This is a genomic window from Epilithonimonas xixisoli, from assembly GCF_004365655.1.
GTDB lineage: Bacteria > Bacteroidota > Bacteroidia > Flavobacteriales > Weeksellaceae > Epilithonimonas > Epilithonimonas xixisoli.
Genome location: NZ_SOEO01000001.1, coordinates 456542 through 571884 on the forward strand (window position 1 = coordinate 456542; position 115343 = coordinate 571884).

The following is a 115343-nucleotide window of genomic DNA, read 5'->3' on the forward strand; positions in this document are numbered from 1 at the left end:
GCGCCAACAGTTCCTTTTCCGCCAGTTTTTAGTTTCTCTTCGTATTCCTTTCTTCGTTGTAGAATTTCAGGTGAAAAATCTTCGAAGCCGTGTTTTGTTGCATATTGTTTTGCGCCATTTCCGCCCAGAACGCGATCGTCTTCTTTCATCAATTCCTTCGCGACGAAAATCGGATTTTTCACATTTTGGATATTAATCACGCCACTCATTTTCTGCGTTTTGCCATCCATAATCGCCGCGCTCATTCGGATAATTCCATCACTTTGGATTTGCGAACCAATCCCTGCATTGTAAAGTTCATCATCTTCCAAAAGCGAAACCGCGTAAGCAACCGTATCAAAAGCCGAATTATTTTGAAGAAAATCGTAGGACTTTTTTGCAATGGCTTTCAGTGAGTTTTGTTTGGCAACTTTCACTTCGTTGCTTTGGTTGCTTTCTGAGAAGAAACCGCCGTGGATGATTATTTTCATTGTTATGGAAATTTATTTTTTATGTCTTCGAGAACCTTAGGCTGACAATCTTAAATTATGAACTGTAATTACGATTTGTCACACTGAGCGGATTCGAAGTGTTTTAGTCGCTAGTATAATTACTCGGAACTACCTGTGGAATTGGGTTGTACTGAGAATTGACAATATTCATTTCTCTTGATTTCAAATCAAAAGTATCATTCATAGAAAGTACGTCCACAACCAAATTTTTAATAGAAATAGGTTGTCCAAGATCAACATTAGTCAAATTTGTATCTTTGATTTGAAGTCCATCCACGATGATGACAAGCCCGGAACCAATTGCCGTCATTGTATCATTTTCGATGAACAATCCTGTATCTTCACCCAGCCCAATTCCCAAAGTTCTCGGATTGCTTACAACCGCTTGGAACAACCTTCCGATTCGCCCGCGTTGCACAAAATGCGTATCGATAACCACATTTTCTATAAATCCAAGACCTTGTGTTGTTTTTATTTCGCCTTTCAATAGCGCTTCAGAGCTTGAGCCTTGGTAAATCATATTTTCAGAAGCAGCAGCAGCTCCGGCAGAAGTTCCGGCGTAGATGAAGTCTTCGGTTTGATATTTGGTCAAGATGGCGTCGTGGAATCTGGTTCCGCCAAGAATCGAGGTTAGACGAAGTTGGTCGCCACCAGTAAACATTACGACATCAGCTGCATTGGCTCTTGCCACAATCGCATCGCTATTCGCTTGTTCACGATTTTGAATATCAAGGATATTACAATTTTTAATTCCAAGATACTCGAAAGCCTTTTTATATTCTGGTCCAACAATGTCAGGAATCTGAGAAGCAGTCGTAATGACTTCGATGGTAGAATCTTCTTTTGATTTAGATTCATCGATGATTTTTCTGAGGATGCCTCGTTCAAAAAAGTTGAGGTTTTTTTCGACGTTTTGGTCAAAACTGGTCTCTGTAAAACTACCTTTGTTTACAGCGCCTCCAATGATGACTAGTTTTCCTTTTGATTTCATAGTTAACAAAAATAATAAATCATAATAGAATATACCTCATAATAAAGACGTAAAAATTAGAAAGCTTAATTTAAACTTTTCATTTTTAATGAGTTAATTGATGTAAAAGCAGGTTTTAAATTAAAGAATTCTTAATAATTTTGAATAAATGATAAAGAATTTGTTTTATAGTAAAATAATTATTTATGATTTTTCTTTAATTAAATGCTTTTCTATTATCTTTGATAAACTAGAATTTTAAAAGAAATTAAAACATTGTTTTGAAGAGATAGGGGAATCTTCCCGTATTTTATTTTTAAACTATTGAATTTTAGTTTAATATCTAGAATCTGAAATATCTAACATCTACTTTTTTATATGAAAATCGAAAAAATACAAGTTCTGAGAGGTCCGAATATCTGGAGCATTACAAGGAAAAAATTAATTCAGATGCGTTTGGATCTGGAAGAAACAGAACACTTTCCAACTAATAAGATCGATGGATTCCGAGAAAGAATAGAAAAACTTTTACCATCGTTGATTTCCCACAGATGCTCGGAAGGTTGCGAAGGCGGATTCTTCAAAAGGGTAGAAATGGGAACCTGGATGGGACACGTGATAGAACATATTGCGTTGGAAATCCAAACATTAGCAGGAATGGATGTTGGCTTTGGAAGAACCAGGGAAACCAAAACGCCTGGTGTTTACAATGTGGTTTTCAATTATATAGAAGAGAGAGCGGGAATCTACGCCGCAGAAGAATCCGTAAAAATTGCAGAATGCCTGATCGACGGTTCTGAATATGATATTAATGACTGTATTCAAAATTTAAAAGAAATCCGTGAGCGAGAGAGACTAGGTCCTTCCACGGGCAGTATCGTGGAAGAAGCTGCTTCCCGAAGAATTCCCTGGATCCGATTGGGGAAAAACTCTTTGGTTCAATTGGGTTATGGGATCAATCAACAGAGATTTCAGGCAACCATTACCGGGAATACCAGTAGTATTGCGGTAGATATCGCGTGCAACAAAGAACTTACGAAAAAAATGTTGGAAGATGCTGCCATTCCTGTCCCTTCCGGAGATTTGGTGGTGGATGAAGATGGTTTGCAATCTGTCATTAGAAAAATAGGTTATCCCTTGGTTTTGAAGCCTTTGGATGGGAATCACGGCAAGGGCGCTTCCATTAATGTTAAAGATTACGAAACAGCTTTGATAGGATTGGAATATGCTCAGAAATATTCCCGAAAAGTGATCGTAGAAAAATATATTACAGGTTTTGATTTCCGTGTTTTGGTCATCAATCACAGAATGGTTGCGGCGGCAAGAAGAGTTCCGGCACACGTGGTTGGAGACGGTGAACTGAATCTTCAACAACTGATAGACAAAGAAAATCTAGATCCAAGAAGAGGCTACGGACACGAAAACGTCTTGACCGAAATTGATGTGGACAAAGACACCAACGAACTTCTTGACAAACTGAATTACACGCTGGAAACCATTCCTCAAAAAGGAGAAATAGTTTACTTAAAATCCACAGCAAATCTCTCCACAGGCGGAACTTCCATAGATGTGACGGATATGATACATCCGGAAAATGTACAGATGGCAGAGAGGATTTCCCGAATCATCGGATTGGATGTTTGCGGCATCGATATTATGGCGGAAAACCTGACCCAACCTTTGAAAGAGAGTGGAGGCGCAATCCTGGAAGTAAATGCTGCACCGGGATTCAGAATGCATCTGGCACCAAGTGAAGGTTTGCCAAGAAACGTTGCGGCGCCAGTTGTAGATATGCTGTATCCGCCAGGTAAAGAATTCAGAATTCCGATTATTGCTTTGACGGGAACCAACGGAAAAACGACGACCACAAGATTGCTCGCACATATCGTTAAAAATAATGGAAAAAGAGTAGGATTTACAACGTCTGACGGAATATATATCCAAAATACATTGCTCCAAAAAGGAGATACGACAGGACCAATGTCGGCAGAATTTATCCTCAAAGATCCAACGGTGGAATTTGCGGTTTTGGAAACGGCGAGAGGTGGAATTTTGCGTTCTGGTCTTGGTTTCGGAACTTGTGATATCGGTGTTTTGACGAATATTAAAGAAGATCATTTAGGTATTAGTGATATTCACAATCTTAAGGATTTGACGCGTGTGAAACGTGTGGTTCTCGACAGTGTGAAAAAAGACGGCTGGTGCATCTTGAATGCAGACGACGAATATTCTATGCGACTGGCGGACGATTTGCGCTCAAAGGTAGCCTTGTTCAGTCTGGATGAGAATAATCCGCACATCAAAAAATTTGCGAAAGAAGGCAGAATTACCTGCGTTTATGAAGAAGGTTTTGTAACCATCAAAAAAGGAGAATGGAAAATCCGAATCGAAAGGGTGAAAAATATCCCGATTACGATGGAAGGAAAAGCGAAGTTTATGATTGCTAATGTTTTAGCAGCGTCATTGGCCGCTTATGTTTACGGCTTTGAAATTCCAAATATCGCTTTGGCATTGAATACTTTCATCCCAAGTGCGCAACTCACGCCAGGACGACTGAATATTTTTAAATTCAAAAACTTCAAAGTGATGATTGATTTTGCACACAACCCGGCAAGTTATGAAGCGATTGAAGATTATTTGAAAAACGTAGAATCCAACAAGAAAATAGGAATTATCTCCGGCGTTGGCGACAGACGAGACGGCGACATCCGTGAGTGTGGAATGATTGCGGCGAGAATGTTTGATCACATCATCATCAGAAACGAAAAACATCTGAGAGGTAGAGCCGAGGACGAAATCAACGGACTTATCATAGAAGGCATTCAAAGTGTGGACAAAGCGGTAAGCTACGAATGCATCCCGAAAGAAATCGATGCGTTGAAACATGCGATGAGTCTGGCGGAAGAAGGAACTTTCATCACAGCACTCAGCGACGTTATCAACAACGCGATAGAATTGGTTCAGGAATATCAGGCAAGGGAAATTCAGGACGAAGGGAATGTGTACTAATCTTGAAATTTGAAATAATAAAACCGCTCATTTAATGGGCGGTTTTTTGTTTTTATGGATTTTATTAAACAACCTCATTTCTATCGATTTGTTGTCCTGGATTCCAGTTTTGCGTGGCTGTTATTGTATATTTTTCCTTTCTTTGGATGGGTAAATTTCAAAGCAGACCAGATCTCGTTCACGCTCAAGCAAGTACTTTCTACCAACCCGAATTCATAGCCAATTTTGATGACTTTGGGTAACGCTAGATCGGTGTCCAGCTGTCCGCCTTTTGGCCAAGAGACCCAAAGCATTCCATCTAGTTTCAAATGATCTTTTAATGTTTGAAATATTTCCGATTGCTCTTTTTGTTTTTTGACAAACAAATGAATGTAATCAAATTCTCCGGTCAGAGATTTTTTCAAATCAATATTGGGGAGATTTAATGATTCAATAGCTTCTGTGGGCGCATTAACAAAATAACTTCTTGCATTCTCTTTGATTCCCATCTTTTGTGAAACCGTTTTCATAGCTGAAACATTTTACAATTTGATAATGCTAATGAAACAGTAATTAAGCCAAAATAATTTCCTCAAAACATAAAACCGAAAAACCGCGCAATTGATGGGCGGTTTTTCATTAATATTAATAAGATTCTTAACCAGTAATTTTCAAAGATGTAATCAAATCATTATCAATCTTAAGATGATAGGATAGAACAATCGGACTTCCCGGGAAATTCCCTGAAACTTCAGCTCTCAAGATTTCTTCAGCTTCAGAATATTCCAAAGGTTTCATTGTGGCGTGGTATTCTTCGTTCGCTTTTTGGATCCATTGTTGGATTTCGGGTTTTCCGTTGTGTGTTTTTCCTTCGTCAAACACTACGGCATTTTCGGAAAAACAATCGGCATAAGTTGCACTATCAAAGTTGTTCTGTGCTTCTGCAAGCTTTGTAAGTACGTTTGGTAAGTTCATATGTTTTATTTTAAGTAGGTTATGATTGCGCAAATTTCGTACATACCACGACATTGCACAATTACGGAATTACGATTCAAATAGGGATAAATTTTTCCCCTATTGCACAATTTGGAACATAGGCTTAATTTTGCTCTTATGTATGAAAGAAAGATTTTACCGAACCTGAATTGCGGTCTCGATTTGATTGGCGAAGTGCTCTACGGCAAATGGAAAATGCGTCTGCTTTGGTTTATCAACGAAGGACATCAGCGTCCAAGCGAATTGCAGCGAAAAATTCCCGATGCTACCAGACGCGTTCTGAATATTCAACTGAAAGAATTGGAAGAACACGAATTGGTATCGAAGGTCATTTATCCTGTGGTTCCGCCAAAAGTAGAGTATAGTCTGACTGATTTTGGGAAGACTTTGATTCCCGTTATTTCAACTTTAGGAAATTGGGGTGACAAGAATGAGGATCGTTTGAAATCTGTGATTATGAAAAAATATACTTCCGAAAGTCCGGAGAATTCTGAAGTCTGAATCAAAAAAACCACTGTAAAAAGGCGGTTTTATTAATCAAATTCTATGCGTATCATTTTTCTGCGCCCTTCCGATAATTTCTCACCAGAACCGCAACCGCAAACAAAAAAGTAATTGCATAAAGCACAGACAACGCAGGTTTCTCAATAGTCATCGTTTTGAAATCAATTTGCTTGTATAATGCTGCGCCAACGATGATGGCTACGATGCTCATTGTGAAAATTGGGGCTTTGCTTTTTTCCATGGTTTTAAAGTTTTAGTTTTAAAATCGTTTTGTTTAGGAGTTTCAGTAAAGTTTTGATAATTAATTTTAATGAAACTTCGGTCGCACTAAAATACCAATTATTTCCTTCCGATTACTTCTCCACCTTAGAAATCAATCTTTTGTTGGTCTTGTCAAAAGTCAGCGTCTTATTCGGTCCGCCGTAGAAGAGGGTGATGGCGATGGTGCTGTCGGTTTCCTTGCTTAGGATGATATTCTTCGCTTGACTGATTCTCAATTCCGGTCGCAACAGTGCATCATACTTCACATTGATGGGCTCCTTTTTCAATCGTTCGATGTCCATTTCGGTGGTCTTGTAAATCACTTGCTCCAGCAATCCTTGTTTTTCGATGATTTCTATCCAAGGATGAACTATCACGCCATAACCTACAATTTGAGCACGGTACTTTTCGTTCAAATCCTTTTTGAGATGCAGTCCGGCTGAGGTCATAGAGAGCATCAGGGTGTAGAGTGGAAGTCCCATCATCAGGACACTTCCTACAATTGCGAGAACCATCAAACCCAAAAATATCTTGGCGATCAGCTTTTTCCAATAGACAACTATCACAAACAAACTCATCAACAGCCAACTCCAAAACAGAATAATATCACTGTGATAGCCCGCCAGGCTCATCTGGAATTTGTAAAACAGCACACAATCTGCCACAAGCAAGACCGAGAGCAGGACGAAGAGGTAAAGACTTATTTTCATTTTAAGGATTAATGAATTGATAAAACTAATGTAAGCAAAATCAATTATTATCACAACCATCTATTTCTCCTCGTTGTTGCTCTGCCTATTACTATTTCATCAGTAATTGATACTTCAATTGAGCCTCATTATCTTCCGGTTCTTTTTCAAGGTATAACTTCATATATTCAATAGCTCGCGTTTTTTGACCTGAGACTCTATAGGCCTCACTGATGTAATAATAACCATTGGTTGAGTTGGGAAAAAAGTGAAGATTTAACTTAAATAAATCTATCGCCTGATTGGTCTTTTTTTCGAACAAGAACTTATAACCATATCTCTCAATCAGATTTTCTCTTAAAGAATATTTCTTTGAGTTGAGCTCTACTTCCTTAATACCGGCTTCATAACCTTTGCTGGATATGGTTTTGATAATATCCTTAGTATAAAAGAAATTGTCAATGGATGGTGTTGAACCTATCAATTGTTTTTTAATCAGATTACTCGCTTCCCAATAATTCTCGACTTCTCCATTGGTTAGAATGACAACAGTGTAGCCCAAATCCGGATAGATCATCAGTTCGCAAGCAATACCATCGTGTCCACCGGTATGTCCAAAGATTCGTTGCCCGTTGATTTTGTTTTCTTCAAATCCGTAGCCATACATTCCTTCTCTGTACTTCACTTTGCCCGATGTACAAAGGGTTATACTTTCTTTACTCAATAAAATATTGTTTTGTAGAGCATTGGCGAAATTCAGCAAATCGTCTGCTGTTGAATAGCCACCACCAGCAGGCGTTCCTTTGGCTAAATTTGAGTAAATATTGTTTTTCCATTGCCCTGGTTCTTCCAATGACATAGTGTAGCCGGTCGCTAAATTTGGAATGGCATTATCCAATTCGTAAGCATCCGTGTTAATCATTTTTGAAGGTTTGTAGATGTGTTCTTTGACGTAATCAAAATAATTATGACCCGACAATTTTTCAATAATTAATCCCAAAACCATAAATCCGGAATTACTGTAATAGAAGTCACTACCCGGCGCAAAGGCAAGTTTTTTATCTACAAACAACGGAAGATAATCAGAAACTGTTTTGAAGTTGACTTTTGCACGCTTGTCATAGTCCTCCCAAAAACTGCGCATCCCGGAAGTGTGCGTCAATAATTGATGGATGGTCACTGAGTCGGCAACCGTTTTATTGGGATAATCGGTAAGATGTTTTCCTACTTTATCCTGAAGCGAAATTTTCCCGGATTCCACCAATTGCATAATAGCGATTGCGGTGAACATCTTGTTGATAGAAGCTAAATTGAACTTCGTGTCCGGTTTATTTTTAACACGATCCGGCAAATTGGAAAAGCCAAATGTTTCTCTGTAAATTGGCTTGCCGTCTTTTGCAATGAGAACGACGCCGCTTAGGTTATTTTCTTTTTCAAGGTTTTTTAAGTGGGTCTTTATCGGGTCAACGATGCTTTTCAAATTTTGTGATTGGATTGCAATAGGTTGCAAAAAAGCTATCAGAAAGACAGCTGTAGAAAAATAGATTTGACGGATGGTCATAAGGGTTTTCATTATTGATTAAGCGACAAAACTACTGCAAGCCCAAAAGTAAAAATTGTACAATTGTAAACCTGCCTATAAAAACAGCCAATGAATTTGTTTTTTTTCCAGCGCCGTCGTTTTTTCAAAGAAAACCTTGGGCGACAACCCAGTCACTGATTTGAATTCCCTGATCATATGCGACTGGTCAAAATAATCAACACTGTAGGCGATATCCGTTAAGTTGTTTTTTGCCTTATCTGATGCATATTTGTTAACCGCATTTCTGAATCTCAATATCTTTTTGAATTCGGATGGTGTTTTGCAGATATGTCTGTCAAAATGTTTGTTCAATGTGGTGCGCGAGATATTATTTTTTTTGCACAATTCTGTAATCGTTAAAGCGTCATTGTCATCACCCATCATTTCAGACAAAATGGTCTCAAGGAAATTATGATGAAATCCTCTTAATTTTGACAACCAATATCTTTCAACGGCCTCAATTTTTTCGGTGTCATTTTGCAAAGAAAGAATGTTAATCATTGCTTTTCTATAATCCTCAAAAGGTAAAAATTGGGAAAAGTTGGAGCTGTTGTAATGGCTTAAGTTGTTCTCCAAAAATGAATTAATCGCCAATGGTTTGAAATAAATTGTAATCTCGTTTATCTTCCCTTCATATTGCACATACACCGGCTTGTTGAAATCAGACACCAAATTGGTTTCCACCTCATTGTCATGGCATTCTCTGATTGTTAATTGATTGTTTTTAGTCATCGCTCTCGATTTTTCACTGCTTGATACAATGGTAAAAATTGAGGGGAAAGTGATGTACTTGGCGGGTTTTTCTTCAGCGGTATGGGTGAGGATATAAATACTTTCGATGTATTTTTTAAGCAAAGGAGTGGAAGGGGAAAAGACTTTTATTTTCATAGATTGCCATTGGCTGCTGGAGCCCAACTAACTGTTTGTGCAAATATCCGATTAAATTCGGATTCACCACTTTTCAGTAAAATTGTTTCACGGTTTCAATACTTCCAGTTTCTGTGTCTGCAAACAAATAAACACTGCCATCGTCGTGAAACAAGTCGCTTTTTTTGATATCCACCTGACCTAAAAAATACAGAGGTTTGTTATTTTTAATCAGCCAATTGGGGTTTTGTATCCATTTTGGCGGTTTTGTTTGATATTTGAAAAGTTCTGCAATGGTTTTCTTGATCATCAGCTTCTTGTCAGGTTTGGATAATGATCGGTCTGTTGGCAAAATATATTTTTCAAAAAAGTCAGGTTGGATGTCAAGATATTTTGGACTTGTGGCAAGCAACAAATCGTAGTCTTCTGAATATTGCTTGGTTGATTGAACTTCAATATTCATCTTCTTCAAAAACAATTGGACTGCGCCTTGTGCATTCAGTCGTCCGTCTGCACTGTCGTAATTTTGTTCCGCCAAAAATAGAAATGGGCTGGAATCTTGAAGATAAGTGCCTGACCAATCGACGGTTTCGTTTGACAGCAATGCTTCCAATTTTTTGTTGGTATAGATCTCTTGCTCGAAGTCTTTGCTTGACAGCTTTCCTTCTGCAAAGTCCACTAAAATTCTAAATTCGTCTGTCATAGGTCATTCTATTCGGTCGCTGGTGCGAGGCTCTGGCTCGTATCCTCTTGCAATTAATATTGCTACAAAGGTTTTAAGTATTGCACGAGCGCGATGCTCGCGGTAGCGGATTTAGCGACTGCTATTTATATTATTAAGGATAAAATTCACTCTATTTTGAATAGTGTCTTGTGGAACTTCAATTAGTTTATAGTCATACTTTAAATACGTTTCTTTCATTTTTGTAAACGTAAATATTGCTTCTTCCCAAGTTTGCTTTCGTTCACTGTCTGTCTGATAAATTTCTTTCCAAGGCGGAAGAATAAAAACTTTTTTGTTGTAAAGTAAATTTTTACCGAGGCTATCCATTTCATTAGAAATACCAATTCCAATCATATCAGCATAACAAATTGTGTCTAAAATTCAACGGTCGAAAAAGTAAATTTCGGAGTCATTTCTAGGGACAGCGTTATAGCTTTCAGAGGCAGCCTCTAACATCAAAGAGGCATAATGTGCTTTGTTTTTCCAAGGAAGTCCATCTCCATGATTGGCTATTTCTTGTTTAATGATTTCTCTGGCATTTTCAGGCGCAATTTTGAATTTGTGTTTTGCTAATTCATTCAAAAGTGTTGTCTTGCCAACACCAGGCCCACCTGTAATAACGTAACAATTGTCCTTTCGTAATTTCATTTTTTTGTCGTGTCTGGTATAGTTGAAGCTGACGTTTCGGGGCTTGGCGATGGTGGGCAAACCGAAGTTGAACCTTCAACTAAAATAAAAATTGAACCGAAGCAAAAAACATGAACTGATAACTTTCCGCTTGCTATTGCCAAACCCTTGTTGATAGAAGTTTTATTAATAGTTTATTTTGTGATCCAATTCAATCGGGTTATTCTCTTGTAAAATATGATGTTGCATTTCTTTAACCTTTACAGAAATATCCATTGTCTTACCTTTTGGGTCGGTGAATGTCACTGTTTTCCACCCTTTTGACAATATATCAAATGGATCATTAAAATAGGATCTTGCAAGTGTTTCATACTTTTTCCAATCGATTTTTACTGTTTTCTTTCGTGCATCAAAAATATTATTGCCTTTTTGGACTTCTATCAAATTAAATGAATAGTCATTGTTTGAATCCTGAATAGAAACAATCAACCCAGGTAAACCACTGAAGATATAAGGACCATCAGAAAAAGGCAATTCTGTGGTAAACCAGGCAGTCCAGGTTCTCCCGCCATAAATAGTCTCCGCTTTTTGAGATTGATAGTTTCCAATGACTTTTTGTTCAGAACTTATGTTCCAATTCAATGCGTCCTCAACTGGAAGGAGATAATCTGTTCCCAAATAAGTGATCACTTTTTCAATTCTTTTTTGAGCAAGATTCTTTTTGACATACAATTGGTTTTCAACACCCATTTTAAACCTTCCGGTTCCATTGTTCAACCTTACTGAATCTGATTTTCGGTCTAGCGAATCTCTGAAAATCGACATATTATTTTTGAGGTCCAAAATCATCTTCTCAGAATTCACCTCATCTGGTTTTTCTGAATTCAGTTTGTATTTTGTTTCGTAGATAAAACTAAATTTTTGCGAGAAGCAAAAGGTAGAAATTCCAAGAAAAAAGATAATCAATTTCATTTGTGACGGGTGTTTGTTTAAAATATTTGCTAACGCTATTGAGGTATTTCAATTCTGTCGCTGTTGCGAGGCTCTGGTTCGTATCCTCTTGCAATTAATATAGCTTTGAAGATTTGAGTAGTGTACTAGCGGGACGCTTGCGCCAGCGGGGTTGTGATTATTAGGGAAGGACTTTGTTTTCGTCAAAGTTTATTTGTACTTCTCCATTTACAATTGTGCTAACTAAAAAGTCTATTCCATTAATATTTTCCATAGATTTTTTAATGTGTTTTTCGATTGCTGGTATTCCAATTCCATAATAAATTGATGTTACATTAAAATCTGATAGTATTGTGTTCAAAGAATTTGAGAAGTTGCCTAAGGTTTTTATTTCCTTTAATTTTTCAAAGTCAGATAGTAGAAACCTATCTTTGTTTTCAAAGAATAATGCAACAGAATTTCTAGTTGCTAAAATGTCTGGAATTATACCACCTTTATTTCTTGTAGTTCTGTTTTCTTCTGAATTAGGGTGTAGCAATACGCCCGTACCACTTTGAGGAAAATCATAACAAATAATTTTCCAACCATTACTTTCAAGCCAATTCAATAAGTTTATTGTAACTCTTTCTTCTCTCATTATTAAGCGTCTCTCCATAAAGCTCCGTCTGGAAATAAAATTGCATCAGCAAAGTATGCAAAAATTCTAACCACTTTAGTTTTTGAAAATGTAGAACCATATCGCATCTGCATAAAATATCTAGGAATTTCGTGATTTTTCAAATCCACATAATCTTTAGTCAAAATATTTTTTGACTCGCTTGATTTTACCGAATCTGCAAGTGATTTGATTGTACTTCCGTTTTCAGTAGTGATAATTATGGTTTGATTTTCTTCATTAACAATTAGTTTTCCCCAAATGGTTATTAAATTATATCTTCTTTCTTCGAATGTTTTTCCTTCTCTACATTTAAGATAATCAATTGCAGCTATACATCCAGCATATGGGTCTGATCTAAACGTCCTTGAATCTACTTGATAAACTAATGTATTTTCTCTACTTCTCAAAAGCTCTCCAATTTCATAATTAGCATTTTCATATTGTGACAAATAATTTAAGATATATGAAGTTGGAATTATTTGAGTAGCAGAAAGTGGAGACATCGACAAATTTCCTTCTTTATCAGAGTATTCGCTTTGCATTAAATCCTTTCTCTCAAGTATATCTCTGTTTGCCAATAATTTTTCACGCCCTTTAACCACCCCGTGTCTTTCGTTAATTGAAATGATTTCATTTATTGCGGTAAACATTTTTACCATTTCTTCATCTGTACCAAGTGGGCTTCCTGAATAGTTCCTGTTACTATCATATTTTAATCCCTTTTCTCTCAAATTAGGACAATCCATAGGATTATCTTTGTACTCTCTGTAGTCAGAAGGGAAATAGTAAAACAGCGAAGGAATATTATATATGGACATTACGTGTTCCAATGCCTTGAAGATTAAAGGATTAATTTTATCCCACTTAGAACTATTTTGTCTATGAATAATTACTGCTTCTGGATAAATGTAAAATGAAGGCACATTGTTTTCAACAGAGGCTGCTAATCTTGCAAATCTTTGAAATACATTATGACCTGTACCAGCTTCGGTGGAAACCTCAATTGAAAATATTGGCTCGTGGTCAATTTCTACAATTAAATCTGGTGCGTCCAAATAAAGGATTTTCTTTATGTGGTCAGGCATCGTATGGAAGTTCTTCGCATTATTTGCATCACTTTCATACATTTTTTTCTTTACAAAAATTTTATTTCTGAGTTGTGTATTGTCAATAACAAAATCGGCAAATGGCTCAGTACTGTACCATATTCTATAGTTCATTATAAATATTTTTTAATTGCGAGGGCAACGGCTTTTGCCAATAATGGTGGAACAGCATTTCCAGTTTGAACTCGTCCTTGAACAGTTCCGCCTTTAACTATGAAATCATCTGGAAAACTTTGAATTCTGCAACGTTCACGAATTGTCAAACCTCTTGCATCTTCTGGATGTCCAAATTGAAATTGAGGTCTAATTCCTCCTGAAACTTGTGTTGGACTTTGAATATCCCAAGCCAGCCGAATCCTCTGTTTAAACTTTGGATACATTGGTTCACCTGGTGTGGTGTTTTTGATTTTTTCGATTGTATCCTTTGGATGATTTGGAGCAGTATGACACTCTACAAAACCGTTTGTATTTAATCGCATAAGTTCCTGATACTCTGAAAAAGGTTCTGTTTTATATTTCTTTTTTGTTTCTTTTGGCTTTAATGAAGGTAAATCACCAATGGCATCTTTAATAGTTACATAAGGTTTTCCAGTTTCAGGACCGTGGGTCTTTTGAATTAAGTTAAAATCAAATTCTTCGTCTCTGATTCCAACAAAAATTAGTCTGCTCCTTTTTTGAGGAACACCGTAATCTGGAGCATAAAGCAATTTGCTTTTTACGGTCATTTTACCTGCTCTTGAAAGGTCTTTTTCTATGTCCTCTACAAAATTACCTGTACTTTTCATTCCAGATACATTTTCTAAAACTACAACCTTAGGTTGCAGTATCTCAATAAAACGGACAAACTCTTTGTACATTAAATTTCTATCATCTTCTTGGTGTCTCTTTCTATTGTTTAATGAAAAACCTTGACAAGGAACTCCTGCAATAATTACGTCTAAAGGTCTACCATTAAGTAATTCCTTAATTGTGTGTGGGTCAACTTTTTTAACATCCCCTAAAATTGTTGAACAATTGGGGTGGTTTGCTTTGAATGTTTGAATTGATGGGGCGTGTATATCACAGCCCAAAACAACTTCAAAACCAGCCATTTCAAATCCCATTGAAGTCCCGCCACATCCACAAAACAATTCAACAATTATTGGTCTGTCGTTAGGCATTTCTCCACCTTTGGTAAAAACAGGGTCTTTTTTCCAATAGTAACCATTTTCCTCAACTCTAACGGACTTGTCCCAAGCACTTTTTTCTAAAACATCTGGTTCAACTTCTCCATAGATGTTGAGTTGAGGTTCTGCAACAACTGAAATTTCTGCGGGCATTGTATCAATTATTTTATTTTCCATTTTTTAAAGTGTTGTAAGTGATTTGTTCTTCAGCAACTTTCAATGCTGATAATGCGGTTTCTTCGTCTCGAACAATAGAATAAACTTTGTTAGCTAGCCACAATGATTCCAATTCTTCAATTGGTGTTTTAAAGAGTTCATTCAACTTAGTTAAATCTTCTCTTTTTAAGGGTTTCTGATCATTCTCAACTTTACTTAGAAAACCTTCTCCAATACCGAGTTGATAAGCTAATTCTCTCTGCTTAAGTCCAGCTTGCTCCCTTAAATCTCTTATTTTGTGTCCAAGTGTCATTGTCTAATTTTGTACTTGTCTAATTTTGGTCAAAAGTAATGAAATATTTTGATTGTATTGTTGGGTATTGGAAAAATGTGCTACTTGCTTGTTGTTTTTTTATATTAAACGATAACTTGTTTAACTCGCTAAAATCGTAGTGCATATAATGCCAGATATTATCTACCCTAGTGTAGCAGATATTTATTTTTACTAAAATAACAATATTTCTAATTATTTCCAGGCAATATATTGCAGATTTTTAATTCCATATCTATTAACTCTGATGTTGCTAACTCTGATGTTGCAGATTTGCAATCCGTGATTATTTATGCAAGTCTTCGTGGCAATTATTACAAACAGAAATTAACCAATCTATAGGCATTTTTCCGACATTGTATTTTGCATATCTAGTGTGATGGACTTGTGTGGCTTTTACACCACAATATACACAAAGCCAGTTGTCTCTTTTTAGAACAACATATCGTTTGCGTTGCCAAGCTTCAGATTTTAGGTAAACATTTCGGTAGTAATCCCTTCGGTTTTTGCGTTGTGTTTCGAACATCTAGTGTTTGAACACCCAACAAGCTAATGCTAAAAATAGTATTACCACAATCGCCATGGATGCTGGTTAATTTGGTTATAGATGAATTTTAGTTTGATTCAAATTTACAAAATAGTCTGATATTCAGTAAATTAATTTATCGATTTAATATAATATAAATTAATTTTGTAAAATAATAGGTGAAAACTATTTAACATAATAAATTTTCAAGAAATAATCCATCAAAAAACACATTTTGTATTAATAGAATATTTATTTTAAAAATTCAAAATTAGTATTAACCAATTAAAAATCACAAACGATGGCGGAAAGCAAAAACAACATCATCACACACGGCCTTAGCGGTAAAGTAGATGATATGTCAAAATGACAAAAGCCACCCGATCCCAGATGACTTTTGCTATGATTTTATTTTATAATGGCTTCGAGAATCTCAGCCTGACAAAACTGAAATAACTGTTTGTACTACAGTTGCCACACTGAGGCTCTAGAAGTGCACTCAAACTCTCAAACCCTCCAACTCACATCACACCCTCTCATTCTTAATCTCATCCACAATCTCTGGATTCAATAAAGTCGAGATATCCCCAAAACTGTTGAAGTCACCCTCCGCAATCTTTCTTAGGATTCTTCTCATAATCTTCCCAGATCTCGTCTTCGGCAATCCAGACACAAATTGGATCTTGTCCAACTTCGCAATTGGCCCTATCTGCTCAGAGATCAACTGGTTGATTTCCTTCGCAAGGTTCTCGCGGTTTCTTTCCGCGCCAGCATCTTTCAGGATCACAAAACCGTAGAGTGCATTGCCTTTCACATCGTGCGGATAGCCCACGATTGCAGACTCCGCCACCGCCGGATGCTCATTGATGCTATCCTCGATAGGCGCCGTCCCCAGATTGTGCCCGGAAACGATGATCACATCATCCACACGCCCCGTGATCCGGTAATAGCCAACCTCGTCCCTCAAAGCGCCATCACCCGTGAAATATTTCCCAGGGAACGCCGAGAAATAAGTCTCCTTGTATCGCTGATGGTCGCCCCAAATGGTTCTGGCAATCCCCGGCCAGGGAAAACGGATGCAAAGATTCCCATCCACTTGGTTTCCGGTGATCTCATTCCGTTTCTCATCCATCAACACCGGCTGAATGCCTGGCAACGGAAGGGTAGCGTAAGTTGGTTTGGTAGGCGTCACAAAAGGGATCGGCGAAATCATAATACCGCCCGTTTCCGTCTGCCACCAGGTGTCTACGATCGGGCATTTCTTCTTCCCCACGTGGTCATTATACCAATGCCAAGCCTCATCGTTGATAGGCTCACCCACAGATCCAATGACTTTCAGCGAGCTCAGATCGTGCTTCTCCACCCATTCCACACTTTCCTTCGCCAAAGAACGAATTGCTGTTGGAGCGGTGTAAAATTGAGTTACTTTGTGTTTCTCAATCACTTCCCAGAATCGCCCAGCATCAGGGAAAGTCGGCACACCTTCGAAGATGACGGTTGTTGCGCCATTCAAAAGCGGACCGTACAAAATGTAAGAATGTCCCGTGATCCACCCAATATCCGCCGTACACCAATAGATGTCATTTTCTTTATAATTAAAAACATTCTTGAATGTATAAGCTGTGTAAACCATATAACCCGCGCAAGTGTGCAACATCCCTTTCGGTTTCCCAGTCGATCCCGAAGTGTAAAGAATGAACAAAGGATCTTCTGCATCCATAATCACCGTCACAAAATCCGCTGAGGCTTTATCATAGTATTCATCCATCCAATGATCCCGACCTTCTTTCATCTTCACATCGTTGTGGGTTCTTTTCACAACCAATACGTTTTCAACGGTTGGTGTTTTCTCCAAGGCTTCATCCACAAGACTTTTCAAATCCAGAACTTTGTTTCCCCTATAACTTCCGTCAGATGTGATGACCATCTTTGCTCCGCAGTCATTCACCCTCGAAGCCACCGCCGAAGCAGAGAATCCGGCAAATATCACAGAATGAACAGCACCTAATTTAGCGCAAGCCAACATCGTGATTGCCAATTCCGGAATCATCGGAAGATAAATACAAACGCGGTCGCCTTTCTCAATGCCCATTTCACGAAGAATATTCGCTACTTTGTTGACTCTGGTGTACAGTTCGCTGTATGAAATATGTTGTGCTTCTTCCTTTGGGTCGTTCGGTTCCCAGATGATGGCGGTCTTGTCGCCACGCACGGAAAGATGCCTATCCAAGGCGTTCTTGGTAATATTAAGTTTAGCATTTTTGAACCATTTGATGTTGGCTTCCTGCATATCGTAATCCACAACCTTGGACCAGCGCTGATACCAGACGAAATTCTCATCCGCAATCTTATCCCAAAACTTCTTCGGATTCTTAATTGACTTTTTATACTCTTTGAAATAATCCTGAAGATTCTGAATGTGATAATTTCTCATACTGATTGATTTATGATGGTGGTTTTGATTGATGACTAGTTGCGAATCCTTTGCAGACCGCAGTAATAGCTTAGCCAAATTACACAAAATCTACAACAAATAGAATACCTGCCACGATTATTATTCAACTGAATAACAGATAATATTGTTGTTAAATAATAATTAACAGATAATATTATCTTTTTAATTTGGTTAATAAAGATAAATGTATTTAAATTTGCGACTTAATTAGATAATATCAATGAAATTAGAAGTTTCCTCAGAGAAACATTTGGTCTACGTGGAAGAAATCCGAAACGAAATGGAGGATTCTGCAAAGAAAAGAGGAACTGGCATCGCAAAGCGTTCCTCAGAATATCTGGGCAAAAAAATCTCGGAAGGTAACGCCATCATCGCCATCGACGAAGATGGAACCTGGGCAGGCTTCTGCTACATCGAAACTTGGACGAACGGAGAGTACGTCGCCAATTCCGGATTGATAGTTTCGCCCCAATTCAGAAACGCCGGATTGGCAACTTTGATTAAAGAAAGAATCTTCGAGCTTTCCAGGGAGAAATATCCAAATGCAAAGATTTTTGGCCTTACCACCGGATTGGCAGTGATGAAAATTAACAGCAGTTTAGGTTACAAACCGGTGATTTATTCTGAGCTGACTCAAGATGAACAGTTTTGGAACGGTTGCAAAAACTGCGTGAATTATGAAATTCTAATGATGAAAGAACGAAAAAACTGTCTTTGCACAGCAATGCTTTTCGTCCCGGAAAAAGTAAATATGAATAAAGAAAAAGATTTTGAATCTATAAATAACGACAATGAGTAAGAAAGTAGTTTTGGCATTTAGCGGAGGTTTGGACACGTCATATTGCGCCAAATATCTGAGCGAAACTTTGGGCTACGAAGTTCACGCAGTCACAATCAACACGGGTGGTTTTGATAAAAACGATGAGGTTTTGCTTAAGGAAAAGGCAGGAAAATTAGGCGTGGCTTCTTACAGGTTTATAGATGCTTCAGAAAAATATTATAACGATTGTGTCAAGTATTTGATTTTCGGTAACGTTCTGAAAAACAATACTTATCCATTGTCAGTCAGTGCCGAAAGAACAATTCAGGCGCAGACGATTGCCGAATCTGCTTTGGAAATCGGAGCGGATGCGATTGCTCACGGAAGTACAGGCGCAGGAAATGACCAGGTTCGTTTCGATTTGATTTTCAACGTAATGTGTCCGAAAATCGAAATCATCACGCCAATCCGTGATTTAAGTTTATCGCGTGAAGACGAAATTCAATTTCTGAAAGACCACAACTACGAAATGGATTTTGACAAAGCCAAATATTCCATCAACAAAGGACTTTGGGGAACTTCCGTTGGTGGAAAAGAAACTTTGACTTCCCGATTTTCCCTTCCAGAAGAAGCTTTTCCTTCTCAAGTTGAGAAAACAGAGCCTTCAAATCTGGAAATCGAATTCAAAAATGGCGAATTGATTTCTGTCAATGGCGAGACTTTTTCTCATCCTGTTTTGGCGATTCAAAAGATTGAGGAATTGGCGTCGCCTTACGGAATAGGGCGTGATATCCACGTAGGAGACACGATTGTCGGGATAAAAGGCCGTGTTGGTTTTGAGGCCTCGTCGGCGTCAATTATCATAAAAGCGCATCATCTTTTGGAGAAACATACACTTTCCAAATATCAGCAGACCATCAAATCGCAATTGTCAGATTGGTACGGAAACTGGCTTCACGAAGCACTTTTTCTTGACCCAGTGATGAGAAATATCGAATCGTTTTTGCAGGATTCTCAGAAAACAGTCAACGGGAAAGTATTTATCACACTTCATTCATATCGTTTCGCTTTGAATGGAATCGAATCCGAAAATGATTTAATGTCTTCAAAATTTGGAAGTTACGGCGAAGAAAATCTCGCTTGGAGTGGCGATGATGTCAAAGGTTTTACCAAAATCCTCAGCAACTCGCTCAACATCTATCATCAGGTCAACAAATTAAACTAGAATAATTTTAAGGATGTCATCCTGAGCGGAGTCGAAGGACTTTTAAAAAAGTCAGCAAAATATTATAAAATACAAAACTTCAAAGTCCCTCGCCTTTGGAGAGGGATTTAGGGAGAGGATTAAAATATGAAAAAATCAGTCGGAATCATCGGAGCCAATGGCTACACAGGAAGCGAACTCGTTCGTTTGCTCGCATTCCATCCGAATATAGAATTAAAGTTTTTGTTCAGTCGTTCCAATTCCGGAGTGAAGATTTCTGAATTATATCCGGATTTGGACTCGATTTGCGATTTGGTTTTGACGAATAAAATTTCAGAAACTGACATCCTTTTCCTTTGCCTTCCTCACAAAGAAAGTCAGAACTGGCTGAGTGAAAATCCAGTTTCAGATGAAACTTTGGTCATCGATTTAGGAAATGATTTCCGTCTCGAAGGCGATTTTGTAAATAGAAATTTTGTTTACGGTTTGTCTGAAATTTATTTTAATGAAATTCAGAATTCGAAAAGTATTGCTAATCCCGGATGTTTTGCGACTGCAATTCAATTAGCGTTATTGCCTTTAGCAAAAGAAAATCTGTTGAAAGATGTTTACACAACGGGAATTACGGGTTCGACTGGAGCAGGAAAATCTTTGCAACCGACAACACATTTCACTTGGCGAAATGACAATATTTCAGCCTATAAAACTTTGAATCACCAGCACGTCGACGAGATTTTAAAACAAGTCAATTTGCTTAATGAAAAGGATGTGGAACTCAACTTTGTTCCGTGGCGTGGCGATTTTGCAAGAGGGATTTTTACAAGTTCTATCATCGAATGTGATTTGGAAGTAGATAACATTTACAATTTATATAAAGACTTTTACAAAGATTTAATTTTTGTGAAAATTTCAGAGAAATCGATTGATATGAAACAAGTTGTGAACACCAATTTTTGCGTCATTCAAATCGAAAAACAAGGAAATAAAATAGCAGTTCATTCCGCAATCGACAATCTTCTGAAAGGCGCATCCGGACAAGCTGTTCAAAATATGAATATCGCCAATGGCTGGGAACAAAACCTCGGATTAAACTTAAAACCAATTGCTTTTTAAAGTCAATCAACTATCAATCGATAACAATCAATCAAGATGAATTTATTCAACGTATATCCACTTTTCAACATCAATCCTGTCAAAGCCGAAGGTTCTTTCCTTTGGGATGAAAACGGCCAAAAATACCTCGATTTTTACGGCGGTCACGCTGTGATTTCCATTGGTCACAATCATCCGCATTATGTTGAAAAATTGAAAAATCAACTGGAGAAAATTAGTTTTTATTCTAATTCGGTTCAGAATAATTTGCAAACTGAATTGGCTGAGAAATTAGGAAAATTATCAGGTTACGAAGATTATTCATTGTTTTTATGTAATTCAGGAGCAGAAGCGAACGAAAATGCTTTAAAGTTGGCTTCATTCCACAACGGAAAAAAGAAAGTCATTTATTTCTCCGAAGCTTTCCACGGCCGAACTTCCGCGACTGTTGCTGTGACAGACAATCCGAAAATCGTAGCGCCAGTCAACGAATCCGAGAATTTCGTCAAATGTGAATTCAATAATTCTGTAGGACTGGAAAAGCTTTTTTCAGAAAACCAAAACGAAATTTCTGCTGTAATTGTAGAAGGAATTCAGGGTGTTGGCGGAATCAATTTGTTGGACGAAGATTTCATCTTAACGATTGAAAAATTATGCAAAGCAAATAATGCGATTTTAATTTTGGATGAAGTTCAGTCTGGTTACGGACGTTCCGGAAAATTCTTTGCCCATCAGGAATTCGACATCAAACCAGATTTAATCACGGTTGCCAAAGGAATGGGAAATGGTTTCCCGATTGGCGGTGTTCTGATTAGTCCAAAATTCGAGGCGATTTACGGATTATTGGGAACTACATTTGGAGGAAATCATCTCGCTTGCGTGGCTGGAATTGTAGTTTTAGAAGTGATTGAAAATGAAAATTTAATTCAAAATTCTGAACAAATCGGCGCTTACATCGAAGAAAAAATTAAAGATTTCCCTCACATCAAAAATATCAAAAGGCGCGGTCTGATGATTGGAATTGAGCTCGACCAAGCTTGTGCAGATGTCAGGAAAGAATTGCTGTTCGAACATTTTATTTTCACTGGAAATGCCAATGACAAGAATGTTCTTCGGATTTTACCAGCGCTCAATATTTCGGAAAAAGAATCCAATTTGTTCATCAATGCTTTGGGAAAAACTTTGAAAGCGATAGATGTAAAAAAGGAAGTTTTGACAGAGAATTAAAACCACAATATTTGTCATTCCGTAGGAATCTCGACAGCATTGTTTAGATTCCTACGGAATGACAAGTGAATGTTTTAAAAGTGCTTAGCTGAGCGTAAGCGCCTTTGCGAACCTTAAAATATTTTCAATAATTAATAAAAAATCTTTGCGCACTTTGCGATAAAAATAAAGAAAATGAAAAATTTCACTTCGGTTTACGATATAGATAATTTGCAGGAAATCATTGCAAAAGCTTTAAAAATAAAAGAAAATCCATTAGAAAATCCAACCAAAGGAAAAGGGAAAACGATTGGTTTGGTTTTCCTTAATTCCAGTCTCAGAACAAGATTAAGTTCTCAAATCGCCGCTCAGAATTTAGGGTTAAATGTCCTAACACTCAACGCCGCTCAAGAAGCCTGGAATCTGGAATTTGCTGATGGAACGGTGATGAACAGCGACACGGTTGAACACATCAAAGACGCCATCGAAGTTCTGAATCAATATTGTGATATCATTGCCGTAAGATGTTTCGCAGGAATGAAAAGCAAAGAAGACGACGTGAACGAAAGTATTCTGAGCCAATTCTTGAAACACGCCAAAGTCCCAGTGATTTCTTTGGAATCTGCAACGCGTCATCCGTTGCAAAGTTTGGCAGATTGCATCACAATCACAGAAAATTGGACAGAAAACAGAAAGCCAAAAGTCGTTTTGACTTGGGCGCCTCACATCAAACCAATTGCGCAGGCTGTCGGAAACTCTTTTACAGAATGGATGCAACAAATGGACGTTGATTTTGTGATTGCAAATCCGGACGGTTATGATTTGGACAAAAATTTCACAAAACAAACGAAAGTGATTCATAATCAGGACGAAGCATTGAAAGATGCAGATTTTCTTTACGTTAAAAACTGGTCGTCGTTTGAAGATTACGCAAATATGCCAAAAGTTGAAGGCGATTGGATGTTGACGAATGAAAAATTAGAATTGACAAACAACGCCAAAGTGATGCATTGCCTTCCAGTCCGTAGAAATCTCGAATTGAGCGATGAAGTAATGGACGGAGAAAACTCAATCATCTATCAGCAGGCAAAAAACAGAATATTTTCAGCACAAGCGGTTTTTTCTGAAATTTTAGATGGATTAAAATAACAATTAAGGTTTAAGTCTTTGATGAGTTTTACGTCTTTATCTCAAATGTTTATTGATTTTAAAGGAATCGATGAATCTTTGATTTGCGAACCTCAAAATATTTTCAATAATTACCAAAAAATCTTAGTGGACTTTGCGTTTAAAAATATTCAATGAACAAGCTACATATCATAAAAATCGGAGGCGCTTTAATCGATGACAAAAAATCATTGAAAGCTTTTCTTGAACAATTTTCACAAATTGAAGGTGCCAAAATTCTGATTCACGGCGGTGGAAAGGTTGCAGAAACTTTGGCGGAAAAACTGAAAATCACGCAGACGATGATTGATGGACGCAGGATTACCAACAAAAAAACTTTGAAGCTCGTAACAATGGTTTACGCAGGAAGAATCAATAAAAATATTGTGGCGAAATTGCAGAGTTTTAATTGCAATGCGATGGGATTTTCTGGTGCAGACGGCAATTTAATTCAAGCCGAAAAAAGACAACATCCAACTATTAATTTTGGATTTGTGGGCGATATTAATGAAAAAAGTATCAATCAGGAATTGATTACAAATATGATAAATCTGGGTTTGGTTCCGGTGTTTTCTGCAATCACTCACGATAAAAAAGGAAATCTGTTAAACACCAACGCAGACACGATTGCCGGAACTATTGCCCAGACTTTATCAAAAAATTTCGAGACAGAATTGTTGTTTTGTTTCGATAAAAACGGGGTTTTAGAAAATATTGAAGACGAAAATTCAAATTTGAAAACGATTAACAAACAAGAATTTTCTGAATTAAAATCCGAAGGAAAACTTCACAAAGGGATTTTACCAAAACTTGAAAATGCTTTCCGAGCCAAAGAAAATGGTGTTCAGAAAGTGTCTTTGATTAACGAGAAAAAACTGTCAGACCAAATAAAACAAGGAAATGAAGGAACTGAAATCTGTCTTTAGCAGAGAAGAACTTGCGGAAAACGCCGTCAAATTACTGAAAAAACTAATTGCAACACCATCTATGAGCCGAGACGAATACAACGCTTCGCTCATCATAGAAGGCTTTTTCAATGAGCATCAACTGACGGTCAACCGATTCAAAAATAACATTTGGGCAACCAACAAACATTTTGACGCCGGCAAACCATCGATTCTCCTCAACACGCACCACGACACGGTAAAACCGAACAAGGCTTACACTTTGGACCCATTTATTCCAGTGGAAAAAGACGGCAAATTATTCGGTTTGGGAAGCAACGATGCAGGCGCGTCTTTGGTGGCGATGGCGCAGACTTTTCTTTATTTTTATGAAGCCGAAGATTTGTCGCACAATCTTGTTATTGCATTGACAGCCGAGGAAGAAATCTCCGGTCTGGACGGCATCGAAGCCTTGTTTCCACAACTTCCGAACGTCGAATTGGCAATCGTCGGCGAACCAACCAAAATGAATCTCGCAATCGCAGAAAAAGGCTTGCTCGTCATTGACGGCGAAATGCTGGGAACGCCTTCTCACGCAGCACATCCGAACGATGACAATGCGATTGTGAAATGTATGAAGGATTTGCAAAATATCCTCGATTTCAAATTTCCGAAAGTTTCCGATTATTTGGGCGAAGTAAAAGTCACATTATCAGTTCTCAACGCAGGAACGCAACACAACGTGGTTCCCGAAAAATGCAATTTCACCTTGGATGTCCGCGTGACAGACGAATATACGAATCGTGAAGTTTTCGAAATCATCCAGTCGCAGATGAAATCCAAATTGACACCGAGGTCGTTCCGCTTAAACTCCTCAAAAATCGACGTCAAACATCCGTTTGTTCAGGCTGGATTGGCGTTGGGAAGGACAACTTACGGTTCACCGACATCTTCCGACCAAGCGATTATTCCGTGTACGTCGGTGAAGTTGGGTGTTGGCGACAGTCTGCGTTCTCACACAGCGGACGAGTTCGTCTATATCGACGAAATCCGCGAAGGAATCGATATTTACATAAAAGTATTAGAAAAAATATTATAAATAATTTTAAGGATTTGACGTCGTCGAACCACTTTGTTAGGTTTGGGTAGCTTAATCCGCCTTCCGCTCCCAATCTTTTTTGCAAGACGATTCTACTTTAAATAGAAATTGAGTACAAGCAAAAAAGGATTTCCGCTCAAGTCGGGCTGCGGATTCAATATAAAAACACGAAAAGTTTATAACCACAAAGTTTGTCATTCCATAGGAATTCAGACAGTTTAGATTCCTCCGGAATGACAAAAACACTTTAAGATTATTTAGTCTTGGCTGAGCGTCAGCGCCTTTGCGAACCTTAAAAATGTTTTCAATAAAAATTAAAAAAAATCTTTGCGCACTTTGCGTTCAAAATATAAGAAAATGAAAAAAATCTGGCAAAAAGACAATACGACAACCAATGATTTGGTTACAAAATTCACGGTCGGGAAAGACTTGGATTTTGATGACAGATTAGCAAAATATGATGTGTTGGGTTCTATTGCTCACGCGAAAATGCTGGCAGAAGTTGGTTTGATTCGATTGGACGAAGAGCAGGATATTGTTGCAGTTTTAGAAGAAGTTCTTTCGGAAATCGAAAAAGGAAACTTCGAAATTGATAAAACTGCAGAAGATATCCATTCGCAAATCGAAACGATTCTCATCGAGAAACTTGGCGAAACAGGAAAAAAAATCCATACTGCAAGGTCAAGAAACGACCAGGTTTTGACGGATATCAAATTGTATTTAATTGACGAAATCAGAGAAATCACAGAGCTAACCGATTCATTTTTTCAAATCCTGAAAGACAAAGCCAATCTTCACAAAGATGTCTTGTTGCCTGGCTACACGCATTTGCAGGTGGCGATGCCTTCGTCTTTTGGATTATGGTTTGGAGCGTATGCAGAATCTTTGGTGGAAGATTTGGAATTGCTTTTTGCGACGAAGAATATAATTAATAAAAATCCACTTGGTTCGGCTGCTGGTTATGGCTCATCTTTCCCGATTGACAGAGAAAGTACGACTTATAAATTAGATTTCAGAACTCTGAATTATAATGTAGTTTACGCACAAATGACGCGTGGGAAATCAGAAAAATTGTTAGCTAATTCGCTTTCGGTTTTGGCTGGAACTTTAAGCAAGTTTTCTTATGATGTTTGTCTTTATCTGAGTCAAAATTTCGATTTCATAAGCTTTCCGAAAGAATTTACGACCGGAAGTAGCATTATGCCACACAAGAAAAATCCAGATATTTTCGAATTGGTAAGAGCGAGATGCAACAGAATTCAGGGGTTGCCAAATGAATTGATTTTGGTAACAAATAATCTTCCGTCTGGCTATCACAGAGATTTGCAATTGACAAAAGAAATTCTTTTTCCTGCAATCGATTCATTGAAAGAATGTTTAGAAATATTGATTTACACGCTTCCAAATATCGAAGTGAAAGATAATATTCTGGATGATGAGAAATATAAATACATCTTCAGCGTAGAAAAAATCAACGAAGAAGTGAAGAACGGAAAATCATTCCGCGATGCTTATATTCAAATCGGTCAGGAGATTGAAAATGATGTTTTTGAGTACGATTACAAAGAACTCAATCATTCTCATCAAGGCAGTTTGGGAAATCTTTGCCTCGATGAAATCGAATATCAGTTCAATAAAGTCAGAGATAAATTGTTGGGTTAAAATCACTCCCTTTAGGGCTGGGGAAAATGATTTTAATCCAACTTAAATTTAGTCGATTTTTTCACTTCGGCCAAAACGATAGAACTGTGATATTGCCCAATGTGAGGACTGTTGGAAATCACATTCACAGTGAAAGTGTTATAAGAATTGATGTCAGTCGCAAGGATTTTCAACTGATAATCATATTCACCGGAAAGACTGATGATTTCCTGCACTTCATCGTATTTTGTAATGTAATTTTCAAAATCTTTGAGTGTTGTTTGAGATTGTTCTTTGAGACGAACATTGCAATAGACAACAATGTTGATTCCGAGTTTTTCGCGGTTGAGTAGAGCGACATATTTTTCTACAACGCCGTTTTTTTCAAGGTTTTTGATACGCTCGTAAGTTGGCGTGAAAGTCAATCCGATTTTTTCGGAGATTTCTTTTACAGAGAGCGTAGAATCTTCCTGAAGAATTTCGAGAATCAATATGTCTTTTTTATCCAATCCCATAGCGGTTAATCATTCTTTCAAAAGTAAAGAAAAAAATTGACAGGGAAAATTTTAAGAGTAGAAGTTCATTGATTTAACATAAAAAATTATGAATAAGATTTCATAATATCGAAAATATTGGTACATTTGCACCCAATGAATCTGTTACAGAATTTAGCGACAAAAACAATTGGCAAATTTGCCGACAACAACAATATTTTTTATATTTAACGAAGTCTTTTTAGGCTTCGTTTTTTTTATTTAAAAATTTGAATTATGATTAAGCTTTCACGCACCTCTACAGAGAGTATAGAGAAAATTTTAAAAGAAGCACAGGAATTTGCCGATGGGAAAATCAGCAAAATTGAAGGCGATGTTTTCGCTGCCAACTTGTTTTTCGAAAATAGTACGAGAACAAAAACCAGTTTCGAAGTGGCTGAAAAGAAACTCGGACTCAAAGTTATCGATTTCGAAGTTGATAAAAGCTCGATTGCTAAAGGCGAAACACTTTTGGATACGCTTAAGACTTTGGAAGCAATAGGTGTAGAATTGGCGGTTATCAGACATTCGGAAAAGAGATATTACGACCAACTGGAAGATGCGAAACTGAGCATTGTAAACGCTGGAGACGGCATTGGAAGCCACCCGACACAAGCAATGTTGGATGTGCTCACCGTCATTCAAGAATTCGGAAAGGTAGAAGGTCTGAAAATCGGAATCGTAGGCGATGTAAAGCACAGCCGAGTTGCAAATTCTGATGCAGGATTATTCAGAAGATTGGGTGCGAAAGTTTATTTCTCAGGGCCAGAATTTTGGTTTGATGAAGGAATGTTGGTGAACGGAACATATATGCAGTTTGATGATTTGGTGAAGGAAGTTGACGTTTTGATTTTGTTAAGAATCCAGCACGAGCGTCACGAGCGTAATTTCAATTTCAAACCGGAAGATTATTTGAAAAAATTCGGATTGACAAAAGAAAGAGAAGCGAAAATGAAACCGACATCCATTATAATGCATCCGGCGCCAATCAACAGAGGCGTAGAAATTGATTCAGAATTAGTTGAATGTGAAAGGTCGAGAATTTTCAAACAAATGCAGAACGGCGTTTTTGCGAGAATGGCAATCCTTAAATTTGATTTGGAAAGTAAAGGATTCAAATTCATCGACTCCAAAAATTAAAATATTTATTCACGCTTTCGGGCGTGTTTTTTTTGGTAAAAAAGAAAGGAAGATAGAAGCGGGAAGATGGAAGACTTCCAACATCCATCTTCAGGCTTCCAGCATAGAAGTAAATGAAAAGCGACGAAGTCGCGACATATTGGTAGAAATAAATCGAATAAAATAAAAGGTGCGAAGCATCGACATATTGGTAAAAATGAAGAAAAAATTGGTTTTAGAATCCGGCGAAGTTTTTTACGGAACGGGATTCGGAGCAGAGCAGGACACTGCGGGAGAAGTGGTTTTCAACACGGGAATGACGGGTTATCAGGAATTGATTTCTGACCCAAGTTATTGCGGACAAATCGTTTGTATGACGTATCCTTTGATTGGAAATTATGGCATCAATCGTGATGATTACGAAAGCATCGAGCCTGCAATCAAAGGTTTGATTGTGAAAGAATTGTGTGATTTGCCTTCCAATTTCAGAACACAGATTACTTTGGACGAATTATTCCAAAAGAAAAATCTGTCAGGAATTTCCGGAATCGATACCAGAAGATTGACAAGAATTCTAAGAAGTAAAGGTGTTGAAAAAGGAAAAATCGTAAACGCAGATGCAGATGAAAAAGCTGTAATCGAAGAACTAAAAGCGACTCAATTTCCAACAAATCAAGTAGAACAAGTTTCTACAAAAACGTCTTATGCAAGTCCGGGAAGAGGTTTCAAAGTGGTTTTGGTGGATTTCGGTTCCAAGTTGGGAATCATCCGCGAATTGTCACAAAGAAATTGTGACATCATTGTAGTTTCTCACGACACAACTGCTGAAGATATTTTGCTAATGGACCCAGACGGAATTATGCTTTCCAACGGTCCCGGCGACCCGGAAGATAATGCAGAAGCTTTGGTAATGATTCAGAAATTGCTAGGAAAAGTTCCAATTTTTGGGATTTGTTTAGGTCATCAGTTGATTGGTTTAGCTTGTGGCGCAAAAACTTACAAACTGAAATTCGGACACAGAGGTGGAAATCATCCAGTTTTGGATTTGGAGAAAAACAAAGTTGCAATCACTTCACAGAATCACGGTTATGCGATTGACCAGGAATCTTTGAAAAATACAGATTTGGTAGAAACTCACATCGCTCTGAATGACAGAACAAACGAAGGTGTAAAACACAAGATTCATCCTTGTTTCTCAGTTCAATATCACCCGGAAGCAAGTCCAGGTCCGGAAGATGCGAATTATCTTTTTGATGATTTTATCACTTTGATGGAGGATTTTAAGTAATAGTAATTAGAATTTATAATAAATTTTAAAGTTATGAGCGAGTTCAGTTTTGAGTATTTAAAAGGAATTTTACATACATATTCTAACTTGAATATGCCTAATAGTACATTGTCTTATAATTTTGAAATAGTAGAAGATAAAATTGAGAATGAAATTTTGTATTTAAGACAATATTTCAATTTGCCGATTGAGTGTAAAATGTCAATATTAGATATTAATGAATCAGAATTTAAAAAACAGATTTATGATTGGTTTTTTTTAAATGGTGAATTATCTAAAATTAATTTAAATGAAACTCGGCGAAATTATGAAGTGAATAATTTTTATAATGTCCTAAATTCCATTAATGAAATAACAAAAATTATTCAAGTGGAATTTGATTCTACAAATGAAACGTATTATGAATTAGGCATTTATTACACTTACTTTTTTATACATAATAAAGAATCAAAGTATCTATTGTATTTTAGATATGATGATTAAATGCTAGAAAAATGTTATTTGTCATTCCGTAGGAATTTAAACAGTCGATTCCTACGGAATGACAAAACAACGCAAAAAGTAAAATAAAAAATCTCCCGACTTCCATCATCGGACTTCGGACAAAAAAGTAAAAATGAAAAGAACAGATATACAAACAATTTTAGTAATCGGCTCGGGTCCAATCATTATTGGTCAGGCTGCGGAATTTGATTATTCGGGAACACAGGCTTGCCTTTCACTTAGAGAGGAAGGTTACAAAGTGATTTTGATTAATTCCAATCCTGCAACCATAATGACAGACGTGGAGATTGCCGACAAAGTTTATATTGAACCGATTTCTTTGGAATTCGTTTCCAGAATCATTCGCAAAGAACGCCCGGATGCGCTTCTTCCAACTTTGGGAGGACAAACCGGACTAAATATGGCGGTTGAATTACAGAAATCCGGAATTCTTGAAGAATGTAAAGTGGAAGTTTTAGGAACAAAACTTTCAGCAATTAATCAGGCAGAAGACAGAGATTTATTCCGAGAATTGATGCGCGAATTGAATGAACCAGTTCCTGAATCTGACATCGTAACAACTGTTGAAGGCGCTTTAGCTTTTGCTGATAATTTAGGTTATCCGGTAATTGTTCGTCCTGCTTTTACAATGGGAGGAACAGGTGGCGGAATTGCTTCCAACGAAACTGAACTTCGTGAAATTGCTGAATTAGGTCTTAAATATTCGCCTGTAACACAATGTTTGATTGAAAGGTCAATCGCAGGTTTTAAAGAAATCGAATATGAAGTGATGCGTGATTCCAACGACAACGCCATTGTGGTTTGTAATATGGAAAACATCGACCCGGTTGGTGTTCACACAGGAGATTCGATTGTAGTTGCGCCTTCGCAGACACTTTCTGACAGAGAATATCAATTGTTGAGAAATGCTTCTCTAAAAATCATCAGAGCTTTAGGAATCGAAGGTGGATGTAATGTTCAGTTAGCATTAGACCCGCATTCATTCAATTATTATATCATCGAGGTGAATCCGAGAGTTTCGCGTTCATCGGCTTTGGCGAGTAAAGCAACAGGTTATCCGATTGCAAAAATCGCTGCAAAAATCGCGGTTGGTTTGACATTGGACGAAATCAAAAATCCTGTAACAGGAACTTCTTACGCTTGTTTCGAACCAGCTTTGGATTATGTGGTGACTAAGTTCCCGAGATTCCCTTTCGATAAATTTGAAACCGCTGACAGAAGATTGTCAACGCAGATGAAGGCAACCGGAGAAGTAATGGCAATCGGAAGAAACTTCGAAGAATCTTTACAAAAAGCCATTCGTTCTTTGGAAACAGGAATCCGTCATTTAGGATTAAAGAAAAAACAAGCTGACCTTTTATTTGCTGAAGAAACCGAAGGTTCGACGAATGAAATGAGTCAAATCGAAAGAAGAATCCGAGTTTGTGATGATGAAAGATTATTTATCATCGGTGATGCTCTTAGAAGAGGTTACGATTGGGAACAGATTGTAGAATGGAGCAAAATCGATAAATTCTTCATTTGGAAAATCAAAAAATTAATTGATTTCGAAACGACAATCAAAGAAAATAAATTTAATAAAGAAATTCTTCTTGAAGCTAAAAAATTAGGTTTCGCAGATTTGAATATTGCACATCTTTGGGAAACAACTCAGAAAGAAGTGTTCCAATTCAGAAAAGACAACGGAATAATGCCGGTTTACAAAATGGTAGATACCTGTGCTGCTGAATTTGAATCAGAAACACCTTATTTTTATGGAACTTACGAAGATGAAAATGAAAGTATTGTTTCTAACAAAGAAAAAATCATCGTTCTAGGTTCTGGCCCAATCAGGATTGGTCAAGGTGTTGAGTTTGATTATGCGACGGTTCATTCGGTTTGGGCAATCCAACAAATGGGTTACGAGGCGATTATCATTAATTCTAATCCGGAAACCGTTTCTACAGACTTCTCGATTTCGGATAAATTATACTTCGAACCTTTGGCAGAAGAAGACGTGATGAACATCATCGAACTCGAAAAACCAAAAGGTGTTGTGGTTCAGTTCGGAGGACAGACTGCAATTAATTTGGCTGATAAATTGGCAGCTCACGGCGTTCAGATTTTGGGAACTTCCCTTGAGGATTTGGATAGAGCCGAGAACAGAGATAAATTTGAAAAAGCACTTCAAGATTTGGGAATTCCACAGCCACTTGGAAAAACTTCGACTTCAAAAGAAGAAGCGATTGTAATTGCTAATGAAATTGGTTATCCGGTTTTGGTTCGTCCTAGTTATGTTTTGGGAGGAAGAGCAATGGAAATCGTTTATTCGGAAAAAGAACTCGCTCATTATATGGAAAATGCGGTAGAAGCCAGTCCAGACCAGCCGGTTTTGATTGACCGTTATCTGACAGGAAAAGAAGTGGAGGTAGATGCGATTTGCGACGGTGAAACAACAATAATTCCGGGGATTATGGAACACATCGAAAGAGCAGGCGTTCACTCCGGAGATTCGATTGCGGTTTATCCGCCTCAGACTTTGACGGAAACTCAAATCAAAACCCTTGAAGATTATACAATTAGATTAGCAAAAGGATTGAATGTCATTGGTTTAATGAATATTCAATACGTAATTTCCGGAGGAGAAGTTTTCGTCATCGAAGTGAATCCACGTTCGTCCAGAACTGTTCCTTTCTTATCGAAAATCACAGATGTTCCGATGGCAAATCTAGCAACTAAAGCGATTCTTGGAACGAAATTGAAAGACCTTGGTTATAAATCAGGTTTGGTTCCTAATAAAGAAGGAATCTTCGTGAAAGTTCCGGTTTTCTCTTTCAGCAAATTGACAAAAGTAGATATTTCTCTCGGTCCTGAAATGAAATCGACAGGAGAAGTGATGGGGAAAGATTCAACCTTCGAAAAAGCTTTATACAAAGGTTTGATTGGCGCAGGAAGAAAAGTTCCGACTCACGGTTCCATCTTGTTCACGGTGGCTGACCAAGACAAAGAAGAAGCGTCTGAAATTGCGAGAAGATTCCATACGATTGGGTTCAGAATCTGGGCTACGGAAGGAACTGCGAAGTTTTTTGAAGAAAAAGGAATTCCGACAAAAATCGGTTACAAGATTGGAGAAGAAGATGTCAATTTGATTGATTTGATTCAAAAAGGAAAAGTCCAATATGTTGTGAATACAACTACGAAAGGAAAACAAGCCGAAAGAGATGGTTTCCAAATCCGAAGAATGAGCGTGGAAAACGGCGTTCCTTGTCTGACATCAATGGATACAGTCGAAGCGATTTTGAAAGTGATTGAAAGTATGACTTTTAAAATGGAAGCGATGTAATTTTTGTATCTGAGAATAAGATAATTTTAAAAAAAATCGAGGGAATCTTATTCTCTCGATTTTTATTTAGTCTTACTTATCTCCATAATGTCCCATTGCTGAAACTATATAAACGGTGACAATATCATTATCTACACGATAAACAATTCTGTCTTTTTGGTTGATTCTTCTTGACCAATATCCAGTAAAATTGTATTTGAGCTGTTCGGGTTTTCCTTCTCCAAAAAAAAGGATTTTCAGCTAATTCCGATAATATTTTTTAAATCTTTTTGATAATGATTTTATCTCCAGCATTATAATGCCTTTGCAATTCTTTTCGCGCATTGGGTGCAATATCTACATAATACTTTCCCATATATTTTTAGGATTTATACGAATTGCTTTTCCATTTTTAATATCTTCTTCTGCATTTTTAATTTTTTCTTCAAAATCAACCTCGTACGAACTGTCGTCCGAAACTATTTCCACACCTTTATTTTCTTTTGAAAATAATTCGATTAAGTCTTTCAGCATTTTTCCGGCTTTGGTACGTTCGTTTATTTTTAAAGTGATTAGTGTCATAGCGTTGATATTTAAGTTTATCAAAATACGGAATAAAAAACTACAATTTAATGTGACTTTTAATCCAATTATAATAATCAAAGTTAATAAATTGATAGTAGTAAATAAGAGTTAATTTTAAAATTTTTAAATCGTATTTTTGATTTCAAATAAATTATCAAAAAATGAAAGTAACAAACATCCTGATTTTAGCAATTTCGGCATTATCAATTTTCTCTTGCAAGTCCGTTCACGACAGATTGCAAACGGGAACCATTGTGAGAGATTGTACGGGAACTTACGTCAGAGTCGCAGAAAACGAGGATTACTTGGTTTGCAATGCAGATATTTTAGCCACGAAAAATGATGGCGAAAAAGTATCAGTGGTTTACGATTACACAAAAGAATGTGCAGAAAGAGATGGGAAAATTATGTGTATGATGTATCACGAAAACAAAGGAATGATAAGAGTTAAAAGTGTACAATAATTTTGAAATATTACAAAACCTCATTTTAATAAGATGAGGTTTTTTAGTAACTATTTCTTCAAAAGATTAATACTCACCGTCGCCAACTCAGAATCCGGAAATTTTTTGAATAAATTAACGTCCGGTTCCAAACCAGATTCTTTGCAAATCCGGTGAAAAACGTCCACTTCCAGAATGTATTGGTCAGAGAATCCGTGTGTGGCGTCGTAAGCCGTGGAAGCTGTCAATCCAAGATTTTTTGAAGTGATATTTGGTGGTAAAGTGTGAAGCTCAATCAAAAGTAATCCAAATTTTTCAACGTAAGGCGTCCATTTTTTCAGATGATTCAAGAGATTTTCCTCCACATCTTGATTGGACAACCGTTTTCCCCGGAACGCAAATGCGCCTGTTGAGGTACTGATTCTTGGGCTTTCAGTTTCCAGAACGTCTTCCCAAATTCGGTTGTGGTCGAGGAATGTTCTGATATTCAGCAAATCTCCCAATTCGATATTGTAGTCGGATTGCAGATCTTCGGCAAGTTGTTTCGGATTTCCAATATCGCCCCAAATAACTTTTGCCCAAATGTCATTTTTGATGAGATTGGCTCTTGTCACCTTCAAAGACGCTGGATTATAATCTGCGCCAACCAAAAATAACGGATGCTCTTCCAAGTATTTGCCTCGCAAAGTCTGTCTTTCAATGACTTCATAAAGATGTTGCAAAAGCGCGCCGTTCCCGCAACCCATATCCAAAATTCCCTTTGGTTGCTCATTAATTGGACGATTGAAAATCTCAATGATAAACTCATCAATCACTTTAAAATAGGTCAAATGGGCGCCACCGCTTCCCCAAACATTCATTTCGCGGTTCACGTGGATTTCGTCTTCGCCATCTTCAATTTCTCGGATTTCAGACGCTTTTCCGAAAATCAGATTATCTAATTTTGAGAACATCGGAAGATAAGAAACTGTTACGCCGTAAGCTGTGGCGCGTCTTGCGAAGAAAAGTCCGGTTTCCGTGAATTGGAAATTATTTCCCTTTTTGGAAAACCAACCGATTTCTGAAAGATAATTAAGAATAATTTCAAAATAATGTGGGTTTTTATGAAATTCTTCTGCGCTGAAACTCGCTTCCATAAAGTATTTGTGAAACATCCCGCTCATTCCGAGTTTGATGATAATTGGTCCGACGAGTGCGCCTTCAATATGTTTTTGGATTTGATAATTTAAGGAAGATTCATCATTGTTTTCATTAAGAAAAGATTTGTATTTCTCGAAAATTAATATCCATTTTTTACAAAGATTTTCAGTCAGTTCTTTAGAATTAATGACATCAAAATCAGCCAAAAATTCCGCCAAATCACAATAGATATCCTGATGAGAAAAAGCGTCTTTGGTTTTGGAATTTGTGGAGATTTTTACAACATCAGTTTCATTATTAAGATGATAATCCAAAAATCCTTGAGAAGCCAAAACTCGCAAGGCAACATTCAAATAACCTTCGTTAGAATCAAATTTTTCATTAATCTCAGAAAGTTCTAAAGTTTGATTTTCATCAATAAAATCCAAAATATTTTTCTTTGACAAAGCTGAAATCACAGGCGCAGTAACAATGCCATCCAAATGTCTGAAAATCGATTCCCGAAGTTTTCTCTTATCCATAAAACTATTGATTTTGTGTTTTGGAAGATAAAAATTTTCTGTGAATCAAATAAAAATAAAAAAATCATCTTGAAGATTAAGCTGATTTTACTGATTAAGTATGGCGTAAAATCTGCTTAATAAGGCATAATCTGAGAGTCGATAAACTATTCAGACGCAAAAATAAAATAATAAACATAGATGGAATTTAGTTATCTTTAAAACGTTCAAAACAAAATAACTATGACAAAACATCAGCAAAGAGTGAAGGCTGTTTTTCACTTTTTTGATAATAAAGATACGGTTCTCGGTTTCCGAAAATTGCTGGATTGTGCGATGGACACTCAAGATATGACCATTTACAAAGAAGCGATTGCTTTGACAGATTGGAAAGAAACCAACAATCATTCTCCGGAAGAATTGATTGAAAAATCAAAAAATCTTTTGACCGAAATTGAGAAAATTTCTGTGAATGAATATCCAACGGAAATTGCGGTTTTGCAATCCAAAAATATTCAGAAATCTTATGGGAGCAATCGTTTTTCGCTTGGTCCGGTTTCTTTGGAAATCAAAAAAGGACAGGTTTATGGTTTGGTAGGAGAGAATGGAAATGGTAAAACGACTTTGCTTCGGATTTTAGCACAAGAAATTTCGCATAACCAAGGCGAACTGAATTACCAATTCGATTCTGTTCCGAAAGATGAATTTGATTTGAGAACAAAACTCGTTTACATCCCGCAACGAACCGAAAAATGGTACGGAAGTTTAAAGGATAATTTGAAATTTGTCTTGTCAAGTTATGGCGTAAAACCGGAAGAAAACGAAACGCGAACGCTGATGATGATTGCGCGTCTCGGCCTTTGGAATTACAAACATTTGAAATGGAACGAGCTGTCGTCGGGCTACAAAATGCGTTTCGAATTGGCGAGAACATTGCTTCGTCAACCCGAGATTTTGTTGTTGGATGAACCATTGGCAAACCTTGATGTCCTTGCTCAACAAGTGATTTTGGAAGATTTGAAAGCAATTTCCAATTCAGTCAATAATCCGATTGCGTTGATTCTCAGTTCTCAGCAATTGTACGAAGTCGAAAAGATTTCGGATAAAGTCATATTCCTCAAAAACGGAAAATATCAAGACAACGAAACCAAATCTGAAACCGAAACTCCAAGCCTGATTGTAGAAATTGATACAGACAATTCCAGAGAAGAATTATTGCAGATATTCCAACCGTTCAATCTTGAAAAACTGAATTTCAACGGTGGAATTTTCGTGGCTTATTTCAGTCCGGAAACTGAGTTTTCTAGCGTTTTATCAGCTTTAGGAAATTCGAAAATACAAGTGACTTATATTCGTAATATTTCAACTTCTACACGCCGTTTCTTCGTAGAATAAAAACTTCTGACCAATGCAAAAAATTAATAAAATAAATCAATATCTTCTGGAAAGATACCCAACAATTTGGAACACCAGAGTCGTGTGGATGTTACTTTTGGGCATCGCCATCCATCTCATTTTCTTTTTCATAGGCTTTGTTTCGCACGCCAGTCCGAGTACTTTGCAAAGTTCTGGCGCCGTCAGCGATTATCTGAGTTCGGGACTTGTTTTCGTTCACATCATTATATCGGTTTTGATGATTGTCGGCTGGCTTGTTTTTATGTTCAAGAATAATGCTTTCAAGAGTTTTTATCCGAGTTCTGGCAAGAAATTGTTCTTTGAATTTTTCCAGTATTTCATCATTATTTTTATTTCATCGACTTTCTATTTTTCTTATATGACGGGTTTTCGCCTTTTCATTAATTATAAATATGATGATGAAAAAATGGAGAAAAACATCGATGTCATCAATAGAACCAATGCATTTCTTTCTCAGGAAATAGAATTGTATACTTTGGACAATCGCCTTTTCCCAAAAGAATTTTATGACTATTACTGCGAAACAGAGATTAATAAAATCGATAAAAATCAAAAATATTTTGTCTATCACGACCGCGTTTATCAATACTGGAGTTTGTACGAAAAAGTGGTGACCGAGCGTGATAAATATGGCGAATTTATCTATCCGGAAGAGGAGGCGAAAAACAGAACCGGACTGGCTTATTTTGAAACCAGTCAAAATCAAAAATCCAGAGTCTATTATTTCAAAAATAAGGTACAAGATTTGTCGGCTTACATTCCGACCACTGCGCCAAGTTATTATAATTTCTCGGATGTCTTTTATAATGTAAATGAAAATTTGTCACCCCATATCCGAAAATACAGATATGAAGCTGGAATCCCGATTGTAGAAGATAATGATACTTTCAAAAAGCATAAAGCTCTCATCAATCAAAAAACAACTGAGCTTTTACAAAGCAAGAATCCAAAAGCCATCGAAGAATTGATGCAGGATTTCCTCGCTATTTCCAAAGAATTTGACATCAGAAATAATCTGAATGCGAAGGATTGGGCGAGATTGGTTTCTCATCCGGATAATTATGAAGTCAAGCAATTTATCAAAAAATACCTTCCAAAAGCCGGTCAGGATTATGACCCAAATAGAGCTCCGGACGGCTATTATGATGGAATCGAAACGGCGTTAGATTCTACTGCGGTGAGTGCGGACAATTATCTTAACGAAAATGGCGAAATCGTGAAAGATACGGTGAGCATCAGGGATTTGAATCCGAACTTAGCTCAGGAAGTATCGCCAAAGGATTATTTCAGGAAAAATATGTCGGGATATTACTTTTACACGACAGATTTGCGATATCTATTGGAAAATGTGGACACGGTGAAAACCTATGATTTTTTCACGGAAACGGTGCATTATTTTCTTTGGTTTGCGTTTGGTTTGGCAACATTTATATTTGGTTTTAGAGTGACCAATATGCGTTCATTGCTCTTCAGCATTGTTTCGGCGGGCGTTATCATCTTATTGGTTACGCTGTTTTGCGTGATGACAGCCTTTGTTTTTAACCTCAGGAACGAATTCTTTATTTTCTACACGATGCTGACTGTCGGGATTGTGATTTTACTTCTTCCATTTTTGACTTTAAAAAGAATGTCAAAATTATTTTCATCGATATTTATGTTGATAACCATCAATGCATTTCCGATTTTCATTTGGTTGATTTTGATTATCATTAATGAACATCAGACTGCAAATTGTAGATTTAACAGTCAGATTGGCGGTTTAGAAAATGATTGCATCGGCTTTCTGGATGAGTTTGGTTTCACTTTGAGTTATTTGATTCTGATTGTCTCGATGTTGTTTTTATATTTTTACAAAGGTTTCATCAAAAAATGGAAAGCACTTCCGGAATAAAAAATACTTGTTCAGTTTTCGGTTGTTGATTGATTTTGTAACCTCTAAATTTGTCTCACTTTTCAAAAGTGTTGGTTTTTTTTAGGAGCATAATCCCGCTATCCGCTATATCTTTTGCTCTTCGTACCTCATCACAAAAGGATGTCGCTACTATCGGGGCTAGGGGGTTTTCAAATCAATCACCGCTTTACCAAAAATTAAGATGTTATCAATTATGAATCTGACCAATGACATAATGTACCAAGCATCCTTCGAAAAAAACGTCGATTTCGAAGGCGTCTTTTGGATGGGTGTAAAAACGACAGGAATTTTTTGTCGACCAACTTGCACGGCGAGAAAACCGAAACCTGAAAATGTTGAGTTTTTTGAAAATACAAAAGACGCCATCCTAAAAGGTTATCGCCCGTGCAAGGTCTGCAAACCTTTGGAAAATCCAGATGAAACACCAATCGAAATTCAGAAACTGATGACTGAATTATCCGAAAATCCGGAACTGAAATTCAAAGATTTAGATTTGATAAATCGTGGTTTACAACCTGCAACAGTCAAGCGCTGGTTTCTAAAACACCACGGAATGACTTTCCACGCGTTTCAAAGAACGTTCAAAATCAATTCGGCTTTCAAAAAACTTCAGCAAGGCGAAAGTGTTTTGGATGTGGCTTTTGAAAATGGTTACGAAAGTCTGAGTGGTTTCAATGACAGTTTCAAATCGATTATAGGAGCTTCTCCAAAGAACTCGAAATTGGAAAAGATAGTTGACCTCAAAAGAATCGAAACACCGCTCGGAACGATGATTGCGTGTGCCAACGAAAACGGAATCTGTATGCTGGAATTCTCCGACAGAAAATCACTTTCGAAAGAACTGGACGATATTTCAAAATATTTCAAAGCTAATATTATTCAGGGAGAGAATCCACATTTCAAGACTTTGGAAACAGAATTAGCAGAATATTTTGAAGGAAAAAGATTGGATTTCACAGTTCCACTTGCGCCTGTTGGAACTGATTTTCAGAAAAATGTTTGGGAAATTCTCAGAACCATTCCGTACGGAACGACGAGAAGTTATCAGCAACAAGCCGACATTCTTGGCAATCCAAAAGCCGTGAGAGCCGTCGCGAATGCAAACGGACTTAATAAAATCTCAATAATAATTCCTTGTCACAGAGTCATTGGAACTAATGGAACTTTGACAGGTTACGGCGGTGGGATCTGGAGGAAACAGAAATTGTTGGAATTGGAAAAAGCGATTTTGTTTTAATTCAATATTCAAAGTTTAATATTCAAGGTTTAGTAATTTTGAACTATCAACTATCAACTATCAACTATCAACTATCAACTATCAACTATCAACAAAATGAATCCACAAGATTTAAAAGATATTGCCAACCTTTGGTTCAAGGCATTTAACGAGCAAAACTTGGATGATTTGCTTAATTTATATGATGAATCTGCAGAGCATTACAGTCCAAAACTTAAAATAAGAGACCCAGCAACTAATGGTTTAATCAAAGGAAAAAATGCCTTGAGAAATTGGTGGAAAGACTGTTTCGAAAGATTGCCAACTTTAAAATATCAAGTAAATAAACTAACAGCAGATTCCGAGCAGGTTTTTATGGAATATACCAGAAATGTAGAAGGCGAAGAAGATATGGAAATCGGAGAGGTGCTGGAAATCAAAGACGGAAAAATTTTATTCTCCAGAGTTTATCACGGATAAAATGAATCAAGACTACCACCTTAAAACAACCACCTAAAACCTTAAACCAATGAACATCCAACCAACTTTAGAAAACGAAAACGTCAAACTTGTTCCCTTAACTCAAAATGACTTCGAAGAATTATTTGAAGTCGCTTCTGACCCTTTGGTTTGGGAGCAACATCCGAACAAAGATCGTTACAAAAGGGAAGTGTTCGAGAATTTCTTCAAAGGTGCAATGGAAAGTGGAGGCGCTTTTAAAATCATTGATAAGAAATCTAATGAGATTGCGGGGAGCACGAGATTCTACGATTATAATGCTGAAGACAACTCAATCCTAATCGGCTATACTTTCTACGGTACAAAATTCTGGGGTTCAAAACTGAATCCTCAAGTCAAAAAGCTGATGATGGATTATATTTTCCAATTCGTTGATAAAGTTAATTTTCACGTTGGGAAAGACAATATCCGCTCGCAAAAAGCAATGGAAAAACTGGGCGCAAAGAAAGTGGACGAGGTCAATGTGGCCTATTTCGGAGAACCAGAAAAACTGAATGTTGTTTTTGAAATCAAGAAAGAAAATTATTAGAAAGATAGAGCTTATTTAAAATTTCATCGAAATTATTTCCCCAACCCTAAAGGGAGTAATTTCGATGAAATTTCTAATTGATTTTTGCTCCCTTTAGGGTTGGGGAAAACAAAAATCAATTAGAAAAAAAAATTAGGCTTTCAATACAGAATCTTTTCGTTCGAAACTTCTCACAAAACCAACTCCTCAAACAACCTCTCAAAAGTCTTCTCCAAATCCAAACTTGCTCCAGGATGCGGACGAGAAGTTTGAATAATAGAACTTTTCGCCGCTGTCAGCCATCGGAAACGTTCAGGGATTTCGAGTTGAGCGATTGAGCCAGCCGACTTTTCGCCATTGGCAATATTCACGAATGATTCCAGATGTTTTTTCACATCATCAAAATCGATTTTCGATTGGATGACCCGAAATTTCTCCTCACAAAGATGAATTTTAACTTTAATAAATTTCTCCCTTTTTGAGAACAAAATCAAACCAACGTTGAAGAATTCCTCACGCTCCGGCTTCGGCACTAATCGGATTACCGCGTACTCATATAACTTTTGCTCTTGCATTTTTGGCTTCATTTAAAAAGTTATCAGAATTGTCGCGTCTCAAAGTCAGGAATTTGAAATAAACCTCTTTTATTTCACTTGGATAAAGGTCTGTATCGTTCCATTGCAACCAATCTTCAGGAATCAGTTCTACGATTTCTCTCAAAATTTCGTCCGTCAAAATCGCTTTGAATTTCTCATTAGCAGAATCCAGGTCAGAAGCTTGAGGAAGCAAAACGTGGTCTTTAATCATCACAAATGGACTCACAGCATTCTTTTCCCAATTGTCCCAGTTGTGGTGGAAATAGAGCGATGCACCATTGTCTATCAGCCAAAGTTCCTTGTGCCACATCAGCATATTCGTATTTCGGAAAGTGCGGTCGATATTTGTAAGAAAAGCATCGAGCCAAACAATTTCGGAGGACAATTTTGCATCGATTTTTACCGCGCCTGGATCGTAAGTGATTGCGCCGGAAAGGTAATGCAGAGCGAGATTCAGTCCGCAACTGTTTTTCAATAAGTCCTGAATTTCCTCATCAGCCTCACTTCGTCCAAAATCAACTGAAAGATTAGCAAGCACCAGTTCCGGAATTCGGAATCCCAACACCTGAGATATTTTCCCGCCAATTAATTCGGAGATCAAAGCCTTCACGCCGTGTCCAGCACCTCGGAATTTCAAAACGTATTTGAAATCATCGTCTGCTTCTGCCAATGCTGGCAACGAGCCACCTTCCCGCAAGGGCAGGATGTAGCGGGTGACGGTAACTGTTCTTAAGGATAAGTCCAATTTGTAATTTTTTGTAAAAATAGGGATTTGTAAAAGAATTGGGATGCATATTTACTAATTCCATGTTAGAAATAAATGGTGAAAATTAAATAGTTCTTATTGATTGAAGTGGATTGTTGCTTGTTAATGTTTTGAAAATCAATAGCTATTATTTGTAAAATCATTTGTCCACCCCTTTGTCCACCCCTTAATATGTTCAACAGTTTGTTTATGCGATATATTTACATATAGCAATATTAAGACACCCATAAAGCTGTTACGTATTTTTACGTAATTTATATGTAATTTAAATATTTAGTTAGATTATGTCAAATAAATATTTACATTTGTAATAAATGTGCTTGGATATGTTGTTATTGTTGAATTTAATTCAAAACTACTATGAATAACCTCAAAAATAATATATATGAGAAATTTTTACAGAAAAATTGGTATTCTCTTAATTGTGTTTTGGGCAAAATTAATTTTTGCACAATCATTTACAGAGAATTTTGACAACATTAGTACACTAGCCGGTAGCGGCTGGTATCAGCAAAATAATAGTGCACCAGCAGGTACTAATCCTGTTTGGTTTCAAGGTAATCCCCCATCTTCAGGAGGTCCGTTTATTGCTTATAATGGAGCGGAGAATGCTTACATCGCTTGTAATTTTAATAGTACTGCTGGAGGAACTGGAGTTATTAGTAATTGGCTATTAACTCCTAACAGAACATTTAAGAATGGCGATGTTATTACATTCTATACTCGTAAGTATGACGTTGGACAAGATTATCCAGATCGTATGGAAGTACGACTAAGTACAAATGGAGCAAGTACAAATGTTGGTAGTGGAGCTTCTGCTTTAGGAGATTTTACCACCCTTCTTTTAAGTGTTAATCCATCACTCATTGTTGGTGGTTATCCAAAACAATGGACGCAATATACCATCACAATTTCTGGTTTGCCGGCTCCCACATCAGGACGACTGGCATTTAGATATTTTGTTACAGCTGCTGGACCTACAGGAACTAATTCGGATTATATAGGCTTGGACAATGTGGTGTACACTTCTTACACTTGTCCTACATTCACAATGACAGCTAGTGGTGCCTTAGCAGGAGGTTCTGCTGGCAATTCTTATAGTACAGCACTTACACAGACAGGAGCTTTGGGAACACCGAGTTTCGTTGTGACTGCAGGGGCACTTCCTCCAGGATTGACTTTATCTTCTTCAGGAACCATATCAGGAACACCTACGGCAACGGGTACATTTAACTTTACAGCAACGGTAAGTGATGCCAGTGGATGTTCTCGTTCACAAGCTTATTCGATTACTGTAGTTTGTCCTTCTAATCCAATTACAATGGCTAACTTTCCGGCATTATGCAGTAATGCTGGTTTATACACTTTAACAGAGGCTTCTCCAGCGGGAGGAATTTATAGCGGTATAGGTGTTAGCGGAGGTCAATTTGATCCAGTAGCGGGAACGCAAACTATTACTTATGATTATACAGACCCCTATGGCTGTGCTCATACTTTGAGCAAAACTATAACAGTCAATACAGCGCCAACGGTTACACTGGCAACATTTGCTGAAACCTGTAGTAATGGGGGGGTAATTGCATTGACTGGTGGCTTGCCAGCAGGTGGTACATATAGTGGTACTGGAGTGAGTGGCGGTCAGTTTGATCCAGCATCAGGTACTCAAACCATTACTTACACCTATACCGATGCGAATGGCTGTAGTGCTTCCGCAAGTAAAATAATAACTGTGAATCCTACAACTGTTATTAGTACTCAACCAAGTGCAAGTACAATTTGTGCAGGAGCGAATACCACATTTGCAGTAGCGGCAAGTAATGCGACGAGTTATCAATGGCAGGTTGATCAAGGTGCTGGTTTCAGCAATATATCCAATGGAGCGCCATATTCAGGAGCAACGACAAGTAATTTAACCATAACAACTGCAACAGCCGGACTTAATGGTTACCTGTATCGTGTAGTGATGACAGGACAGGCTGGTTGTAGTTCCGCAGTGTCAAATAATGCCACATTAACTGTTAATTCAGCGCCAGCAATAACTTCACAACCAAGCGCAAGTACGATCTGTGCCGGAGCTAATACCACATTTACGGTTGCAGCAAGTAATGCCACAGGTTATCAGTGGCAGGTTGATCAAGGTGCTGGTTTTAGTAATATTTCCAACGGAGCACCATATTCAGGAGCAACAACAGCTACATTAACTATTACAAATGCAACTGCAGGACTTAATGGTTATGTATATAGAGCTATAGCTACTGGAGCTTGTACGCCGAATGCGACATCAAATAGTGTTGCTTTAACCATTAATTCAGCGCCAGCAATAACTTCACAACCAAGTGCAAGTACAATTTGTGCAGGAGCAAATACTACATTTACAGCAACAGCAAGTGATGCTACAGGTTATCAATGGCAGGTTGATCAAGGTGCTGGTTTTAGTAATATTTCCAACGGAGCACCATATTCAGGAGCAACAACAGCTACACTAACTATTACAAATGCAAACGCAGGACTTAATGGTTATGTATATAGAGCTATAGCTACTGGAGCTTGTACGCCGAATGCGACATCAAATAGTGTTGCTTTAACCATTAATTCAGCGCCAGCAATAACTTCACAACCAAGCGCAAGTACGATCTGTGCAGGAGCTAATACTACATTTACAGTAGCGGCAAGTAATGCTACAGGTTATCAATGGCAAGTAGATCAAGGTGCTGGTTTTAGCAATGTATCGAATGGAGCACCATATTCCGGGGCAACAACAGCTACACTAACTATTACAAATGCAACCGCAGGACTTAATGGTTATGTATATAGAGCTATAGCTACTGGAGCTTGTACGCCGAATGCGAGATCAAATAGTGTTGCTTTAACCATTAATTCAGCGCCAGCAATAACTTCACAACCGAGCGCAAGTACAATTTGTGAGGGAGCTAATACTACATTTACAGCAACAGCAAGTGATGCTACAGGTTATCAATGGCAGGTTGATCAGGGTTCTGGTTTTACTAATGTCAGCAATACAGCACCATATTCAGGGGCAACAACAGCTACACTAACTATTACAAATGCAACCGCAGGACTTAATGGTTATGTATATAGAGCTATAGCTACTGGAGCTTGTACACCGAATGCGACATCAGAAAGTGCAACATTAACAGTGTCTTCTGTAACTGGTTCAACAACTAAGACTAATGTAAGTTGTAATACAGGTTCAAATGGAACAATTACACTCACTCCATCTGGTGGAACCGCTCCGTACACATTTGATTGGGGTAATGGTATCATTACACAGGATAGAACAGGTCTTGCTGCTGGTGAATACACTGTTATTATAAAAGATGCCAATGGTTGTACAGGAAGTCTTTCGATAACTATTACAGAACCTACCGCATTGGTAGCAACTGCTGGTACGCAAAATAATGTTGCTTGTAATGGCAGTGCAACAGGCTCAGCTACAGTAAATGTTACAGGAGGAACTGGAGCTTACACTTACAGCTGGTCACCAAGCGGTGGAACAGCGGCTACGGCAAGTGGTCTTGCTGCTGGTGAATATGTGGTAACGGTTACAGATGCTAATAACTGTCAGACCACTCAATCATTTACAATCACAGAAGCAGAAGCGGTGGATGCGCCAACAGGTGCTGCCACACAAACCTTCGAGGCTGGAGATACACTAAGTGTTTTAGTTGCGACTGGTGAAGGAATTAAATGGTATGCAACAGCTGACGATGCAACCAATCATATTAATGATTTACCGCTAAGTACTTTGATTGTAAACAATACAACTTATTTTGCAACTCAAACTGTTGGCGGATGCGAATCTAAAACATCATTAGCCGTTTTAGCTTGGAATGAAGATCTGGGAGTTAATAATGCGAATGGTAAAATTAAAATCCAAATCTATCCAAACCCGGTGAGAGAAGTGTTACACTTCAGTGGACAGGATAAGATTAATAAGATTGTGATTATGTCAATCGATGGTAAGAAAGTCTCTGAGAAAACAATGTTGGGCGAACGAAAACTGAATGTCCATACATTAATTCAAGGAACATATCTGATTAAGATCTTTACAGATAAAGGTGTACAGACCATCAAGTTTATCAAAAACTAAAACTTAAATTATAATTGTATGAGAGCCATCACACTGTGTGATGGCTTTTTGTATTTTCTTAATGATTAAACATCATTTTCAAGATATGATTAATTAGCAGGCTTGCCACCACTCAATAGCAGGCTTGCTTTCTGTGGCTAGAATCTTTCATTTTTTTGTGAAGCTTATTTCAAGTTTGTAAAAAGCTAACTTTTTGGAAATTAAAATTGAATGGAAGAAAGGTTTTTTGAATAATAGAAAACGAATCCTTATTTTTGAAAAAAATAAAATCAATGTCCAGCTTCATAGACTTCGGAATTGCTCAAAAACAATATCACGGAATGAACAGAATCACACAGCTTTTCAATATCAAATATCCAATCATCCAAGGCGGAATGATTTGGCATTCAGGTTGGAAGTTGGCTTCTGCGGTTTCTAACAATGGTGGATTAGGGTTGATTGGTTCCGCAAGTATGTATCCGGATATTCTCAGAGAAAATATTCAGAAGTGTAAGGCGGCGACTGATAAACCTTTTGGGGTTAATATCGCTTTGCTTTATCCAAATATTGAGGAGATCATCAATATCATTCTGGAAGAGGATGTGAAGATTGTCTTCACATCAGCAGGAAATCCCAAAACCTACACCGAAACTTTGAAAAAAGAAGGCATTAAAGTAGCTCACGTGGTGGCGAGTTCCAAATTTGCTTTGAAGTGTCAGGACGCAGATGTAGATGCAGTTGTAGCAGAAGGTTTCGAAGCAGGCGGGCATAATGGGAGAGAAGAAACCACAACACTTTGCCTAATTCCAAATGTCAAAAAACATATCGATATTCCACTCATCGCAGCTGGCGGAATTGGACTAGGAAGTCAGATGAAAGCAGCTATGATCCTTGGAGCAGACGGCGTTCAAATCGGTTCTCGTTTTGCAGCGACAGTTGAAGCCAGTTCACACGATAATTTCAAAAACAAAATCACAGAACTCAAGGAAGGCGACACGCAATTGACTTTGAAAGAATTGGCGCCCGTTCGATTAATTAAAAATAAATTCTACCACGATTTGGAAAGTCTTTACGAATCTGGCAGAAATGTTGAAGCGTTGAAAGAAACTTTGGGAAGAGCCCGCGCAAAACTCGGAATGTTTGAAGGTGATCTCACAGAGGGCGAATTGGAAATCGGACAAGTTTCTGCTTTGATTGATGAAATTCTTCCCGTTGAAAAAGTTTTTGAAAATTTAATTAAAGAATTCAACGAAGCGAAAGTAGATTTGAGTTTATAAGAAACAAGATAAAAGGCAAAAGAATAAAATTTGAAAATCAGCCTGACAAAGTCAAATTTCTCTTTTCTTTTTTCAATTATCAATTATCATTCATCAATTATCATTTATGTTCTCCAAGCAAGAAGCGCAACAACTCAAGACAGAATTCTGGACAGCTTTCGGAAAGGCTTTCCCGAGGAAATGGTTGTTGTATGATACCAAAATCAAGGATTTTTCTTTCAAGTTTTATGCGGACAACAAAAAAGCTGAGGTTTCTTTGGACATCGAGATGAAAGATGAACTGTTCCGAAATGCTTATTATGAGAAAATTTGGTCACTTGAATCAATTCTGGAAGATGAAATTGGAGCGTTTACAAAAGATGAGTTTTATGTTTTGGAAAACGGAAAAGTCATCAGTCGAATTTGGGTGGAGAAAACCGGAGTGAGTATCTATAACAAACAAACTTGGCCAGACATTTTTGAATTCTTTGTAGAAAAGATGAATGCCTTTGAGATGTTCTTTTATGAGTATGAAGATTTTATCAAAGATGTTTAGTTAGCATTCAAGGAAATACATTTTACTTTTTACAAAATACATTTTACATTTATGAAAAACATTACGATAAAAGCCAACGACTTCTTCGAATTATTAAAACTAAAAGGGGAATCTATGTGGGATATTTTCGCCCAAATGATTGATGGTGAAGAGAAAGAAATAGGTTTTACAGATGAGCACGACCAATATATTTTCCATTACATTTTGCCAAAGACCTTAGAAAAATTACAAGAAGATAAAGAGCTTTTTGCCAAAGAATATGCGGAGAAATTATCAGGACTTAATTGAGTTTTTCTTCCATTCCAAGTATCCGATAATCGCCATCGCTGTGAAAACAATATATTGAATAGAAGTAATAGCTAATCCCTTTTTATACATCATCGGAACGCAAATAATATCAGCAACAATCCAGAAAAGCCAATTCTCGATGTTTCGTTTTGCCATAAAATACATCCCAACCAAAAATAGGGAAGTGGTGATGATGTCTGTATAATTGGCCCAGTCGAGATGATAAAGTCCCATTTCTACATTCTCCATAGAAAACTGATTATCGATGAAAGGTTTGTAGTAATAGATCAATCCTACCAAAAACAAACTTCCAAGGAACAAGACTGTTCCAATTTTCCAATCACTCAAACTTGCTTTTTTGACTTCCACGTGGATGCTGTCTTCAGAACTTCTTGACCAAAGAATCCAACCGTAAACACTCATCACTGTGTAGTAAACATTAATGAGCATATCACCCAAAAGACCGAAAACGTACATAATGTAAATGAACAAAACTGTGGAAATGATTCCCGTTGGGTAAACCCAGATATTTTTTTTGATAGAAAAGAAAACGCTGAGTGTTCCAAAAATGACGGCAACCGCTTCACAAATAATTAGATAAGTCTCGTAAGATTGGTACTGAGCAGTGAGGGTTTCTAGGAAATTCATAGACTCAAAGATAATTATTAATGTTGTAAAAAGACAATGCTTATTGATAATTAATACAGATAGGTAAAATTAATTAGTTAAAAAAAGTTAATGAAAGCAATTTTTTAATATTTTCGTAATTCAAAAATAAATATAGAAGAAAAAGCCCCCTTAAATTTTTGGGGATTAAAAAATTGAATTATGGCAAATATTTGGATTAAGAAGCCAATGGAAGCGTATGAAGCAGACATCAAAAAGAGTCAGCTAAAACGCGTATTGGGAAAATGGAGTTTAACGGCTATTGGAATTGGTGCTATCATTGGAGGTGGCATTTTTGTTTTGACAGGTACAGGCGCATATTATAATGCTGGTCCTGCTTTGGCACTTTCCTTCGTAGTCGCTGGTATTGCCTGCGTTTTTGCAGCGCTTTGCTATGCGGAATTTGCATCCATACTTCCCGTAGAAGGTTCTGCGTATGCTTATGCTTATGGAACTGTTGGCGAGATTTTCGCTTGGATCATCGGTTGGGGATTGATTTTGGAATATGCGATGGGATCTATGACGGTCGCCGTTTCGTGGTCGGGATATTTCGGAAAATTGCTCAAGATGTTTGGTCTGCATTTGCCATATTGGATGACGACTGATCCGGGAACTGCAAACAAAGCTTTTGGTGAAGCTACTTCGCAGATTGCGAAAGGAGGCTTGCCATTAGAAAAACTGCAAGCTTTTCAAGAGACAATCAACAATTTCAATGCAGCTCCACAACTTTTAGATTTTAAATTGTTTCTGAATCTTCCTGCATTGGTGATCGTATTGTTTGTGATTTCAATCTTAGTTAGAGGAACCAAAGGCGCGGCAAAAGCAAATAATGCGATTGTAATCCTAAAAGTTTCAGCGATTCTTTTCGTAATTATTGCAGGTGTATTTTTCATCAATGTTGAAAATTGGACACCTTTTATTCCAGAAGCTACAACAATCATTGAAAATGGAAAATCCGAGCCAGCCTATGGTTATGGTGGGATTATTGCCGGAGCCGCCGCTATTTTCTTTGCTTACGTAGGTTTTGATGCTGTTTCTACTCAAGCGGGAGAAGCTATTAATCCTAAGAAAGATGTTCCTTTTGCCATCATCACATCATTGGTGGTTTGTACGGTTTTATATATTTTGGTATCATTGGTTTTGACAGGAATGATGCATTACACAGACTTCAACCCACTTGGTAAATATCCAGACGCTATCAAAGCGCCGGTAGCTTACGCCTTTGATATTGCAGGACAAGCTTGGGCAGGTTACATCATTACAATTGCGGCTACAGTTGGTTTGATTTCAGTTTTGATGGTAATGATTATGGGACAATCCAGGATTTTCTTGGGAATGTCCAAAGACGGTTTGATTCCTCAGACTTTTGCAAAAGTAGATGCAGAATCTGGCGTTCCAAGAAAAAATCTTTACATTTTAGGAGCTGTCATCGCTATTGTAGCAGCATTTACACCAATCAATGATTTGGCGCACATGACGAGTTTCGGGACATTGTTTGCCTTCACAATGGTTTGTGTTGCCGTTTGGATCCTAAGAAAAAAAGAACCGAATCTTCAAAGAAACTTCAGAGTTCCGGCTTTGCCAGTGATTGCAACTTTAGGGATTTTAATCAATGTTTATTTGATTTTCAACCTAAGTCCAGAAGCTCAGAAATATTCTTTAATTTGGCTGGCTTTAGGATTTGTGATATATTTCCTTTACAGTAAGAAGAATTCAAAACTTCAAAACGGTGGATTTGGAGAGACTTTCAAAGCAGAGCAAAAACCTTTGGAAGACGTAGATATCAATATCGACAACAAAGATTAATCTTATAAATATAAATTCCGCTTTAACGAGCGGAATTTTTTTTGAGCTAATTGATTACATCGAACAGTTTTCCTTAATTTTATAAAATGAAAAAACTAATCACTTTTACATTCGTAACTCTTTCCACGTTTTTACTATCTCAGAAATTCAAAATCGATACATTACTGACAGATAAAATCAGCATCCGGGCTATTCAACTCTGGGATGGAAAAGTTTGGTATGCAGGTACAGATTCCAAGTTTGGATATGTGGATTTGAAGAATGTCAATAATAAAAAGCAACTCCAATTTTCTCAAAAATCTCTTCAGTTTCGAACTTTAGCTCAGAATAAAAAATATTTTTATGCTATTAATATAGAAAGTCCGGCTTATTTTTTTCAGGTTGATAAAAAGACTTTAGACTTTAAAGTTGTATTTAATGATAATGATTCAACAGCTTTTTATGATGCTATGAAATTTACGGATAATGATTTTGGCTTGGCATTTAGCGATCCGTCTGCAAATCAAAGATTAAATATTTCTCAAACCAGAAATGGCGGATCAAAATGGATTCATTGCAATGACTGTAAAGATTTTCCTTATTTAGAAAAAGGAGAAGCGGCTTTTGCGGCAAGCAATACCAATATTGCAAGTTTTGGAAATGTTATTTGGATTGCTACTGGCGGGATGAAATCTAGAATATATCGGATGAGATACAAAGATTGCAATTGGAAAGTATTCGAAACACCATTTGCTCAGGGAACTTCTTCTAAAGGAATTTATTCTATTGATTTTTATAGTGAGACTTCTGGAATAGCAGTCGGCGGAGATTACACCAAACAAGCTGATAACATCAACAATATCGCCACCACAAACGACGGTGGACAAACCTGGCAAATCCAAGCCAGCGGACAAAATGCCGGTTATATGACTTGCGTCAAATTCCGTCCGAAAACTAGAGGAAAAGAAATCGTGGCAGTTGGTGATCAGCACATCAGTTTTTCTTCAGACTATGGTAAAAGTTGGACAAAAATTTCAGACGAGAAAAATCTCTACGCCTGCGAATGGGTAGACAAAGACACTTTAATCTTAGCAGGAAAAGATAAAATCATAAGATTAACTTTTCAATAATTCTTACAAATAATCTTTGCTGAGCGTCTTCGCGAACACTGAAAATATTTTCATTAAGCTCAAAGAAACCTTTGCGGACTTTGCGTTTAAATCAAACATTAAAATCAAAATCCTTATTTTTGTACCGAATTAATGAAATTGAAAAGAGAAATTTGAAGATGAAGAACACGGTTATTTTTGATATGGACGGCGTGATTGTAGATACAGAACCACTTCACAAAAAAGCTTACTACCAACATTTCGCGGAATTGAATATCGAAGTTGACACAGAACTTTTCTCAAAATTCACAGGCAAATCTACCCGAAACGTCTATCAAATGGTCAAAGATATTTTCGGAATTGATAGTGAAGTTGAAGATTTAATTGCAAGAAAAAGAATTATTTTCTACGGTTTATTCGATTCAGATCCAGCTCTGAAATTGCTAGATGGCGTAGAAGTTTTGATTAATGAGCTTCACTCTGCCAATTTTCAATTAATTTTAGCATCTTCAGCAGCCAAATCTACAATTGACCGAGTTTTCAAACGTTTCAATTTATTTCCATTTTTTACGCATCTCGTGAGTGGCGAAGATTTCCCGGAATCCAAACCACATCCGGCGATTTTCATAGAAGCCCAAAGACTTTCAGGAAATGACAAGTCCAAATGCATCGTCATAGAAGACAGCACCAACGGAATTTTGGCGGCGAATGGCGCAGACATATTTTGTGTTGGTTATAAAAGTGAAAACAGTAAAAATCAAAACTACGAAACCGCAGATTTGGTCATTCATCATTTTGATGAGTTGAAAGTGGAAGAATTGGAATTGATTTAAGAAATCCTCTTTTTGTTTGAAGATTCCACCCATTCCTCTTTGCCACAAACCTTGCAAGTGCTTTTTTCGTGAGTCTCAAATTCTTTTGTATAACCGCAAAATGTGCAGGAATAATGAGCTTGTTGATGAAATGTTTTGACAGCTTTTTCTAATGAATTCGGCATTATTGGCAAACCATATTTGATGTCTTTGTCTTCATAATAAAATACGCTGATTTCACCCGAAATTTCCTCAATTGCTTTTTCGATTTGGCCAAGATGAGAAACACCTTTCAATCTCAATTCAGAGAAAAATTCATCCTCGCCAAGAGATTCTTTTTTGAAATCCTCAATGCAGAAAACACCTTGATCAATCAAACAAATTGGTTTTCCTTCAACCAGTTTTTCGAACTTTTTACTTTTGCTAATAATGTAAGTGATGATCGTGTAAAGACTGATGATCATTGTGAAAACCACCAAAGCCGGCATAATTCCAACATCTTTGTAAAACATCGGATCTCCCGCCGCAGAACCCAATCCGATAATTACCACCAATTCAAAAACGGATAATTGCTTAACACCTCGTTTCCCCAAAAGCCGAAGTCCGAAAATGATAATAAAGAACATAATACTTGTTCTTAGAATCGTTTCTAATAGAAAACTCCATTCTTCAGAACCGAGTAGAATTTGTTTAAGGTCGAAAGAATCGCTGGTGAGGAACATAGTTTTTTTGAGAAGCTATGTCAAAAAATACGCCAGAGGAAAATTAATATTTTGATTGTACCATTTGATACTTAAAAATATTTACTCCCCAAAAAACGCCATAGAACTCCCGATCCAAATCGCATCTTTCTTATTGAAATCTACATTCACCATCGCTGCTTTCGTCATTCTCACAAGATTGACAAGAAGTTCTGGGTCTTCTTTCTTTGGATCCCAACCAAATAGCAAACGGATTTCTGCTTTGGAAAATTCACCATTGATGTCTTCAAAAAGTGGAGCGTATGTGACTTTTCTTTGAAGGATGTAATTTTCCTTGTCATTAATTTGATTAATGATTTCTTGAGTCGGATCCAGATTGACGCCACTTCCTGCAAACGAGAAAAGTGGTTTCAATACAAAATTTTCAAGCGTTTCAGTCTCAGGAAAATCAGATAAGAAATAACTTTTCGGGACAAACGCGTGTTTCAACTTTGGAAGAATATATTTTGAAACTTTGAAAAACCAATTCGGATGCGTGACCCATTCAACATCCACATTTTCACGGAAATCAAATTCTGTTTTCAAGCCTTCGATCTTATCCAACTCATCAAAGATCACTCGATTGTAAATTCGGTTGATTGGAATTAATTTTCCATCTTTCTCATAAAATAATTTTTTGCCTTCTTTTTTAACTTTTGTCAGACAAACCGTTTTGATTCCCAACAATTGCTCTGTCAATATAAAATCAACCGCTGTTTTTTGCTTCTCAGGATAGATTTCCAGCAAGATGACATTCTCAGGATTCTCGTCTCCTACAATTACAGCTTTCAATTTTTCAACAAATTCTTCCTGTGAAAGTGACTTTTTCAAATCATTCAAAAAAGGATAAACTTCCGTGATCACTTCCTCAAATAATCTTTGAAAACCGAACAAACTTGGGAAAGCCTGCAACTCTATCAACTGCGGAATGATCTCGCCATTTTCATCCTGACAAATTCCGAAATCAATCGCCAAAAAATGAGGTTGCTTGGTGTCATTCGGAACGTTGCAATTGGCAGGAATCGCTTTGCTCAGTTCTTCATCAGACATATTTTTGATTTGCGAAATGATTGACTTCGAAGCGTCGTCCAGCTTGTTCCAAAAATCATTAGTAAGGAAAATCGGACTTTCAGAAAGGCGAAACGCGGCTTCGTGACCGCATTTCTCTATGATTAGCTCGTGTGTTTTCTTGTAAGTTTCTGCAGAAAATTCTATGTTAAATTGGGTTCTGTATTTTGGAATCATAGTTTGTGTTTGGTGTTTTTTTTAATTAACTATAAGCTAAATTTTTCGCAATTTTTTCTGAAGCAAATTTCAGAAACCTTGGAATGATTTGCGCTTGTGTCAGTACAATCTTGTCTTCATCATTCATTCTGTCGATGGTTTCTAGATATTTTTCCATTCCGAAAGTTTCGATCATTGCAGTCTTATTTTTTTCATCCTCCAGATTTTTCACAAATCCTGTTGGATCAGCTTCTGGATGGAATTGTGTTCCAAAGATTTCATCGGAAAAACGAACCGCCATCAGCGCTCTTTCCAAATGAACTGTTGGGCGGATTTTTTCAAGAGCGACAACTTTCATTCCCAATTCATCGATTTTTTCCTGATTTGGTTCAATGCATTGATAACCTCTGGAATCTACTGCGTAGAAAGGATCTGGCAAGTTTTTGAACAAAAATTCTTTCTCGCCGTCTTCCGATTTGTGAATGGGCATCACGCCAAAAGAATAGGATTTTCTCTTGCAAACATTTGCAATTCCAAAATGAATCACCGCCAATTGGAAAGAATGACAAACCAAAAAAGCGTATTTTTTCTGTTCATTATTTTGATTATGTTCCCAAATTTGATTTAAGAAATCAGCATATTTATTTTCCCATTCGTAGCCTTCTCTGTGAGGATTTCCAGGTCCTCCGGAAGATAAAAATATATCAAAGTCATTAATGTTTGGTATTTCGTTTTTGTAACGAACGTCGAAGATTTCTACCGAAACATTATCGTCGGACTGCTCCTGAAAAGTTTGAGATAATTCTTTAATATTGCGCATCCCTTGATTCGGATGGTTATTATTCATATCCAAAAGCGCAATTCTTACATCATTCTTACTCATATTCATAAATTTTCTACAAAATTAAGAATTTTAAATTTGAGGTCATTTTATATGAAAAATCGGATTCATCAGTTATCAATTAAAACAATCCTTTTTCCGTCTCATAAATCATATAATCCACGACTTTTTTCAGGTCGCCACCACTTTCGTGGAAGACTTTCAATTGACGGTCTGCGCCAGTTCCCATTTTGCAGATTTCTCTCGCATATTCCACTTCCTTTCTACAGCCCAAATCATCAACAACATCATCGATGAAAGCCAATAATTCTTCCAAAAGGTCACGATAAGGAACGCTTGCTTCTTTCCCAAAATCAATCAGATGAGCATCGATTCCGTCTTTGGAAGCGCGCCATTTGTTTTCGGTCAATAGCAATCTTCTGTAACTTCTGTAGCTCGTATTTTGCTGGTGCATTTTGTATATTTTTGCCACCAGCGATTGCATAATTGCCGCAAGACAAACCGTTTCGTCAATCGTCATTGGCATATCGCAAATCCTGAATTCGATAGTCGGGTAGAAGGGATGAACTCGCAAATCCCACCAGATTTTCTTGGCATTGTCGATCGTTCCGGTTTTTACCATTAGATTCACATACGCATCAAACTCCGCAACACTACCGAAATAACTTGGCAAACCTGTTCTTGGGAACTTAGCGAAAACTTCCTGTCTGTAAGATTTGAAGCCCGTCAATCTCCCAACCCAAAACGGCGAATTGGTGGACAAAGCGTAAACGTGTGGCAAGAAATAGCGCATCACATTTTGAATTCTAATTCCCTCTTCACGATCTGGAATCCCGATGTGAACGTGCAATCCGAAGATTAGATTTGATCTTGCAACATCGCCCAAATCGCTGACAATTTTGTCGTATCTCGCATCTTTTGTGATAAGGTTGTCTTTCCAATGCGAAAATGGATGTGTTCCACCACCAGAAACTCGCAATCCCTGGTCGTGAGCCGTTTTTACAAGATGTCTTCTGAGGTCTGTTAATTCTTGTCGTGCTTGTTGGATATTTTCACAGATGCCAGTTTCCATTTCCACCACAGATTCGTGCATTTCGTGTTTTAAGTTTTCGCTGAGAACGGCTTTTCCACCTTCGATTATTTTTGAAACGTGCGAGACCAGATCCCGAGTTTCTGCGTCTATGATTTGATATTCTTCTTCTACACCTATTGTAAATCTGTGCATATTATTTGTGTTTGTTAGTTAAAGTTAGTTAGTAGTTGCTTTATTAATGATACAATTTGGGCAGCTTAATCCACTTTCCGCTCCCAAACCTAACGAAGTGGTTCGACGAAGTCAATCTTTTTTGCTCAAGATTTCAGTTTAAGTAGAACTCGAGTACAAGCAAAAAAGGATTCGCTTAAACCTAACGCAGTGGTTCATCGATTCAAATAAAAAAATAGAAAAGATTAGATAAGTCGGGCTGCAAAGATTCTGCGTTCCAAATTGTGTCATCAAATAAAATTTTAAAGTTTATTTGTTACAAATTTCCCCCAGTTGATATTCACTTTTCCTGGTTTGTAATCTTTTGCTTTTTCGATGGCCAATTTTGCAGAGTGCTCTACAATCCAAGCAAAGTTTTCTTCTCCAACAGAATTCTTGTCCGCATCTGGCGCAGGATTACAGAAGTCAATCGCGTAAGGAATGCCGTCTCTCACCGCAAATTCTACGGTGTTGAAATCATAGCCCAATGCTTCATTCATTTTTAAAGTATAATCCGTGATGGTTTTAAGCAACTTTTCTCTTGCTGCACCTTCGGTTTGATGTGTTGTTGCATATCTCAAATGATGTGGATTTCTAGGTTCGTACGGCATTATGTGAACGTACTTTCTGCCCAAACAATACACGCGATAGTAATCCTCGAAAATGATTTCTTCCTGCACCATCATTACCAACTGCTCTGTCTCAGCGTGTTTTGCCCACATATCTTCTGGACTTTCAACTCTGTAAACATTTCTCCAGCCTCCACCATCGTGCGGTTTCATATAAGCTGGAAATCCAACATAATCAAAAATATAATCCCAATCGTGAGGGAATTTTAAGTTTCTGAATGATGTTTCTGATGTGTTTTCTGGTCTTTCATAAGACGGGAGCAAAACTGTTTTCGGCAAAGGAATTCCGATTTTTGACATCAATGCGTTGTTGAAAAATTTCTCATCTGCGCTCCACCAAAATGGATTGTTGATGACGTAAGTTCCGCTCATTGCTGCATTTTTAAGATAAGCTCTGTAGAATGGAACGTCTTGCGAAATTCTGTCGATAATCACGGCGTAACCGTAATCTGCGCCTTGTTCCAATTTGTCAATTTGGACAGCTTCTGCGATGTATTCGCCTTTCCCGAGTTCGTTCACTTTATCAATAAATGCCCACGGAAAAGTGTCTTCCATTCCGAATAAAATTCCAATTTTTTTTGCCATAATTTATGATTTGTTAATTTGTTAATTTGTTGAATCGTTTATTGTATATTTCAAAGTTTAGCGATTTTACAATTTTACGATTAATGAGTATTCAATAATTTTTATCCAAAAAACCGCCCAATGAATTTCGGGAAAACCATTCTCCAAAGTACCCAATCGTGGTCTATCCATTTTGCTTCATCATACCAGTGATTGATTCCTTTTGATGTTAAAATGCCTGCCATTTTTCTCGTTGGTTCAAGGCAAATGTCACGGTCAGAAGTACTGAGGACGATGTGCATATGCTTGTACTTCCAGGCTTCATCATTCTTGATAAATTCATCTGGACAATTGAAATAAATTAATTGGTCATCATAACCATCCATAAAACTTCTAATTGTAAAAGCGCCAGACAGACAGAAAAGATGTGAAACCAAATCCGGAAACCTAAAAGCAAAATTAGCTGCGTGATAACCACCGAAACTTGCGCCTGCTACGACAACTCGATGCGTATTGTGCGTTCTCTGGATGTATGGAATAAACTCCTGAACCAAGAACTGAACGTACATTTCGTAGTTTCGAATTCTTTCGTAAGGCGAAATTCCCTTGTCGTAGAAACTGAATTTGTCGATAGTTTGAATATTAAACAATTTCAATTTTCCACTGTCTGTAAAATGCGAAATGCTTCCGTTGAGATGGAAATCTGCATTCTGAGTATAAGAACCTTGTGACGTCGGAAACATAATAACTGGAATTCCAAAATGTCCGGTAACTTCCACCTGAAGGCTCATCCCGAGAATATGTGAGTAGTAATCTGTATGTGTAATTTGAGGCATACCTTTTTATAATTGATGAATGATAGTTAATGAATGATAAATGATAAACGATGAATGATTAAACCTTGAACCTTGAATCCTGAATCAGTTCGTTGGTTTGTCTTTCGGTGGCAAAATATTTAGAATTTGCTCAGTCACAATTAAAGCAGCTTCGTCCAATCTTTCCTCTATAATGTCAGCTGTTTTGGCTTTGTAAACAATTCCAATATGATAATCGATAGGTAAGAATTTTTCCACGTGTTCATTGTTCAAATCATCGGTGTTTGAATGCTTTTCTTTTGCAAGTGAAACAATTAATCCTGAATATAATTTCTGAGTTTCTTCAACCGTATATTTTTCGCCGTCCAATAATGCATTTTCCAGTTTTGCCCATTCTCTCCAAATGTTGACGCCGGTTGCAGCTTCTACCATATCCGGAATGTGCGCACCACCAACTCTGGAAGATGTTTCCAGAAAATAGAATTTCCCATCATTTCCTCTGATAAATTCACTGTGCGTTGCCCCATTTTGAATTCCAAATTTGTCCAAAACTTCTTTGTTGATTTTTTCCAGACCAATTGCTTCCTCAGATTTTTTATCCAAAGTTTTGGTTCGGAAAACACCACCTTCGTGAGAAACCTTCATCGGTGGAGAAAGGTATTTTGAAAAGCAGGAAAACACGATTTCTTTATTGTAAACCAAACAATCCACGTGGTAAACATCACCAGGTTTGAACGCCTCCAGCAAAAATTTGAAACGCTCGTCGCCCAGATTTTCTACCGCTGGCCAAAGTTCTTCGGCAGAATTTATTTTTATAATTCCGCTTGCCGAAGCTTCAGAACGTGGTTTCAAAACCCAGGGTCCAGGAACATCTTGCGTGAATTTATGAAGTTTTGCATCATTGAAAATCGATGAAAATTCGGGTACGGAAATCCCATTGTCTTTTGCTTGTTGGCGCATTGCCAGCTTATCTCGGAAATAACGATGCGTCGTTTGTCCCATTCCCGGAATACGATAAGTTTCGCGAATCATCGCCGCTTTTTCCACATCGAAATCGTCCAACGCAATCACTGCATCTATCTGATGATTTTTCATCAAATAAGCAAAACCTTGAACCAAGTGGTCGAGATTCCAAACCGATGCTTCGATTTCGGGCATATAATAAACCTCGTCTATCGCGTGCCAAGGCCAGTTTTTTTCTTTCAAATTTTCTGACGTGATGAGAATGACTTTGTTTCCAAGCTTTTTGCACTCGTCCATAAAGTCGTAGCCTTTGTAATAACAGGAGATGCAGACAATCGTTTTTTCCATATTCATTTATTTTTGTCGGAAGTCAGAAGTCGGATGTCCGAAGTATGATTTCTTATTTGTAATTAGTTTTTAATTTTATTTAAAGCAAAATGTCGTAAGTTAATCGCTATTTGCTAATTATAATTCTCAATAAAATCCAACAGCAATTGCACGCCGTAACCTGTTGCCGCTTTATCTTTCGCATAACCAACATTCCCAAAAGCAACTCCTGCAATGTCAAGATGTGCCCAATTTTGATGACCTTCTATAAATTGTTCCAAAAATTTTGCAGCTACAATACAATCGCCAAAAGGCTTCATTGAAATGTTCTTAAAATCCGCAACATCCGATGTGAAATCGTCCTTCCAAACATCCCAAAGTGGCAAATTCCAAAGTCGCTGATTGGTTTTATCTGCGGACTTTTCCAATGATTTTTTCAAATCGTCATTGTTGGAAAAGTAAGCGCCACAAGTGTAACCGAACATTCGGACTGAACTTCCCGTCAAGGTTGCTAAATCAATCAAAACATCGGTTTCGTAATTCTTTGACAAATACGAAAGTCCGTCTGCAAGCGTCATTCTGCCTTCTGCATCGGTGTCCAAAACTTCAATCGTTTTTCCACTGTAGGCGGTAATCACGTCACTTGGCAAATACGCTTTTTCTGAAACCGCATTGTCCGTGATTGGCAGAATTGCAATGATATTCACCGGAAGTTTAAGCTCTGAAGCTGTAATCAAAGCGCCAATCACCGCACTGGCGCCACCCATATCGCTTTTCATATAATGCAGATTGGCAGAGCCTTTGATGGAAATTCCGCCCGTGTCGAATAAGACGCATTTTCCTACTAAGCCGATGGTTTTTGCATTTTCTTTTTCAGATTTATACTCCAAAATCGTGAACGAGGCTTCCTGAGAACTTCCTTGATTGACTGCTACAAATGCACCCAAACCTTCTTTGATGGATTCTTCTCTGTTTAATGACTTGTATTTCAAGCCATATTTTTCTGAGGTTGATTTCAGAAATTCTGAGATTTGGTCAACTTTTTTATAGTTCGCAGGTTTGTTAAGCCATTCCATTCCGGCAAATTGTCCGTTGCAAAGTGCTTCTGTTTTTAAAGCTAAATTTTTTGCTTCATCATCAGAAATGTTTTCAAAATAAAGTTCAAAATTCTCCTGCCAAAAGGGATGCGATCTTTCAAAAGGGTAGAGGTAAGTTCCCAAGAACAGACCTTTTACAAACTCCTCAGTCAAATCCAATCCTAATTTTGAATGAACCGAAGTTGCAACAGCTTGCAGATTTTTCTTGTAATCGTTCGCAAATTTGTTCGCCACATTTTGAATTTCAAAACCTTTTGAATCTCTACCAATTCCAATGAAAAAATTGATTTCGTTGGAGTCGGTTTTGATGAAAACTTCGCTTTTTTTTCCGTTGAAAAAGTGCTCTGTATTCGGGTAATTCGATTTTTCCTGCTCCCAATCGTCTTCGCTGAACAGGAATATATTTTGTGTGGTTGTTTCTTTTTTATTGTAGATTTTAATCATAATTACTTTACTGTTATCATAGGAATAAATTCCTATGTTGAAATATTGGTCGTCCCGATGGGACTTTTTGGGTTTTAGTTTTTGATCTCATTTTCCAATTCATTTTTTGCTTTCACTGGACTTTCCAAACTGTCGATGAATAGCCATTCTACAGCTCTTGGAAATTCCTGGGACCAATAGAATTCCTGATGTGTTCCTTGCTCGTTGATATTGGTTTTTACTTCAAAATCAAACAATTTCTGAGCATTCAGCCGTTTCAAAGATTTTTCGAAAAGCCTGATTCTGCCAACCATTCTGGAGCCTTCTTGTCTTCCGCCGTACAAATAAACCTTGATTTTATAAGGATTACTGAAGCTTATCATCGGAAAATCATTCTCAGGTTCTACCCAAAGCGACGGCGAAAAAATCAACAGTTTGGAATAGACTTCAGGATAAAGAAATCCACCATAAATACTAATCAAACCACCCAAAGAACTTCCGCCAATTCCTGTATTTTCGCGGTCTTTTTTTGTTCTGTAATTTTTATCAATCCAAGGTTTCAACGTGTCTGTGATGAACCTCAAATATTTTTTCCCTTCCGCATCTTTTGTGACGGCATCATTATCAAAAATATATTCCTTGATTCTGTCGTCGTTGCCGTGTTCTACAGCGATAACAATCAATTCACCACGTCCGTATTCCGCCAAAAGCGCTAACTTTTTATCAATTTCCCAATTCCCGTAAGCCGAACCTTCATTAAACAAATTCTGCGCATCCTGAAGGTAAAGCACAGGATAACTTTTCTCAGATTTGTGATAATCAAAAGGCAAAAGCGCCCAAACTTTTCTGGTTTTATCGAGCTGAGGAATATAGAACGCCTCATCTACCAATTCCACCGTTGGGAAAAATTCCTTTTTGAACGGTCCCCAATTCAGTCGCCATTTTTCTATATTGACCTGGACTTTTTTCGCCTCTTTTCTAATTTTTCGGTTAGGCGTTATGTTGTCGTATCTATCGATTTCTACATTTTCCCAACCACCTTTTGTAAATTTAAATTCTATCTCATCACTCAGTTGTTCATCGGGAATCTGGATGTAATAATTGCTATCATTCAATTTTTCCAATTCAAATTTGGAATCGCGTGGATTCCACTTGTTAAAATTTCCGGTAATGAAAATCGCTCGGTCATCATTGTCTTCTGACTTCAGAAAAAACTCCATTCTTATTTTTAATTCTCTTATTGAGTTATAAATTTATAAAATTATTTTTATTAATCAATTAATGTTGCGTTTTTTTCTTTAAAAAATATATTTCTTTATTAAATATTAATGTAAAAATTAAAAACGTTGAATTTTTGTAAATTTTGATTTTCGAAAAAATAATCACAAAAAATAAAAAAGCTTTCGAAGAATCACTCCGAAAGCTTGAATTTTTATTGAAAAAACTTTAAAATTTATTCCGATTTTATAACCTCGGTTCTTTCCGAGATTCCATTGGCGTTGAAAGCCTCGATTTGGAAATAATAAGAATCAACTCTGTCGGCTCCGGTGAAAAAATATTCGTTTTTACCATAAACCATAATGCTTCCGTACAATTTGTCCGGCGATTTTCCCCAATAGATGACGTAACCATCAGCATCAGAATTCTGTTGCCATTTGAACCAGATGCTTCTTCTTTCGCCATATTTTTTAGGGTCAGCGCGCAGTGGAACAAATCCTTGAACTTTTCCTGGTTTCGTTCCTGCACCTTTTCCAAACACTCGAAATCCGCTCAATGCAAATTTTCCTGTTGGCATTTTCAGGTTTTCCATTTTTAGAAATCTTGCTTTTGCCGGTTTTTCAAGTTCGATATAATCGTGCGGAACATCGGTTTGGTTTTTAGATTTGTCAACAATTACTGTCCATTTTTTGCCATCATTAGAACCATAGATTTTATATTGATGCATTTTGCCGAGCGTTTTTCCCATAAACTCCGCATCTTGGTCAGCGTAATTAACTTGGATTGCATTGATGGTGGAAACTTCACCCAAATCCGTCTGAAACCATTCGCCGGAATTTCCGGTTTTCGCACTCCAATATGTTTTAATATCTTCATCCACTGCAAGATTTGCCTGATAACCGCCCAAAGTTGATGAAACCTGAACGGGTTTGTTATAATTCAAAAGCATCCAACCTGGGAACAATCCTTTGGAAAAATCTTTCCCTTGCGCATATTGCGGTAGCAAAGTCGGATAATCGCCATAAGCGGTGTTGGTGTACATCACATCGTCTTTGTCGAAGCCAGTTGGCCAGATTCCCAATCGGCGTTCAAAATTGTTTTTTGTTGAAATGAAAATCGTGGAAACGTGCCACCAATTATTGAAATTATCCTGAAATGTTGCACCGTGACCAGCGCCTCTAGCAAATCCGCCCGGCTTGTAAGAAAACGGATTGTGTTGCTGGTATTCATAACCTTCCAATGGATTTTTGGAAACATAAACACCATCAGAATAACCACTGAATTCCGTGGCTGGCGCGCCATATTGCATATAATATTTGTCTTTGTATTTGGTGACCCAAGCGCCTTCTACGAATGGTTGCAGGAAAACATTATCGTTGTATTCACCAAATCTTTCCCAGCCGTGGTCTTCTGGTTTCAATCTTAAAATTGGTTTTACGAAACCTTCGGACTGCATCGTTTTTGTCTTGATTTCAGTTCCTAAAAGTGGCCATTCGTTGCTGGAACCCCAATAGAGATATAGTTTGTCTTTGTCTTCATCATAATGAAAAGCCGGGTCCCAAGCGCCAACTTTCAACGTGTCAACTGCGATTTTCCAATCGTCTTTGGTTGGATTGGTGCTTTTCCAAATCGGGAAATCCTGTTCCCAAGTCGAGCCATAAACGTACAATGTATCTTTCATTGCCCAAACTGCAGGCGCGTTCAAATCGTGCGTGTATTTGTTGTCTCTAAGGAATTTTCTGTGGATGAATTTCCAATTCAACATATCATCAGAATGCCAATAGCCTTCTTGATTCGTGGAAAATAAGAAAAGCTTTTTCTGAAAATTGACAATCACTGGGTCGGCTGTTGCACGGTGTTTTCCTTGCTTGGAAAAAACTTCGAAAGGCGTGTATCCATAATCGATGTTGATGGGATTGCAATAGGTTTTTTGTTGCGCCGAAATCTGACCGATGAAAAGTAAGAATGCGGACGCAAATATTGTTTTTAAATTCATTTAAATTTTATTCTGAGGTTTTACTGTAATGTTCAAGTATGTTGTTGACGAATCTGAAAGTGTCTTGTTTGATTTTCATTTCGTCTTCTTGGTCTCTGTAAAAGAAAAGAATATTGTCTTCGTTATCAATCCTAAGTTTTTTGCCGGCAGATTTTGCATCATAGAATTTATCTAATTTATAAACGACATATTTTCCATTTTTCATCGTAATGATAATTGGGAAATATTGAGAAGGCGCCACGTTGGTACGATTGAAATTATTAATCACATTCGCAATATAATCTTCCTCGCCATCTTGGTTGAAATCGCCTTGGTCAATAGTTATGACGTTGTTTTTACTCAGGAAATTCTCAAACTCAATGTCTTGCACGCCGTCTGGCTTGTAATATTTCATCTCGTCATTCACATTTAGCTTGTTGGTGAAACTGCTTTTGCTGATGATGCTTTGCAAAGTTTTGAGGTCCATATCACTTCTGATGCAGGAAACGAGGCAAATCAATATTAAGAAACAGGATGGAATTTTCATTGAGAAAATATTTATCCCAAGTTAATTAAAAATGCCGAAAGATTGACTTTTTTGAAAAGAATTAATGAGATTAAATTAAAATGCCATTCATTGGGACAATAGGTTCTGGCAAATCTTTTTCGTTCAACATATCGCGCATATCGATTTCTATCATTCTGCTGATTTGCGAAATTGGGACATCGTTGGCGCCACCTTCAAAGGGATTTTCGCAACTTTCGCCAATCTGTTCCAAAACCAAAAATACCCAGCCCAATAACATACTGAACGGAATCGTGAGCCAAATATAATTGCTTTCCAATTTCGCAAATTCATTCAGGAAACCCAGAGGTAGAAGCACGCAGAAAAGATTAGTGAAGTAAGTATTAATCGTGGAAAATTGTCTTGGATAAGGGAAATTCTTGATTCTTTCGCATTTGCCTTGTTGGTCGTAGAAATCTTTTAATTGATTTTCCAAAGTTGTGTAATTGTAATCATTAATCAAGCCTTCCGTATGAAGTTTTCTCAAAGTTTCGGATTGAAGCGTGATGATTTGCGTGGCTCGGTTTTTCTTTTCTAGGAGGAAATTAATTTCATTTTGATTAATGTATTTTTTCAATTCTTCGCCAAGTTCAGATTCCCATTCCGGAACTTTGTAATATTGAAGATAACGTCTGTTGTAAGGTCGTGTTTTCACATTTTCCCAAGTTTTTGTTTCTCTCAATTGAAATCTCAGAGCTGTCATCCAAGCAAAATGACGGTAGAATAATTCTTTGTGCAACAGTTTTTCTTCATCGGAATTGTTTTGTCTGATGAAATCTTTGACCATAATTCCGAAAGTTCGACTGTTATTGATAATCGAACCGTAAATCTGTCTCGCTTCCCAAAGTCGCCCGTAAGTCTGCGTGTTTCTGAAACCGGAAATAAAAGCCGTCGCTGTTCCCAAAAGTGCAATCGGAACCCACGGAATTGCCAGCCATTTCCAATCTAAGAAATAAAACAAAAGTGTTGGAATCGTGCTGATGATGAGCATTTTGATGATTTTTTCACGGCTCCACATTATGAAGTGGGAAACTTTGTAGCGGTTGGATGCGTTCATTTATGTTTTTTTATTAATTTAATTTTCAATATTTGGATTCCATTTTTTCTCAATCAATTCCATAAGGTAATCCGGACATTTGACGATTTTATTGGATTCTGAATCGAGGAAAAATAGAGTAGTGGAAGCTTCTGTAATTTTTACATTTTCTTCGTTATAAATTTCATAATCGAACTCAATTCTGATTCCCGGAATTTTTCTAACGTAAGTTCGGATTTCTAAAAGTTGGTCATAAAGTGCTGGTTTCAAATACTTAATTTTGTATTCCGAAACTGGCAAGAAAATTCCCCTTTTTTCGATTTCGTCGTAAGACATTCCCAAGCTCCGAAAAAGTTCGACTCTGGCAACTTCAAAATATTCTGCATAGTTGCCATAATAGACGTATTTCATAGGGTCTGTTTCTCCGTAACGTACTCGTATTGAGGTGGTTGTGTTTATCATTTGAAGCGCTTAATAATTCATACAAATATATTTTTTAATAATCAATAGAGAAAAAATTTTTTTATGAAAATTAATAATTAGATATTTGTTGTCTTCTTAAAAAACTAAAATCCCGCAGAAAATAGCAGCAGAAAATGAATGAAAATTTAGTATTGATCTGGGATAGGTGTCTCCAATTTATGAGGGACAATCTAAACGCAGCGGAGGACAACACAGACCTCAAAAAGTTAGAAAACTCTTTCGACTTGTTATTTGATAAAGTTCAGCCAATTTCTTTGGTGAACAATAATCTCACGTTGCTTGTTCCCAGTGATTTTTACAAAGAATATATCGAGGACAATTACTTGTCTTTACTGTCTGCTGCGCTTAAGAAAAATATCGGTAAAGGTGTGAAATTGTGGTATTCTGTGATGGAAAACAAACCATCTGGGAAAGAAAAACCAATTACGATGAATGTAAAAGGAATTTCTACACAACAGCCTAAGATTCAAGAAGCTAGACCGGTTTTAAGAGAAAATAACGTCAATGCTTTTGCTGTTCCCGGAATCAAAAAAATCAATATTGATTCCAACTTGAAAGCAGATCAGTCTTTTGATAATTTCATCGAAGGAGAAAGCAATAAGTTCGCATCAACTGTTGCGAGATCGATTGCAAAAAGACCAGGTTCTACGGCTTTCAATCCATTATTCGTTTATGGAGGTTACGGCGTTGGGAAAACGCATTTGGCACAAGCGATTGGATTGGAAGTGAAATCGACTTATCCGGAGAAAGTAGTTTTGTATCAATCTTCTGAAAAATTTATTCAGGATTTTGTGAAAGCGGCGAAGTCTCAGAACAAAACAGATTTTCAACATTATTATCAGATGATCGATGTTTTGATCATCGATGATATTCAATTCCTTTCTGGTAAAGCAGCGACGCAAGATAGTTTCTTCCATATTTTTGATTATTTGCATCAGAATGGAAAGCAAATTATTTTAACTTCCGATAAGGCTCCAGCTGATATTCTTGACACTCAAGAAAGAATTATTTCCCGTTTCAAATGGGGACTATCTGCGGAGATCAAATCACCAAACTTCGACACAAGAAGAAAAATCATCGTTGATAAGTTAAGCAGGGACGGAATCGAATTGACTGACGATATGTTGGATTATCTGGCATCGGAAGTTAAGACAAACGGTGTGAGAGAACTGATTGGCGTTGTAAATGCTGTGATCGCTTACTCTACAGTTTATAAGTCAGATTTCAGTCTTGATTTACTAAAAGATACAATCAACAAATTAGCGACAACTCAGAAGAAAACCATCAATATTCCTTATATCCAAGAAATAGTTTGTGACTATTTCGGGATTCAAAGAGAACAATTGTTATCTAAAACTAGAAAAAGAGAAATCGCTTTGCCTAGACAATTAGCAATGTATTTCGCTAAAGAATATACCAACGCAACCTTCACAAAAATTGGTGAAGAAATGGGAGGAAAAGACCACTCAACCGTGATGTACGCTTGCGATACAATCCGAGATGTTTCGAAGATTGATAAAGAACTTAAGAAATACATTAAGGATCTGAAAGAAAAGATTGCTCAATAACAAATACAAGGATTTAAATTTTTTTAAATCCTTTTTTTATTTTTAAATTTAAAGTCATTTTACTTTTTACATTATACATTTTACAGTTTTTTAAATTATGAAAATACTAATGGTTTGCCTCGGAAATATCTGCAGAAGTCCTTTGGCAGAAGGAATTTTGAAACATAAATTAGGCGATGGTTATTTTGTGGATAGCGCTGGAACGATTAATTATCACGAAGGAAGCCAGCCGGACGAACGTTCCATAAAAACCGCAAGCAAAAATGGGATTGATATTTCCACACAAAAATCAAGACCGATTACAAAATCAGATTTTGACAAATTCGATTTGATATTCTGTATGGACAAAAACAATTACAAGGACGTTCTGAAACTCGCAGAAGATTCTCAGAAACACAAAGTAAGATTGATTTTGGATGATGAGCTCGAAGTTCCAGATCCGTATTTCGGAGGAATCGACGGTTTTGATAAAGTTTACAAGATGCTCGACGAATCTTGTGAAATAATTGCCGAAAAAATCAAGAACAATAGCATATAACTCGCAAACAATTCTAAATTTGTAAGACAACATTTTCTTATGAATTTTGACATTGAACAAAGACCGATGAAGCCCAAGAAATTCTATCAGCATCTCTATATTCAGGTTTTGATAGCGATTATTTTCGGCGTTTCCCTTGGATATTTCTATCCAGATCTTGGCGAGAAAATGAAACCTTTGGGCGATGGATTCATCAAGTTGGTGAAGATGATCATCGCACCCGTAATTTTCCTCACAGTTTCAACTGGAATTGCTGGAATGAGCGACCTCAAAAAAGTCGGACGAGTTGCAGGGAAAGCATTCGCCTATTTCTTTACATTTTCAACTTTAGCGTTGATTATTGGTTTGGTTGTCAGTAATCTCGTTCAGCCGGGCAAAGGACTTAACATCAATCCAAATACTTTGAACAGCACGGAAATCGAGAAATATGTCAAAGCCGCACACGACAACTCGATGGTGAGTTTTGTCTTCAATATTATTCCGGAAACTTTGTTTAGTCCGTTGACGGGCGACAATATTCTTCAGGTTTTGTTGGTCGCAATTTTGTTCGGCGTTGCTTTGGCAATAACTTCCGAGAAAAGTTATCCCGTTTACGATTTCCTTCAAACCTTAACCATTCCGATTTTTAAAATTGTAGAAATCTTAATGAAACTCGCGCCAATTGGTGCTTTCGGTGCAATGGCGTTCACGATTGGGAAATATGGTTTAGAATCTTTGAAAAATCTGGCGATGCTCGTCGGTACATTTTACGTTACGTCCGCGTTGTTTGTCGTTTTGATTTTGGGAAGTGTCGCTTGGTACAACGGATTCAATATTTTCAAATTCCTAAGATATTTGAAGGACGAAATTCTCTTGGTTCTCGGCACAAGTTCATCAGAACCTGCGCTTCCGGGATTGATGAAGAAACTCGAAAATGCAGGTTGCGAAAAAGGCGTTGTTGGTTTGGTGGTGCCAACTGGCTATTCCTTCAACCTCGATGGAACCAATATTTATATGACATTGGCGGCGCTTTTCATCGCTCAGGCTTGCAACATCGATTTGAGTTTGGAGCATCAGCTTGGTTTGCTTTTGGTGGCGATGTTGAGTTCCAAAGGTGCGGCGGGCGTTTCTGGTGCAGGATTTATCACGTTGGCAGCGACTTTGGCGGTCGTTCCAGAAGTTCCGATTGCAGGAATGACTCTGATTCTCGGCATCGATAAATTTATGTCCGAATGTCGCGCATTGACCAATGTCATTGGAAATGCTGTTGCCACAGTTGTGGTTTCCAATTGGGAAAATCGTTTGGACAAAGAACGATTAAAAGAAGTTTTGAATTAACTTTGTATGTAAGAAAATTTGGGCAGCTATTTCCGCCTTCCACTCCCAATCTTTTTTGCATGACGATTTCCATTAAGTTGAACTTAAGTAAACGCAAAAAAGGATTTCCGTTCAAGTCGGGCTGCAGATTCAATATAAAAACAACAGACAACATATAACAACATTAGAAAGCCTTGTCAAGGTTTCGAACCTTGACAAGGCTACAAGTAATACATTTTACATAATACAACAAAAATGCTCTACCTTCTACCAGCCTATCTTTCCGAAAATTCCCCAACAGATTATTTTGCTCCAATTATCAAAGACATCATTATGAATGTCGACCATTATTTTGTAGAGAATGAAAAAACGGCAAGAAAAGTCATCAAGTTTTTTGCGCCGGAAAAAAAGCAACCTGAACTGAAACTGTTTCTCCTCGACAAATATTCCGAAACAGCCGATTTGAAAGAAGCTCAAAAACTAATGAAAGAAGGCGTAGATTTCGGATTGTTGTCCGAAGCTGGTTTGCCTTGTATCGGTGATCCGGGAAATATCATCGTTGGCTGGTCTCATAAAAATAATGTGAAAGTCATTCCGGTTAACGGACCAAGTTCTTTTGTTTTGGCTTTGATTGCAAGTGGTTTCAACGGTCAGCAATTTTCATTCAACGGTTATTTGGCGATTGAAAAAGACAAGAAGAAAAAGGAAATTCAACATTTGGAAAGTTTGGTTGAGAAAACCGGATTCACTCAGATTTTTATGGAAACGCCTTACCGCAACAACCCACTTTTCGAAGATTTGACAAAGTTCTTAAATCCAAACACAAAACTCTGCATCGCTTCCAACATCAACGACCCAGAAAACGAATTCATCAAAACAAAAACCATCAACGATTGGAAAAAAAACAAACCAGAATTGCATAAAATCCCAACTGTTTTTTTGATTGGAAAGTAACTAAGAGAGATTAGATATCAGAAGTTAGAAATTAGTCCAGATTCTAACATCTAACATCTAAAACCTAACTTCTAATACCAATAAATATGAATCAAACTTATCCTTTTTATTTCAAGTTGTCTTGTATTCTCATCAGTGTCGTTATTTTAGGATTCTTGGCGATGATTGGTCAGCAGATTTTGATTCCGATGGTTTTGGGATTGTTATTGGCCATTTTGTTGATGCCAATGTGTCGTTTTCTGGAGAAGCGGTTGAGATTTCCGAGAGGTTTATCTTCGATTGTTGCGAGTGTTTTGGCGTTGGCAATAATTGGTTTCGTTATTTATGAATTATCCATCCAAGTAGCGAAATTGTCCAATGACTGGCCTCAATTTCAGAAGCAATTTATCACGTTGACGGACGATTTGCAGAGTTGGATTTCCAAAACTTTTGGAGTGAGGAGGAAAGACCAGCTGGAATATTTGAATGACACAGCCAAAAAATCTATCAGCACAGGAACGGCGATTGTAGAAACCGCGCTTCGTTCCATTGGTTATGTTTTGATGTTGACGGGTTTTACGTTTCTTTTTACTTTATTTTTCCTTTTGTACAGAACGCATTTGCTCAAATTTTTGGTGGCAAGTTTTTCTGAAACTTATCATAAAACGGTTTTCGAGATCATCGATAATATTCAGTTTATGGTGAAGAAATATTTGGTGGGATTGTTTCTGCAAATGATTATTGTGACGATTTTGTCCTTCATTGCGTACACAATCATTGGTGTGAAATACAATTTTATGCTCGCCATCTTGACTGGAATTTTAAATATTTTACCATATATCGGGATTTTTACTGCGTTGTTGATTGGTGCTTTGATTACGTTTGCGACAGCAGGAATCAGTCACGTTTTGTTTATTGTGATTGCTATTATCGTGATTCACGCGATTGACGGAAATATCATAATGCCGAGAGTTGTAGGCTCCAAAGTAAAGATTAATTCTTTGATTGTGATCATCGGTTTGGTGGTTGGCGAGATGATTTGGGGAATTGCCGGAATGCTTCTCACGATTCCGATTTTGGCAATTTTGAAAATCATTTTTGATAGAGTAGAAGGTCTTCAGTCTTGGGGATTCCTGATGGGTGAAGATGACGATGTTCCGGTTTTCAAATCGACTTTTGATAAATATTTTTTGGTGAAGAAAACTAAAATCGAAAAAATAATTTCAAAATCTGATGATAAAGCTCCAGAATAATCTAAATTAAAATTAACCATAAAAGTCACAAAGTAATTGAGCATTATAACTTGTAGAAAAGTTCAAAAAAGAAGAAGTATTTATTTTGCTTTTTTAAGCTTTTGAATAACTTAAATCTTTTGTGACTTTTGTGGTTCGAAAAAACAATATTAAACTATGAAAAAATTAAGTTTCCTATTTATTATATTTTCTTTATTTCTGAATGCGCAATCGGAAAAAGAGAATATTTCTGCCATCAAAAAATTCCAAAATGAGCTGAATACAGAATACCTGAATCCGAAAGAATCGCCGTTGCGAGGCGACAATCTGAAGAATTTTAAACAACATCCGTTCTTTCCGATTAATTTGAAATATCGTGTGGAAGCGAAATTGACAAAGGTGAAAAATCCTGTTCCGTTTGAGTTGCCGACTTCTTCGGGTCATTTTCAAAAATATCAGGAATATGGAATTGCGGAGTTTGAGCTGGATGGGAAAAAATATGCTTTGACAATTTATCAAAACTTGAGATTGATAGAAATGGAAAAATATAAGGATCATCTTTTCCTGCCTTTCCGCGACGAAACGAATGGAAAAGAAACTTACGGCGGTGGGAAATATATGGATCTGAGAATTCCGAAAGGTGATGAAATTGTTTTGGATTTCAACCAATCTTATCAGCCGTTTTGTGCTTACAATGCATTTGATTACAATTGTCCAATCGTGCCGGAAAAGAACAAATTACCTGTGAGAATAGAGGCTGGCGTGATGTATGAGGATGTTTATCACCATTAGATTTGAACTTTAACGTTCCTTAACAGCGCATTAGCACGAAGCTTGGAACTTATCATTCAAATCAAAAAATTATGAGCGATAAAAAATTAGCCGGACTTTGGATAGACGGCAGAAAAGCAATTGTAGTAACGAATCACGACGGGCAAGATGTTTCTGAATTTGAAGTAAGAGAAACCGTAAAAGCAGACGTTCAACACGGAAATTCTAACGAAAACGCGGCGAACAATGTAGAACAAACCAACAAAGTGAAATTCTTCAAAGAAATCGAAAAAATCATTACCAACAGTACAGATTTGTATGTGACAGGACCGGGAACTTCTCAGGAAGAATTGAGAAATCACCTTTTGGATACAGCACAGTACAAAAACCTAAACATCAAACTAGGAACCGATTCGCAACTCAGCGAAGATCAAGTTCTGGAAGAAGTGAAATCTCACTTCAATGCATAAATGAAAAGCGATCAAGTTTTGATCGCTTTTTTTATTAGTCTTTTCTTAAATCAGCTTTTAGATTATTTCCAATAATTATATTTCTAAATTCTTCAATTTGAGTTTTTGTCATTGTTCTTTTTGGTAAAAAACCATAGGCTGTCGAATTATGATAAACCAATATCCAATTCTTGAGCTCTTTGACTTTATAAACATTTTTCCAAAGAATCTTTGCTTCGAAACCTTCTCCTTCGTCACGAAATCTTTCATTGCTAATTTCTGTAAAGGTTTTTAATCCTAAAATTTTATGAGATTTGTAAAAATTCCTAAATCTTACATAAAGCAAAATTGGATAAAATATTAAAGAAAAAAAAGCGATAAATATTGAAGTATAATCATCGAATGTTTTATATAAAAACAAATCTTTTATGATGAAAATTAAAAAGATAAATCCTAATATCGATACATAGATAAAGATTGGTCTTTTGTAAGTTTGATAAAACATTAATTTTATATATTCCGATTGTTCAATTTTATATGCAATTTTCATAGTTTATAATTTAAATTCTTTCCAATTCCCCAGAATCAATCGTCGTTTTGAAAGTTCCGTAGTTCACGGTCACTTTGTTTTTCTTGATTTCCTCGATGGTTCCTACGCTCGTGCTACCTTTGATGCGGACACGCTGACCTGGCTTCATCCAAACTGCTCGTTCTGCAACGCGTTTTTCTTCCAGCTTTTCGTTGGTTTCCACTATTTTTTCTTGGACATCTTCTTTCTTCAGCTGTTGTGTGATTTTTCGCTTGATGATTTGTAAGCGTTTGCTCTCATCTTTGTCCACGCCAATTTTTCTGAATTTTTCCTGCTCCAAAATCTTTACGAAATCCTTCACCACATCTTTTCGAGATTTCCCTTTTACATAGCTGTCGATGAAAGCTTCAATCTTGTTTCCGAATTGCAATTTTCTGTGTTCATCTTCATATAATTTCTGGAAATTATGAAGTTTTTGCTGAAGTTGTTCGTTCAGTTTTTGAAGATTATCACGCTTGTCTTCTACGGAATCTCGTTTTTCCGAAAGGTCAGATTTGATTTTTTCAACTTCAAATTTTTCTTGCTGAAGTTTCACAATCGTTTTGTCGAGATTCACAATGTCGTGCTCGACTTTCTTTTTGGCGTTGTTGATGATGAATCTCGGAATTCGGTTTTTCTCAGCCACTTCGAAAGTGAAAGAACTTCCAGCTTGTCCGATTTCTAATTTATAAAGTGGTTCAAGAGTTCTTTCATCAAAAAGCATCGCCGCATTGGTAGCCGCAGGAAGGTTTTCTACAACCAGTTTGATGTTGGTGTAATGCGTCGTGATGATTCCGAAACTCCTTTTGTCATAGAAATATTCCATAAAACTTTCCGCCAAAGCGCCACCCAATTCCGGGTCAGAACCAGTTCCGAATTCGTCGATTAAGAGCAACGTTTTATTGTCGGATTCCTTAATCATTCCAGACATTTTTCTAAGTCTTGAGGAATAAGTGGAAAGGTGATTTTCTATGGATTGATTGTCACCGATGTCCGTCATTATTTTATCAAAGAAAAACATTTCGGATTTTGGATGACACGGAACTAAAATCCCAGTCTGAATCATCAATTGCAACAATCCAACAGTTTTCAAAGTGATTGATTTTCCACCGGCATTTGGCCCGGAAATGCAGATGATTCTGTTGTGTTCGTTTAATGAAATGCTTTGCGAAAAGATTTCTTTGTTTTCATTTTTATTTCGAATCCAAAGCAACGGATGAAAAGCTTCTCGCAATTTCAAAGTCTGATGTTTGTTGATTTTGGGTAAAATCCCATTCACTTTTTCAGCGAATTTTGCTTTGGCTCGAATTAAATCTAAATCAAAAATATAATCCTGATAATCCGAAAGTTGAGGCTGGAATTCCGAAATCTCTGCAGTCAGTTGACGCAAGATTTTATCGATTTCCTTTTTCTCTTCTTCCTGGTTTTCCTTCATTTTGAAGTAATGTTTCACCACATTTTCCGGCTGGATAAAAGTAATAGAACCAGTTTTTGAAATGCCCAAAACTCGTCCGTCCACTCGTTTCTTGAATCCTGATTTAACTGCCAAAACACGTTGATCTTCGATAATGCTTTCCTTGATGTCATCCAAAAACTCGCTCTGTCCGTAGTTGAACAAGGCGCGGTTGAAATTTTCATCAATTGCTTTTCTGGCGTGTTGGATTTCTGCTCTCAAGGTTTTCAGAATCGGAGAAGCTTCACTTTTGACGTCGCCAAATCGGTTGAAAACTTTGTCAATTTTATCAATGATTTCTTTTCGGAACTCGAGAACTTTTACTTCTTCCAAAAGTGTTGGAAAGGTTTCTGAAAGTTGAGGCAAGAATCTTTGCAGTCTCCCGATTTGCTCCGTCATCGTTTTGATTCTGATGAACGATTTGTTTTCCAAACGGAAATTTTCGATGTGCATCAATTTCAACTCTTCTTCGATGTCTTCGTACTCGCTGAAGGGAATTGCGGTGGCGCTTTCGAAACTTGTGAGGAATTCTGAGGTTTTTTTCAAGGATATTTCGGCTTCATCTATTGGCATTGGACGAAGTTCCATTATTTTGTCTGCCGTTTTTGGCGAGAATGCGAAAGGAGCGATCTCCGAAAGAAGTTCCGGAAATTCTAATTCATTGAGGTCTGCTTGATTGATATTCACAATGCAAATTTACGAATTTGAAATGTTTTAAAATTTGAAAATTCATATGGATAATTTCTTTCAGAAATTGAGTTTTTTATTGGTCTTCGAGAGCCTCAGACTGACAATTGTGAAATCTTGATTTGGAAGTAGAATCGTCGATCATTGCGAAGCGCAGCCCGACTTGAACGGAGCTCTTTTTCTTTTCTGCTGCTTGGATTTGGGTTTGGAAGCAGAAAATAAAAAAGCGGGAGTGGAAGGCGGAAAAGCTGCCCAAATAAACAGTTCTACAAAAAACAACATCACCAGAAACCCAGTGATGCTGCATTGAAAAATCTAATTGTATGAAAAAGTATTATGAAAAATTTGTTTTTAGATTTTGGTTGATAGGCTGAAGATGAGATTCAGGTCGTCTTTTACCACGATCATTCCGCCCATTTTTTTCGGTGGCGTGATGTTGAAATCACTAAATTTTACATTTTTGCGTCCGATGAGTTTGTTGTTTTCTATATTGAATTCTACGTTGTATCTTTTGCTTTGGTTCATCATTCTGACTTCTACGACTGCGTTGTAACTTTTTTGAGTTTTGGTGAAATTGATGAACTTGATTGTCATGTCCGGATATTTTTCTGAGTTCAGGATTTTCTGAAAATCTTTGGTCATCATCTTGTTTCCGCAATCGAAATCGTTGACTTTTAGAATAATGTTGGGAAGTTTTCTCTCCGTGAATGTGAAAACACCGTTTTCTGCTTTGAACTTGTTGTTCACACATTGAAACTTGTTTACGTTGGTGCTTCCATTGATTTTAACAAAGTTTTCTTGTGCCTGAGCCAAAATGGTGATGAAACCGAAAAGCAAATAAAGAAATTTCATAACTTAAGTTTTGAAAAAAAACAGAGGATTCCCAAGAGTTTCCTCTGCTTCTTGTTAATTGAGAATTTAGAAAGCTATGACCGCCTCCAGAACATATCCGTTGAACTTACCTTCATGCAGGATGTTTGTTGGTTTGTAGCCATCGTATTTTTGGTTCACATATTCTGCTTTTACCAAAATGTTTTTTGTCATAAACCAGCCACCGCCGAGGTTGAATCTGTCAACTTTGATGTCTTCGCCAGTTGCCATCTCGCCATTCACTTGGTTGTATCTACCGCCGATGTAGAAGTTTTCTGTGTTTCCAAATCTGTAGATCAATTCTCCTGCAAACTGAGTCCAGCTTCTTCTTTCTGTCTCTGTGAAGTTTCTGCCAGAAGCACTCTCGAAGGTTCCGAAGAATTCTAATCCTTGGTATTTTACAAATGGATTAATCATGAGGCTTGTGGTCTTGTTTTTGAAATCTGGTACCACTTGTCCGGATTTGAAGTTGGCAGAAGATGTAGCTGCTGTGTTTTCCATTACGAAGTAATATCTAGATCCAGCTCTGTCGCCATCGTAGAAATCCAGTCTTTGAGATCTTGCGGTATTGTAAACAGATCCTGTAAGTCTGACTCTCAAATCTGTATTGAGTTGCTTGTCGTATCCTATTTTTGCATACACGCCTGGACTTGTTTTGCTGGTTGCAGTTTGATTTAGTTTACCATTGGTAACTCCGACCATTCCTATGAATCCGTCTCTTCTGTAGTAAACTTCTCCAAAAACAAGCGTTGCATAAGCATCCATCAATAGATTTCCAACAAATGGATTGTTGATCGCGTAAGCATTGTCTGATCTTCTGAAATGTGCATCACCATAGTTGATCTCATCGTGACCGAATTTAATCGTTGTATATTTCATCACATCTTTCAAGAAGTCTTTTTTGATGAAATCTAACTTGTTGATTTGCAAGTATCCGCCTTTTACATAAGACTCTGGATGGTGTCTGGATGATAGAAAGGTTCTAAGGTGTAAGTTAACGCCATCATACAAAGCGACATCGATGTCCATATTCGCAGTTGCAAGGTTGAAGTTGTTTCCGATGGTGTAAAGTTGATTGGCATTAACTCCTGTGGCAGAATTTACAGCTGGTGTTGCATTGTTCTCGTGTTGCAGTCCTTGGAATTGTAAAGCAAATGCACCGCCTAGTCTTACCTTCAGTCCGTCAAAAGTACTAATGGAATCTTTAGGATTTTCGAAGGCGTTGACTCCTCTTTGATCTCTTGGGTTCAAATTGTCTATTGGGAATTCCTGCGCATTGGTGAAGTTTGCCAAAAATAGAGCTGCAATGAAACCTGCTTTGATTAGAGTTGTTTTCATAATATAATTGTTTAATTCTTTATTAATAATAGTTTCAAGTTATTCTGCTACCACGTTCACTTTTACAGTGACAACATCTCCGGTTTTGATTCCCATAAAGCCTGGTCTTTCCATCCCGAATTCTGATAGTTTGATAGTCTCGCTACCATCTATGACGTAAGTCTCGCCTTTTTTTGCAACTGCAACTGGAAAAGACACATTTTTAGAAGTTCCAGCGATGGTCAATTTTCCTGATACATTACTTTTTCCAATATTGATTGAGCTAGCTGTAAAAGTTACGTTGGGCGCTTTTTCTGATTTTAATGCTTCATAAGCTTTCTTTTCCATTGTTTTACCTTTGGCAGCTTTCAAGGTTTTCACAGGAACTGTAAATGATACATTTGTGATTGCGTTTCCGGCTACTGTTCCAGTAAAAGTTCCAGTGGCGCCCTTCATTTCCCAATCGTGCATAGGTGAAGTTCCAGAAATTGTAACCGCTGTGGTTTTTTGGGTTATTTTTTGCGCATTTGACAATTGTGCAATACCTAAAGTTCCCATTGCCATCAACATTGTAATTAGATTTTTCGTTGTTCTCATTTTCCTAAATTTTAATTGTTATAATTATGTCTTCATTATTGATAGGACAAAGGTATAAGGATGCAAATAAGAATACTATTTTTTAGGTATGACAAAAATCGTACATTTATGTCCGATTATAGATTTGATAAAATTTTTTTATAAATAATATTTATTATAACCAATTTAAACCCGTTAATTATAAATAAAATTGTAATTGCTATTAAAGAATAAAGAAAATATAGATATGATATTTGTTAGGTTGATAATCTATGATGAAAATCACAAAGGTTATTTTTGAATATCTATAAAAAATGTTAAATTGTTAAGAAATTTATAATTTGATATGATGGAAATCATATCGGTTGTGTTTGATAAAATCGAATTTATCATTACGTATTTTACTAGATTTTTTTAAGGTCTAATTAATGGGAGAAGCAGTCAATCTAAAAGGATTAAATGAGTTAGTTTTTTGGATTTTAAATAAGTGAATACAGTTATAATAATTGCATTTCTTGTAATTGATTTCCCTTTATTATATTAAGCCAGGATTACAAACTAGCTTTCCACTCATTCGTAAAATCAATGAAATCTGCAACAGACAATTCCTCTGCTCGAATATCCAGAAAACGATGAGAACTCATAGCTTCAGGAATTCCAAGAACTTTCAAAGAGTTGCTCATTTTTTTGCGTCTTTGTCCAAATCCAGCTTTCACGATTTGCTTGAATAGAACTTCATTTCCAGCTAATCCAGGTTTCAGATTTCGGGTCATTCGGATCACGCCGGATTTCACTTTTGGTGGCGGATTGAAAACATTTTCGTGAACAGTAAAAAGATATTCCACATCGTAATAAGCCTGAACCAAAACCGATAGAATTCCGTAATCTTTCGTCCTTGGAACTGCCGCAGTTCTTTCGGCAACCTCTTTTTGGAACATTCCGCTCATTTCCGGAACGTATTGGAAATTATCAATGATTTTAAACAAAATCTGAGACGAAATGTTATATGGAAAATTCCCAATCACAGCCAATTCTTCGCCATCAAAAACTGCTGGAATATCAGTTTTCAGAAAGTCGCCAACAAAATGCTGTTCTTCTAATTTTGGATAATGTTTTTTAAGATAATCGATGGACTCGTTATCGATTTCCGCAACGTAAGTTTCAACGTCTTTTTCCAGAAGAAATTTCGTAAGAACGCCCATTCCCGGACCAACTTCCAAAACTTTTTTGTAACCTTCCAAGGAAAGCGAATCTACAATGTCACGTGCGATGTTCTGGTCTGTAAGAAAATGCTGACCGAGGTGTTTTTTTGCTCTAACGTCCAATTTCGATTTTTTGCAAAGATAAGGTAATTTATAAGTATTTTTAGAACCCGAAAAATTAGACAATGTAATTATGAAATATTCGATATTAATTATTGTTTTTTTGTTATTTGTTGGATGTGAAAAGCAAGCAAATAGAATTGAAGAACAAACTGCAGATAATGGAGAACTTTTATTAAAAAATTATTTCATAAATAATTCAAAATTCAAAACAGAAGTATACGATGTTAAAGAAAAGTATCTTTTAAGATTATATGAGTTCAAGGATATGCAAACAACAAAAATTATTAATTATTTTAAAAATGGAAAAATTGATTTTTTGGCTAATCTAATTCATAAACCAAATTTTTTTTCAACCAAATCTTACTATGAAAATGGAAAACTAAAATGTGAAGGATCTTTTATTTATGATGAAAAAACTGGCGCTTTGTTGAATACAGATCTATGGATTTTTTACAATAGAAATACAGGAGAAGCAGATTCAATTTGCACATTTTATACTTTTAACCAAGAGGTTTTATTAGTTCAATCAGAAATTCCAGATAAAAAAAATAAAAAAATGATAACAAAGAAATATTTTGATATTAAAGAAATATCTAAATCAAAAGATTCAACATCCGTACAGATAAAAAAGATCAGATAATATTAAAATCAATAAATCTTCGTTTTCACACAAGTCACGTTTTTAATATTGATTGGTTTCCCGACTTTTTTCAACATTCCGGTTTCCAGATTTCTTTTGAAAACGGTTACATTTTGTGAAATAACATTAGTGACAATAATAAATTTTCCGGTTTCATCTATCGCAAAAGTTCTTGGATGTTTTCCTTTCACAGATTGATATCCGATAGATTCCAAAGTTCCATCTTCCTTGATTTTAAAAATCGCAATATTGTTTTCTTTTCCTCTGTTGCTGGCGTAAAGGAACTTTCCGTCTGGCGAAATATGAACATCGGAACTTTCAAAACCTTCTTTGATTTTGTCTGTGTGCGTTGCAATTCTCTGAATTTCTTTCAGCTTGTTTTCAGAAAAATCATAAACGGAAATCATTCCCGCCAATTCCTCAATAGAATATGCCAATTTCCCATCTTTGCTGAAAGTAATATGTCTCGGTCCGCTTCCCGGTTTTGTGCTGGTAAATGTACTTTTACTGTCTACCAAAGGTTGTTTCAGATTGGCGTCAAAAGGATATTGTAAAATTTTGTCCGCGCCCAAATCTGCAACCAGCAAAGTCTTATAATCTGGTGAGAAAACCGCAGAATGCGTGTGCGCTTTGTCCTGTCTTTTAGGATTTACACCGCTTCCTTCTGTGAATGTGAAATGTTGCGCTATCGAGTCGATTTTTCCACTTTCAAGAAGTGGAAAAACAGAAATTCTTGGTTGATTGTAAGTCGCATTGATGAGCCATTTTCCGCTTTTATCAACATTCACATAAACGGGATTTTCACCGCCAGTTTTTTGTTGATTAAGAAAAGTCAATGATTTTTTATCAGCATCAAAAGCGAAAGCGCTGACAGTTCCGTTTGGCATTTTGGCGTCAGACGAAGCGTAAACATATTTTCCATCATTGGAAACTGTGATGTAGCCTGGATTGATAACATCCGAAGAGGACGCAACTTTGGTCAATTTTCCGGTTTCATTATCAAGTTCATAAACATAAACTGCCTCTGAACCTTTGTCCCAATTGTAAGAACCAAAAAATACAAATTGTCTTTGTGAATATAAATTTAACGCAATTAAGAAACTTAGTAATAGAGCAATCTTTTGGATTTTCATTAATGATTTTATTAGAAAAAATTAGAGAGATTCCAGATGAATCTGTGCTTCACAAATTTCCTAAAAATTCGCCTGAAAACCAAACTGAACCCCGAATTTTCTAACCTGCGAAGTCGGCGTACTGTTATTAAGGTAATTGCCTCTCCAGTTAAAATCGATTCTCAGGATTCTGAAATTTCCCCAACCAATGTTCTCGATTCCAAAACCGTATTCGTAGTATGGTTTTTCGGGAGCTGTCAATTTGATATTTCCAGCGTGCATATCAATGGATTCTTGTCTCAAACTTCCAACACCAGAACGGAAAAATGCAACTTCTCTTAGTTTTAATTTTTTGATTAATGGAATCTGAGACAGGATTTTCCCGTTGAAATGATGTTCCAAAAACAAAACCGCATAAGAATCTGCCACAAACTCATAATAATTCATCAAAGAAAAAACGCCTCGCACCAAACCATAAGATTGATTGGCAGGCAAAACGTTTTGTAAAGCGAGTGGGAGAGAATCGAAGTTTTTTCCTGCTTCTACATTGGCAAAAAGTCTTCCCCAGTTGCCCAAAATCACGGGTTGAGAATAATAAAACTGAAGCTTGTTGTAATTATAATCAGAATTGAAAATACCTTCAAAACCTTTGGTATATTTCAAAATAATAGTCGGATTGGTTGCCAAAGCAGTCATCTCGTAACGGTCTATCCCATAAGTTGAGAATTTTGCGCCAGGTCTTGCAATCACGGTTGCGGTAAATCGGGTATCATTCAGATTGCTTCGCAAAACACCATTTTTGTAAAAATTGATGTTGAACAAATTAGAATCCGCCGATTGGATGCTCTGTTGTGTCGCATCCAAACGCAATTGTATGTTTTTCCAAGGCTCAATGCTAGTGTAGATATTGGTCTGTTTTACAGAACTCATACTTGTTGTTTCGCCGCTGTTCAAAACGGATGAGGAAGCAAATGATCTGGTCATAATTCCCTCGTCTGTGGTGAGCTGAACGCCCAATTGCAGAACATCTTCTCTGAATCCTGTTCCGATTTGGAATCGATTGGTTTTATTGAACATATACTTAGCTTCTGCGCCAAATTTCCATTTCTGATCGCGGAAACCGTAAGCCGTATAGCCTTGGATTCGCCACATATCATTTTTACCACGGTAAGTTCGGAAACCGCCTCGCAGTCGTACGCCTTCAATATCATTATATCCAAAAGACTGGAAAATATTTCCTAAATCCAAACCACTATCCACAACAGGAATATAGCCGGAGTTCGCAATTTCTATCACCTTCACGACTTTCTTGTACTTGGGATTATCCTCCAGTTCTTCGTACATTTTATAGATGTTTTGCTGGCTGGTGGTCAGGATTTCTGTTCTGTTGGCTTGCCAATAGCTTTCATCTTTGCTCACAGCTTCGTCTTCGGGCACAATTATTTTATTGATGAAATCATCTGTGATTCCTTTGTCAAATTGATATTCTGTGTAATTTGCCACCCTTTTTGCAATCACAGATTTTGCTTTTTCCTTATCATTCATTACCAATTGCAACGTTGTTTCGTTTCGGATTGGGATAAATGTAGAATCATCTGGATTGTCAAATTCTAAATCTGTAGCAATATTTTTTACGAAATTGATATTGATTTTTTTATTGGTCTGCATTTCCACTTTCATCACATTATATTTGTCCATGGAAATATAAAGTCTGCCTTTCAGAGCCAATGCATCAGGGTTTTTGGGAGTGAATCGGATTTCGTAGCTTCTCACAGTATTGATCTCAATTGTATCCGTGATATTATAGTCGAAAATTCCAAAACCGTCCGTGGAAACAGGGCTTACAAAGCCAATGTTCAAATAATTGATGGTGTTGTCATAGATATTAATATCCTGATACATATTCTGTATCGTTTTGGAAACAATTTGATTATTCTTCAATCCGGAAAGTCTGGTTGCAACAAGATCTTTACGTTCTTTTTTAGGGTCATTTTTTCCGTAAGTCTGAAAAATACTTTCGGTGATGAAGATTGGTAAAACAGCTTTCCCAGCTATCTCAGACGAATCATTGTATTTGAAAAGAATAGAATCCATTCCTTTGAAAGCTCTTTTTTTTGTGAAAGCGCTGTCAATATTATCCAGTCGGAAATCGATCTTTTCGTACGTTTTGTATTGGTAATCTTTGTGGAGCAGGAGCCCGTTGGATTTCTTTTTTTTCCAGACTTCCCGCATTATGGCGTAGGCTGGATTTTCCTTTTTGTTCTTATATTTTTTAACGCCTTGGATCACGACGTTTTCGATTTCGTTTTCTTTTTCCGTCTGCGAGAAAAGCAAACCGGTTACAAAAATCAGAAAAAAAGAGAGAATAAATTTTTTATCAAGCATCGATTTCATCAAGCATTAATCTATTAAAACAGAATTATTATTAAAATATTATTGTGGCAAAGAATTTATTTTCCTTTTTCGTAAAATATAACATTTACCGGACTGCAGACGGGGATAGATTTCTTAGTCGTAGTGAGTATTCCTGTTTTTTTATCGCGTGCAAAAATATTAATTTTATTGGTGTCTTGGTTAGCAATTAACACCAATTTGTTATTCGGACTGATGGCAAAATTTCTGGGATTTTTTCCCGTTGTTTTGATTTGTTGAATTTTCTCAACTCTTCCGTTTTTCAAAACTCTGAATGTGGTAATGTCATCGGCATCATCGCGGTTCGTGACGTAGGCAAATTGTTCATCATCGGAAAGGTGAATATCGGCCGCGCGAAATTTGAAATGGACTTTTCTGGATATTAGAGTTTCCTCTTGTACCAATTCGATTTTACCATCATTAAAACTTAAAACCGAAAGGTCGCCACTGAGTTCCTGTACGAGATAGATTAATTTTCCGCTTTTATCAAAAACCAAATGACGCGGACCAGATCCTTTTTTCGCTTCAAATTCATCAACTTTTTCCAGGGTTTGTTCTTTATCAGAATGATATTTAAAAACATAAATTTTGTCTAATCCCAAATCTGTCGCCAAAACATATTTTTGATCTGGCGAAAATTGAACCTGATGAATGTGAGATTTGTCCTGTCTTTCTTTCTTAAAACCTTTCCCTTCGAACTTGATAGTTTGGGAGACTTCGGACAATTTTCCATCATCAAGACGTTTGTAAACATTGATGCTACCGCCGGAATAGTTGGCAACAATTACATTTTTTTCATCGGAAATCAAGAAGCAAGGATCTTCACCTTGGGTTTTTCTTTCATCAATTTTTGTCAAAGTTCCTTTAGGTTCATCAATTGAAAAAGAAGTGATTGTACTTTTATCACCATTTTCGTTCACAGAAAAGAGAAATTTTTTGTCAGGACTTAGGCTTACAAAACTTGGGTTGATGACGTTTTCTGTCTGATAATTTAATTTGTATTCATAAGTGTCCTCATCGAAATCAAAAATATGAATACCGCCACTGTCGCACTTTTCACTATTGGTGTAAGTCCCTACGATAACGGTGTTTTGCGCTGATATATTAATCATAAAAAGCATTGAAAGGATAAAAAAGACCTTGATTTTCATTATGTTGAAGAACTATTTTTAAGGTTTTGATTCCAAAAAATCGTCCGAATGTATTACAATAAAAATTAAGCCAAAGGGATTTTATGATTAATTAACTTAATGATGCAGAGAAAAGTCAGAGAATTTGCTTTAATGGATTTGTAAAATTAATTTTGTAAAAATTCTAAAAGATGACGTGGACAGAAGTTCTGAAACCGATAAAAAAAAGTGATTATTTCAAAAACCTTTGGGAAAACGTGAAGATCGAATTCAATTCCAGCCAATGTTTTCCGCCAAAGAATGAAATTTTTCGCGCTTTGGAACTCACGGAATTTGATGATGTGAAAGTCGTAATCATCGGGCAAGATCCTTATCATAATGATGGGCAAGCCAACGGACTATGTTTCTCGGTTTCCGAAAATGTAAAAGCGCCACCATCGCTCAAAAATATTTTCATCGAGTTAAAAGATGATGTCGGCGTTGATAGAAAAAACAACGATTTGCAGGATTGGGCAAAACAAGGCGTTCTACTTCTCAATGCAACTTTGACAGTAAAAGCGCACGAGCCAAATTCTCACAAAAATCTTGGTTGGGAAACATTTACTGATTTCATTATCAAAGAAATCTCGGATAAGAAAGAAAATGTCGTTTTTGTACTTTGGGGTGCATTTGCACAGAAAAAAGCTTTACTAATTAATCAAAACAAACATCACATCATTCAGTCTGCACATCCATCGCCGTTTTCTGTTTACAGAGGATTTTTCGGAAGCAAACCTTTTTCTAAAATAAACAATTACTTATTTGAAAAAGAAAAAAATCCGATTGTTTGGGGATGAGAGTTCTGTGGTGCTGAAATTGAAACGCAAAGATTTATTTTGAAACTGTAAAAGTTTAAGACTACAAAGACAGATAAATCTGTAGTGATGAAGCGTGTGGTTCTCTTCATTTTAGAATTCGATGCTTCATCAAATCAATTTATTGATTCTTCTTTGCTATCTTAAATCATCGAAAATTAAATAAATCTTTGTGATAATTTTTCTTCAATAATAAAAATTATTCTTTCTCATATTTCAAGGTCACAACTGTTGGTTCTTCTTTTCCGCCAGGTTGCGGTTTCAGTTGTTGCCAAGTGATTTTGTAACCGGAAACTGTGACAGATCTTGTGATGTTTTTGTCTTCCAGATTTTGATTGGAAATTTTGAAATTCGTTTTTTGATTGCCGTTGGTTGCATCAATATTTACGATTGCAATGCCTTCCCAAACGCAGGTTACATCTACCGGACAACGGCTGTCTTCCACAATTTCTTTGAATTCTAAACTGATTTTGGAATTCGGAATAGTGATTTTTTTATTGATTTCGATACTTATGGTTTTGCTATCAGAAGTCTGAGTGTGAGTTTGAGATTGCGTTTTGCAATTGCTCATCAACAGCAAAAGTGGAAGCAGGAAAAGTGTTTTGTAATTCATCATTTTTGTTTTTAAAAGAAAATATAATAGCCAACCACCAAAAACATTGCCAGCCCAACCATAAAACTGAAACCCGTTCCATAAACGAATCCGATGAAAGCCCCTTTCATAGAGTTGAACGCTTTTTTTCTATCGCTGATGTCGTGTAGTAATTCGCCAACAAAAACTCCAATTAGCATTCCAAAGAAAAATCCAAATGGAGGAAAGAAAAATAATCCTAATATAGTTCCGATGAATGAGCCAATGCTTCCGTAGCGCGTTCCTCCGTATTTTTTGTTTGTTTTTGCAGGAATCACGTAATTGAGAACTGTAGAAACGATTGTCAAGAGCGCAAAAACCCAGACGTACATCATTGGCATTTCGTTTTCGGTCCCGAATTTGAAAATCAAAAGTCCGCAAATGCTGAGCAAAAGTCCAGGCAAAACGGGCAGAAAAGTTCCTAACATTCCAATGAAAAGTAAGGCTAGCGAGACAATATTTATTAATGTCGAATCCATTGTTCAAATTTATTTTAAAAATACAATATTCAAACTAATGCCAAAAGATTTTTTTTATACTTAAATTTGTGAAATAATTCCTCTCAATGAAAAACGAACTCATAGATTACAAAGATTTTCTTCAACGGATCAGTGACGAAATTCATTTCTTCTGTAAAGATTTTTTCCCTGACGAATTTGTCTTGACTTTTCAGATTGCAATAAAGTTTATTTTTCTGTTTTTCCTTATATATGCCGTTGCTTTTATTCTGAAAAATGGAATTAATCTTACATTCAGATTCTTTTTTGATAAAGAGAAATATCCTGTAATGAAGTCCGTTTACAAAGCCAAAGTGACCAATTCTGTAGCCAATATTTTGGCGCTGGGTTTTGGTAGTTTTGCGTATGTGTCTGTTTTTTACAGACATCCTCAGAGTAAGATTTTTCTTGAGAGGTTAATAGGGATTTTACTAGTCTTCGTGATTGCCAATATGGCATTTCGTTTTATCAAAGTTTTACAGAATTATTATCTGATTCAGAAGGATTATTATAAAATTATTGCCATCAATTCTATTTCGCAAACGGTTAAGATTTTTGGTATTTTTATTTTTACAGTGATTGCTATCTGTGTTTTGCTTGGCATTAGTGGAACTACGGTTTTAGGAAGTCTTGGAGCGATTACGGCTGTAATTGTTTTGGTTTTTCGAGATACAATTTTGGGTTTTGTGACTGGGATTCACGTCGCCACTTCTAAGAATTTGAAAGTGGGAGATTGGGTTGCGATTCCGAAATATTCTATCGAAGGTAACATTGAAGATATTGATTTATTAACAACCAAAATCAGAAATTTTGACAAAACATTATCAACGATTCCGACTTATGATTTGCTGACAACTGAGATCAAAAATATGCAGGTAATGTCCGAAACCAACACGAGAAGAATCAAAAAATCGATTGTTTTTAACATCAAATCTTTTAAATTTCTTGATGAGGAATTATTTGGAGAGTTGTTGAAAATCAATTTGATTCACGATTATCTTGTGGAGAAAAAGAAAGAAATAGACCAAGAGAAGGCAAATCTTATCAATGCAGACGAGATCATCAACGGACAGCAACTTACGAACATCGGAACCTTCCGAAAATATGCCATGAGCTATCTGAAAAATAATCCCAATATAGATCAAAACGGCGCGATGATGGTGCGACAAATGGAAATCACGCCACAAGGAATGCCTTTGGAAATCTACTGTTTTGCCAACGATTCCAAATGGGAACATTTTGAACAAATTCAGGCAGATATTTTTGATCATCTTTTGGTCGCTTCCAAAGAATTTGATTTGGAAATAATGCAGGTTCATAAAATTTAAAATCATTTATCATTCATCATTTATCAATTATAAAAAATATGACAAAATTAAGTGTCAATATCAATAAAATCGCAACGCTCAGAAACGCTCGAGGTGGTGATGTTCCAAGTGTAACTCAAGTGGCTTTGGATTTAGAAAGATTCGGCGCGCAGGGAATTACAATCCATCCACGACCGGACGAAAGACACATCACAAGAAAGGATGTTTACGATTTGAAACCTTTGGTAAAAACGGAATTTAATATTGAGGGAAATCCTCACAGACCTTTTATCGATATGGTTTTGGAAGTAAAACCTGAGCAAGTGACTTTGGTTCCCGATGCTGATGATGCGATTACTTCCAACGCTGGCTGGGATTGCGAAAAGAATCTTGACTTCCTAAAATCGGTCATTTCTGAATTTAAAAATGCGGGGATTAGAACTTCTATTTTCCTTGACCCAAATCCCGAAATGGTGAAATTTGCCTCCGAAACAGGCGCAGATAGAATCGAACTTTACACGGAAGCTTACGCTAAACATTATCTTCAAAACAAAGAATTTGCGGTAGAATCTTATTTTAAAACCGCTGTTGTCGCGAGTGAATATGGCTTGGGAATCAATGCAGGACACGATTTGAGTTTAGAAAATCTAAAATATTTCGCAGACAACATCCCGAATCTTTTGGAAGTTTCCATCGGTCACGCTTTGATTTCTGAGGCTTTGTATTTGGGATTGGAAAATACGGTTCAGGCTTATTTGAAACGTTTAGCTAAATGGTAATTATATTTTATTATTAATGGAAATTTTACACTCAAAAATATACGGAGAAGAGAGAACAGAAACGCCACTTTTGGTTTTTCACGGATTGTTCGGAATGTTGGATAACTGGGGAAGTTTTGGAAAAGAATTTGGAGATTTGATGCCGACTCACATCTTAGATTTGAGAAATCACGGTAGAAGTTTTCATTCAGATTCTATGTCGCACGACGATTTGGCTCAAGATATTGTCAATTATATGGACGCTCACAACATCCAAAAAGCCAATGTTTTAGGTCATTCTTTAGGAGGAAAAGCCGTGATGCAATTTGCCATCAATTTTCCGGAAAGATTAGAAAAACTCATTGTTGTAGACATTACGCCAAAAGCCTATCCGCCACATCATCAGGGGATTATCAAAGCTTTACAAAGTGTAGATTTCTCAACTGTAGAATCTCGGCAAGATGTAGAAGCTGTTTTGGGAGAGTACATTCACGAGAAATTTGTGATTCAGTTTTTGATGAAGAACTTGTACTGGACAGACGATAAAAAGCTAGCTTGGAGATTCAATCTGAAAACGTTGGCGGAGAAATATACAGAGTTTGTATCAAACGCAATTAGATTCGGTGTTTTCAAAGGTCCAACTTTGTTCATTGGAGGTGCAAATTCCAATTATATTTTGCCTCAAGACGAATTGCTCATCAGACAACAATTCCCAGATTCGAAAATCATCAAAATCAAAAATGCAGAACATTGGGTTCAAGCGAATAATCCAGTTGATTTTGGTATCGCTGTGAAAGAATTCTTGCAGGGTTAGTTTTCAAGTTTTATCTTTGAGACTTATGATTAGACATCAACAACTTATCTACAAATTGATACTTGGTTTTTCTGCCATCGTCAATCTTTTTCTTTTAGGACTTCTGTTTTTCGTGCTTCGGGATTCACTTTCTGGGAGAGGAAATTGGTTTCTAATTTTGGAAGGCAAAAGCTTGTGGTATTTTGTTGGTATAGTTTTAATATTTTCAATTTTGAACGCTGTTTTCATCATTCAGCTTTTCAAAAAAACGTCCGACATCGGTCATCAAACCTCTGACATAGAATGATTTTAGTTACTGGCGCAACAGGAATTTTGGGACGAGTAATCGTTCTCGAGCTTTTGAAAAAAGGAAAGAAAGTCCGCGCGACCAAAAGAAAATCCAGCAACCTGAAAGATGTTTTAGAATCTTACCGATTTTATACAGACCAGCCTGATTTTTATTTCAACCAAATCGAATGGATGGATGTAGATTTCGAAGATTCGGAATCAATCGAGAATGTTTTGAAAGGTGTGGAGGAAGTCTATCATTGCTCTGCCAAAGTCAGTTTCAATCCAAAAGATGAGAAGGAATTGTACCGAAATAATTCTGAAGTTACTGAGAAATTACTTTTTGCCATCGATTCCAATCAAGTCAAAAAGTTTCTTTTCGTAAGTTCCATTGCAGTTTTGGATGGTTATAATGAGAAAGGTGAAATGGATGAAAATTCTGATTTCAACGAAAAACTTCACCATTCGGATTATGCGATTTCCAAATATGTTTCAGAAATGGAAGTTTGGCGCGCGCAATACGAAGGTCTTAATACTGTCATCATCAATCCAGGTTTAATCATCGGTTCCGGAAATTGGAATCACAGCAGTGGAAAATTGTTCAAAGAATTGTCAAACGGTTTTACATTTCCCGGTTCTACGGCTTATGTGGATGTGCGAGATGTTGCGAATATTGCGATTGAATTAATGGAAAAATCAATTTTCGGACAACGTTTTATTGTGACTTCTGAAAATATTAAATACAAAACGATTTCTGATAAAGTCAGAAAAGCCTTTGGAAAATCGCCTGCGAAAATCATCCCGAATTCGATTCTTGATATTTTACCGATATTCTCAGTTCTGTTTGGTTGGTTGATTCCAATTCTGAAATTAGCGAACAAAACCAACGTAGAAACCATCAAATCCGATTCGAAAATTACCAATCAAAAAATTCGTGAAACTTTGAATTACGAATTCATTCCCATCGATGAAAGTGTGGATTTTCATCTGAAAAACTACCTTTCAGATAGGAAATGATATTTTCTATCGTTATGTTAAGCTTTGTTTAATTATCTCAAAAGTCGTATTTTTACGCAACATATTTTAATAAAATCTAATCTTAAGTCTTATAATGAATACACAACAATTCGTAAACCGCCACATCAGTCTCAACGAAGCTGATAAAGCGGAAATGCTGAATAAAGTAGGAGCAAAAAGTATAGAAGAATTAATCTCACAAACCATTCCTGATTCCATCAGGTTAGAAAAAGATCTCAACATCTCAGAGCCGCTTTCGGAGTACGAAATGTTATTGCATTCTAAAGATTTGGCTTCTAAGAACCAAAGTTTTGACAACTATATTGGGTTTGGATATCACAATACGATTTTGCCTTCGCCAATCCAGAGAAACATTCTGGAAAATCCAAGCTGGTACACCGCTTACACACCTTACCAGGCAGAGATTGCGCAGGGAAGATTGGAAGCTTTGCTCAATTTCCAAACAGTCGTTTCGGATTTGACTGGATTTCCTTTAGCAAACGCTTCATTGCTTGACGAATCTACGGCTGCTGCAGAAGCAATGCATATGTTCTTCAACAACAGAACGAAAGACCAAAAGAAAAATAATGCTTCGAAGTTTTTCATTTCAGATTTGGTTTTGCCACAAACGATTTCTGTTCTTAAGACAAAGGCAGAAGGTCTTGGAATCGATGTAATTGTTGGGAATCACATCAATCACCAGTTCAATGATTCTTACTACGGCGTTTTGTTGCAATATCCTGGGAAAAACGGAATCGTTTTAGACTATACAGAAAATATTACTTATTACAAAGAATTCAACCTGCAAGTGGTTGTAGCTTGCGATCCGATGGCTTTGGTAAAGCTAAAATCTCCTGCTGATATGGGCGCAGATTGTGCGGTCGGAACTTCTCAAAGATTCGGGATTCCGATGGGTTACGGTGGTCCTCATGCAGCGTTCTTCACTTGCAAGGAAGATTATAAAAGAGATATTCCGGGAAGAATCATTGGTGTTTCTCAAGATATGTACGGCAAACGTGCGTTGAGAATGGCGCTTCAAACCAGAGAGCAGCACATCAAAAGAGAAAGAGCAACATCCAATATCTGTACAGCTCAGGTTTTATTGGCGGTGATGGCTGGAATGTACGCGGTTTATCACGGACCAAAAGGTTTGGAATTTATCGCCGATCAAATCCATTACAAAACCAATGCTCTAGGCGATGCGTTGAAAGTTTTGGATTATGACATCGTGGACGAGCCTGTTTTTGATACGGTGAAATTCAGATTGCACGAGGAGGAAAAATCTTCTTTGAGAATGAAAATGAGAGATCAGAAAATCAATCTTAATTATTTTTCTCAAGGCATCGTGAGTATTTCATTAAACGAAACTACAACTGTTGACAAACTAAACCAATTGATCGAAGCTTTTGCCCAGTTCAAAGGGAAACAAGGTTATAAAGTATCATTAAAAGAAGAATATTCTATTCCTGCAGAATTATTGAGAGAAGATAAAATATTAGAAGAAGAAGTTTTCAACAAATACCATACAGAGACAGAATTGATGCGTTACATCAAACGTCTGGAAAGAAAAGATCTGTCTTTGACACATTCTATGATTTCTCTTGGATCTTGTACAATGAAATTGAATGCTGCAACTCAAATGATCCCGCTATCTTGGGGCGAGTGGGGAAGTGTTCATCCATTTGTACCAACGGAGCAAGCAGGCGGTTACCAGGAAATGATCAAAGAATTGGAGAAAGATTTAGCAGAAATCACTGGTTTCGCTGGAACTTCTCTTCAACCAAATTCTGGTGCGCAAGGCGAATATGCTGGACTAATGGTCATCAGAGAATATCACAAAAACAGAGGCGAAGGCCATAGAAATATCGTTTTGATTCCTCAATCTGCACACGGAACCAATCCGGCTTCCGCAGCAATGGCTGGTATGAAAATCGTAGTTGTGAAGAATCTTGAAAACGGCGAAATTGATTTTGAAGATTTCAAAGCGAAAACTGAGTTGCATTCTGAGAACTTGTCTTGTGTGATGATCACTTATCCTTCGACTTACGGATTCTTCGATGCTAATATCAAAGAAATAACAAAACTAACGCACGATCACGGCGGACAAGTCTATATGGACGGTGCGAATATGAATGCGCAGGTTGGATTCACAAGTCCGGGGAATATCGGGGCAGATGTTTGTCACCTGAATCTTCACAAGACTTTTGCTATTCCTCACGGTGGCGGAGGTCCTGGTGTTGGTCCAATCTGTGTGGCGGAGCATTTGGTTCCATTCTTACCAACCAACGCGAATATCCAAATCGGTGGAAAAGAAGCCATCGAAGGGATTTCTGCAGCGCCTTATGGTTCTGGATTGATTTTGAATATTTCTTACGCTTACATCAAAATGTTGGGAACTTCAGGTTTGAAAAAAGCAACGGAGCACGCCATCCTTAATGCTAATTATTTGAAAGAAATCTTAGCTGAGCATTTCCCAATCCTTTATGCAAATGACAAAGGTAGAGTAGCACACGAATGTATCGTAGATTTCCGTCAGTTCAAATCTTTGGGAATTGAAGTGGCAGATGTGGCGAAACGACTAATGGATTACGGTTTCCACGCGCCAACAGTGAGTTTCCCAGTTGCTGGAACATTAATGATAGAACCAACCGAGTCTGAAAACAAAGACGAAATTGATAGATTTGCGGAAGCATTGATCAGCATCAAAAAAGAAATCGATGAGATTGCAAACGGCGATGCAGACAGAGAAAACAATGTTTTGAAAAACGCACCTCACACCGAGCAATTGGTGATCTCGGATTCTTGGGACAAACCTTATGGCAGAGAGAAAGCTGCTTATCCATTGGATTGGGTGAGAACTCATAAGTTCTTTGCAACAGTTGCAAGAATTGATGAAGCTTATGGCGACAGAAATCTAGTTTGTACTTGTGAGCCGATAGAAGCTTATATGTAAATCAATTATAAGTGATTAATTATGAATGATAAATGATTTTGTGATTCATTAATTTATATAAAAGAAACCTCTCAAGTGATTGAGAGGTTTTTTTGGTTTAGGACAATATAGATTTGGAAAATTTCAACGCAATTAAAGTTATTCATAATTTTTTATTGTTGCTAATAACTCGCTTTTGAAGTTATAAATTTCGTCCAAAGAAGCAATTAGTTTTTTCTCTCCGTTATCTTTTCCGTTGTTAAAAAGTTCAATATATTTATTGGATGAGTTAAAATGTAAACGACAAATTGGTTTACGATTGTTGTCATCTAATAAAATACCAAAATAAGATTGAGTATCTCTAAATGCAATTCTTGAAGCTGGTAAAATTTCTCTTAAAATCGCTTTTATAATTTGAGAACCTTCCATTTCTTCGTCTGTTGTGATGAATTTTGGAGTTTCAGTATTTTCGTCGATTGGTTCTATTTTTTCAGCCGTTTTGGAAGGAAGCGTTTCATTAATATTCAGTGCGTTTTTCAATCTGAAATTGATTGATTCATTTATTGAATTTGAAAATGCTTTTCTAGTGTATTCTTTGAACGTTACTAATCTTGAAGCCGTCAAAAGTTTGTCGAAAAATCGATTTACTAAAAGTCGAACGATTTCATCAGAAGGATTTTGAAGTTCTTTTTCAAATTCATTTCTGATTGCTTTTATGTATTTTAAAGATTCTGCTGAATCCAAAATCTGCTCTAAATTATAACCGTTTTTAGAAAATTTTTCTAATATTTTCAAACTCGAATCTTTTAAGTTTGATAAATCCAAAGTGAAAAATGGTTTCTCGTCCATGATGTTTGGTTTTTCCAGATCTGCGTAGAAATTGTATTGATGACCGTTTGTCAAAACACCAAAACGGGATTTAGAAACGTGGTAATATCTGTGAAGTTGAGAATTGTGAGCGTCAACTTTTTCTTTCCAATGCTTACATTCAATGATTAAAATTGGTTCGCCATCTCTTTTGATGACGTAGTCAATTTTTTCGCCTTTTTTTGTTCCAATATCACAAATAAATTCCGGAATTACCTCTGTTGGATTAAAAATGTCATATCCTAAAATTTGAATAAATGGCATAACGAAAGCATTCTTAGTTGCTTCTTCGGTATTAATTTGGTCTTTTAAAGAGTCAACTCTTTGATGCAATTGTTCTAATTTTAATTTTAAATCTGATTCCATAGTTTTTGTTTTTCTATAATAATTTGTTTTATTAATAATTTGAAATTATTTTGAAAAATTAATTGGTGATAAGTTCTCAAATTAATTCACTTTGTTGTTAAATCTATTTAGTGAGTTTAACAAAACTATCATTAATAGAATTTACTTTTTTACGGTTTTCCTTACTTTGATGAAATATTTCAAATCAAGTATCACTTACAACAAGAAAACCCCACGTGAGTGTGAGGTTTATTAAATATTGTAACGTGAATTTTTTTACTAAAACTGTTTCGGTTTCATCTTCCTCTCCGCAGATTCTGCGATTTCCAAAATCCTTTTCTGTCTGGTTTCAGGCCGTTTCGCACTGATAATCCAGTAAAGCATCATTTTCTTGATAGATTTGCTGAGGCTTTGGAAAAACTCTAGGGCGTTTGGTCTTGAGGAAAGTTCAAGCAATAGATCTTCGGGGACGGTAAGTTCCTCTACGCTATCCAGGATTTCCCACGAACCGTTTTCCTTGGCGATGTTGATACAGTCTAATCCGGCTGGGGACATTCGGTTTTCGGCGGTGAGTTTTTCGATTTTTTGTTTGTTGATTTTGGACCAAGTGCTTTTTGGTTTTCGTTTGCAGAAGTATTGGATTGAGGATTCGTCGTCCAGTTTTTTCTTGAGACTGTCGATCCAACCAAAACAGAGCGCTTCGTCCACAGCATCGCTCCAGCTGACAGATGCTTTACCGGATTTCTTGTTGTATTGAACCAGCCAAATTCCATTGTCGCGCGTGTGATTTTCTATGAGCCAATTGCGCCATTGCTCTGGCGTTTCTGGGTAGAAAGTTTCTTGGATTTTGGTGGGTTTGGAAGTCATTGGTGATGGAAATTAATGCGTTGCCGATTTTGAAAACAAATTAATGACCAAAACGCCGACGATGATGATTGCTATTCCCAAGATGGCTGGCAAATCCAGTTTCTGTTTGAAAAATAAAACGGAAACCAAAGCCGTCAAAACAATGCCCAATCCTGCCCAGATCGCATAAGCCACGCCCAATGGAATCTCCTTGATGGCGTGGGAGAAGAAATAGAAACAGCCTGTAAATGCGACAACGGTGAGCAAACTTGGCCATAGTCTGGTAAAGTTCTCGGATCTTGCCAAACTGCTCGTCCCAAGGACTTCTAAACAGATGGCTAATCCTAAAAATAAGTATTTCATAATCTGTTAATTAATAAATGTGTCTTCCAAGTAGATTTCCAAATCGGTATTTCTGTGTCCCAACAATTCTTCCAAATCCGATGAAACAACATTGTACTCATCATTCCTGATAATAGAAGCCAATAATGTTAAATACCAAATGTCCATTTCGCCGACGCCATACTCTTTCAGTTTCTTTTCATAATCTTTTGGGGCAGGGCTTTCATAGGCTACTTTTTCCCCTGAAAATTCAGAAAGTAATTCTGCAATCTCCGCAAAAGAGTAGGATAGAGCACCTGTTAATTTGTAGATTTTGTAGATGTGACCATCGTCAGCCAAGACATTGGCAATCGCTTTTCCCATTTCGTCGCGTGTGGCAAAAGATGCTTTTCCGTTCTCGGCTGGGAAAGAGATTCCAGTGTTCACGACATCATAACCAATGAAGAATGGAAGCGTTTCTGAGTACAATCCGTTTTGAAAAATGGTGTAAGGTAAACCGCTGTTTATAATGTAATTTTCAGTCGTGCTGTAAGCGTCTGTCAAAGGACCTAGTTTGGATTCCGAAACGTTTTCATTTCGTGCGCCACTGGTGTAGTATATTTGTGAAACCCCCGCATCTTTGGCAGAATCTATCACGTTTTTGTGTTCTGTCAGAGCATCTTCACTACTTCCACTTATTAATAATAATTTTGAAATACCATCAACTGCTTTTTCAATCGAGGTTTTGTCTGCATAATCGCCAATTCGAACTTCGATTCCTTTTGCTTTTAATGCTTTTCCTTTTTCCGTATTTCTTACCAATGCGACTATTTTATCAGCGGATATTTTTGTTAAAAGATGATTGATGACTGCAGTTCCCAAATGTCCTGATGCGCCTGTAATTAAAATCATAACTCATTAAATTTATGATGCAAAGAAACTGGATAATTAAACTGAATTTTTTGACAAAAGTCAAATTAAATTTACTTCTTTCGTATGCGACTGAGCGTCTCCTGCGTGATGCCAAGATATGATGCAATGTGACCCAATGAAATACGTTGCGAAACTTCTGGTTCCTCTTTCAGTAAGGTTTGGTAGCGTTGTTCAGCCGATTGTGTATGCAAAGACATTATGCGTTCTTCCATAATTTTACAATATTCCTCCGCCATTATTCTGCCAATAGTTTCCATTTGGTGGTATTTTTTATAAAGCTCGTTGAGGTCGTCGGACGTGATGTAATAAATGTTGGATTGCTCCAAAAACTGAATGTTTTCAAAGGAGGGAAGTTTGTAGAACAAAGACAATATAGAACCCAAAATGATGTTTTCAAAACCAAACCAAGCATTGACTTCTTTGTCATCTTTAATGAAAAAAGAACGTACCAATCCTGTCTCAATGATGAACAAACTGGAAACAATTTGGCCTTGCTTCAGGAAAAAATCACCTTTTTGTTTTATTTGGGATTTGATTCTTTTAGATAATTCTTCCTCGATTTCTGGATTTAAATTTCCGTATTCCTTGAATTTTTTAATTAATGGATTCATATCGCGTGAAGACAATGTAACTTCAAAGATAGCTAAATCAGGATTTACATTAATTGAAAACTCAAATCATTAATAAGAAAAACAAAAATTATTTAGTTTGATGCAAAACCAAATATTCCCAAGGTTCCATCGTGATGATGAAGGTTTCGGAAACCGTTTTTTCTTCGTCGGTAAAAAGATTTTTATAAATTCCCTTATCAAATGACGTATCAAATTGAACCATTATCAATTCTTTGCTGAGGTTGACAAATGCTAAAACTTTGTCGCCGTTTTTTTCTCGGACAAAGGAAATCACTTGGTCCATTCGGTCATTCATAATTCTCACCATTTCTCCGCCCCAATCGCCGTTCCAGAGCGCTTGGTTTTGATGTTTTAATGAAAAAAGAGTGGTATAGAGTTTTTCGAATTTGTGAGGTGTCCAGTCAATCGGGTCTTTTTCAAAAAACTCCAAAGAGCGGTCGAGTCCGGCTTCTTGTCCACTGTAAACCAACGGAATTCCGTCCATTAAAAAGGTAAAAACTGTGGTCGCTTCCAACGCTTCTCCAAAATTATCATATTGATTGCCTTCCCAGGAATTCTTGTCGTGATTGTCGATGAAGTTCATTCGGATTCCGGCTTTTGGGAAAATGGAAACGTGCTCGGCAATGTAAGCTTCGGTAAGGGTTTTCACGCTAAGGTCATTCTGAACAATCTGATGCAGAATATTCCAAAGTGTCCAGTTGTACGTGGAATCAAATGCCTTGCGGTGAAGTTCCTTGTCTTCGGCTTCTGCGAGCATAAAAATCGGTTTGATTTTGTCAAGTTCTGCTCGTATATTTTCCCAGAAATCAATCGGAACAAAACTCGCAATGTCGCAACGGAAGCCATCAATATTATATTCTTTGACCCAATATTTCATTGCGTCGGTCATATATTTTCTGAGTTCCGGTTCTTTGTAATTTAATTCGATAATATCATCATAATCGCGCCAGCGCGTGGATTGGAAGGTTCCTTTTCTGGATTTCATATACCATTCAGGATGTTCCGTCACCAGATGATTGTCCCAACTCGTATGATTCGCAACCCAATCCAAAATCACGTACATTCCTTGACTGTGAATCGCCTCCACCAAACTTCGAAAATCGTCTTCTGTCCCAAACTCCGCATTGATTCCCAAATAATCTTTTACGGAATAATAACTTCCCAAACTACCTTTCCGATGCAATTCTCCAATCGGATTGATGGGCATCAACCAAATGATATCAATTCCCATTTTCTTGAGTCGCGGAAGTTGTTTTTCGATGGCCTGAAAATTACCTTCTTCGGAAAACTGACGGATATTCAATTCGTAAAGCGTTGCATTTTTCACCCAATCGGGCGTGGAAAGTTCTACGTATTTCTTTGGCTGGTAATTGTTTTCAGGCTGATTTTCCATAGATGTCATTAATCAAATTAAAAAAATATTGCAACGAATATCATACCCAACGGTTTATCATTATTAAATATGACATTAATTGATTTGAATATCTGATTTAATTAATGAAATCTTAATCATATCAACACTTCATTAAATATTTTTATTAATAAAATTTCCCTTGAGATTGCACAAAGGTTTGATGTTTGCAAGGAATAAACGAGTTGCAGAGATTTCTGCTTTCTTTATTAACATTCAAAAAATAAAAATTTATGATTCCAAAAAAAATACATTATTGTTGGTTTGGCGGACAAGCGAAAACCGAATTGGCAGAACATTGCATCGCCACTTGGAAAAAAGTACATCCGGATTTTGAAATTGTGGAATGGAACGAAAGCAATGCGCCTCTGGAAGACAACAACTATGTGAAAGAAGCTTTTGCCCAGAAAAAATGGGCGTTTGTTTCAGATTACGTTCGTTCGAAAGTAATGCTGGACCACGGTGGAATCTATATGGACACGGATATGGAACTGAAACTTCCGCTGGATGAATTTCTGGATGAGAAGGCCGTTTGCGGTTTCGAAGTGAAAGGTGTTCCTTATTCCGCATTTTGGATGGCTGAGCCGGATCATCAACTTTCTAAGGATTTTGTAGATTATTACAACAAACAAGATGGTTTTGTAGAGCGCATCAACACGGATATTTTTTCCGAAATGCTCGAAAAGGAATATGGCGCAGACCGATACAGCGACACGATTCAAAAACTGAAACACGATGTGACACTTTATCCATCAATTTACTTCTCTCAGGACTTACCGAAAAATTATGTGAGCCATCACTTCAGCGGATCTTGGTTTGGCGGTGACGAGGAAAGTACACACAAAAAAATGGTAAATACCTACGGACTTTTGGAACAATTGGTCAATCAGCCCGATGCGAAAAAAGCGGTGGAAAGTATCATCAATGAACATAAAATCATCGATGTGAATTCTATCTTGGATTTGATTCCGCAAGAACAGATTGAAGCCTATTTGAAAGCTTAATAATTTTAAATCTCTACTGATTCATTTGATTGGTAGAGATTTTTTTATGAGATCAAATTTCCTATTCCAAACCAATTACTCCTGCTGAATCCATTCGTATTTTCCGTTTTTCAAGTAGATGACGCCACCGCCACAAGATTCGGCTTGATGGATGAAAATCCCGTCGTTCGGAAGTTTGATTTTGTCTGATTCTTTCACTTGGTCTTCGGTAAGGATTTCTCCATCGTCGCTGACGTTATTATAATAAATTTCGTTCTTCGAAGCAACTTCGAAGATGCCAACCCAATCGATGTCATCAATTCCTTGATTTGCAATATCTTTTCCCATTCCAAGGTAATCCACTTTTTTGTTGCCGAATAGAATTTCCAATCCGTATTTCTGGTTCTCAATATTCTGAACGATATTCACAACATCTTTCAATCCATCGCCATCCAAATCTAAAGAAATAGAATTTGGCTTGTGCTTTTTTGAAATGATAATTTTGTCGTTTACTTCTGGAGTTGGTTTTGGATTTGAAATTTGAAGCGTGTCTTTCGCAGGTTCAACAGATTTGTCAATGAGAACTTCCTGAGTCTTTTCTTTTAGACAACTGAGAATCATTAAGGTTGAAATGAAAAGTGTGGTTATCGGTTTTGTCATCGGTTTTTGTTTTAAATTAATTTCTGGTTGGCTTGAACTTTATCATTTTTATTTTTGATTATCTTGATTTCATTAAAATTAATAAATCGAATCACTTTTTGTGTTTTATTTTGATAATCAAAAAGATATAGAATAACAGTATAACAGCAATCGAAGTGTAGGTTACCAAGTGATTTCTGCCATTATCACCAAAAAAATAGATGACGAGAAAAACCAAAATAAGAGGTAAAACCAGCAACAGTTTTGAAAGGTACATTTCACTTTCGTTCTTCAAAGCTTTGTGATGTTCACTTTCGAGATTTAATTTGTCAGGGAAGTTTTCTTCGATAAATTTTTTAATTTTTTCAATATTTTGAGCATTCAATTCTCTTGGTCTGATGATGAATTTGCTTGTCAGAATCAAAAAAAAATTATCTTGAAAAACAAAAGAATTAATGTCATTGACGCGAAATGTTTTCAGGAATTGTTTCGGATTCAAAGCGTAGGATTTGTAGTCATTATCTTCTGTGTGAAGGCATTTTAATCGGAAAGAATCCAAATAAAAAACTTCGAAGGCATCATCTTTCTGATAATTTTTAATGCTTTCTAAACTTGATTCATAGAAAAACAATGGCGAGAAAAGTATGGATGTGGCGAGGATTTCTACAAATTCAATTTCAGGTATTTGTGAAATTAAAATAATCGAAACGATATAAATTATGATTAAAATTGAAAACTTTGTTCTGAATTTTTTATCGAGAAATATTAGAACAAAAATCAAAATGATGGCGATCGCATTTCGCCAATTCAAAAATAAACTCAGCAATCCCAAAATCAGAAAAACACCATTGAAAAGCAAAAGCACCAACTCGTTCTTTTTGCCAAAATTTTTGATGGTGATGCTAATGTTTTCCTGATTCATAGTTTGTTCTGAAAATTAGAATAAAAAATTAATCCGTGTAATAATCAGATAAAAACCGTGCATTTTCGGGAATTATCGTGACCATTGGAAATTTATCACCTTCCTCTCTTATTTTCTCGTTGACAGTTTTTGGACTTGCTACGAATGAAACTTGTTTGCGCCAAACCACAATATTTTCGGTGAAAGCCAAAGGCAGTTTTTTGGCAAATTCGTTAGGTTTTATAAAATCTGGACGGAACAAAATCGCTATTTCCTTGTCCATCGCAGTTTGTGGATTTTCCGTTGCGATGTCGATTTTCTCAGCAATTCTATCGATGAAGTTTTCGTCGTGGCGGTTTTCATCGCTGGTGTAGATGCTGTAGAAAACGTTTTCCGTTGCATTTCCGACAATAATTTTTGCGATGGAAATTGGAGCAATACTGGTGGTCGCCAATAATTTTTTCTTCGTCGAATCTGCAATTATTTTGACAAGTCCAAAGCACAGAAGCGCGACTGCAACGATAAGCATTGTCATTCCAATGGTTTCCGTCAAGTCGCTGATGAAAGCCATTGCGACAAACATCAAAAGTCCGATTCCGATGACCAAGGGAAGATAAATAATTTTGTTGTGCCCAAAAGAGGAAACGCCGATATATTTGTTGATAATCGCGGAATCAGTTTCAAGTTTTTTTAGTTTTTCAATGTTCATTTCTTTGAGTTTTTAGTGATTTGTTTATGAATTTGATTACAGTCTGTCATAAATGCAGTAACAAAACCCAATCCAAAATTTCCTCATCTATTAATTTTTCTCATCCTTCAACCCAATATAAAGTCGATACTTACAAGCAAATTGTTCAATGCCACTCAAAAAAATACTGACTTTCCCATTCGTCCATTCGATATGACCTAAATCGAGGTTGTCGTATTTTTCCAGTTCGATGGATGTTGGTTCTCCTAGCAGATCTGTCAATTTTACTTTTAGTTCTAAGAATTTTTGATAACCATTATTTTCGGCACCTAAGAATTCGTCGGTTTTGGAAAATGGTTTTCTGCTGTCGATGTCCAGCCATTTCATTACGCCAACGTACGAATCAAAACCGTCCAGAATCTTGTGTTTTCCCAAAAACCAGTTGGTTCTGTCGCCACTGTCTTTTCTGTCTTCGGCGTATTTATCCAGCTCGGAGTAAGGCGTGAGCCAAGGAATGAAAACCTGAGCGTCCTCAAACAAAAGTCCAGTTTGCAGGTTTTCCCAGATTTGTTGGCGTTTGATTTCTTTGTCGGTGGAATAGGGAAATATGAAATTAGGATTCATTAGTTGCGTCTTTTTCTTCATATAAATAAGACAAACAAAATTCACAATCGCCAGCGGAATCCAAAACGGCGATGCAAATATGATCGAAAAGATGAACAATGGAATGATGCCTTTCAATCCAGCAGTGACAACATCGTCACTTGGCAAACGCATCCCAATCGAAGTGAAAATACACACCACCAACATTCCTAAAAGACTTAACAAAATTGCAATTCCCGCCAATTTCCATTTGCTGAAAATTTGATTTTCATCGTTGTCTAATTGGAAAAATACAGTTCCATAAATACCAATAATGAGCAATGAAATCAGAATCCGATATGGAAAATCCACATCTGGAAACATCAACAAAGCCAAATTACCAATTAGCAAATTGATAAAAACACAAACGACAAGCAGAATGATACTTCGATTTTTCATTGGTTTGATTTATTTAAATAATACTCCGAACGATCAATCCGATTTTAATTTTACTTTCCAATCGCCTCATTCAAAAACCGATTGAATGGGTAGATTTCCTTTAGAACTTTTACCGTGTTTTTGACAAAGTCTTTATCAAGAACTTCCTTGTCCGACAAAGGATGGAACACGGTAAATTGTTTGAATTTAAGATAATCGCCCATTGGATTTTCCTTATCAAAACCTTGCGGAACTTTCACCAATTTTGTGCCTTGCAGTTCCAAAACATCTTTGAAAGATTTTTTGTTGAGGATTTTTAGGAATGTTTCGCCGTCGGAACTGATGGCTTCTCGGATGGCTTTCAGATTTTTTGGTTCGGTCATATAGACGCCACCAGCGAGAAAAGATTTTCCATTTTCCAGATGAATGTAGTATCCAGCGTGGTTCAGAGTTTTTGGACCTTTTTCTACCAGCGATGCGCCGATATTGGTTTTGTAAGGCGTTTTGTCTTTGGAAAATCGAGTGTCTTTGTAAATCCTGAAAATACAATTCTTAGCTTCCAATCGTTCTACGCTTTCGTCAAACTCGGCCACTTCGGCAATGATTTCGTTCACCACATTTTCGAAGTTCGCTTTGGCATCCAAATAGAGCGGTTTGTTTTCGTTGAACCATTCTCTGTTGTTATTGATTTCAAGCGTTGAAAGGAACTTGAGCGTTTCTGGATTGATGGCTGTTGACATTGCTTTTTTTTATTAAAGATATTTAAATCTTGATTATTAAATAAATTAAATTAAAAATTCCTTTTTCATTTTAAATCTTAACTTTCACTTTCATCCGAAGAAATCTAGCTAAATTTAGATTCCTCCGGAATGACAAAGCACTGTTTTAAATAAGATAATTAAGTATTTTCATTAATAAAAAAATCCCGTTCAATTAGAACGGGATTTTAAAGTTTTCAATTATTGTTTTACAATTTTGGAAGAGTAAGTCTTTCCTTTGTTGTTTTTCAAATTAATGATGTAAACGCCAGCTTTCAATTGTTTCAGATTGATTTCCTCCATATTGCTGAAGTCGGAAACCTTTTGTCCAAGCGTGTTGTAAACTTCGATGGTTGAGATTTTCTCGCCGTTTGGAAGATTTAATTTTAAAATATCTTTTACTGGATTTGGATAGAGTTTGATGTTTCCTTTTGTTGCATCATTTACCGCCATTACCTCGTCATTGATTTTCAGATTGTCGATGTATGCGCTTCCAGCAAAATTGTCGTGTACAAAGTTGACGCCGGCAATATCAACTTTTGAAAAGTTCGGCATCGTGTGTACCAAAGTTCCATCAACATAGAATTTGATATCATTTTCCGTAATGACGGATTTCAATTTGTACCATCTGTTGGCATCCCAAGCGTAGTTTACATCTTCGTACTGATAATCTTCATTTTTTACGACTTCCAAAATTCCCGTCGCGTTGAAAGCAAAAATAGAAACGGGCATAAACTCGTCCGTATTAGTAATTCCAAAAGCCCCGAAGTCAAAACTAGAACCCTCTTTTTCCGTAACAAAAACATCAAATTCTATTGTTGTATTTTGGTAATTATAAGTTGTGTCAAACAATTTTGCGGCACCAAAGATTGGGAACCATCCGAAATTCTCGTCCATATCCACATCTATCTTCAGCGATTGAGTGCCATCAAAAGCTTGTTCTGTGCTGATAGTCTGGTTTTTTATAGGATTATCGTCACTGTTTAGGGTCACTTCCCAACCATTTTGTCCGTGGATGCTTCCTAAAGTAAAACCTTCCGAAGCTTCAAAAGAAATGGTTTGTTGCGCAAATGCAAACGAAGAAACTAAGGAAAGAATGAATAAGTATTTATTTTTCATATAAAATTTTTTGCCAATGATAAGTAAAATTAAGTTGAAATCAAATTTTGAAACTTGAGTTTTTATAGTAATATCGTTTTAAATTAATAGTGTTTCTGGTCTTTTTCGCAGTAGAAACTTGGTCTTTTTCCTTTTCCTGTATTTTTTTTGATGACGGTCTCGCCACATTTTGGGCATTTTTTTTGATGATAGATTTGCCAATGTTTTTTCAATTCATCAGTTCTTTTCCATTTCAAAAAATCGAAACTGTAATTTCTGGCTTCTTGTAAAAGCTCATTCAATTTCTTCAAAGGCAGATTACCAATTTGACTTTCTGGATGAACACCAATTCTGAAAAGGACTTCGTTTTTAATAATATTCCCAACACCGGAAAAAATTCCCTGATCCATCAAAACGTCACAAACCATCATTTTTGGGTTCGCTTTAAATTTCTTTTTTGCATTTTTCGGATTCCAATTGTCGCTCATCACATCGGCTTCCCAATCTACGGTTTTGAGGAAATCGTCATCAACCAATTTCACAGAGCAAGTGTAGAAAAGTGCTTTCCCATTTTTGAAAGTCAAACCAAGTCTCAAAGATTTGTCGGATTTTGTCTGCTCGTCGATTTCATAAGAACCAAACATCAACAAATGAATTTTGACGCTCACTTTTTCGAATATCAGATACGTCTGTTTTCCGAAGAGCCGGATTTCTTTTAGTTTTTGATTAATGAGCAATTCGTTGTCGATGCCGGAGTTTCCAACAGCAGAAACCACTTTTTCTCCCTCAAATTTCTGGAGATCTTCCTTCATCAACACAATAGTTGGACCTTCTGGCATAATGACTTTTTTGATAAAATCTCAAATATTATTCCGTTAAAAATAAAATATCCCTTATTTTTGAATCCAATATGGATCTCAATTCAATTTTCACCAATCAACGCACCGGAAATCACCAGCAGAACGTGGTTTCCAGAACAGACTTTCAAAGAGATTTTGACCGCATCATTTTCTCTTCCGCTTTCCGGAGGCTTCAAAATAAAACCCAGGTTTTCCCTTTGCCAGGAAGTGTTTTTGTGCACAATCGTTTGACGCATTCTTTGGAAGTGGCTTCTGTTGGTCGTAGTTTGGGAAGTTTGGCTGGCGAATTTATTTCTGAACATTATCAAAATGATATTAATGATTTGTCCAAGGATTTTTATCAACATCAATTGCACAATGTGATTGCATCGGCTTGTCTTTGTCACGATATTGGAAATCCGGCTTTCGGACATTCCGGCGAAGATGCTATTGCGAGTTATTTTGAAAAAAATGAAAATCAATTAAAATCCAAATTCAGTGAAAAAGAATGGGCAGATCTTGTCAATTTTGAAGGAAACGCCAACGCCATTCGGGTTCTCACGCATCAACAACAAGGTAAAGATCAAGGTGGTGCGCAATTGACTTACACCACATTGGCAAGTATCGCAAAATATCCGTGCGAATCTGTCGCCAAGAAAAAAGGTGTTATCAATCGTAAGAAATTTGGTTTTTTTCAAAACGAAAAACAACAGTTTCTGGACATTGCAAAATCTACGGGAATGATGATGGATAATGATGAACCTGTGATTTTCAAAAGACATCCATTTGTTTGGTTGGTCGAAGCTTCGGATGATATTTGCTACAATATTATCGATATGGAAGACGCACACCGACTTGGAATTGTGAATTCTAACGATTGTGAAAATCTCTTTTTGGATTTGATAAAGTCGGTGAATCCGGACGACATCAAAAGAGTAGGAGACAAGCTGGGAATTATCACCAACAAGAATGAAAGAATCTCGTATTTGCGAGCGAAAGTCATCAATTCTCTCATTAATAAAACGATTGAACTTTACAGAAGTAATTTCGATAAAATCTTGGACGGAAGTCTGGACAAAGGCATTCTTGACATCTTCAAAACCGAAAGTTCATCGCTGACAGAAATCGAACGTTTTTCCATTGAGAAGATTTACAATCACAAAGCCGTCATCGAAATAGAAAACGCGGGCTACAACGTAATGTATGAACTTTTGAATCATTTTGTTCCATCCATCATCAAAGAAAAATCCGAGAGAAAATCCTACGATAAAATGGCGCTGAAACTGATTCCGCAACAATTCATCTACGATGATTCTACCATCTACCAAAAAACTTTGGGCGTTCTAGATTTTGTTTCCGGAATGACGGATAATTTTGCGACCGACCTTTACAGAAAAATCAAAGGGATTGATATTGGGATGACGATGTAATTATGAATGATGATTGATAGGTGATAATTGATCAATTATTGTGTCAAAATCATTTATCAATCATCATTTATCACTTATAAAAACGGTTCACATCCAAAAACATCCACAAAATGTTTTTTGATCTTCTGCTTTACTTCTTCATAATCTACTTCCTGTTCTAATTCTCTTTTCATCGAAGTGACTTGCTTGTCGGAAATGCCACAAGGAATGATGTAATCGAAATATTTCATATCGGTGTTGACATTCAAAGCAAAACCGTGGATGGTGACCCACCGTGAAGCTTTCACGCCCAACGCGCAGATTTTTCTTGCATAAGGTTTCCCTACATCAAACCAAACACCAGTTTCGCCTGGGGAACGTTCGCCTATCAATCCATATTCTGCAATAGTTCGGATGATGACTTCTTCCAAATCGCGCATATAGCGGTGAATATCTGTGTAGAAATTTTCCAAATCCAATATCGGATAACCTACAACTTGTCCAAAACCGTGATAAGTAATGTCGCCACCACGATTAACTTTTACATAAGTTGCGTTGATTTCTTTTAACTTATTTTCATTAGCTAGAAGATTGGATTCGTGACCGCTTTTTCCTAAAGTATAAACGTGAGGATGTTCTAAAAAAAGCAGATGGTTTTCGGTAGTTTTCAAATCTTCCGGATGTTCCCGATTGTGGATTTTGATGTCCAGATTTTGCTTGAGTAATTCTTCCTGATAATCCCAAGTTGGCTGATAATCTTTGACGCCGAGGTCTTGAAACTTTACTTTTTTGTTGATGAGAGAATTCACGTTTGTTGGAATTGTTTATACAAATCTACTCATTATTTTACCAAACAGCAAGCCACAAAAAAACCACCCGAAGGTGGTTTAAATAAAGAATAAAATCTGAAAATATGGCTTATTTCACAATAAGCTTTTTTGTTTCTGTTTGTCCGCCGTAAGTGATTTTTACGATGTAAACTCCAGATGTAAGTTTGTTAAGATCTACTTGTTGTGCAGAGAAACCAGATTGGTTTGCAATGGCAGATTCGTGTACTTTTTTACCAGCGAAATCAAAAATCTGAACCGTTCCGTTTGTGGAAGCAGATTGTTTTACATCTAGCAAGATGTTGATTTTTTTGTCCTCTTTCGTTGGGTTTGGATAGATTCCGAAGTTTCCTTTTTTACCAAAGTCAGCAACAGAAAGTTCGCTTGTAATGTTTTTGTACTTGAAGAACATATTTCCGTTTGCTGTGCCTCCATTGGTTGTGAAGTACAATCTGTAATAAGAACTACCTTCTTTGATGTAATAAACAGCATCCGTGTGCGGAGCTCCAATTGTTGGTTTCCAAGAGTGTCCAATTGTTGAGATAGTCTTAGAGTAGTTGGCAGCGGCAGGAGCAGAAAATGTAGAAGTTCCCTGAGTTTCTGGTCTTACATAAGCAATACTTACGTTAGGAGATTGTAAAACACCAGCCATTCTGTACATCATTTGCCCGTTGAAGAAAGTGTAATATCTTGTGAACATTAGATCCCAAGCAGATTTAGAAGGCTCTAGGTTTTCAACTTTTGCACCATTGTCAAATGAGAAATAGTTGAAGTAAGCATCGTCTGTTCCGTTTGCAATCGTTCTGGTTTGTGTTGCGTCCCAAGTAGTTCCATTCCATTTTGCATATTTGAATGTGTAACCAGCTTGATATTTTTCAATGAAGAACTTGTAATAATCTCCGTTTGCGTATTCCAATACGAACACCACTTTTCCACTGATAACACCACCAGGTGAATATGTTCCCCAACCAAAAGTAGTAGGGCCTGCAGGCAATATTGTAGAATTGGCAAATACACCATCTTCTAAAGCCTCTGTAAGATCTGGATTGTAAAGTGGTTCGCCCCAGTTAGCTTTATCGGCAATTGAAACTGTTTCAAAATCAGCAGGATTGGCAGAAGCTTGATACACTTTTATATCTTTAGCGTCATTCACTCTTTCTCCGAAACTGAAAGCTGAATTTCTGAAGAAGGCAACATCCCAAGTATTTGCTGGCTGAGAAACGATATTGTTTGCAGAGAGATCAAAGAAAACTCTGTTTGCATAGCTTGCTCCCATTGATAGGTTTACTGTTGTGTAACCATATTCATCTGTTTGCGATAATACAGTTTGGCTTACTGCTAGAGATAATGCCGTGGCAAAGAATAGTTTTGTTTTCATAATTTATAATAGATTATCTTATTTAGAATGATTCCACAAAACTATAAATTTGTTTTTATTTAGAATGGATAAAAATTAAATTATTTTAATTAATGATAAAAATCATATCATCAATAATCAAATTATGAGCATCAAAAAAGCCTTCTAATTTTTTTAGAAGGCTTTTGTTTTTATAAGTGAAAAATTCTCAATTACTTCTTGATGAATTTTGATTTTACAGATTGTCCGTTTGCATTTTCTATTACGATGAAATAAACGCCAGTTTTCAATCTTGTAATGTCCAAAGCATTGTTTGTGATTTTTCCCTCTGTAGCTAATTGTCCAGTAGAAGAGTAAACTTTTGCAGTGGAAAGTTGCTCATTAGAAACAAATCTCAATGAATTATTGTCAGGAGAAACAGCAAATTTAAAGTTGTTATTGAAAGCACTTTCATTAACTGCCAAGCTAACATCATATTTTACATTGTCAATTTCTAAAGCAGTATGTGGTGCAGTTGGAGTATGTCTTATTACCAGATACGTTCCTGCCGACTGAGGGATATTAACTTTTACATTTTGAACAGTAGTGCTGGTAATTGGGATTGGATCACCTACGGGAACAAAAGTACCCACCATATCTGTAGGATTGGTTGCTATACCAATCTGAATGGTTGTTGTTCCTGGCGAAGAAGCTACTAATCCTGTATCAAAAGAAATAGTTTTATCACCCGCAGGCGCAACGATCTGTGGTGTGATAAGATATAAAGGCTGATTGGAACTATTTCCTGGATAAGCTTGAACAGTTTTTGCGGTTCCATTTTCTATGACACGTATAAATGGTGCTGGTGGATTAGGTAAAGGATTTGGAGGTACAATTATTGACCATCCATACTGTGGGAAAGATGTAGGACCTGCTGTAAAATTAGAGAAATCTTCATTAATTGTTGTTAATTGAGCTTGTGCAATCACTGCGAATAAAGAAGCTACCAAAAATAGTTTTGCTTTCATAATATAGATTATTAAACTTAAATTGTTATTTAGAATTATTCCACAAAAGTACAAAATTGTTTTTAATGATTCTAAATAAAATCTTATCTTCGCAAAAATTATTTTTAGATGAAGAAGAGAACGATGAGCCTTTTGTCATTAGCAATTTTGAATTTTGCCTATGCTCAAAAAGACTCACTTAATCAAAAAAATATTGAAGAGGTTGTCGTTACCGGACAATTTACACCACAGTCTATCAACAAATCTATTTATAAAGTAGAAGTGATAGATGCTGCTCAAATCAAGAATATGGCAGTTACCAATGCTGCTGAAGTTCTTAATCAAAATCTTAATATTCTGATAACGCCAGATTCTGGTTCTGGAGATTCTAATGCCAATATCCTTGGACTTAACGGTGCTTACACCAAAATTTTAATTGATAACATTCCAGTCGTGAGTGATCAAGGAATGGGGAATAATGTAGATCTTACAAAAATCAATGTCAATAATATTGAGCGCATCGAGATTGTAAAAGGTTCTATGGGCGTGGAATATGGAAATAATGCTGTAGCAGGTGTTATCAATATTATTACCAAAAAAAGCTATGGTAAGAAATTCACTGCCAATCTTTCTTTACAAGAAGAAACAGTTGGGAAAGAATATGACCTCTATAAAAAAGGAAACGGTAGACACATCCAAAGTTTGAATTTGGGCTATAAAATCAATGACAATTGGCAATTGACTGCTGATATTAACCATAATGATTTTCAGGGTTTCCAAGGTAGACGAAATGGGTACAAATATTTCACCGAAGGTAATGATGGAAAGCGGGGATACGAGTGGCAACCAAAAGATATGATTGTCGCAAATGCCGCGGTTCGCTATTCCAAAAATAAAACATCATTGTTCTATAAAATTAATTTCCTGAATGAGGAAATCAATTACAGAGATTATCTGGTTGAGGAACTTTATTTGGGCGGAGGAAACCGAACATACGTCGCAAAAGATGCTGATTATTTTACCAAAAGATGGATTCACCAATTGAATGTTCAGACACAGATTGGAAGCAGAATCAACTATTCTGGAGATTTTTCATATCAGGTTCAAGAACGTAATCGACAGAATTATGAATATGATGTTCCAAACAGACAAATTCTTTCAAAGTATAATAAGTTTACGTATTTCAAATCAGAAGTTTTGTATTCTCGTGGAATGTTCAGTAATTTTTTAGATAGTGAAAAATTCAACTTTCAAATTGGTTATGAGTTAGATAGAACCAATGGAACTGCAGACGCATCCATATTTGTTTATAATCCTGAGGAGCCTACTACAAGAAAGAATATCTTTAATTATGCGAATTTCATCTCAGCAGAATGGCAGATTTCGGATAAATTCTCAGTAAGACCAGGCGCACGTTTGGCATTGAGTGATAAATTTGAAAGTCAGTTTAATTACTCATTAACAGGTAGATATAGTCTTGGAGAGAATTCTAATTTGCGTGCAATCTTCGGTTCGGCAAACAGATTTCCAACTTATGAAGAGTTGTACACTTTGATGATTGATGCCAATCATAACATTCAAGGTAATGAAAATCTAACGCCAGAAACAGGTTATTCTTTAGGTGTTTTCACAGATCATAAATTCAATTCTGGAAGTGATTGGAAATTGGATGCTTCCTTAAACTGGTTGTATCTCGATGTAAAAGACAGAATAGAATCTGTTGTCGTTAGCAATATTCCTTTAGTTTATAATTTTCTCAATGTAGATAATTACAGATCAAATATGTTTTCGGGATCGCTTAATGTAAGGAAAAATGCTTTCTCGATCAATTCAGGCGTTTCTGTTATGGGAATTTCTCAAGTTTTGAACACTGGGAATGTGACATCATCAGACTCATACAATTATTTTCTTGAAGCCAATCTTGCTGCAAATTACATCTTGCCTAAAACAAAAACCATTTTCGCATTGTATTATAAGTATACAGGAAAAAGAAAAGCATTTGTCCACGAGCCTGGATCGGTTGTTTCAGATCCAGGTAGGTATGTTCTTGGAGATGTGCAAGATTTCAGTATGCTGAATTTCACGTTAAGTCAGCCATTTTTCAAAAATCATTTCGAAGTTGCTTTGGGAATCAAAAATATTTTTGATGTGACAACCATTAGAAATACAACACTTTCTGGCGGAAATCATAACGCTGCAGAGTCTAACCAAAATCTTTTTTACGGCAGAAGCTATTTCGCTCGTTTAAACTATAATTTCTAATAATTATGAAAAAATTATTTCTTTATATTTCGATAGTTTCAGGATTTTTATTTCAATCTTGTATCAATGATAATGAGGATCCAATTGCAGTTTCTCCTATAGAAGGTTCTATTGT

General features: G+C 36.8%; 108 protein-coding genes and 1 pseudogene (2 of these 109 running past the window's edge). 46 read left to right on the forward strand and 63 right to left on the reverse strand.

What is annotated here, in order from left to right; all coding sequences use genetic code 11:
• Nucleotides 1-470, reverse strand: partial view of an isoaspartyl peptidase/L-asparaginase gene (locus B0I22_RS02180; RefSeq protein ID WP_133942971.1) — the 5' portion only. Its footprint begins 373 nt before the window's first position; the window shows 470 of its 843 coding nt (coding positions 1-470); it begins with the start codon at nucleotides 468-470; its stop codon lies beyond the left edge, outside the window.
• 103 nt (nucleotides 471-573) lie between these two features.
• Nucleotides 574-1482, reverse strand: a complete 909-nt coding sequence (locus B0I22_RS02185) for a cyanophycinase (protein WP_133942972.1) — start codon at nucleotides 1480-1482, stop codon at nucleotides 574-576.
• A 357-nt stretch (nucleotides 1483-1839) separates the two neighbouring features.
• Between B0I22_RS02185 and cphA the strand changes: the two genes are divergently transcribed.
• Nucleotides 1840-4470, forward strand: coding sequence for a cyanophycin synthetase (gene cphA, locus B0I22_RS02190; protein ID WP_133942973.1), 2631 nt, complete (start codon nucleotides 1840-1842; stop codon nucleotides 4468-4470).
• 80 nt (nucleotides 4471-4550) lie between these two features.
• On the opposite strand, the gene B0I22_RS02195 is transcribed toward cphA, so the two are convergent.
• Nucleotides 4551-4979, reverse strand: a complete 429-nt coding sequence (locus B0I22_RS02195; RefSeq protein ID WP_133942974.1) for a hypothetical protein — start codon at nucleotides 4977-4979, stop codon at nucleotides 4551-4553.
• 127 nt (nucleotides 4980-5106) lie between these two features.
• The gene (locus tag B0I22_RS02200) at nucleotides 5107-5424 is read right to left on the reverse strand and encodes a Cif family virulence factor (RefSeq protein WP_133942975.1); all 318 of its coding nucleotides are present in this window, start codon (nucleotides 5422-5424) and stop codon (nucleotides 5107-5109) included.
• Nucleotides 5425-5562: 138 nt separating this feature from the next.
• On the opposite strand from B0I22_RS02200, the gene B0I22_RS02205 reads away from it, so the two are divergent.
• Nucleotides 5563-5946 (forward strand): winged helix-turn-helix transcriptional regulator, encoded by a 384-nt coding sequence (locus B0I22_RS02205; RefSeq protein WP_133942976.1) that lies wholly within the window; start codon nucleotides 5563-5565, stop codon nucleotides 5944-5946.
• A gap of 52 nt (nucleotides 5947-5998) precedes the next feature.
• On the opposite strand, the gene B0I22_RS02210 is transcribed toward B0I22_RS02205, so the two are convergent.
• The 12 genes and pseudogenes from B0I22_RS02210 to acs all read right to left on the reverse strand — a co-directional run bounded on the left by B0I22_RS02210 (nucleotide 5999) and on the right by acs (nucleotide 18060).
• Nucleotides 5999-6190, reverse strand: a complete 192-nt coding sequence (locus B0I22_RS02210; protein ID WP_133942977.1) for a hypothetical protein — start codon at nucleotides 6188-6190, stop codon at nucleotides 5999-6001.
• 112 nt (nucleotides 6191-6302) lie between these two features.
• Nucleotides 6303-6920, reverse strand: a complete 618-nt coding sequence (locus B0I22_RS02215; RefSeq protein ID WP_133942978.1) for a hypothetical protein — start codon at nucleotides 6918-6920, stop codon at nucleotides 6303-6305.
• 91 nt (nucleotides 6921-7011) lie between these two features.
• Nucleotides 7012-8472 (reverse strand): serine hydrolase domain-containing protein, encoded by a 1461-nt coding sequence (locus B0I22_RS02220; RefSeq protein WP_133942979.1) that lies wholly within the window; start codon nucleotides 8470-8472, stop codon nucleotides 7012-7014.
• A 63-nt stretch (nucleotides 8473-8535) separates the two neighbouring features.
• Nucleotides 8536-9369, reverse strand: coding sequence for a helix-turn-helix domain-containing protein (locus tag B0I22_RS02225; RefSeq protein ID WP_133942980.1), 834 nt, complete (start codon nucleotides 9367-9369; stop codon nucleotides 8536-8538).
• A 73-nt stretch (nucleotides 9370-9442) separates the two neighbouring features.
• A complete protein-coding gene (locus B0I22_RS02230; RefSeq protein WP_133942981.1) occupies nucleotides 9443-10051 on the reverse strand; it encodes a hypothetical protein in 609 nt (202 codons plus the stop codon).
• Between the two features lie 111 nt (nucleotides 10052-10162).
• Nucleotides 10163-10720 (reverse strand): annotated as a pseudogene (locus B0I22_RS02235) (AAA family ATPase).
• Nucleotides 10721-10885: 165 nt separating this feature from the next.
• Nucleotides 10886-11671, reverse strand: a complete 786-nt coding sequence (locus B0I22_RS02240) for a GLPGLI family protein (protein WP_133942982.1) — start codon at nucleotides 11669-11671, stop codon at nucleotides 10886-10888.
• Between the two features lie 160 nt (nucleotides 11672-11831).
• Entirely contained in the window at nucleotides 11832-12287 is a 456-nt protein-coding gene (locus B0I22_RS02245; RefSeq protein WP_133942983.1) for a hypothetical protein, read from the reverse strand.
• 2 nt (nucleotides 12288-12289) lie between these two features.
• A complete protein-coding gene (locus B0I22_RS02250) occupies nucleotides 12290-13528 on the reverse strand; it encodes a hypothetical protein (RefSeq protein ID WP_133942984.1) in 1239 nt (412 codons plus the stop codon).
• On the reverse strand, nucleotides 13528-14757 hold the full coding sequence (locus B0I22_RS02255; protein WP_133942985.1) for a DNA cytosine methyltransferase: 1230 nt from the start codon (nucleotides 14755-14757) through the stop codon (nucleotides 13528-13530). The genes B0I22_RS02250 and B0I22_RS02255 overlap by 1 nt, the downstream gene beginning before the upstream one ends.
• The gene (locus B0I22_RS02260; RefSeq protein ID WP_133942986.1) at nucleotides 14747-15049 is read right to left on the reverse strand and encodes a helix-turn-helix domain-containing protein; all 303 of its coding nucleotides are present in this window, start codon (nucleotides 15047-15049) and stop codon (nucleotides 14747-14749) included. Before B0I22_RS02260 ends, B0I22_RS02255 begins: the two co-directional genes overlap by 11 nt.
• Nucleotides 15050-16119: 1070 nt before the next feature.
• Nucleotides 16120-18060, reverse strand: a complete 1941-nt coding sequence (acs, locus tag B0I22_RS02265) for an acetate--CoA ligase (RefSeq protein ID WP_281276575.1) — start codon at nucleotides 18058-18060, stop codon at nucleotides 16120-16122.
• A gap of 208 nt (nucleotides 18061-18268) precedes the next feature.
• Between acs and B0I22_RS02270 the strand changes: the two genes are divergently transcribed.
• The 8 genes from B0I22_RS02270 to argH all read left to right on the forward strand — a co-directional run bounded on the left by B0I22_RS02270 (nucleotide 18269) and on the right by argH (nucleotide 27122).
• Nucleotides 18269-18847: a GNAT family N-acetyltransferase gene (locus B0I22_RS02270; protein WP_051878668.1), complete on the forward strand. Its 579-nt coding sequence runs from the start codon at nucleotides 18269-18271 to the stop codon at nucleotides 18845-18847.
• Nucleotides 18840-20033 carry an argininosuccinate synthase gene (locus B0I22_RS02275; RefSeq protein WP_133942988.1) on the forward strand — a complete coding sequence of 398 codons (1194 nt, stop codon included), beginning with the start codon at nucleotides 18840-18842 and terminating at the stop codon, nucleotides 20031-20033. The genes B0I22_RS02270 and B0I22_RS02275 overlap by 8 nt, the downstream gene beginning before the upstream one ends.
• Nucleotides 20034-20159: 126 nt before the next feature.
• Nucleotides 20160-21125 carry an N-acetyl-gamma-glutamyl-phosphate reductase gene (gene argC, locus B0I22_RS02280; protein ID WP_133942989.1) on the forward strand — a complete coding sequence of 322 codons (966 nt, stop codon included), beginning with the start codon at nucleotides 20160-20162 and terminating at the stop codon, nucleotides 21123-21125.
• Nucleotides 21126-21161: 36 nt separating this feature from the next.
• Entirely contained in the window at nucleotides 21162-22331 is a 1170-nt protein-coding gene (locus B0I22_RS02285) for an aspartate aminotransferase family protein (protein WP_133942990.1), read from the forward strand.
• A gap of 174 nt (nucleotides 22332-22505) precedes the next feature.
• A complete protein-coding gene (locus B0I22_RS02290; RefSeq protein WP_133942991.1) occupies nucleotides 22506-23459 on the forward strand; it encodes a Rossmann-fold NAD(P)-binding domain-containing protein in 954 nt (317 codons plus the stop codon).
• A 152-nt stretch (nucleotides 23460-23611) separates the two neighbouring features.
• Nucleotides 23612-24403, forward strand: a complete 792-nt coding sequence (argB, locus tag B0I22_RS02295) for an acetylglutamate kinase (RefSeq protein WP_133942992.1) — start codon at nucleotides 23612-23614, stop codon at nucleotides 24401-24403.
• Entirely contained in the window at nucleotides 24378-25460 is a 1083-nt protein-coding gene (locus B0I22_RS02300; protein WP_133942993.1) for a M20 family metallo-hydrolase, read from the forward strand. Before argB ends, B0I22_RS02300 begins: the two co-directional genes overlap by 26 nt.
• Nucleotides 25461-25817: 357 nt before the next feature.
• Nucleotides 25818-27122 (forward strand): argininosuccinate lyase, encoded by a 1305-nt coding sequence (gene argH, locus B0I22_RS02305; RefSeq protein WP_133942994.1) that lies wholly within the window; start codon nucleotides 25818-25820, stop codon nucleotides 27120-27122.
• A gap of 32 nt (nucleotides 27123-27154) precedes the next feature.
• Here argH and B0I22_RS02310 read toward each other — a convergent pair whose 3' ends face one another.
• Complete coding sequence (locus B0I22_RS02310; RefSeq protein ID WP_166668159.1) at nucleotides 27155-27616, reverse strand: Lrp/AsnC family transcriptional regulator; 462 nt, start codon at nucleotides 27614-27616, stop codon at nucleotides 27155-27157.
• Between the two features lie 255 nt (nucleotides 27617-27871).
• Here B0I22_RS02310 and B0I22_RS02315 point away from each other — a divergent pair, with 255 nt between their 5' ends.
• The 4 genes from B0I22_RS02315 to carB all read left to right on the forward strand — a co-directional run bounded on the left by B0I22_RS02315 (nucleotide 27872) and on the right by carB (nucleotide 33867).
• Entirely contained in the window at nucleotides 27872-28774 is a 903-nt protein-coding gene (locus tag B0I22_RS02315) for an aspartate carbamoyltransferase catalytic subunit (protein ID WP_133942995.1), read from the forward strand.
• A gap of 196 nt (nucleotides 28775-28970) precedes the next feature.
• On the forward strand, nucleotides 28971-30041 hold the full coding sequence (locus B0I22_RS02320; protein WP_133942996.1) for a glutamine-hydrolyzing carbamoyl-phosphate synthase small subunit: 1071 nt from the start codon (nucleotides 28971-28973) through the stop codon (nucleotides 30039-30041).
• Nucleotides 30042-30074: 33 nt separating this feature from the next.
• Nucleotides 30075-30524 carry a hypothetical protein gene (locus tag B0I22_RS02325; protein WP_133942997.1) on the forward strand — a complete coding sequence of 150 codons (450 nt, stop codon included), beginning with the start codon at nucleotides 30075-30077 and terminating at the stop codon, nucleotides 30522-30524.
• A 133-nt stretch (nucleotides 30525-30657) separates the two neighbouring features.
• The gene (gene carB, locus B0I22_RS02330) at nucleotides 30658-33867 is read left to right on the forward strand and encodes a carbamoyl-phosphate synthase large subunit (protein WP_133942998.1); all 3210 of its coding nucleotides are present in this window, start codon (nucleotides 30658-30660) and stop codon (nucleotides 33865-33867) included.
• Nucleotides 33868-33939: 72 nt separating this feature from the next.
• Here carB and B0I22_RS16425 read toward each other — a convergent pair whose 3' ends face one another.
• Both B0I22_RS16425 and B0I22_RS02340 read right to left on the reverse strand, forming a co-directional pair.
• Complete coding sequence (locus B0I22_RS16425; protein ID WP_221411219.1) at nucleotides 33940-34107, reverse strand: Txe/YoeB family addiction module toxin; 168 nt, start codon at nucleotides 34105-34107, stop codon at nucleotides 33940-33942.
• Nucleotides 34108-34203: 96 nt separating this feature from the next.
• Nucleotides 34204-34428 (reverse strand): DUF2683 family protein, encoded by a 225-nt coding sequence (locus B0I22_RS02340; RefSeq protein WP_133942999.1) that lies wholly within the window; start codon nucleotides 34426-34428, stop codon nucleotides 34204-34206.
• Nucleotides 34429-34592: 164 nt separating this feature from the next.
• Here B0I22_RS02340 and B0I22_RS02345 point away from each other — a divergent pair, with 164 nt between their 5' ends.
• Entirely contained in the window at nucleotides 34593-34895 is a 303-nt protein-coding gene (locus B0I22_RS02345; protein ID WP_133943000.1) for a hypothetical protein, read from the forward strand.
• Between the two features lie 50 nt (nucleotides 34896-34945).
• Here the strand turns inward: B0I22_RS02345 and B0I22_RS02350 are convergent, their stop codons facing one another.
• Nucleotides 34946-36535, reverse strand: coding sequence for a class I SAM-dependent methyltransferase (locus B0I22_RS02350; RefSeq protein ID WP_133943001.1), 1590 nt, complete (start codon nucleotides 36533-36535; stop codon nucleotides 34946-34948).
• A 222-nt stretch (nucleotides 36536-36757) separates the two neighbouring features.
• On the opposite strand from B0I22_RS02350, the gene B0I22_RS02355 reads away from it, so the two are divergent.
• The 5 genes from B0I22_RS02355 (at nucleotide 36758) to B0I22_RS02375 (ending at nucleotide 42106) form a co-directional block, all read left to right on the forward strand.
• On the forward strand, nucleotides 36758-37909 hold the full coding sequence (locus B0I22_RS02355) for an ABC transporter ATP-binding protein (protein WP_133943002.1): 1152 nt from the start codon (nucleotides 36758-36760) through the stop codon (nucleotides 37907-37909).
• A 13-nt stretch (nucleotides 37910-37922) separates the two neighbouring features.
• Nucleotides 37923-39821: a hypothetical protein gene (locus B0I22_RS02360; protein WP_133943003.1), complete on the forward strand. Its 1899-nt coding sequence runs from the start codon at nucleotides 37923-37925 to the stop codon at nucleotides 39819-39821.
• Between the two features lie 202 nt (nucleotides 39822-40023).
• Nucleotides 40024-41079 (forward strand): bifunctional transcriptional activator/DNA repair enzyme AdaA, encoded by a 1056-nt coding sequence (locus B0I22_RS16430; protein ID WP_342772840.1) that lies wholly within the window; start codon nucleotides 40024-40026, stop codon nucleotides 41077-41079.
• A gap of 96 nt (nucleotides 41080-41175) precedes the next feature.
• The gene (locus B0I22_RS02370; protein ID WP_133943004.1) at nucleotides 41176-41538 is read left to right on the forward strand and encodes a nuclear transport factor 2 family protein; all 363 of its coding nucleotides are present in this window, start codon (nucleotides 41176-41178) and stop codon (nucleotides 41536-41538) included.
• A 49-nt stretch (nucleotides 41539-41587) separates the two neighbouring features.
• Nucleotides 41588-42106, forward strand: a complete 519-nt coding sequence (locus tag B0I22_RS02375; protein WP_133943005.1) for a GNAT family N-acetyltransferase — start codon at nucleotides 41588-41590, stop codon at nucleotides 42104-42106.
• A 170-nt stretch (nucleotides 42107-42276) separates the two neighbouring features.
• On the opposite strand, the gene B0I22_RS02380 is transcribed toward B0I22_RS02375, so the two are convergent.
• Both B0I22_RS02380 and B0I22_RS02385 read right to left on the reverse strand, forming a co-directional pair.
• Nucleotides 42277-42660 (reverse strand): DUF3037 domain-containing protein, encoded by a 384-nt coding sequence (locus B0I22_RS02380; RefSeq protein ID WP_133943006.1) that lies wholly within the window; start codon nucleotides 42658-42660, stop codon nucleotides 42277-42279.
• The gene (locus B0I22_RS02385; RefSeq protein WP_133943007.1) at nucleotides 42638-43426 is read right to left on the reverse strand and encodes a HipA family kinase; all 789 of its coding nucleotides are present in this window, start codon (nucleotides 43424-43426) and stop codon (nucleotides 42638-42640) included. The genes B0I22_RS02380 and B0I22_RS02385 overlap by 23 nt, the downstream gene beginning before the upstream one ends.
• A 406-nt stretch (nucleotides 43427-43832) precedes the next feature.
• On the opposite strand from B0I22_RS02385, the gene B0I22_RS02390 reads away from it, so the two are divergent.
• The 4 genes from B0I22_RS02390 to B0I22_RS02405 all read left to right on the forward strand — a co-directional run bounded on the left by B0I22_RS02390 (nucleotide 43833) and on the right by B0I22_RS02405 (nucleotide 49637).
• Nucleotides 43833-47558, forward strand: a complete 3726-nt coding sequence (locus B0I22_RS02390; RefSeq protein ID WP_133943008.1) for a T9SS-dependent choice-of-anchor J family protein — start codon at nucleotides 43833-43835, stop codon at nucleotides 47556-47558.
• Nucleotides 47559-47878: 320 nt separating this feature from the next.
• The gene (locus B0I22_RS02395; RefSeq protein WP_133943941.1) at nucleotides 47879-48814 is read left to right on the forward strand and encodes an NAD(P)H-dependent flavin oxidoreductase; all 936 of its coding nucleotides are present in this window, start codon (nucleotides 47879-47881) and stop codon (nucleotides 48812-48814) included.
• A 106-nt stretch (nucleotides 48815-48920) separates the two neighbouring features.
• A complete protein-coding gene (locus B0I22_RS02400) occupies nucleotides 48921-49349 on the forward strand; it encodes a DUF4268 domain-containing protein (RefSeq protein ID WP_133943009.1) in 429 nt (142 codons plus the stop codon).
• A gap of 51 nt (nucleotides 49350-49400) precedes the next feature.
• Nucleotides 49401-49637 (forward strand): hypothetical protein, encoded by a 237-nt coding sequence (locus B0I22_RS02405; protein ID WP_133943010.1) that lies wholly within the window; start codon nucleotides 49401-49403, stop codon nucleotides 49635-49637.
• Here the strand turns inward: B0I22_RS02405 and pnuC are convergent.
• A complete protein-coding gene (gene pnuC / locus B0I22_RS02410; protein WP_133943011.1) occupies nucleotides 49623-50285 on the reverse strand; it encodes a nicotinamide riboside transporter PnuC in 663 nt (220 codons plus the stop codon). The genes B0I22_RS02405 and pnuC overlap by 15 nt on opposite strands.
• Nucleotides 50286-50465: 180 nt before the next feature.
• On the opposite strand from pnuC, the gene B0I22_RS02415 reads away from it, so the two are divergent.
• From B0I22_RS02415 to B0I22_RS02425, 3 genes are all read left to right on the forward strand, one after another.
• Nucleotides 50466-52109: an APC family permease gene (locus B0I22_RS02415; RefSeq protein ID WP_133943012.1), complete on the forward strand. Its 1644-nt coding sequence runs from the start codon at nucleotides 50466-50468 to the stop codon at nucleotides 52107-52109.
• An 86-nt stretch (nucleotides 52110-52195) separates the two neighbouring features.
• Entirely contained in the window at nucleotides 52196-53218 is a 1023-nt protein-coding gene (locus tag B0I22_RS02420) for a WD40/YVTN/BNR-like repeat-containing protein (protein WP_133943013.1), read from the forward strand.
• 158 nt (nucleotides 53219-53376) lie between these two features.
• Complete coding sequence (locus B0I22_RS02425) at nucleotides 53377-54030, forward strand: HAD family hydrolase (protein ID WP_133943014.1); 654 nt, start codon at nucleotides 53377-53379, stop codon at nucleotides 54028-54030.
• Here the strand turns inward: B0I22_RS02425 and B0I22_RS02430 are convergent.
• The 13 genes from B0I22_RS02430 to B0I22_RS02490 form a co-directional block, all read right to left on the reverse strand.
• Nucleotides 54027-54731, reverse strand: a complete 705-nt coding sequence (locus tag B0I22_RS02430; protein WP_133943015.1) for a YetF domain-containing protein — start codon at nucleotides 54729-54731, stop codon at nucleotides 54027-54029. The two genes, B0I22_RS02425 and B0I22_RS02430, sit on opposite strands and share 4 nt — an antisense overlap.
• A gap of 81 nt (nucleotides 54732-54812) precedes the next feature.
• Nucleotides 54813-55994 (reverse strand): hypothetical protein, encoded by a 1182-nt coding sequence (locus tag B0I22_RS02435; RefSeq protein WP_133943016.1) that lies wholly within the window; start codon nucleotides 55992-55994, stop codon nucleotides 54813-54815.
• Nucleotides 55995-56019: 25 nt separating this feature from the next.
• A complete protein-coding gene (locus tag B0I22_RS02440) occupies nucleotides 56020-56856 on the reverse strand; it encodes a type 1 glutamine amidotransferase (protein WP_246022129.1) in 837 nt (278 codons plus the stop codon).
• A 79-nt stretch (nucleotides 56857-56935) separates the two neighbouring features.
• Nucleotides 56936-58039: a carboxylate-amine ligase gene (locus B0I22_RS02445; protein WP_133943017.1), complete on the reverse strand. Its 1104-nt coding sequence runs from the start codon at nucleotides 58037-58039 to the stop codon at nucleotides 56936-56938.
• A 281-nt stretch (nucleotides 58040-58320) separates the two neighbouring features.
• Nucleotides 58321-59271 carry an ATP-grasp domain-containing protein gene (locus B0I22_RS02450; RefSeq protein ID WP_133943018.1) on the reverse strand — a complete coding sequence of 317 codons (951 nt, stop codon included), beginning with the start codon at nucleotides 59269-59271 and terminating at the stop codon, nucleotides 58321-58323.
• Nucleotides 59272-59372: 101 nt separating this feature from the next.
• On the reverse strand, nucleotides 59373-60086 hold the full coding sequence (locus B0I22_RS02455; RefSeq protein WP_133943019.1) for an alpha/beta hydrolase-fold protein: 714 nt from the start codon (nucleotides 60084-60086) through the stop codon (nucleotides 59373-59375).
• An 84-nt stretch (nucleotides 60087-60170) separates the two neighbouring features.
• Nucleotides 60171-61376, reverse strand: a complete 1206-nt coding sequence (locus B0I22_RS02460; protein WP_133943020.1) for an ATP-grasp domain-containing protein — start codon at nucleotides 61374-61376, stop codon at nucleotides 60171-60173.
• 113 nt (nucleotides 61377-61489) lie between these two features.
• Nucleotides 61490-62896, reverse strand: a complete 1407-nt coding sequence (locus B0I22_RS02465; protein ID WP_133943021.1) for a M17 family metallopeptidase — start codon at nucleotides 62894-62896, stop codon at nucleotides 61490-61492.
• Nucleotides 62897-62970: 74 nt separating this feature from the next.
• Nucleotides 62971-64095 carry an alpha/beta hydrolase gene (locus B0I22_RS02470; protein ID WP_133943022.1) on the reverse strand — a complete coding sequence of 375 codons (1125 nt, stop codon included), beginning with the start codon at nucleotides 64093-64095 and terminating at the stop codon, nucleotides 62971-62973.
• A gap of 233 nt (nucleotides 64096-64328) precedes the next feature.
• On the reverse strand, nucleotides 64329-66089 hold the full coding sequence (locus B0I22_RS02475; protein ID WP_133943023.1) for a discoidin domain-containing protein: 1761 nt from the start codon (nucleotides 66087-66089) through the stop codon (nucleotides 64329-64331).
• Between the two features lie 7 nt (nucleotides 66090-66096).
• Entirely contained in the window at nucleotides 66097-66615 is a 519-nt protein-coding gene (locus B0I22_RS02480) for a hypothetical protein (protein ID WP_133943024.1), read from the reverse strand.
• Nucleotides 66616-66685: 70 nt separating this feature from the next.
• Nucleotides 66686-67690: a bestrophin family protein gene (locus tag B0I22_RS02485; RefSeq protein ID WP_133943025.1), complete on the reverse strand. Its 1005-nt coding sequence runs from the start codon at nucleotides 67688-67690 to the stop codon at nucleotides 66686-66688.
• Nucleotides 67691-67708: 18 nt separating this feature from the next.
• Nucleotides 67709-68131 (reverse strand): acyl-CoA thioesterase, encoded by a 423-nt coding sequence (locus tag B0I22_RS02490; protein WP_133943026.1) that lies wholly within the window; start codon nucleotides 68129-68131, stop codon nucleotides 67709-67711.
• 134 nt (nucleotides 68132-68265) lie between these two features.
• On the opposite strand from B0I22_RS02490, the gene dnaA reads away from it, so the two are divergent.
• The 7 genes from dnaA to B0I22_RS02525 all read left to right on the forward strand — a co-directional run bounded on the left by dnaA (nucleotide 68266) and on the right by B0I22_RS02525 (nucleotide 74960).
• A complete protein-coding gene (dnaA, locus tag B0I22_RS02495; RefSeq protein ID WP_133943027.1) occupies nucleotides 68266-69720 on the forward strand; it encodes a chromosomal replication initiator protein DnaA in 1455 nt (484 codons plus the stop codon).
• A gap of 97 nt (nucleotides 69721-69817) precedes the next feature.
• Nucleotides 69818-70258, forward strand: a complete 441-nt coding sequence (locus B0I22_RS02500; protein WP_133943028.1) for a low molecular weight protein-tyrosine-phosphatase — start codon at nucleotides 69818-69820, stop codon at nucleotides 70256-70258.
• Nucleotides 70259-70297: 39 nt separating this feature from the next.
• A complete protein-coding gene (locus B0I22_RS02505) occupies nucleotides 70298-71575 on the forward strand; it encodes a dicarboxylate/amino acid:cation symporter (protein ID WP_281276563.1) in 1278 nt (425 codons plus the stop codon).
• 234 nt (nucleotides 71576-71809) lie between these two features.
• Complete coding sequence (locus tag B0I22_RS02510; RefSeq protein ID WP_133943029.1) at nucleotides 71810-72508, forward strand: SAM-dependent methyltransferase; 699 nt, start codon at nucleotides 71810-71812, stop codon at nucleotides 72506-72508.
• An 86-nt stretch (nucleotides 72509-72594) separates the two neighbouring features.
• A complete protein-coding gene (locus B0I22_RS02515) occupies nucleotides 72595-73740 on the forward strand; it encodes an AI-2E family transporter (RefSeq protein ID WP_133943030.1) in 1146 nt (381 codons plus the stop codon).
• Between the two features lie 156 nt (nucleotides 73741-73896).
• Nucleotides 73897-74511 (forward strand): DUF1684 domain-containing protein, encoded by a 615-nt coding sequence (locus B0I22_RS02520; RefSeq protein WP_133943031.1) that lies wholly within the window; start codon nucleotides 73897-73899, stop codon nucleotides 74509-74511.
• Between the two features lie 71 nt (nucleotides 74512-74582).
• Nucleotides 74583-74960: a hypothetical protein gene (locus B0I22_RS02525; protein WP_133943032.1), complete on the forward strand. Its 378-nt coding sequence runs from the start codon at nucleotides 74583-74585 to the stop codon at nucleotides 74958-74960.
• A 34-nt stretch (nucleotides 74961-74994) separates the two neighbouring features.
• Here B0I22_RS02525 and B0I22_RS02530 read toward each other — a convergent pair whose 3' ends face one another.
• From B0I22_RS02530 to rsmA, 6 genes are all read right to left on the reverse strand, one after another.
• On the reverse strand, nucleotides 74995-75489 hold the full coding sequence (locus tag B0I22_RS02530) for a YcxB family protein (protein ID WP_133943033.1): 495 nt from the start codon (nucleotides 75487-75489) through the stop codon (nucleotides 74995-74997).
• Between the two features lie 10 nt (nucleotides 75490-75499).
• A complete protein-coding gene (locus B0I22_RS02535) occupies nucleotides 75500-77647 on the reverse strand; it encodes an endonuclease MutS2 (RefSeq protein ID WP_133943034.1) in 2148 nt (715 codons plus the stop codon).
• 351 nt (nucleotides 77648-77998) lie between these two features.
• Nucleotides 77999-78499 carry a YceI family protein gene (locus B0I22_RS02540; protein ID WP_133943035.1) on the reverse strand — a complete coding sequence of 167 codons (501 nt, stop codon included), beginning with the start codon at nucleotides 78497-78499 and terminating at the stop codon, nucleotides 77999-78001.
• Nucleotides 78500-78565: 66 nt separating this feature from the next.
• Nucleotides 78566-79855, reverse strand: a complete 1290-nt coding sequence (locus B0I22_RS02545; RefSeq protein ID WP_133943036.1) for a hypothetical protein — start codon at nucleotides 79853-79855, stop codon at nucleotides 78566-78568.
• A gap of 39 nt (nucleotides 79856-79894) precedes the next feature.
• Nucleotides 79895-80431 (reverse strand): YceI family protein, encoded by a 537-nt coding sequence (locus B0I22_RS02550; RefSeq protein WP_133943037.1) that lies wholly within the window; start codon nucleotides 80429-80431, stop codon nucleotides 79895-79897.
• 530 nt (nucleotides 80432-80961) lie between these two features.
• A complete protein-coding gene (gene rsmA / locus B0I22_RS02555) occupies nucleotides 80962-81735 on the reverse strand; it encodes a 16S rRNA (adenine(1518)-N(6)/adenine(1519)-N(6))-dimethyltransferase RsmA (RefSeq protein ID WP_133943038.1) in 774 nt (257 codons plus the stop codon).
• 70 nt (nucleotides 81736-81805) lie between these two features.
• Here rsmA and B0I22_RS02560 point away from each other — a divergent pair, with 70 nt between their 5' ends.
• Complete coding sequence (locus tag B0I22_RS02560; protein WP_133943039.1) at nucleotides 81806-82375, forward strand: hypothetical protein; 570 nt, start codon at nucleotides 81806-81808, stop codon at nucleotides 82373-82375.
• A gap of 8 nt (nucleotides 82376-82383) precedes the next feature.
• Here the strand turns inward: B0I22_RS02560 and B0I22_RS02565 are convergent, their stop codons facing one another.
• Genes B0I22_RS02565 through B0I22_RS02575 form a run of 3 tightly spaced genes read right to left on the reverse strand, consistent with a single transcriptional unit; the run spans nucleotide 82384 to nucleotide 87011 of the window.
• Nucleotides 82384-83508 (reverse strand): lactonase family protein, encoded by a 1125-nt coding sequence (locus B0I22_RS02565; RefSeq protein ID WP_133943040.1) that lies wholly within the window; start codon nucleotides 83506-83508, stop codon nucleotides 82384-82386.
• Nucleotides 83509-83568: 60 nt separating this feature from the next.
• Nucleotides 83569-85881, reverse strand: a complete 2313-nt coding sequence (locus tag B0I22_RS02570; RefSeq protein ID WP_166668160.1) for a DUF5686 family protein — start codon at nucleotides 85879-85881, stop codon at nucleotides 83569-83571.
• Nucleotides 85882-85937: 56 nt separating this feature from the next.
• Nucleotides 85938-87011, reverse strand: a complete 1074-nt coding sequence (locus B0I22_RS02575; protein ID WP_166668161.1) for a lactonase family protein — start codon at nucleotides 87009-87011, stop codon at nucleotides 85938-85940.
• 209 nt (nucleotides 87012-87220) lie between these two features.
• Here B0I22_RS02575 and B0I22_RS02580 point away from each other — a divergent pair, with 209 nt between their 5' ends.
• Nucleotides 87221-87865 carry a uracil-DNA glycosylase gene (locus B0I22_RS02580; RefSeq protein ID WP_133943043.1) on the forward strand — a complete coding sequence of 215 codons (645 nt, stop codon included), beginning with the start codon at nucleotides 87221-87223 and terminating at the stop codon, nucleotides 87863-87865.
• A gap of 217 nt (nucleotides 87866-88082) precedes the next feature.
• On the opposite strand, the gene B0I22_RS02585 is transcribed toward B0I22_RS02580, so the two are convergent.
• A complete protein-coding gene (locus tag B0I22_RS02585) occupies nucleotides 88083-88499 on the reverse strand; it encodes a hypothetical protein (protein ID WP_133943044.1) in 417 nt (138 codons plus the stop codon).
• An 8-nt stretch (nucleotides 88500-88507) separates the two neighbouring features.
• The gene (locus B0I22_RS02590) at nucleotides 88508-88993 is read right to left on the reverse strand and encodes a DUF456 domain-containing protein (RefSeq protein WP_133943045.1); all 486 of its coding nucleotides are present in this window, start codon (nucleotides 88991-88993) and stop codon (nucleotides 88508-88510) included.
• Nucleotides 88994-89079: 86 nt separating this feature from the next.
• On the opposite strand from B0I22_RS02590, the gene B0I22_RS02595 reads away from it, so the two are divergent.
• From B0I22_RS02595 to gcvP, 6 genes are all read left to right on the forward strand, one after another.
• Nucleotides 89080-90339 carry a mechanosensitive ion channel family protein gene (locus tag B0I22_RS02595; protein ID WP_133943046.1) on the forward strand — a complete coding sequence of 420 codons (1260 nt, stop codon included), beginning with the start codon at nucleotides 89080-89082 and terminating at the stop codon, nucleotides 90337-90339.
• Between the two features lie 38 nt (nucleotides 90340-90377).
• On the forward strand, nucleotides 90378-91097 hold the full coding sequence (locus tag B0I22_RS02600; RefSeq protein ID WP_133943047.1) for a pyridoxine 5'-phosphate synthase: 720 nt from the start codon (nucleotides 90378-90380) through the stop codon (nucleotides 91095-91097).
• 16 nt (nucleotides 91098-91113) lie between these two features.
• Nucleotides 91114-91890 carry an alpha/beta fold hydrolase gene (locus tag B0I22_RS02605; protein ID WP_133943048.1) on the forward strand — a complete coding sequence of 259 codons (777 nt, stop codon included), beginning with the start codon at nucleotides 91114-91116 and terminating at the stop codon, nucleotides 91888-91890.
• A gap of 25 nt (nucleotides 91891-91915) precedes the next feature.
• Complete coding sequence (locus B0I22_RS02610; protein WP_133943049.1) at nucleotides 91916-92176, forward strand: hypothetical protein; 261 nt, start codon at nucleotides 91916-91918, stop codon at nucleotides 92174-92176.
• Nucleotides 92173-93174, forward strand: a complete 1002-nt coding sequence (locus B0I22_RS02615) for an NAD-dependent epimerase/dehydratase family protein (protein WP_133943050.1) — start codon at nucleotides 92173-92175, stop codon at nucleotides 93172-93174. Before B0I22_RS02610 ends, B0I22_RS02615 begins: the two co-directional genes overlap by 4 nt.
• A gap of 94 nt (nucleotides 93175-93268) precedes the next feature.
• Nucleotides 93269-96127 carry an aminomethyl-transferring glycine dehydrogenase gene (gcvP, locus tag B0I22_RS02620; protein WP_133943051.1) on the forward strand — a complete coding sequence of 953 codons (2859 nt, stop codon included), beginning with the start codon at nucleotides 93269-93271 and terminating at the stop codon, nucleotides 96125-96127.
• A gap of 138 nt (nucleotides 96128-96265) precedes the next feature.
• Here the strand turns inward: gcvP and B0I22_RS02625 are convergent, their stop codons facing one another.
• The 6 genes from B0I22_RS02625 to B0I22_RS02650 form a co-directional block, all read right to left on the reverse strand.
• Nucleotides 96266-97339, reverse strand: a complete 1074-nt coding sequence (locus B0I22_RS02625; protein WP_133943052.1) for a type I restriction endonuclease — start codon at nucleotides 97337-97339, stop codon at nucleotides 96266-96268.
• Nucleotides 97340-97597: 258 nt separating this feature from the next.
• A complete protein-coding gene (locus B0I22_RS02630; RefSeq protein WP_133943053.1) occupies nucleotides 97598-98185 on the reverse strand; it encodes a YdeI/OmpD-associated family protein in 588 nt (195 codons plus the stop codon).
• Between the two features lie 12 nt (nucleotides 98186-98197).
• Nucleotides 98198-98527, reverse strand: coding sequence for a DMT family transporter (locus tag B0I22_RS02635; protein ID WP_133943054.1), 330 nt, complete (start codon nucleotides 98525-98527; stop codon nucleotides 98198-98200).
• A 6-nt stretch (nucleotides 98528-98533) separates the two neighbouring features.
• Nucleotides 98534-99397, reverse strand: coding sequence for an SDR family oxidoreductase (locus B0I22_RS02640; RefSeq protein WP_133943055.1), 864 nt, complete (start codon nucleotides 99395-99397; stop codon nucleotides 98534-98536).
• A 71-nt stretch (nucleotides 99398-99468) separates the two neighbouring features.
• Nucleotides 99469-100029 carry a Crp/Fnr family transcriptional regulator gene (locus B0I22_RS02645; protein WP_133943056.1) on the reverse strand — a complete coding sequence of 187 codons (561 nt, stop codon included), beginning with the start codon at nucleotides 100027-100029 and terminating at the stop codon, nucleotides 99469-99471.
• An 88-nt stretch (nucleotides 100030-100117) separates the two neighbouring features.
• A complete protein-coding gene (locus B0I22_RS02650; RefSeq protein WP_166668162.1) occupies nucleotides 100118-101443 on the reverse strand; it encodes an alpha-amylase family glycosyl hydrolase in 1326 nt (441 codons plus the stop codon).
• Nucleotides 101444-101694: 251 nt separating this feature from the next.
• On the opposite strand from B0I22_RS02650, the gene B0I22_RS02655 reads away from it, so the two are divergent.
• Complete coding sequence (locus B0I22_RS02655) at nucleotides 101695-102465, forward strand: glycosyltransferase family 32 protein (protein WP_133943058.1); 771 nt, start codon at nucleotides 101695-101697, stop codon at nucleotides 102463-102465.
• Nucleotides 102466-102540: 75 nt separating this feature from the next.
• Here B0I22_RS02655 and B0I22_RS02660 read toward each other — a convergent pair whose 3' ends face one another.
• The 7 genes from B0I22_RS02660 to B0I22_RS02690 form a co-directional block, all read right to left on the reverse strand.
• Nucleotides 102541-103104, reverse strand: a complete 564-nt coding sequence (locus B0I22_RS02660; RefSeq protein WP_133943059.1) for a hypothetical protein — start codon at nucleotides 103102-103104, stop codon at nucleotides 102541-102543.
• A gap of 91 nt (nucleotides 103105-103195) precedes the next feature.
• On the reverse strand, nucleotides 103196-104005 hold the full coding sequence (locus B0I22_RS02665) for a hypothetical protein (protein ID WP_133943060.1): 810 nt from the start codon (nucleotides 104003-104005) through the stop codon (nucleotides 103196-103198).
• A gap of 28 nt (nucleotides 104006-104033) precedes the next feature.
• Nucleotides 104034-104693, reverse strand: a complete 660-nt coding sequence (locus B0I22_RS02670) for a hypothetical protein (RefSeq protein WP_133943061.1) — start codon at nucleotides 104691-104693, stop codon at nucleotides 104034-104036.
• Nucleotides 104694-104783: 90 nt separating this feature from the next.
• Entirely contained in the window at nucleotides 104784-105713 is a 930-nt protein-coding gene (locus B0I22_RS02675) for a hypothetical protein (RefSeq protein ID WP_133943062.1), read from the reverse strand.
• A 50-nt stretch (nucleotides 105714-105763) separates the two neighbouring features.
• Nucleotides 105764-106432: a DUF2461 domain-containing protein gene (locus B0I22_RS02680; protein WP_133943063.1), complete on the reverse strand. Its 669-nt coding sequence runs from the start codon at nucleotides 106430-106432 to the stop codon at nucleotides 105764-105766.
• A 219-nt stretch (nucleotides 106433-106651) separates the two neighbouring features.
• Nucleotides 106652-107569 (reverse strand): T9SS type A sorting domain-containing protein, encoded by a 918-nt coding sequence (locus B0I22_RS02685; protein ID WP_133943064.1) that lies wholly within the window; start codon nucleotides 107567-107569, stop codon nucleotides 106652-106654.
• A gap of 83 nt (nucleotides 107570-107652) precedes the next feature.
• The gene (locus B0I22_RS02690) at nucleotides 107653-108387 is read right to left on the reverse strand and encodes a DNA-formamidopyrimidine glycosylase family protein (protein WP_133943065.1); all 735 of its coding nucleotides are present in this window, start codon (nucleotides 108385-108387) and stop codon (nucleotides 107653-107655) included.
• A 71-nt stretch (nucleotides 108388-108458) separates the two neighbouring features.
• Between B0I22_RS02690 and dgt the strand changes: the two genes are divergently transcribed.
• Nucleotides 108459-109817: a dGTP triphosphohydrolase gene (gene dgt, locus B0I22_RS02695; RefSeq protein ID WP_133943066.1), complete on the forward strand. Its 1359-nt coding sequence runs from the start codon at nucleotides 108459-108461 to the stop codon at nucleotides 109815-109817.
• 74 nt (nucleotides 109818-109891) lie between these two features.
• Here the strand turns inward: dgt and lipB are convergent, their stop codons facing one another.
• The 3 genes from lipB to B0I22_RS02710 form a co-directional block, all read right to left on the reverse strand.
• Entirely contained in the window at nucleotides 109892-110605 is a 714-nt protein-coding gene (lipB, locus tag B0I22_RS02700) for a lipoyl(octanoyl) transferase LipB (RefSeq protein ID WP_133943067.1), read from the reverse strand.
• 109 nt (nucleotides 110606-110714) lie between these two features.
• Nucleotides 110715-112001, reverse strand: a complete 1287-nt coding sequence (locus B0I22_RS02705) for a T9SS type A sorting domain-containing protein (protein ID WP_133943068.1) — start codon at nucleotides 111999-112001, stop codon at nucleotides 110715-110717.
• Between the two features lie 191 nt (nucleotides 112002-112192).
• Nucleotides 112193-112987, reverse strand: coding sequence for a T9SS-dependent choice-of-anchor J family protein (locus B0I22_RS02710; protein WP_133943069.1), 795 nt, complete (start codon nucleotides 112985-112987; stop codon nucleotides 112193-112195).
• A 108-nt stretch (nucleotides 112988-113095) separates the two neighbouring features.
• Here B0I22_RS02710 and B0I22_RS02715 point away from each other — a divergent pair, with 108 nt between their 5' ends.
• Nucleotides 113096-115228: a TonB-dependent receptor plug domain-containing protein gene (locus tag B0I22_RS02715; RefSeq protein ID WP_133943070.1), complete on the forward strand. Its 2133-nt coding sequence runs from the start codon at nucleotides 113096-113098 to the stop codon at nucleotides 115226-115228.
• Nucleotides 115229-115233: 5 nt separating this feature from the next.
• Nucleotides 115234-115343 carry the 5' end (the start) of an HmuY family protein gene (locus B0I22_RS02720; RefSeq protein WP_133943071.1) on the forward strand. 997 nt of this gene lie beyond the right edge of the window, so the window shows 110 of its 1107 coding nt (coding positions 1-110); the start codon lies at nucleotides 115234-115236; its stop codon lies beyond the right edge, outside the window.

Excerpts from the sequence above, each read along its gene's own strand:
- B0I22_RS02185 (WP_133942972.1), bottom strand. The coding sequence starts at position 1,482 with ATGAAATCAAAAGGAAAACTAGTCATCATTGGAGGCGCTGTAAACAAA.
- cphA (WP_133942973.1), top strand. The coding sequence starts at position 1,840 with ATGAAAATCGAAAAAATACAAGTTCTGAGAGGTCCGAATATCTGGAGC.
- B0I22_RS02195 (WP_133942974.1), bottom strand. The coding sequence starts at position 4,979 with ATGAAAACGGTTTCACAAAAGATGGGAATCAAAGAGAATGCAAGAAGT.
- B0I22_RS02200 (WP_133942975.1), bottom strand. The coding sequence starts at position 5,424 with ATGAACTTACCAAACGTACTTACAAAGCTTGCAGAAGCACAGAACAAC.
- B0I22_RS02205 (WP_133942976.1), top strand. The coding sequence starts at position 5,563 with ATGTATGAAAGAAAGATTTTACCGAACCTGAATTGCGGTCTCGATTTG.
- B0I22_RS02210 (WP_133942977.1), bottom strand. The coding sequence starts at position 6,190 with ATGGAAAAAAGCAAAGCCCCAATTTTCACAATGAGCATCGTAGCCATC.
- B0I22_RS02215 (WP_133942978.1), bottom strand. The coding sequence starts at position 6,920 with ATGAAAATAAGTCTTTACCTCTTCGTCCTGCTCTCGGTCTTGCTTGTG.
- B0I22_RS02220 (WP_133942979.1), bottom strand. The coding sequence starts at position 8,472 with ATGAAAACCCTTATGACCATCCGTCAAATCTATTTTTCTACAGCTGTC.
- B0I22_RS02225 (WP_133942980.1), bottom strand. The coding sequence starts at position 9,369 with ATGAAAATAAAAGTCTTTTCCCCTTCCACTCCTTTGCTTAAAAAATAC.
- B0I22_RS02230 (WP_133942981.1), bottom strand. The coding sequence starts at position 10,051 with ATGACAGACGAATTTAGAATTTTAGTGGACTTTGCAGAAGGAAAGCTG.
- B0I22_RS02240 (WP_133942982.1), bottom strand. The coding sequence starts at position 11,671 with ATGAAATTGATTATCTTTTTTCTTGGAATTTCTACCTTTTGCTTCTCG.
- B0I22_RS02245 (WP_133942983.1), bottom strand. The coding sequence starts at position 12,287 with ATGAGAGAAGAAAGAGTTACAATAAACTTATTGAATTGGCTTGAAAGT.
- B0I22_RS02250 (WP_133942984.1), bottom strand. The coding sequence starts at position 13,528 with ATGAACTATAGAATATGGTACAGTACTGAGCCATTTGCCGATTTTGTT.
- B0I22_RS02255 (WP_133942985.1), bottom strand. The coding sequence starts at position 14,757 with ATGGAAAATAAAATAATTGATACAATGCCCGCAGAAATTTCAGTTGTT.
- B0I22_RS02260 (WP_133942986.1), bottom strand. The coding sequence starts at position 15,049 with ATGACACTTGGACACAAAATAAGAGATTTAAGGGAGCAAGCTGGACTT.
- B0I22_RS02270 (WP_051878668.1), top strand. The coding sequence starts at position 18,269 with ATGAAATTAGAAGTTTCCTCAGAGAAACATTTGGTCTACGTGGAAGAA.
- B0I22_RS02275 (WP_133942988.1), top strand. The coding sequence starts at position 18,840 with ATGAGTAAGAAAGTAGTTTTGGCATTTAGCGGAGGTTTGGACACGTCA.
- argC (WP_133942989.1), top strand. The coding sequence starts at position 20,160 with ATGAAAAAATCAGTCGGAATCATCGGAGCCAATGGCTACACAGGAAGC.
- B0I22_RS02285 (WP_133942990.1), top strand. The coding sequence starts at position 21,162 with ATGAATTTATTCAACGTATATCCACTTTTCAACATCAATCCTGTCAAA.
- B0I22_RS02290 (WP_133942991.1), top strand. The coding sequence starts at position 22,506 with ATGAAAAATTTCACTTCGGTTTACGATATAGATAATTTGCAGGAAATC.
- argB (WP_133942992.1), top strand. The coding sequence starts at position 23,612 with ATGAACAAGCTACATATCATAAAAATCGGAGGCGCTTTAATCGATGAC.
- B0I22_RS02300 (WP_133942993.1), top strand. The coding sequence starts at position 24,378 with ATGAAGGAACTGAAATCTGTCTTTAGCAGAGAAGAACTTGCGGAAAAC.
- argH (WP_133942994.1), top strand. The coding sequence starts at position 25,818 with ATGAAAAAAATCTGGCAAAAAGACAATACGACAACCAATGATTTGGTT.
- B0I22_RS02310 (WP_166668159.1), bottom strand. The coding sequence starts at position 27,616 with ATGGGATTGGATAAAAAAGACATATTGATTCTCGAAATTCTTCAGGAA.
- B0I22_RS02315 (WP_133942995.1), top strand. The coding sequence starts at position 27,872 with ATGATTAAGCTTTCACGCACCTCTACAGAGAGTATAGAGAAAATTTTA.
- B0I22_RS02320 (WP_133942996.1), top strand. The coding sequence starts at position 28,971 with ATGAAGAAAAAATTGGTTTTAGAATCCGGCGAAGTTTTTTACGGAACG.
- B0I22_RS02325 (WP_133942997.1), top strand. The coding sequence starts at position 30,075 with ATGAGCGAGTTCAGTTTTGAGTATTTAAAAGGAATTTTACATACATAT.
- carB (WP_133942998.1), top strand. The coding sequence starts at position 30,658 with ATGAAAAGAACAGATATACAAACAATTTTAGTAATCGGCTCGGGTCCA.
- B0I22_RS02340 (WP_133942999.1), bottom strand. The coding sequence starts at position 34,428 with ATGACACTAATCACTTTAAAAATAAACGAACGTACCAAAGCCGGAAAA.
- B0I22_RS02345 (WP_133943000.1), top strand. The coding sequence starts at position 34,593 with ATGAAAGTAACAAACATCCTGATTTTAGCAATTTCGGCATTATCAATT.
- B0I22_RS02350 (WP_133943001.1), bottom strand. The coding sequence starts at position 36,535 with ATGGATAAGAGAAAACTTCGGGAATCGATTTTCAGACATTTGGATGGC.
- B0I22_RS02355 (WP_133943002.1), top strand. The coding sequence starts at position 36,758 with ATGACAAAACATCAGCAAAGAGTGAAGGCTGTTTTTCACTTTTTTGAT.
- B0I22_RS02360 (WP_133943003.1), top strand. The coding sequence starts at position 37,923 with ATGCAAAAAATTAATAAAATAAATCAATATCTTCTGGAAAGATACCCA.
- B0I22_RS16430 (WP_342772840.1), top strand. The coding sequence starts at position 40,024 with ATGTTATCAATTATGAATCTGACCAATGACATAATGTACCAAGCATCC.
- B0I22_RS02370 (WP_133943004.1), top strand. The coding sequence starts at position 41,176 with ATGAATCCACAAGATTTAAAAGATATTGCCAACCTTTGGTTCAAGGCA.
- B0I22_RS02375 (WP_133943005.1), top strand. The coding sequence starts at position 41,588 with ATGAACATCCAACCAACTTTAGAAAACGAAAACGTCAAACTTGTTCCC.
- B0I22_RS02380 (WP_133943006.1), bottom strand. The coding sequence starts at position 42,660 with ATGCAAGAGCAAAAGTTATATGAGTACGCGGTAATCCGATTAGTGCCG.
- B0I22_RS02390 (WP_133943008.1), top strand. The coding sequence starts at position 43,833 with ATGAGAAATTTTTACAGAAAAATTGGTATTCTCTTAATTGTGTTTTGG.
- B0I22_RS02395 (WP_133943941.1), top strand. The coding sequence starts at position 47,879 with ATGAACAGAATCACACAGCTTTTCAATATCAAATATCCAATCATCCAA.
- B0I22_RS02400 (WP_133943009.1), top strand. The coding sequence starts at position 48,921 with ATGTTCTCCAAGCAAGAAGCGCAACAACTCAAGACAGAATTCTGGACA.
- B0I22_RS02405 (WP_133943010.1), top strand. The coding sequence starts at position 49,401 with ATGAAAAACATTACGATAAAAGCCAACGACTTCTTCGAATTATTAAAA.
- pnuC (WP_133943011.1), bottom strand. The coding sequence starts at position 50,285 with ATGAATTTCCTAGAAACCCTCACTGCTCAGTACCAATCTTACGAGACT.
- B0I22_RS02415 (WP_133943012.1), top strand. The coding sequence starts at position 50,466 with ATGGCAAATATTTGGATTAAGAAGCCAATGGAAGCGTATGAAGCAGAC.
- B0I22_RS02420 (WP_133943013.1), top strand. The coding sequence starts at position 52,196 with ATGAAAAAACTAATCACTTTTACATTCGTAACTCTTTCCACGTTTTTA.
- B0I22_RS02425 (WP_133943014.1), top strand. The coding sequence starts at position 53,377 with ATGAAGAACACGGTTATTTTTGATATGGACGGCGTGATTGTAGATACA.
- B0I22_RS02430 (WP_133943015.1), bottom strand. The coding sequence starts at position 54,731 with ATGTTCCTCACCAGCGATTCTTTCGACCTTAAACAAATTCTACTCGGT.
- B0I22_RS02435 (WP_133943016.1), bottom strand. The coding sequence starts at position 55,994 with ATGATTCCAAAATACAGAACCCAATTTAACATAGAATTTTCTGCAGAA.
- B0I22_RS02440 (WP_246022129.1), bottom strand. The coding sequence starts at position 56,856 with ATGAGTAAGAATGATGTAAGAATTGCGCTTTTGGATATGAATAATAAC.
- B0I22_RS02445 (WP_133943017.1), bottom strand. The coding sequence starts at position 58,039 with ATGCACAGATTTACAATAGGTGTAGAAGAAGAATATCAAATCATAGAC.
- B0I22_RS02450 (WP_133943018.1), bottom strand. The coding sequence starts at position 59,271 with ATGGCAAAAAAAATTGGAATTTTATTCGGAATGGAAGACACTTTTCCG.
- B0I22_RS02455 (WP_133943019.1), bottom strand. The coding sequence starts at position 60,086 with ATGCCTCAAATTACACATACAGATTACTACTCACATATTCTCGGGATG.
- B0I22_RS02460 (WP_133943020.1), bottom strand. The coding sequence starts at position 61,376 with ATGGAAAAAACGATTGTCTGCATCTCCTGTTATTACAAAGGCTACGAC.
- B0I22_RS02465 (WP_133943021.1), bottom strand. The coding sequence starts at position 62,896 with ATGATTAAAATCTACAATAAAAAAGAAACAACCACACAAAATATATTC.
- B0I22_RS02470 (WP_133943022.1), bottom strand. The coding sequence starts at position 64,095 with ATGGAGTTTTTTCTGAAGTCAGAAGACAATGATGACCGAGCGATTTTC.
- B0I22_RS02475 (WP_133943023.1), bottom strand. The coding sequence starts at position 66,089 with ATGAATTTAAAAACAATATTTGCGTCCGCATTCTTACTTTTCATCGGT.
- B0I22_RS02480 (WP_133943024.1), bottom strand. The coding sequence starts at position 66,615 with ATGAAAATTCCATCCTGTTTCTTAATATTGATTTGCCTCGTTTCCTGC.
- B0I22_RS02485 (WP_133943025.1), bottom strand. The coding sequence starts at position 67,690 with ATGAACGCATCCAACCGCTACAAAGTTTCCCACTTCATAATGTGGAGC.
- B0I22_RS02490 (WP_133943026.1), bottom strand. The coding sequence starts at position 68,131 with ATGATAAACACAACCACCTCAATACGAGTACGTTACGGAGAAACAGAC.
- dnaA (WP_133943027.1), top strand. The coding sequence starts at position 68,266 with ATGAATGAAAATTTAGTATTGATCTGGGATAGGTGTCTCCAATTTATG.
- B0I22_RS02500 (WP_133943028.1), top strand. The coding sequence starts at position 69,818 with ATGAAAATACTAATGGTTTGCCTCGGAAATATCTGCAGAAGTCCTTTG.
- B0I22_RS02505 (WP_281276563.1), top strand. The coding sequence starts at position 70,298 with ATGAATTTTGACATTGAACAAAGACCGATGAAGCCCAAGAAATTCTAT.
- B0I22_RS02510 (WP_133943029.1), top strand. The coding sequence starts at position 71,810 with ATGCTCTACCTTCTACCAGCCTATCTTTCCGAAAATTCCCCAACAGAT.
- B0I22_RS02515 (WP_133943030.1), top strand. The coding sequence starts at position 72,595 with ATGAATCAAACTTATCCTTTTTATTTCAAGTTGTCTTGTATTCTCATC.
- B0I22_RS02520 (WP_133943031.1), top strand. The coding sequence starts at position 73,897 with ATGAAAAAATTAAGTTTCCTATTTATTATATTTTCTTTATTTCTGAAT.
- B0I22_RS02525 (WP_133943032.1), top strand. The coding sequence starts at position 74,583 with ATGAGCGATAAAAAATTAGCCGGACTTTGGATAGACGGCAGAAAAGCA.
- B0I22_RS02530 (WP_133943033.1), bottom strand. The coding sequence starts at position 75,489 with ATGAAAATTGCATATAAAATTGAACAATCGGAATATATAAAATTAATG.
- B0I22_RS02540 (WP_133943035.1), bottom strand. The coding sequence starts at position 78,499 with ATGAAATTTCTTTATTTGCTTTTCGGTTTCATCACCATTTTGGCTCAG.
- B0I22_RS02545 (WP_133943036.1), bottom strand. The coding sequence starts at position 79,855 with ATGAAAACAACTCTAATCAAAGCAGGTTTCATTGCAGCTCTATTTTTG.
- B0I22_RS02550 (WP_133943037.1), bottom strand. The coding sequence starts at position 80,431 with ATGAGAACAACGAAAAATCTAATTACAATGTTGATGGCAATGGGAACT.
- B0I22_RS02560 (WP_133943039.1), top strand. The coding sequence starts at position 81,806 with ATGAAATATTCGATATTAATTATTGTTTTTTTGTTATTTGTTGGATGT.
- B0I22_RS02565 (WP_133943040.1), bottom strand. The coding sequence starts at position 83,508 with ATGAAAATCCAAAAGATTGCTCTATTACTAAGTTTCTTAATTGCGTTA.
- B0I22_RS02570 (WP_166668160.1), bottom strand. The coding sequence starts at position 85,881 with ATGAAATCGATGCTTGATAAAAAATTTATTCTCTCTTTTTTTCTGATT.
- B0I22_RS02575 (WP_166668161.1), bottom strand. The coding sequence starts at position 87,011 with ATGATTAATATATCAGCGCAAAACACCGTTATCGTAGGGACTTACACC.
- B0I22_RS02580 (WP_133943043.1), top strand. The coding sequence starts at position 87,221 with ATGACGTGGACAGAAGTTCTGAAACCGATAAAAAAAAGTGATTATTTC.
- B0I22_RS02585 (WP_133943044.1), bottom strand. The coding sequence starts at position 88,499 with ATGATGAATTACAAAACACTTTTCCTGCTTCCACTTTTGCTGTTGATG.
- B0I22_RS02590 (WP_133943045.1), bottom strand. The coding sequence starts at position 88,993 with ATGGATTCGACATTAATAAATATTGTCTCGCTAGCCTTACTTTTCATT.
- B0I22_RS02595 (WP_133943046.1), top strand. The coding sequence starts at position 89,080 with ATGAAAAACGAACTCATAGATTACAAAGATTTTCTTCAACGGATCAGT.
- B0I22_RS02600 (WP_133943047.1), top strand. The coding sequence starts at position 90,378 with ATGACAAAATTAAGTGTCAATATCAATAAAATCGCAACGCTCAGAAAC.
- B0I22_RS02605 (WP_133943048.1), top strand. The coding sequence starts at position 91,114 with ATGGAAATTTTACACTCAAAAATATACGGAGAAGAGAGAACAGAAACG.
- B0I22_RS02610 (WP_133943049.1), top strand. The coding sequence starts at position 91,916 with ATGATTAGACATCAACAACTTATCTACAAATTGATACTTGGTTTTTCT.
- B0I22_RS02615 (WP_133943050.1), top strand. The coding sequence starts at position 92,173 with ATGATTTTAGTTACTGGCGCAACAGGAATTTTGGGACGAGTAATCGTT.
- gcvP (WP_133943051.1), top strand. The coding sequence starts at position 93,269 with ATGAATACACAACAATTCGTAAACCGCCACATCAGTCTCAACGAAGCT.
- B0I22_RS02625 (WP_133943052.1), bottom strand. The coding sequence starts at position 97,339 with ATGGAATCAGATTTAAAATTAAAATTAGAACAATTGCATCAAAGAGTT.
- B0I22_RS02630 (WP_133943053.1), bottom strand. The coding sequence starts at position 98,185 with ATGACTTCCAAACCCACCAAAATCCAAGAAACTTTCTACCCAGAAACG.
- B0I22_RS02635 (WP_133943054.1), bottom strand. The coding sequence starts at position 98,527 with ATGAAATACTTATTTTTAGGATTAGCCATCTGTTTAGAAGTCCTTGGG.
- B0I22_RS02640 (WP_133943055.1), bottom strand. The coding sequence starts at position 99,397 with ATGATTTTAATTACAGGCGCATCAGGACATTTGGGAACTGCAGTCATC.
- B0I22_RS02645 (WP_133943056.1), bottom strand. The coding sequence starts at position 100,029 with ATGAATCCATTAATTAAAAAATTCAAGGAATACGGAAATTTAAATCCA.
- B0I22_RS02650 (WP_166668162.1), bottom strand. The coding sequence starts at position 101,443 with ATGGAAAATCAGCCTGAAAACAATTACCAGCCAAAGAAATACGTAGAA.
- B0I22_RS02655 (WP_133943058.1), top strand. The coding sequence starts at position 101,695 with ATGATTCCAAAAAAAATACATTATTGTTGGTTTGGCGGACAAGCGAAA.
- B0I22_RS02660 (WP_133943059.1), bottom strand. The coding sequence starts at position 103,104 with ATGACAAAACCGATAACCACACTTTTCATTTCAACCTTAATGATTCTC.
- B0I22_RS02665 (WP_133943060.1), bottom strand. The coding sequence starts at position 104,005 with ATGAATCAGGAAAACATTAGCATCACCATCAAAAATTTTGGCAAAAAG.
- B0I22_RS02670 (WP_133943061.1), bottom strand. The coding sequence starts at position 104,693 with ATGAACATTGAAAAACTAAAAAAACTTGAAACTGATTCCGCGATTATC.
- B0I22_RS02675 (WP_133943062.1), bottom strand. The coding sequence starts at position 105,713 with ATGAAAAATCGAAGTATCATTCTGCTTGTCGTTTGTGTTTTTATCAAT.
- B0I22_RS02680 (WP_133943063.1), bottom strand. The coding sequence starts at position 106,432 with ATGTCAACAGCCATCAATCCAGAAACGCTCAAGTTCCTTTCAACGCTT.
- B0I22_RS02685 (WP_133943064.1), bottom strand. The coding sequence starts at position 107,569 with ATGAAAAATAAATACTTATTCATTCTTTCCTTAGTTTCTTCGTTTGCA.
- B0I22_RS02690 (WP_133943065.1), bottom strand. The coding sequence starts at position 108,387 with ATGCCAGAAGGTCCAACTATTGTGTTGATGAAGGAAGATCTCCAGAAA.
- dgt (WP_133943066.1), top strand. The coding sequence starts at position 108,459 with ATGGATCTCAATTCAATTTTCACCAATCAACGCACCGGAAATCACCAG.
- B0I22_RS02705 (WP_133943068.1), bottom strand. The coding sequence starts at position 112,001 with ATGAAAACAAAACTATTCTTTGCCACGGCATTATCTCTAGCAGTAAGC.
- B0I22_RS02710 (WP_133943069.1), bottom strand. The coding sequence starts at position 112,987 with ATGAAAGCAAAACTATTTTTGGTAGCTTCTTTATTCGCAGTGATTGCA.
- B0I22_RS02715 (WP_133943070.1), top strand. The coding sequence starts at position 113,096 with ATGAAGAAGAGAACGATGAGCCTTTTGTCATTAGCAATTTTGAATTTT.